We start from the raw sequence: 115,343 nt of genomic DNA on the forward strand, positions 1-115,343 counted from the left end.
GCAGCAACATCAGGAACAGGTTGATGAAGTCCAGATACAGCGTCAGGGCGCCCAGAATCGCGTATTTGCGCAGGTTTGAGCTGTCGCGTACGTCAATCTGTTCGCCAATATTTTTCAGCTTCTGAGTGTCGTAGGCCGTCAAACCGACGAAGATCACCACCCCGATATAGGTCACCGCCCACATCAGCGCTTCACTCTTCAGCCACAGGTTCACCAGCGACGCCAGCACAATCCCAATCAGCCCCATAAACAGCATGCTGCCGAAACCACTCAGGTCACGCTTCGTGGTGTAGCCGTAGAGGCTCATCGCACCAAACATCCCGCCAGCGACCACAAACGTGCTGGCGATGGAGGAATAGGTATACACGATGAAGATGCTGGAGAGCGTCAGCCCCGTCAGTGCCGAATAGAGCATAAACAGCGTGGTCGCCATTCCGGCGCTCAGCTTCTGCACCAGGCCGGACAGAACAAAGACCAGCGCCAGTTGCGCGATGATCAGCCCAAAGAAGGTGATTTTGCTCGAGAAGATAAACATCATCAGCTCAGGCGTGTTGGCTGCATACCATGCGATAAAGGCGGTCAGCAGTAAACCGACCGTCATCCAGCCATAAACCTGAGCCATATACGTCTGCAGCCCGGTACGGGTCTGCTGTACTATTGAATCGGAACGCGGAAATCGGTCCATGATTCACTCCTGATTAAGTAGACACACATGTTAAGACTAACACATCCACGCAAACCGACTACCAACGACTGGCGGCTTCTTTGTCGCTGTCACGCGACTCAACCCACCTGTCGCCTTCCGGCGTCGCTTCACGTTTCCAGAATGGCGCTTTGGTTTTGAGGTAATCCATAATGAACTCCCCTGCTGCAAAGGCGCTACTACGATGGGCACTGGTCACGCCGACAAAAACGATTTCCTCACCAGGCCACATTTCACCAATACGGTGGATAACCGTCACTCGCCCGAGCGGCCAGCGGCCACGCGCCTGTTCAACGATCTCCGCGAGGGATTTCTCCGTCATGCCCGGATAGTGTTCCAGCGTCAGCGCCTTTACGCTGTCGCCGAGATTATGGTTACGCACTTTGCCGGTGAAGGTGACAACCGCACCGTCTTCGTCACGCTCTGCCAGCCAGTCATATTCTGTACCAACGCTGAAACGATCATGACCTACCAGAATTCGGGTTTCAGCCATCTTAGCCCCCTGTCACCGGCGGGAAGAAGGCCACTTCATCCCCGGCCGTCAGCGGATGGGTCAGCTCCACCAGCGTCTGGTTAACCGCGGCCAGCAGCTTGCCTTCATCCAGCGCCAGCGCCCAGCGGTCGCTTTGCGCGGCAAGATGCGCACGCAGGTCGGCAACGGTGTCAAAGGGGGCATCAAGCGTCAGGCTGTCGGTGCCCACCAGCTCGCGGACCTGAGCAAAAAAGAGCACCTTAATCATGGCTGTCCACCTTAAAATCACCGGATTTACCACCGCTTTTCGCCAGCAAACGAACCGGGCCAATCACCATATCTTTCTGCACCGCTTTGCACATGTCATAGATAGTCAACGCGGCGACAGAGGCCGCCGTCAGGGCTTCCATCTCAACCCCGGTTTTCCCGGTTAAGCGGCAGAGCGACTCGATGCGCACGCGGTTGTGCTCCGGCTGCGCCTGCAGGTTGACTTCCACCTTGCTCAACATCAGCGGGTGGCAGAGCGGAATTAAGTCCCAGGTGCGTTTCGCAGCCTGGATCCCGGCGATGCGGGCGGTGGCAAAGACGTCGCCTTTGTGATGGCTGCCGTCAATAATCATCGCCAGGGTCTCTGGCAACATGGTCACGAAGGCTTCAGCACGCGCTTCACGCACCGTTTCGGCTTTGGCGGAGACATCCACCATATGTGCTTCGCCAGCGGCGTTAATGTGGGTCAGTTGCGACATAACTTATTTCTTTAAATGGGGATGGAAATTACACGGACGGGTACGGGCATCCAGCTGCGGCGCAATGATATTTTCCCACGCGGTGCGACACGCTTTTGTCGAGCCGGGCATGGCAAAAATCAACGTGCCGTTCGCCACACCGGCAACCGCACGCGACTGCAGCGTGGAGGTGCCAATCTCTTCAAACGAGAGCATGCGGAACACTTCACCAAAGCCTTCCACTTCCCGGTCAAACAGCGGGACGAGTGCCTCGGGAGCCTGGTCGCCTGTGGTAAAACCGGTGCCACCGGTGATCAGCACCACCTGCACCTCATCGCTGGCAATCCACTGAGAGACCCGTGCACGAATGGCATAACGGTTCTCTTTCACGATCGCCTTATCAACAATACTGTGCCCGGCATCATGTGCCGCATCGCGCAGCCAGTGGCCGGAGGTGTCATCCTCTTCACCGCGGCGGTCGGAAACGGTAAGAATAGCAATGCGTGTCGGGATAAATTCCGCGCTAACCTGACTCATCTTCTGGTTCCTTCTTAAGCCTGATTACCCGCCAATGTAGGACAGGTTCTGAGTAATGCCGGTGTTGCCCTGATGCAGGAAGTGGGTCTGTTTTTTGTGCGTCAGAGCTTCAGAAATCCGCGCTTCAAGCGCGGCCTGTTGGGCGTCTTCCGCCAGCAGATCGCGAAGGTCGACACCGCCATCCCCGAACAGGCACAGATGCAGCTTACCAACGGAGGAGACGCGAAGACGGTTACAGCTGGCACAGAAGTCTTTCTCATACGGCATGATAAGCCCGATTTCCCCTTCGTAATCCGGGTGACAAAAGACCTGCGCCGGGCCGTCGCTGCGCTGACGGATCTGGTGGATCCAGCCGCGTTTCAGCAGCTCATCACGCAACACCATGCCGGAGATGTGATGCCGACGGAACAGCTCACTGCCCTCGCCGGTTTCCATCAGCTCGATAAAACGCAACTGGATGGGGCGGGATTTGATCCACGCCAGGAAGGTATCAAGCTGGTGATGGTTGACGTCACGCATCAGCACCGTATTGACTTTGACCTTCTGGAACCCGGCACTGAATGCCGCGTCAATTCCGTCCATCACCTGGCGGAATTTATCCTGGCCGGTAATGGCATGAAACTGGCGGGCATCGAGGCTGTCCACGCTGACGTTGATGGCGGTTAAGCCCGCGTCGCGCCAGGCCGCAACGTCGCGAGCCATGCGGTACCCGTTGGTGGTGACCGCAATCTGACGGATACGATCGTTCTCACGCACCGCAGCAATGATATCGGGGAAATCACGACGCAGAGAGGGTTCCCCTCCGGTCAGGCGGACCTTTTCCGTGCCGAGTTCAGAGAATGCGCGCGTGACGCGGCGCACTTCGTCCACGGAGAGAAAGCCGTTATTGGTGACGCTGCCCGGTTTGTAGCCATCGGGCAGGCAGTAGGTGCAACGGAAGTTGCACACATCGGTAATCGACAGACGTAAGTAAAAAAACTTACGCGCGAATGCATCAGTAAGTTGTGAAGCCATGTACACCTTTCCAGAGACGGGAGGCACAGTCATTTCTTTCTGTACCCTGGTGGCATATTCGCCACGGCCAGGACGCCATATCTTTCGACACAGGCGCCAGGGCTCGAGTGTATGTTTTCAAATTTGAAAACGTGGTTATGGCGATAGTAGCGCGGAAATCTTCCCTTCGCCATTATCACTTAACGCTATATAACCATATACATAACGACATAATCGTGTATTTTCGCTACAGAATACCTAAAAACAGCATGTTCACATTGATATACGTCATTTTGCGCCGGGTGAGGCATCGTCTTTTAGGGGTAGTTAAGGTAGTGTTACGCAGATCGAACGTGATAAGGAATGTGTATGCGCAATCGCACTTTTGCGGATCTTGACCGTGTTGTCGCTCTTGGCGGAGGCCATGGTCTGGGGCGAGTGATGTCTTCTCTGTCTTCACTTGGCTCAAGGCTGACAGGGATAGTGACAACCACGGATAATGGCGGCTCCACCGGGCGTATTCGACGCGCGGAAGGGGGTATCGCCTGGGGCGATATGCGTAATTGTCTGAACCAGTTAATTACCGAGCCGAGCGTCGCTTCGGCGATGTTTGAGTACCGTTTTGGCGGTAACGGCGAACTTTCCGGGCATAACCTTGGAAATTTGATGCTTAAAGCGCTGGATCACCTGTCAGTGCGCCCGCTGGAAGCCATCAATTTGATCCGAAACCTGCTCAAGGTTGACGCGTTCCTGATCCCGATGTCCGAACAACCGGTCGATTTAATGGCAATCGATGCGGAAGGGCACGAGGTTTATGGCGAAGTGAACATCGACCAGCTTACCGTGCCGCCAAAAGAGCTGATGACCTACCCAAGCGTGCCCGCCACGCGTGAAGCCATTGAGGCCATCGGCGAAGCGGATTTGATTTTGATTGGGCCGGGCAGTTTTTACACCAGCCTGATGCCCATTTTACTGGTCAAAGAGCTGGCACAGGCCCTGCGCAGAACGCCCGCCCCCATGGTTTACATCGGCAATTTAGGCCGTGAGCTGAGCCCGGCGGCGGCCAGCCTGTCGCTGGCGGACAAACTGAATCTGATGGAGCAGTACGTCGGGAAGAAAATCATCGATGGCGTGGTGGTCGGCCCGAAAGTTGATGTATCAGGGATTGGCGATCGCGTGGTGGTGCAGGAGCCGCTGGAAGCGAGCGATATTAAATATCGCCACGACCGTCACCTGCTGCGTGAAGCGCTGGAGAAGGCGATTCAGGACCTGGGATAGAAATTATGCCTTCACCCAACTTCTCTCCCACGGGAGAGAGCAAACACTAAAAAAATGACAGCCTGCGGCTGTCATTTTGCTTTTACCTAGGAGGCGGCAATAAACAGATCGCGCAGTTGATGCAGCTGGTCGCGGATTTGCGCGGCCTCTTCGAATTCGAGGTTCTGCGCATGCTGCATCATCTGCCCTTCCAGTTCGTGGATTTTCTGCTGCAGCGCTTTTGGCGTCAGCTCGACGGTATCCGGCTCAACCACTGAACGCGCTTTCCCGCGCCCTTTCGCTTTGGTCTTCGCAATGTTCTGACCCAGCGCCAGAATATCCACCACTTTCTTGTTCAGGCCCTGCGGCGTAATGCCGTGCTCTTCGTTGTAACGCTGCTGTTTCTCACGACGACGCTCCGTTTCGCCAATTGCTTTCGCCATTGACGGGGTAATTTTGTCACCGTAAAGGATCGCTTTACCGTTAACGTTACGCGCGGCACGGCCAATGGTCTGGATCAGGGAGCGTTCAGAACGCAGGAAGCCTTCTTTGTCGGCATCCAGAATCGCCACCAGCGAGACTTCCGGCATATCCAGGCCTTCTCGCAGCAGGTTGATACCCACCAGCACGTCAAACTCGCCCAGACGCAGGTCGCGGATGATCTCCATACGCTCGACGGTATCGATATCCGAGTGGAGGTAACGCACCCGCTCACCGTGCTCCTCAAGATACTCGGTGAGATCTTCCGCCATGCGCTTGGTCAACGTCGTTACCAGCACGCGCTCGTTGATGGCCGCGCGGATACGGATTTCTGACAGCAGATCGTCAACCTGAGTGGCGACCGGACGCACCTCGATAATCGGATCCAGCAGCCCGGTCGGACGCACGACCTGGTCAACCACCTCATCGCCCGATTTTTCAAGCTCGTAGTTGCCCGGCGTAGCCGAGACGTAGATGGTTTGCGGTGCCAGCGCCTCAAATTCTTCAAACTTCATGGGACGGTTATCCAGCGCCGATGGCAGACGGAAACCATACTCCACCAGCGTCTCTTTACGCGCCCGGTCACCGCGATACATCCCGCCAATTTGCGGGATAGTCACGTGAGATTCGTCGATCACCAGCAGACCGTCTGCCGGCAGATAGTCAAACAGCGTCGGCGGTGGCTCGCCCGGACCACGCCCGGAGAGGAAACGTGAGTAGTTTTCGATACCGGAGCAGTAGCCCAGCTCGTTCATCATCTCCAGGTCAAACTGGGTGCGCTGGCTCAGGCGTTGCTCTTCCAGCAGCTTATTATTCGCCAGAAGCACCTTACGGCGGTCTGCCAGTTCAACTTTGATCTCTTCCATCGCCTGCACGATACGCTCGCGTGGCGTCACGTAGTGCGTTTTCGGGTAGATGGTATAGCGCTGAACAACCGACTCGACGTGGCCGGTCAGCGGGTCAAACAGCGACAGGCGTTCAACTTCTTCGTCAAACAGCTCAACGCGCAGGGCGATATCGTCCGACTCTGCCGGGAAGATATCAATCACCTCGCCGCGCACGCGGAAGGTACCGCGCTGGAACGCCTGATCGTTACGGGTGTACTGCAGCTCTGTCAGACGGCGTAAAATAGCGCGCTGATCGATGATCATCCCCTGGGTCAGGTGCAGCATCATCTTGAGATAGAGATCCGGATCGCCCAGACCGTAGATAGCCGACACTGACGCCACCACCACCACATCGCGACGCTCAAGGAGCGCCTTCGTCGCCGACAGACGCATCTGCTCAATGTGTTCGTTCACCGAGGCATCTTTCTCAATGAAGGTGTCAGAGCTCGGGACATACGCTTCAGGCTGGTAGTAATCGTAGTAGGAGACAAAATATTCCACGGCGTTATCCGGGAAGAACTCTTTCATCTCACCGTAAAGCTGAGCGGCCAGGGTTTTGTTTGGGGCCAGCACCATCGTGGGGCGCTGCAGATCGGCGATAACGTTGGCAATGGTAAACGTTTTGCCCGAACCGGTTACCCCCAGCAGCGTCTGGTGCGCCAGCCCATCTTCCAGCCCCTCTTCGAGACGTCGGATCGCCTCAGGCTGATCGCCGGAAGGACGGAATGCAGAATTCAATTTGAACGGTTTACTCATGGGCGACAACCTGATGACGTTATAAGCGGCAGGTGAGTAATTTTACTCGTTGCTGCCAGGAATGCCAGTAAAAAACACTGGATGAAAAACCAGTAGCATGTCAGGATATTTAGAGTACCGGCAGGGTGATTAGCGCGATAGCGGTCAAAATTTGGACCGTGACAACATAAAACACCAGTCAGGACGGGTTATCCCCAGAACTTTTTCTTTTTTAACATTTGTCAAGCCAGGTAATGATAGTTTTATGGCAACAGGTGACACTTTCATTACGGCAATTGCTTTTATCTAACCAATTAAATATTAAGCGATATTTTCTAAAGCCGCGTTTCGCGCCAATTTGGTCGTAACCCGCGTCTTCTCTCGCTTATCGCGTGTTTTCTAACTCTAATGCACATGGTTATCCACAGGAATAGTGGATAACTGCTTCCAGCCCGTGCAGACCGCCGCTCAGCAAATTCCCGACTTTTCCCACGAAACGGCAGCAAAAATTTTTTATAGCTATTTTTTGCTGATAAACAGTTGTGTCATTCATAACCAACCGATGCGATCTTGCTCACATTTCCACCATTTTAACCCTGCACCACAACTCATCACGTCCGGCACCGCGGATGTGCAAAGGGGGTAATCACACACCGCTTATCCAGGACAAATTCCTAAAAAAGCCTCTTTTTTAATCAATTTAGGGTTTCTGGCAGGAGTTTTGCACATCCCACAATGAGCCTCATCCACACAGATTTTTAAGGAGAGAAAGATGTTGAGTCTGCGTGCAGTTAACCAGTTTTACGGAAGCCAACATACGCTATGGAACGTGGATTTAGATTTTCCCAAAGGCATGTGTACAGGCGTTGTTGGCCTGCCGGGGATGGGCAAAACGACCCTGATGAATTGCATCGCCGGGAAAGTGCCTGTCGACAGCGGCACCATCATCTGGCACGAAGCCGGTGCACCGCCGCGAGATTTGCTTAGCCAGACGCCAGAACCCTTCGCTGGCCCGGGAATAGGCTATGTCCCGCAGGACAGGCGGATTTTCTCCCAGTTAACCATTGATGAAAATCTGCATATCGCCATGCGCGCGACAGGGAAACCAGACCCTGAAGCGAAAAGTGACGTTTACGACCTCTTTCCGGAACTCTATGCGCTGCGACAAACCCGGGCCAACACGCTTTCGCCAGACGACCAGTATCAGCTGGCGCTGGCCAATGCGCTGGTCATCCGTCCGCGGATGCTGATTCTGGATGAACCGATGCATGGCGCGGGCCACAGCTTCGCCCAGAAGCTGAGCCAGCTGCTGGTGCGGTTAAACCGGGAACTGGGAATGACGGTGTTGTTAGCTGAGCAGCAGCTGTCGTTTATCCGCCGGGTCGCGGAGCGCTTTTGCATGCTGTATCGCGGGCGTAACGTGGCCCAGGGCCACGTTAACGAGCTGGACGACGAGCTTATCGCACACTGGATGTCGCTGGAGGCAAGACGCTGAGATCGAGGTAATGCCCGGTTTCAGCGCACCCGGCAGTGTCAGCCAGCCACGGGATCTCCCCAAGAAACGGCGCAGGAAGCACCCGCTTCAGCGTTGCCAGATACTCCTGATGTCGCCTGCCCGGCGCAACCACGTCGTTGGCTATCCAGCCGGCCAGGCGCAGCCCGGCCTGCTGAACGGCCTGGGCAGTCAGCATCGCATGGTTGATACAGCCGAGTTTGACCCCTACCACCAGGATTACCGGCAGCTGCTCGATTTGCACCCAGTCAGCAAAGGTCTGGTCCGCCGAAAGTGGCGTAAACCAGCCACCGGCGCCCTCCACCAGTACCCAGTCAGCCTGGCGTTCAAGGGCGCGTAACCCGGCAGAAAGCACGGCAAAATCAATCGGGCGACCTTCATCGGCGCTGATAATATGCGGCGAGGTGGGCTCGGCAAAGGTGTACGGATTCACCGCTGAATAGGCAAGTTCAAGCGTGCTGTTACGCTGGAGCGCCAGCGCGTCGGTATTGCGTAACCCGTGCGCCGTCATCTCGCTGCCGGAGGCGACAGGCTTATATCCGGCGGTGGTTTTTCCCTGCATGCGCGCCGCCTGCAGCAGCGCTGAGCTGGCAACCGTCTTGCCCACTTCGGTATCTGTTCCGGTGACAAAATAACGTTCAGTCACGTTCAATAATCCCATGAAAAAGTTGATATGAGAGCGGGAACAGCCCCCGCTGCTGCGGCCACGCCAGCTCCAGACGCTGCAACTGGCCGCGGGTAAGAGGTTTCTTTTCACGCCCCGCATGCAGATGGGTCGCGCCAATGCCCTTCAGGGAGCGCATGGCGCTGAAGGCATCGTCGAAATTCAGTGTAATGGTCTGCTCAGCACAGCGATAGCGCCATCCCGCCAGCGCGTGGATGACCTGCTCGTGCGGCAAAAAACGGTTAGCGTGAGGTTGTTCATCCACCGCTTTCCACGCCTGATTGAGCTCCGGTAAAGAGCTTTCCAGCAGCGTGGTGAAGGCCACGCATCCACCCGGGCGCGCCACGCGATAAAGCTCGTTTAATGCCTGCGGGAGACTACTGCACCACTGTACCGCCAGATGGCTCCAGACCAGATCAAACCGCGCATCCGGCAGCGGAATGGACTCAATATCGGCAACCAGATAGTGGTGCGCGGCCTGCTGCTGACGGGCCTCCTCAAGCATATCGGGCGACAGGTCGATGGCCGTCACCTCGCTGCCGGCCGCACGCCAGTGTCGGCTATTGGCACCCGGCCCACACCCGGCGTCCAGCACCTGAGGGAACCGGGTCTCGTCGAGTAAAGCAAGCAGACCCTGCGCGCTCTGACGCTGGAGTTCATCGTGCTGCGAATAGCTGCGCGCGGCCCGGCCAAATGCCGCCGCGATCGCCTGTTTATTCACGGGTGTCATGCAGCGCCTCCAGAAGTGCCTCGATATCCTCTGCTTCGTGCGCCGCCGTGAGCGTCAGACGCAGTCGGGCAGTGCCGGGCGGTACGGTTGGTGGACGAATAGCCGTCACCCATATCCCCCGCTCGCGAAGCGTCTGCGCCAGCGTGAGAGCCAGACCGTTTTCCCCCACCATCACCGGCTGGATTGCGCTCTGCGAATCGGTGCTCTGGAACGGGAGATGGCGTAACCCCTGGCGAAAACGCCGGATATGTTCCGCCAGACGCGCCCGTCGTTCCGCGCCTTCTGCGCTGCGGATCACCGCCAGTGATGCAGACAGCGCCACGGCCTGTGCGGGTGGCATACTGGTGCTGTAAATGAGATGACGGGCGAACTGCAGCAGATAGTCGGCGACAGACTCGCTGCACAACACGGCCGCCCCGCTCACGCCAAAACCTTTCCCGAAAGTCACCACCAGCAGTTCCGGCTTCACGTTTTGCTGATGGATGCTACCGCGCCCTTCCTCACCCATCACGCCAATACCATGCGCATCATCAACCAGCAGCCAGGCGTTTTGTCGCTGCGCCGTCTCATGCAGCGGACGCAGCGGTGCACTGTCGCCGTCCATGCTGAATACCCCTTCTGTGACCACCAGCTGCTGTCCGGTGCAGGGCTTATCGAGCAGGCCAGCAAGCTGAGCCGCATCGTTATGGGCAAAGCGGCGGAGCTGCGCAGGGCTTAAACTTGCCGCTTCCAGCAGCGAGGCGTGACTTAAGCGGTCGGCAACAATGCGGTCGTCCTTGCCCATTAGCGCGGTGATGACCGCCTGGTTGGCGGCAAAACCTGAAATGAACAGCAACGCACGCGGATACCCCAGCCAGTCGGCAAGGGCCTCCTCCAGCGCCTGATGCGCCGTGGTGTAGCCGCTGACATGCCCCGAACCGCCGCTGCCGACGCCAAACCGCTCCGCCCCCTGCTGCCAGGCGCGGACGATTGCCGGGTGCTGGCTCAGCCCGAGATAATCATTGCTGGAGAAATTGCAAAACTGCCGGCCCTCGCGGGTGAGAAAACGGCCTGCGCCGTTTTCTACCACGTTGCGAACGCGAAAGGCATCTGCCGCCCGCCGTTCTTCAAGCGCGGAATGGATACGTGCCTGCCAGGTCATACGGTTGCCGCGTTGTAGAACTGGTCAGTATCGGCGTTGAAAATCTGCTGCTCCAGCTGCTGCTGTTGCTCGTTATCCCCCGTCAGGACGTCGGTCTGATGCGGGTTCAGCCCCAGCTTGCGGAACAACTGGACGTCTTTGTCCTCTTCCGGGTTCGGGGTGGTCAGCAGTTTGCAGCCGTAGAAGATGGAGTTGGCCCCGGCCATAAAGCACATCGCCTGCGTCTGCTCGCTCATCTGCTCACGACCCGCCGAGAGGCGCACGTAGGAGGTCGGCATCATGATACGCGCCACCGCAATGGTGCGGATAAAATCAAATGCATCCACGTCTTCGTTATCCGCCAGTGGCGTACCTTTAACTTTCACCAGCATGTTGATCGGCACGCTTTCCGGCGGCGTGGGCAGGTTCGCCAGCTGCAGCAGAAGACCCGCACGGTCTTTCACCGTTTCGCCCAGTCCCACAATCCCGCCGGAACAGACTTTGATGCCGGCGTCACGCACTTTATCCAGCGTGTCGAGACGCTCCTGATAGGTCCGCGTGGTGATGATATTGCCGTAAAATTCAGGGGAGGTGTCGAGGTTGTGGTTGTAGTAATCCAGCCCTGCTGCGGAAAGGCGTTGCGCCTGCTCTTCGTTCAGCGTGCCAAGGGTCATGCAGGCTTCCAGCCCCATCTCTTTCACCCCTTTCACCATCTGCTCCAGATACGGCATGTCGCGATCGTGCGGGTTTTTCCATGCCGCGCCCATACAGAATCGAGTTGAGCCTGCATTTTTCGCCTTACGGGCGGAGTCGAGTACCTGCTCCACTTCCATCAGACGTTCAGATTCAAGCCCGGTTTTATAGCGCGCACTCTGCGGGCAGTATTTGCAATCTTCTGGGCATGCGCCGGTCTTGATCGACAGCAGCGTACTGACCTGCACATGGCGTGGATCGAAGTGCTGACGATGCACCTGTTGGGCTTCAAACATCAGCTCAAGGAAAGGTTTATTGAATAATTCAGTAACTTGCGACATCGTCCAGCGTGCGTGGTGAGCCATGGGGCTTCTCCAAAGGGTTTTGTTAATTTTCAGATCGGTTTATACTCGTAAACCTAAAACTTTTCAAAATGGTTTACAAGTCGATTATGACCCAGGACGATCTCGCCTTCGACAAGCAGCATATCTGGCACCCATACACTTCCACTACCCGCCCCCTCCCCGTTTACCCGGTCGCCTCGGCTCACGGGTGCGAACTGACCCTGAGCAGCGGTGAGTCGCTTGTGGACGGCATGTCATCCTGGTGGGCGGCTATTCACGGGTATAACCACCCGCGTCTGAATGCGGCGATGAAAGCGCAGATTGACCAGATGTCGCACGTGATGTTTGGCGGTATCACCCATCAGCCTGCGGTTGACCTGTGCCGGCGTCTGGTCGCGATGACCCCGGCCCCGCTGGAGTGCGTTTTCCTTGCAGATTCCGGCTCTGTTGCCGTGGAAGTGGCGATGAAAATGGCGCTGCAGTACTGGCACGCCAGAGGTGAGACCCGCCAGCGGTTCCTCACCTTCCGCAACGGCTATCACGGCGACACGTTCGGCGCGATGTCGGTGTGCGATCCGGATAACTCCATGCACAGCCTGTGGAAGGGCTATCTGCCAGAGAACCTCTTTGCCCCGGCACCGCAAAGCCGTTTTGACGGGGAGTGGGATGAAATGGACATGGTCGGTTTTGCGCGGCTGATGGCTGCCCACCGCCATGAGATTGCCGCCGTTATTCTTGAGCCGGTTGTGCAGGGTGCAGGCGGGATGCGGATGTACCACCCGGCGTGGCTGACGCGCATTCGTAAGATGTGCGATCGCGAGGGCATTCTGCTGATTGCCGATGAGATCGCCACCGGATTTGGCCGCACCGGCAAGCTGTTCGCCTGCGAGCATGCGGGGATCGCACCGGATATTCTGTGTCTGGGTAAAGCGCTGACCGGCGGCACCATGACGCTGTCCGCCACGCTGACAACGCGCCACGTTGCCGACACCATCAGCGACGGCGACGCAGGCTGCTTTATGCACGGCCCGACGTTTATGGGCAACCCGCTGGCCTGCGCGGTGGCGAGCGAAAGCCTGGCCATTCTCGAGAGCGGCGAGTGGCAAACGCAGGTCGCGACGATTGAAGCGCAGCTTCGCCAGGAGCTGAGCGCAGCGTCAGCGGCTGAATTCGTGGCGGATGTGCGCGTGCTGGGTGCCATCGGCGTGATTGAGACCACCCATCCGGTTAACATGGCGGCGCTGCAGCGTTTCTTCGTGGAACGGGGGGTGTGGGTGCGTCCTTTCGGCAAGCTTATCTATCTGATGCCGCCTTATGTTATCTCGTCGGCTCAGCTACGTCAGTTAACGGCTGCGGTAGTTGACGCCGTTAACATTCCCGCACATTTTGCGATTTAACCCTGAGCGTTAACGTCGGTACTCTGTTTATGCATTACACTTTTTGCATAATCGGGTACCGAGGTAAATCGTATGAAAATCATCAGTAAAGATCTGCGCGACGGGGAAAAACTGCCTGAACGCCACGTTTTTAACGGCATGGGTTATCAGGGGGATAATATCTCTCCGCATCTGGCGTGGGACGATGTTCCGGCGGGAACCAAAAGCTTTGTTGTCACCTGCTATGACCCGGATGCTCCTACAGGCTCAGGGTGGTGGCACTGGATAGTGGCGAACCTGCCTGCGGATACGCGCGTTCTGCCGCAAGGTTCCGGCTCTGACCTGGTGGCGCTGCCTGAAGGCGCTATCCAGACCCGAACCGATTTTGGCAAAGCGGGTTACGGTGGTGCCGCGCCGCCAAAAGGGGAAACGCACCGCTATATCTTCACGGTTCACGCGCTGGATGTGGACAAGATTGAGGTGGATGAGGGTGCGAGTGGCGCAATGGTCGGCTTTAACGTCCATTTTCATTCGCTGGGCAGCGCATCGATCACGGCGATGTATTCGTAAAAAAACCGGTGGCCTGAACGTGTCCGGGCCACCGGGCAAATCTTAGAGCACCGAAGGCAGTAAGCCCACCAGGCTTCCCTTCTCCAGCAGCGCGATCGCTTTATCAATATCCGGCGCAAAGAAACGGTCATCATCGTAATGCGCGACCTGTTCACGCAGCAGATGACGCGCCTGTTCCAGCAGCGGGCTGGACTTCAGACCTTCACGCAGATCAACGCCCTGAGATGCGGCCAGCCATTCCACCGCCAGCACGCCACGGGTGTTGGCGGCCATCTCCCACAGACGACGTCCAGCGGCCGGGGCCATCGAGACATGATCCTCCTGGTTCGCTGACGTTGGCAGACTGTCCACGCTGTGCGGATGCGACAGGGTCTTGTTCTCGCTCGCCAGCGCCGCGGCCGTCACCTGGGCAATCATAAATCCGGAGTTGACCCCGCCGTTGCGGACCAGGAACGGCGGCAGCTGGGACATATGTTTATCCATCATCAGCGCGATGCGACGTTCGGATAAGGCCCCCACTTCCGCAATCGCCAGCGCGATATTATCCGCCACCATCGCCACAGGCTCGGCGTGGAAATTTCCCCCGGAGACCACTTCGTTTTCCTGAGCGAACACCAGCGGGTTATCAGACACCGCATTCGCCTCCACCAGCAGCACTTCTGCCGCGTGGCGCAGCTGCGTCAGACAGGCTCCCATCACCTGGGGCTGACAGCGAAGCGAATACGGATCCTGTACCTTGTCACAGTTATGGTGAGAGTCTGCAATTTCGCTGGTCTCGGTCAGCAGGTGACGGTACATCGCCGCGGCGTCAATCTGCCCGCGCTGGCCGCGCACCTCGTGGATACGGGCGTCAAACGGACGACGTGAGCCAAGCACCGCCTCGGTGGTCAGCGCACCACACACGACCGCGGAGGCGAAAAGATCTTCGGCTTCAAACAGACCACGTAACGCAAACGCCGTCGAGGCCTGGGTCCCGTTAAGCAGCGCCAGCCCCTCTTTCGCCGCCAGCGTTATCGGGGTCAATCCGGCTTTTTTCAGCGCCTCTTTCGCGGGGAGCCACTCCCCCTTCCAGCGAGCCTGACCTTCACCGAGCAGCAGCAGCGACATATGGGCCAGTGGCGCAAGATCGCCGGATGCACCTACGGAACCTTTTGCCGGGATCCACGGATAGACCTCCGCATTCACCAGCGCCATCAGCGCCTCGATCACGCTGAGGCGAATTCCGGAGAACCCACGTGCCAGACTGTTGATTTTGAGCACCATCATCAGACGGACAATGTCATCATCCAGCGGTTGACCGACACCTGCCGCATGCGAAAGCACCAGTGAGCGCTGTAAATTTTCCAGATCGTGCGTGGCGATACGCGTCTGCGCCAGCAGACCAAATCCGGTGTTGATGCCGTAGGCGGTACGTCCTTCGGCAATAATGGCTTCAACGCAGGCAACGCTGTCGTTAATCGCGGCGTGGGCGCTTTCATCAAGTGAGAGCGTGACCGGTTGACGCCAGACGTTACGCAGCTGTTTGAGCGTCAGTGAGCCGGGAGTGAGGGTTAAGGCGTTCATTAATGCTTTCCTTGTGTGGCAGGGATCATCGGCAGGTTCAGGCCCTGCTCTTTGGCACATTCAATCGCAATCTCGTAACCGGCATCCGCGTGGCGCATTACGCCGGTTGCCGGGTCGTTATGCAGCACGCGAGCGATACGCGCTGCCGCTTCATCCGTACCATCACACACGATGACCATTCCCGAGTGCTGGGAGAAGCCCATTCCTACGCCACCGCCGTGATGCAGCGATACCCAGGTCGCCCCGCTGGCGGTATTCAGTAAGGCATTCAACAGTGGCCAGTCGGACACGGCATCGGAGCCGTCGCGCATGGCTTCGGTTTCACGGTTCGGGCTGGCAACAGAGCCCGAGTCGAGATGGTCACGTCCGATAACAATCGGCGCGGAGACTTCACCGCTGCGCACCATTTCGTTAAAGGCCAGACCCAGTTTTTGTCGCCACTCCAGCCCGACCCAGCAGATCCGCGCCGGCAAGCCCTGGAAGTTAATGCGCTCGCGAGCCATATCCAGCCAGTGGTGCAGATGTTCGTCGTCGGCGACGATCTCCTTCACTTTGGCGTCGGTTTTGTAGATATCTTCCGGGTCGCCGGACAGGGCCACCCAGCGGAACGGACCAATACCGCGACAGAACAGCGGACGAATATAGGCAGGCACAAACCCCGGGAAGTCGAAGGCGTTACTCACGCCCATCTCTTTCGCCATCTGGCGAATATTGTTGCCGTAATCAAATGTCGGAATGCCCATCTGGCTAAAGGCCAGCATGGCGTTCACGTGCTCCGCCATGGAACGTTTAGCGGCGAGCACCGTGCCTTCCGGGTCACTTTCGGCGTTTTGCTGGTACGCTTCCCACGTCCAGCCCGATGGCAGGTAGCCGTGAAGGGGGTCGTGCGCGCTGGTCTGGTCGGTGACGAGATCCGGGCGTACGCCACGGGCCACCAGTTCAGGGAGAATGTCAGCCGCGTTGCCGCAGAGCGCAATCGACATCGCTTTGCCTTCTGACGTGTATTTTTTGATGCGTGCCAGTGCGTCATCCAGGTTTTCAGCCTGTTCATCGACGTAACGGGTACGCAGACGGAAATCTATGCGGCTCTGCTGACATTCGATGTTCAGGGAGCAGGCACCAGCAAGGGTCGCGGCCAGCGGCTGTGCGCCCCCCATTCCCCCAAGACCGGCGGTCAGTACCCAGCGACCTTTCAGCGAACCGTTATAGTGCTGACGACCGGCTTCCACAAAGGTTTCGTAGGTGCCCTGCACAATCCCCTGACTGCCGATGTAGATCCAGCTTCCCGCCGTCATCTGGCCATACATCGCCAGCCCTTTGGCGTCCAGCTCGTTAAAGTGTTCCCAGGTCGCCCAGTGCGGGACAAGGTTAGAGTTGGCGATCAGCACGCGCGGTGCATTCTTGTGGGTTTTGAACACGCCGACCGGTTTGCCGGATTGCACCAGCAGGGTTTCGTCATGTTCCAGATGAGTCAGGGATTCAACAATCGCGTCATAGCACTCCCAGTTGCGCGCGGCGCGGCCTATGCCGCCATACACCACCAGCTCGTGGGGGTTCTCCGCGACCTCAGGATCGAGGTTATTCATCAACATGCGCAGCGGGGCTTCGGTGAGCCAGCTTTTGGCGGTAAGTGTGGTGCCGCGCGCGGCGCGGACATCCTGCTGGCGGTATTTACCTGACGACATTGTGTGCTCCTCATACGGGACAGATGATGTATTCAGATATACTTGTATAGACAAGCACACACAAGGTCGGATTTAACAAAAAAGATACAATTTTGTTATATTGCGTTAGCTATCACGCTTTTAAAACGTATGACCCTTACGACATGAAATGGCCCTGCAACCGGTATCGATTTCCCGGGAACAGCAGTCTGGCATGCGACACAATATGCGACGAAGACCAGGTACGGCGACGAATGAGCAGGCAAGGATCGTGCTCTTTGATCCGCAACAGTTCGCACTCCTGCGGCGTAGCGCGAACCGCTTCCACGATGTGCTCCCCTTCCGTCAGCGGCGCGATGAGCGAAAGATAGGCATGCGGCGTGGTCTGGGTGTAATCCTGATCCAGGTACTCGGGCACCCGACCGGCGTTCACGCAGCGATCTTCAATCTGCACCGGGATGTCGTTTTCATAATGCACCATCACGGAATGAAAGATGCGGCTTCCCTCTTTGACATTCAGCTCCACGGCCTGCTCAGCGCTGGCCTGTGTCTCTTCGAGCACCAGCACTTCACAGTGGTGCTGATGGTTTCGCGAGGCTATCTCATCGGCAATACTTCTGATCTCAAACAGCGCCGATTGCCCTTTCGGCTCCGCGACGAAGGTTCCGACCCCCTGCAGACGCACCAGAAGGCCCTCATCGGTCAGCTCGCGCAGCGCCCGGTTGATGGTCATTCGGCTAAAACCAAACTGTGCGACCAGTTCGGCCTCGGACGGAATGCGATCGTGCGGCCGCCAGACGCCGGTTGCGATTTTTTCGCTGATGGCCTGCTTCACCTTTTCGTAGAAAGGCGCGGGAGGGCTGGACTGCGACAGCGGTGAGCGTGAAAACATCCTGACTCCTTAAACGTTGTTATGCCCACCAGTGAGCAATTTGCCAGGCCAGACGAGCGGCAAGCTTTGCCCCCTGTCCGTCCCGATCGTACTGCGGGTTAAATTCTACCAGATCGGCAGCCTGCAGTTTTCCACTGCGGCAGATGTGTTCAATCACCGGCAGAAGATCCAGCGCGGGTACCCCTAACGCCGCGGGCGCTGAGACGGCTGGCATTTCGCCAGCAGGCAAAACATCGAGGTCAATGGTGAGGTAAACGCGGTCGGCCTGGGCCAGAATCTTGTCCAGAGCCGATAACGCATCTCGCCTGAAATGAAGGTCTTCCACCAGCGTGACGTTTAGTCGTTCAGCTTCATCCCACAGCGCCTGCGTGTTCGCCGCCCGGCTGACGCCCAGGCAGGCATACTGAAAATCGCGCGCCTGTTCCGCACAGTAGTGTGCCAGCTGACGAAACGGCGTGCCGGAGGTCGCGTGGTCCGCCTTGCGCAGGTCAAGGTGTGCATCCAGATTTATCACCACCACGCGCGCGTTCGGGAAAGCATCCAGAACCCCGCGGCCATGCGCCCAGGCGGTCTCGTGTCCCCCGCCAAAAACCAGCGTACGCATGCCGGACTGCTGGCAGGCCTGCACGGCATCGCTTAACGCCCGCTGAGCCGCTTCCAGATTATCGCCCTCGACATACACCGACCCCATATCCACCAGCCGGTCATGTCCATGATGACTTGCCATGTTCGCCAGCGCTTTGCGAAGCACCTCCGGGGCCTGTACGGCGCCGGGCCTGCCCTGATTGCGTTTTACCCCTTCATCACATTCAAACCCTATCAAAGCGATGCCGGATGACTGAGGGGTAAATACCGGCATCTGTCGCAGGGTCTGAAAAATACGTTTTGCATTGCTGGCCTCGGCGCTGTCGTCGCGCCCCTGCCAGACGGTCTCGGCAACCGGCCGCCAGAGTCTCATACGCTCTCCCCACGGAAAATACGTTGATACAACGGATTGCGTCCCGGCTCATAGACCATTTCGACCGGGTGATGTGCATCCCAGACGACAAAGTCAGCCACGAATCCAGCCTGCAGCTGCCCGTGCGTGGCCCCGCGTCCCAGCGCCTGGGCAGCATGTCGCGTCACGCCAGCCCAGGCCTCTTCAGGCGTCAGGCCAAACTGCACGCAGGCCATATTCATCGCGAGATGAATACTCGCGAACGGGCTGGTGCCGGGGTTATAGTCGGTGGCGACAGCCATGGGAACGCCCTCTTTTCTGAGCTGTTCAACCTGCGGACGCTGGCGCTCCTGAAGAAAATAGAACGCCCCCGGCAGTAATACCGCAACCGTGCCGTTGAGCGCCATCGCCTGAATACCGGCGTCGTCGAGATATTCAATATGATCGGCGGAAAGCCCCTTAAAGCGGCTGACCAGCGCCGCGCCGCCAAGATTTGAAAGCTGTTCCACGTGTCCTTTGACCGGAATCCCCAGGGCAGTGGCAGCGCGGAAAAGCCGCTCGGTTTGCGCTGGCGTGAAGCCGACGTTTTCGCAAAACACATCCACGGCTTCGAATAAGCCTTTTTGCCACAGCGTGGGCATCATCTGCTCGCACACCGTGGTGAGATACGCGTCCGCGTCGTGGCGGTATTCCGCCGGAACCGCATGCGCAGCCAGAAGCGTTGGGCTGATCTCTACCGGATTGTTCTGGCCCAGCTGGCGGGCAACCTGCAGCATCTTCTCTTCCGCTTCGGCGTTGAGACCATATCCCGACTTGATTTCAACCGTGGTCACCCCTTCATCGATCAGCCGCTGCAGACGCTGCTGCGCCAGCCTGAGCAGGGTCTCGGGCGAACTGCTCCGCGTCGCCGTCACGGTCGCGTTAATCCCGCCGCCCTGCGCGCTGATGGTTTGATAAGAGACGCCGTTCAGACGCTGCTCCCACTCTGCCGCACGATCGCCACCGAACACCAGGTGGGTATGGCAGTCAATCAGCCCGGGGGTGACCAGACGACCGTGCAGATCGACACAGTGACGGTGGCCGGAAGGGATGTCAGATTCGGGAATGACGGCCAGAATCGTCTGGCCGCGCACCACCAGGGCGTGCTGCGCTTTCAGGCCATAAGGCGTGCTGTCGTCCGGGATCATTGTCGCCAGTCGCGCATTGCGCCATATTACATCGTCGGGATGAAGCTGCTGCATGGGCATTCCACTTGTCATGGGTTGTATAGACATTTATTTTCATCTGCCCCCTGCTGTCAACCGCTCTGGCGGAAAATGTTATTTATTTGTGATGACTTTCCCGCCTCCCGCGGGTAAAAAATGCATCTTTTACCCTTTTTATCTTCCCGTTTCGCTCAACTTAGTATAAAAAAGCAGGCTATTTCGTCTATCCCGTTAAGACTTGCATACCCAGGAGCTTTACCTTGAACATTTCCAGGATTTCCCGTCTGGCGTTAGCGCTCGCCTTTGGCGTGACATTATCCGCATGCAGTTCTACCCCACCGGACCAGCAGCCTTCTGAGCAGGTTGCACCGGGTACCGCCTCTCGCCCGATTTTGTCCGCTGATGAAGCGAAGAACTTTGACCGTGCACACTACTTCTCGGCGATGGACCCTAACGCTGCGCCGTGGACACCGTCTTCTATTAACCTGCCGAAACAACCTGACTTCGTTGTCGGTCCGGCAGGCACGCAGGGCGTGACGCACACGACGATTCAGGCTGCGGTTGACGCGGCTATCACCAAACACAGCGCCTCTCGCCAGTACATCGCGATCCTGCCTGGGGAATATGAAGGCACCGTTTACGTTCCGGCAGCACCGGGCAGCATCACCCTTTACGGGACAGGCGAGAAAGCGGTCGACGTGAAAATTGGTCTGGCGATTGATTCTGAAATCGACAGCAACACCTGGCGTCGCCTGGTCAACCCGGCGGGTAAATACATGCCAGGCAAACCGGCGTGGTACATGTTTGACAACTGCCAGAGCAAGCGTGCAGCTACCATCGGCGTGATGTGTTCTGCGGTCGTCTGGTCTCAGAATAATGGCCTGCAACTGCAGAACCTGACCATTCAGAATACCCTGGGTGATAGCGTTGATGCCGGTAACCACCAGGCCGTTGCACTGCGTAGCGATGGCGATAAAGTGCAGATCAACAACGTGAATATTCTCGGCCGTCAGAACACCTTCTTCGTGACGAACAGCGGTGTTCAGAACACGCTGCAGAATAACCGTCTGACCCGTACGCTGGTCACTAACAGCTACGTTGAAGGTGACGTGGATCTGGTCTCCGGTCGCGGCGCGGTGGTGTTTGAGAACACCGATTTCCGCGTGGTGAATTCACGCACTCAGCAGGAAGGTTATGTGTTTGCCCCGGCCACGCAATCTAACCTGTTCTACGGCTTCCTGGCCGTTAACAGCCGCTTTAACGCGTCCGGTGACGGCGTCGCGCAGCTGGGCCGCTCGCTGGATGTGGACTCTGCCACCAACGGTCAGGTTGTTATTCGTGACAGCGTGATCAACGAAGGTTTCAACATGGCTAAGCCATGGGCCGATGCCGCTATCTCCAAACGTCCTTTCTCCGGCAATACCGGTAGCGTGGATGATAAAGGTAACGTGCAGCGCAACCTGAATGATGCTAACTTCAACCGCATGTGGGAATACAACAACCGCGGTCTGGGTAGCAAAGTGGTTGCTGAGCCTAAGCAATAAAAGAATGCGTTAATGTCTTTTGCTGTACTCGCCCGGTGCCCACCGGGCATAAAAAAACCTCGCATTTGCGAGGTTTTTTGTTTTAAGCCTTTTAGTGTGCGTTTACCACCACCCACATTGGCCCCTGGCCGACGGCGTAACGCCCTTTCTCTTCCAGCAGCCCCTGCGCACCTTTGATTTCGTATAGCGCGATGTGGTGGGATTTTTGCCCCGCCGCAATCAGGTATTTACCGCTGTGATCGATATTAAACCCGCGTGGCTGGGTTTCGGTAGGCTGGAAACCTTCAATCGCCAGCACGCTACCGTCTTCAGAAACGCTGAATACCGTAATCAGGCTGGAGGTACGGTCGCAGGCATACAGATGACGCCCATCCGGTGTGATGTGAATATCAGCCGCCCAGCGGGTGTCAGAGAAGTCAGACGGCATCATATCCAGCGTCTGCACACACTCAATCTTGCCGTTAGGATCTTTCAGTTCCCATACGTCCACAGAACTGTTCAGCTCGTTCACCACATAGGCGTACTGCTGGTTCGGGTGGAACACCAGATGGCGCGGGCCCGCGCCCTCAACGGTGGTCACTTCTGCAGGATTCTGCGCCACCAGGTGACCGTCATCGCTCAGGGTAAACAGGCAGATACGATCCTGTTTCAGCGCAGGGACCCACAGCGTACGGTTATCCGGAGAAATATTCGCCGAGTGGCATCCTTCCAGCCCGTCAACCACATCCACGGTTTCAACCGGTAGGCCCGCTTCCAGACGCGTTACGCTGACACAGCCCGCATTGTAAGAGCCGCTGAAGATGAAGTTGCCTTTGCGATCGGTGGAGATATGCGTTGGGCTGCCCGGTAAAGGTGCTTCCGCAGTGTAAGTCAGCGCGCCGTCGTCCGGCGAGATGCGGTAGGCCAGCACGCGAAACTCCGGGCGCACACCCACGTACAAGAAACGTTTATCCGGGCTGATAACCATCGGCTGCACCTGACCTGGCACATCAACAACCTGAACCAGCGTGAGGGTACCCTCGGTATTTAAACGCCAGACGTGGATCTGCTGGCTTTCAGGACTGGCGGTATAAACGGTTTGTTTCATGAATATTCACTCCTCACTGCGCATGAAAGTAGTTAACTTTTGACGGTGAATGCTGAATTGTCATCGGGAATTTTGAAGCCTTTGCCTCTCGGTGTACCATCCCTTCAGAACGTAAATTCAATATTAACCCGGAAAAACAAATGACCTCGCGTGTAATAGCTCTGGATTTAGACGGTACCTTACTTACTCCGCAGAAAACCCTTCTCCCCTCTTCCCTTGAAGCACTCAAACGCGCGCAGGAAGTGGGATATCAACTCCTTATCGTAACGGGTCGACATCACGTTGCCATTCATCCTTTTTATCAGGCACTGGCGTTAGATACACCTGCAATTTGTTGTAATGGCACTTATTTGTATGATTATCAGGCAAAAAAGGTTTTAGAATCCGATCCGCTGCCCGTGCCTCAGGCGCTGCAATTGATTGATCTGCTTGATGAGCATGCCATTCACGGCCTGATGTATGTAGATAACGCAATGGTGTATGAACGTCCGACAGGCCACGTGATCCGCACCAGCAACTGGGCACTGTCTCTGCCTGAAGCGCAGCGTCCGGTCTTTACCCAGGTTTCCTCCCTGCGCCAGGCGGCTCAGGATGTCGATGCTATCTGGAAATTTGCACTGACGGATGAAGATACCACCAAACTGAATGCCTTCGCGACGCACGTTGAACAAACGCTGGGTCTGGAGTGCGAGTGGTCCTGGCACGACCAGGTCGATATCGCCCGCAAAGGCAACAGCAAAGGCAAACGTCTGACACAGTTCGTGGAGTCTCAGGGCGGGTCAATGCAGGATGTGATTGCCTTTGGCGATAACTACAACGACATCAGCATGCTGGAGGCCGCCGGTACAGGCGTGGCAATGGGCAACGCCGACGATGCGGTAAAAGCGCGTGCTAATGTCGTGATTGGTGATAACACCACCGACAGCATCGCGCAGTATATTTATACCCACCTGCTGTAATCAGGTGGTGATGGAGACGCTCTTGATTTGCGCGTAAAGCCACAGGCCAGGCTTGATCCCTAACTCATCTCTGGCCCACGGACTGATGCGCGCCCAGAGCGTCTTGCTGCCCACCTCGAGCTTCACCTCAACCTGACCGTTATCATCAAAACACTCCGCCACTTTCGCACGCAGGATATTGCGAATACTGGTCTGCAGCGGCGCTTGCAGCACCAGAGAGACATCTGAAGCCTGAATGCGTATACGCAACGCAGACTGCAGCGGTTTGTCGATTTTGTTGACCCACAGATGCTGGTCGCCCAGCGCCAGTGCGGTCATCGCATAATGCGGATGGTGTTCCAGCACGCTCACCTTAAGGATGCTGCTCTGCTGCTCCTTCGGTAACCACGGGTGCATCACGCTGCTGCCCCACACCTCTTCCAGATTACCGAATGCCTTAACGCTGCCCTCTTCCAGCACCAGCACTTTATCGGCCAGATGCAGGATCTCATCCAGCGAGTGGCTGACGTAGAGCATCGGGATATTGATTTCGCGCGCCAGGCGCTGAAGATAGGGCAGCAGTTCACGTTTTCGCGGAATATCCAGCGAGGCCAGCGGTTCGTCGAGCAACAGCAGTTCTGGCGCGGTGAGCAACGCGCGGCCTATCGCCACGCGCTGTTTTTCACCACCAGAAAGCGATGAAGGGAGCCGGTCCAGCAGTGACTCAATGCCCAGCAGCGCCACCAGCTTATCAAATTGCGCGGCCATGCTTTTGGCCATGCCGTAGCGAAGATTACCGCGCACGCTGTAATGCGGAAATAATCGCGCATCCTGAAAAACATAACCAATTCGCCGCTTATCCGGTGCCAGGTAAATTTTGTTCTCAACGTCGTTTAAGACGCGATCGTTGAGCACAATCCGTCCGGACTGCGGCCGCGTCAGTCCGCTGATGGCATTGATCAATGAGGTTTTCCCTGCACCTGATACGCCAAAGATGGCGGTAATGCCGCTCGCAGGCAGCGTCTCGTTAAGGGTCAGGGTATGATTTCCCAGCGTTTGGGTGAACTGAAGTTCAAGCATGACTATTTCCCCATCCGCTCGCGACTGAGTCGCGCTAGCCATTCCGAAACCAGCAGCGAGACCAGCGCCAGCACAATTGAGATGATGCACAGCCGCGCCGCGGCACCTTCTCCACCCGGCGTCTGAATCAGGGTGTACATTGCTGAAGGGATCGTTCGTGTCTCACCGGGGATATTCGACACAAAGGTAATCGTGGCACCAAACTCACCCAGCGAGCGGGCGAAAGCCAGTACCGTGCCGACAATAATGCCCGGCAGCGTAAGCGGGAGCGTGATGGTGAAAAAAACGCGCCAGCGCCCGGCACCCAGCGTGCGGGCAGCCTGTTCCAGTTTGATATCAACCCCTTCCAGCGCCAGGCGAATGGCCCTCACCATCAGCGGGAATGACATCACCGCCGCCGCCAGTACCGCCCCTCGCCAGCTAAACGCAAACGTCAGCCCAAACCAGTCATATAACCATTCGCCAATAAAACCGCGCCGCCCCATCGACACCAGCAGCAGGTAGCCAACCACCACCGGTGGCAACACGAGGGGAAGATGAAGAACGCTATCCAGCAGGGCTTTGCCGGGAAACTTACAGCGAACCAGTAACCAGGCAAAGAAGATCCCAAAGGGCAAACTCAGCGTAACCGCCAGGGAAGAGACTTTCAGGCTCAGCAGGACAGCCTGCCATTCAGGATCGGTCAATATCATTAGTGAGTCGTAAATCCGTAACGTTTAAAGATTGCGGACGCTTCGGGTCCCTTCAGGTATTCGCTGAAGGCCGTCACGGTCGCATTTTTATGTCCATCAACAATCGCAACAGGATATTCCACTTTCTTGTGGGAGTCTTCCGGGAACGTACCAACCACTTTCACCCCTTTACTGGCGACGGCGTCCGACCCGTAGACTATCCCCAACGGCGCTTCATTACGTTCAACCAGCGCCAGAGCACCGCGCACATCTTCAGCCGGAGCCAGTGTGGGCGATAACGTCTCCCAGGCACCCAGTTTTTGCAATGCTTCTTTGGCGTAGATCCCCGCCGGTACATGCTCCGGATCGCCAACGGCCAGGCGTCCTCCGTTCAGCAACCGGGTCCAGGGGGTCTCTTTGTTGATACTGATTTCGCCTTGCTGGCTGGCTTTCGGCGCCACCACGACGAGGCTATTCCCCAGCAATGTTTCGCGGGTTGTCGCATCAATCGATTTCTTTTCAGCCGCGTAATCCATCCACTTCTGGTCTGCAGAGATGAACAGATCGGCCGGCGCTCCCGCCTCAATCTGACGTGCCAGCGTCGATGAAGAAGCAAAAGAGGAGACCACCTCGACGTTCTTCTCTTTTTTATACGCTGTCGCAATATCCTGCATCGCGTTGGTCAACGACGCCGCCGCAAAGACGGTAATTTTACCCTCGTTAGCCAGCGCGTGTCCGCTCAGCGAAAGTGTCAGCGTTGCCCCTGCGAAAAGGCGTACCCATGTACGTGCCATTTGTAGCTCCTGTGAGTATCGTTATATACACACTAATATAACGGTAACTCCGGGGAGATCCCAGCGTTAAATCGTACCGCTCAAGGGGTACAGCAAGCTGATGCTTTAAATAATATCGGCGAGAAAGGGAAATACTTGAGAGCAAAACGCCCGGGCAAGCCGGGCGTTTCGGGGGGAAATTAATGCTGCTTTTTAGCCTGGTCTCTGTGACCAATGTTCGAAAATACGTTGAACACTTCACCCAGGCCGTAGATGGCACCGAGGATAACGGCCATCACTACTGGTACCATGATCACGGCGAATACCAGACTTTTCAACAATTCCAACATGGTTTTCTCCAGATATTGTGAATGGCTTATTCTACCCTGAAAAGTGAGAAAAACATCCCCTTTTGTGCGGTGCCCTTTGCGACCTTCGCCATTTGGGTCACAATGCACTTTTTGCCAGGACAGTGTTATGCAGGCCGAAATTCTCCTCACTCTACGACTACAGCAGAAGCTTTTCGCCGATCCGCGACGTATCGCCCTGCTTAAACAAATAGAACAAACCGGTTCAATAAGCCAGGGGGCTAAGAACGCTGGCATTAGCTATAAAAGCGCCTGGGATGCCATCAACGACATGAACACCCTGAGCGAGCAAACGCTGGTTGACCGGGCCACGGGCGGCAAAGGCGGTGGAGGTGCGATCCTGACACGTTACGGCCAGCGCCTGGTTCAGCTGTATGATCTGCTGGCGCAGATCCAGCAAAAAGCATTTGATGTGTTAAGTGACGACGATAATCTCCCGCTGGACAGCCTGCTGGCTGCCATTTCCCGCTTTTCGCTGCAAACCAGCGCCCGTAACCAGTGGTTTGGTACGGTGATGGCGGGCGATAACGCCCAGGTGCAGCGTCATATTGAGATCCTGCTTGCCGATGGAACAACCCGTCTGAAAGCCGCGATTACCGCACAAAGCGCAGACCGACTGGCGCTGAATGAAGGTAAAGAGGTGCTGGTGTTACTGAAAGCGCCGTGGGTGAATATCACTGCCGATGCCGAAAAAGCAAAAGCCGCTGATAACCAGCTACGCGGTGCCATCCGCCACGTTGAACGCGGTGAAGAGCAGTGTGAAGTACTGATGACCCTGCCGGACGGGCAAGAACTCTGCGCAACCCTTCCCCTCAGCGATGCCGCAGAATTAGAAGAAGGTGCTGTGGTGACCGCATATTTCAACGCCGACCGGGTGATTATCGCCACATTGTGCTGAGCACATTGACAAGCGTGTCGACAGTGAGTATCCCTGACATCTGTTGCTGCAAAAAATGGGATAAGTCATGTCATCATTGCATATTTCGCAAGGCACGTTTCGTCTTAGCGACACCCGAACGCTGACGATTTCTGATTTAACAATACGCGCCGGTGAAAGCTGGGCGTTTGTCGGTACAAACGGAAGCGGGAAATCAGCGCTGGCCCGTACGCTGAGCGGAGAGCTCGCGCATCTTAAAGGTGAATACCAGTGTAACTTTACGCGCCTGACGCGCCTGTCATTTGAACAGCTGCAAAAGCTGGTGAGCGATGAATGGCAGCGCAATAACACCGATTTACTCAGCCCGGGCGAAGAGGATACGGGCCGCACAACGGCAGACATTATTCAGGATGAGGTCAACAATCCTGCCCGTTGTGCGTATCTGGCAGAACAGTTTGGCATCACCTCCCTGCTGAACCGGCGCTTTAAATACCTCTCGACCGGTGAAACCCGAAAAACGCTGCTGTGTCAGGCGCTGATGAGCGAGCCGGAACTGTTGATTCTGGATGAACCGTTCGACGGTCTCGACGTGCAGTCCCGCGCACAGCTGGCCACCCTGCTCGGCTCGCTTAACCAGCAGGGCTATACGCTGGTACTGGTGCTTAACCGTTTTGATGAAATTCCTGAGTTTATTCAGAATGCTGGCGTGCTCGCTGACTGCAACCTGACTGAAACCGGCGAAAAATCGGCGTTACTTAAGCAGGCGTTAATTGCCCAACTGGCGCACAGTGAAAACCTGGACGGCATTACGCTGCCGGAACCGGACGCACCTTCTGCCCGCCACGCGTTAGATCCCCACCAGCCGCGCATCGTGCTGCGTGATGGCGTGGTAGCGTATGACGATCGGCCGATCCTTAATCATCTCAGCTGGACGGTCAAGCCGGGTGAACACTGGCAAATTGTTGGCCCCAACGGCGCGGGAAAATCAACGCTGCTGAGCCTGATCACCGGCGATCACCCTCAGGGCTACAGTAACGATCTCACCCTGTTTAGCCGCCGCCGCGGAAGCGGTGAAACGATCTGGGATATCAAAAAGCATATCGGCTATGTCAGCAGCAGCCTGCATCTGGATTACCGGGTCAGCACCACGGTGCGCAATGTGATCCTGTCCGGGTATTTTGATTCCATCGGCATTTATCAGGCGGTCTCGGACAAACAGCATAAGCTGGCCCAGCAGTGGCTGGATATTCTGGGGATGGATAATCGGGTCGCTAACGCGCCGTTTCATAGCCTTTCATGGGGACAGCAGCGTCTGGCGCTGATCGTTCGCGCGCTGGTGAAACACCCGACCCTTCTGATCCTCGACGAACCGCTACAGGGCCTGGACCCATTAAACCGCCAGCTGATCCGCCGTTTTGTGGATGTCCTGATTAGCGAAGGTGAAACGCAGCTGCTGTTCGTTTCCCATCATGCCGAAGATGCCCCGTCCTGCATTACGCACCGCCTCGAGTTTGTGCCCGACGGTGAACGCTATCAGTACCTGCTGAGCAAAATCGATTAACTCCGGAGGGCTCTGCCCCTCCGTTTTTTCGGATAACCTGCACAAAGACTTCACTATCCCTTTGATCTACAATGTCGCATTGCCGCCAAAAAACGGATTTTAAAAGCAGTGTAAACGATTCCACTATTTTATCCCATGTCACACTTTTCGCGTCTCTGTTATGCTATGGTTATTACATACCATAAGCCCAATGGAGCGAAATATGCGAGTTCTGGTAACAGGTGGTAGCGGTTACATTGGTAGTCATACCTGCGTGCAGCTGCTGCAAAATGGTCATGATGTCATCATCCTCGACAACCTGTGCAATAGTAAGCGCAGCGTGCTGCCTGTGATTGAACGTCTTGGCGGTAAACAACCGACCTTCGTGGAAGGCGACATCCGCAATGAAGCGTTGATGACCGAGATCCTTCACGACCATGCCATTGAGACGGTGATCCATTTCGCCGGCCTGAAAGCGGTGGGTGAATCCGTCGCGAAACCGCTGGAGTATTACGACAACAACGTCAACGGTACCCTGCGTTTGATCTCCGCCATGCGCGCAGCGAACGTCAAAAACTTTATCTTCAGCTCTTCCGCAACCGTCTACGGCGATCAGCCAAAAATCCCTTACGTTGAAAGCTTCCCGACCGGTACGCCGCAAAGCCCGTATGGCAAAAGCAAACTGATGGTGGAGCAGATCCTCACCGATCTGCAAAAAGCACAGCCTGAATGGAGCATCGCCTTGCTGCGCTACTTCAACCCGGTTGGCGCCCATCCGTCAGGCGATATGGGTGAAGATCCACAGGGCATCCCGAATAACCTGATGCCGTACATCGCCCAGGTGGCCGTTGGCCGCCGTGAGTCTCTGGCTATTTTCGGTAATGATTATCCAACCGAAGACGGTACCGGTGTGCGTGATTATATCCACGTCATGGATCTGGCCGACGGCCACGTGGCGGCAATGCAGCAGCTGGCCGATAAGCCAGGCGTGCATATTTACAATCTCGGCGCCGGGATCGGCAGCAGCGTGCTGGACGTCGTGAATGCCTTCAGTAAGGCATGCGGTAAGCCTGTGAATTATCACTTCGCACCGCGCCGTGAAGGCGACCTCCCGGCTTACTGGGCCGATGCCTCCAAAGCCGATAAAGAGCTTAACTGGCGTGTCACCCGCACGCTTGATGAAATGGCACAGGATACCTGGCACTGGCAGTCTCGCCATCCACAAGGTTATCCGGACTAAGGATCCGTCATGACTTCGTTCAATCCCGTCGATCATCCGCATCGTCGTTTTAACCCGCTAAGCGGGCAATGGATTTTGGTTTCTCCGCATCGTGCCAAGCGCCCCTGGCAGGGGGCGCAAGAGACGCCTGCAAAACAGACGCTTCCCCAGCACGACCCGGACTGCTTCCTGTGTCCGGGCAACACGCGTGTGACGGGCGATAAAAACCCGGACTACAAAGGCACCTTCGTTTTCACCAACGATTTTGCCGCCCTGATGACCGACACGCCCGACGCGCCGGATAGCCAGGACTCGCTGATGCGCTGTGAAAGCGCGCGCGGCACCAGCCGTGTTATCTGTTTCTCGCCCGACCACAGCAAAACGCTGCCGGAACTGAGTGTTGACGCGCTGAAAGAGGTCGTCAGCACCTGGCAGACGCAAACTGCTGAACTGGGCCAGACCTACCCGTGGGTACAAGTGTTCGAAAACAAGGGCGCGGCAATGGGCTGCTCTAACCCGCACCCGCACGGTCAGATCTGGGCCAACAGTTTCCTGCCAAACGAAGCCGAGCGTGAAGACCGTCTGCAAAAAGCCTATTTCGCGGAAAACGGATCGCCGATGCTGGTGGATTACACCCGTCGTGAACTGGCCGATGGCAGCCGAACGGTGGTGGAAACCGAGCATTGGCTGGCCGTCGTACCTTACTGGGCAGCATGGCCATTTGAGACGCTGCTTCTGCCAAAAGCACAGGTTCTGCGCATCACCGATCTGAGCGACGCACAGCGCGATGACCTCGCCCTGGCACTGAAGAAACTGACCAGCCGTTATGACAACCTGTTCCAGTGCTCCTTCCCCTACTCAATGGGCTGGCATGGCGCTCCGTTTAACGGTGAAGAGAATCAACACTGGCAGTTGCATGCCCATTTCTATCCGCCGCTGCTGCGCTCTGCGACGGTACGTAAATTCATGGTGGGCTATGAAATGCTGGCAGAAACCCAGCGTGACCTGACGGCAGAACAGGCTGCAGAACGCCTGCGTGCTGTGAGTGACGTCCATTATCGCGAATCAGGAGTCTAAAAAATGAGTCTGAAAGATAAAACACAATCCCTGTTTGCTGAGAAATTTGGCTACCCTGCCACCCATGTCATTCAGGCGCCTGGCCGCGTGAACCTGATTGGTGAACATACCGACTATAACGATGGTTTCGTTCTGCCGTGCGCCATTGATTACCAGACGGTCATTAGCTGCGCTAAGCGCGATGATCGCAAAGTCCGCGTTATTGCAGCGGATTACAACAATGAGACGGATGAGTTTTCCCTCGATGCACCCATCGTTACCCACGACAGCCAGCAATGGTCTAACTACGTGCGCGGCGTGGTAAAACACCTGCAGAAACGTAATAAAAACGTGGGCGGCGCTGATCTGGTCATCAGCGGAAACGTGCCTCAGGGCGCCGGGTTAAGCTCGTCCGCGTCGCTGGAAGTCGCCGTGGGTACCGTCTTCCAGCAGCTTTATCATCTGCCGCTGGACGGGGCACAAATCGCCCTGAATGGTCAGGAAGCGGAAAACCAGTTTGTGGGCTGTAACTGCGGCATCATGGACCAGCTGATCTCTGCGCTGGGTAAAAAAGAGCATGCCTTGCTTATCGACTGCCGCTCTCTGGGCACCAAAGCCGTTCCCTTGCCAAAAGGCGCAGCTGTGGTAATTATTAACAGCAACTTTAAACGCACGCTGGTGGGCAGTGAGTACAACACCCGCCGCGAGCAGTGTGAGACCGGCGCACGCTTCTTCCAGCAACCTGCGCTGCGTGACGTTTCGCTCAACGAGTTCAATAAAGTGGCGCACGAACTGGATCCGGTAGTGGCGAAACGCGTTCGTCATGTGCTGACGGAAAATGCCCGTACCGTTGAAGCGGCGTCCGCGCTGGCGAAAGGTGACCTGAAACGTATGGGTGAACTGATGGCAGAATCTCACGCCTCCATGCGCGATGATTTTGAAATCACCGTTCCGCAAATCGATACCCTGGTGGACATCGTCAAAGCCACGATTGGCGATAAAGGCGGCGTGCGTATGACCGGCGGCGGCTTCGGTGGCTGCATTGTTGCCCTGATGCCGGAAGAGCTCGTCCCTGCCGTCCAGCAGGCAGTGGAAAAACAGTACGAAGCGAAAACAGGTATTAAAGAAACTTTCTACGTGTGTAAAGCATCACAAGGAGCAGGACAGTGCTAAACGAAACGCCAACCCTTGCCCCGGATGGCCTGCCGTATCGCCTGTTAACCCTGCGCAACAGCGCAGGAATGGTGGTTACGTTAATGGACTGGGGTGCCACTTTGCTATCCGCTCGCGTACCAATGCCTGATGGCAGCGTACGTGAAACCCTGCTTGGCTGCGCGTCGCCTGAGCAGTATGTCAATCAGTCCGCCTATCTTGGCGCGTCTGTCGGCCGTTATGCTAACCGCATCGCGAAAAGCGCTTTCGAACTTGATGGCGAGCGTTACTCGTTGCTTTCCAGTCAGGGCGAAAATCAGTTACACGGTGGACCTGAAGGGTTCGATAAGCGCCGCTGGAAAATCGTTCAGCAAAACGACCGCGAAGTGCTGTTCTCACTTGACTCGCGTGACGGTGACCAGGGATTCCCCGGTAACCTCACCGCGTTCGCGCATTTCACGCTGGCTGACGATAACCGTATCGCCATTGAATATCGCGCGAAAGTTGATAAGCCGTGCCCGGTCAATCTGACCAACCACGCTTATTTCAACCTGGACGGCAACCAGTGCGACGTGCGTAATCACACGCTCCAGATCCTGGCCGATGCCTATCTGCCGGTGGATGAAATGGGGATCCCGTTTCAGGGACTCAAGGCCGTCAGCGGTACCAGCTTTGATTTCCGCAGCGGAAAAACCATCGCGCAGGATTTCCTGAGCGATGACGATCAGCGCAAGGTAAAAGGCTATGACCACGCGTTCCTGCTGCAGGCGAAAGGCGATGTGACTCAGCCTGCCGCACAGGTCTGGTCTGCGGATGAAAAACTGCAGATGACGGTCTACACCACGGCCCCTGCCCTGCAATTCTATTCAGGCAACTACCTTGGCGGTACCACGGCACGCGAACATGAAGAGTACAGCGACTGGCAAGGTCTGGCGCTGGAAAGCGAGTTCCTGCCGGACAGTCCGAACCATCCAGAATGGCCACAGCCGGACTGTGTGCTGCGCCCGGGTGAAGAGTACGTTAGCGTGACAGAATATCATTTCATCCCGCATTCATAATTCCCAGCCCTCCTTGCGGAGGGCTTTTTCTCTCCGTCTTGCTGAAAATAGCGCCGATCGCAGACAAAATCATAACCCTGGATTCACAAGCATCTTACACTCAGAGACTATTTTCGCTATGGTTAGGGTTAAGCGTTGCTGCTGGCACTGTCACGGCAATATAATGAGAATTGTTATCATTCAATAAAGCTTATGAGGAGTACGATATGGCTGTAACTAAGCTGGTCCTGGTGCGTCATGGCGAAAGCCAGTGGAACAACGAAAACCGCTTTACCGGTTGGTACGACGTTGATCTGTCAGAAAAAGGCGTAAGCGAAGCAAAAGCAGCAGGTAAACTGCTGAAGGCTGAAGGCTTCAGCTTTGATTTTGCTTACACCTCTGTGCTGAAACGTGCCATCCATACTCTGTGGAACGTTCTGGACGAACTGGATCAGGCCTGGCTGCCGGTTGAGAAATCCTGGAAACTGAACGAGCGTCACTACGGTGCGCTGCAGGGTCTGAACAAAGCGGAAACCGCTGAAAAATATGGTGATGAGCAGGTTAAACAGTGGCGTCGCGGCTTCGCGGTAACCCCACCAGAGCTGACCAAAGATGACGAGCGCTACCCGGGCCACGACCCGCGTTACGCGAAACTGACGGATGCTGAGCTGCCAACGACCGAGAGCCTGGCGCTGACCATCGACCGCGTTGTGCCTTACTGGAACGAAACCATTCTGCCACGCCTGAAAAGCGGCGAGCGCGTGATCATCGCAGCTCACGGTAACTCCCTGCGTGCGCTGGTGAAATACCTGGACAACATGGGTGAAGACGAGATCCTCGAACTGAACATCCCAACTGGCGTTCCGCTGGTGTATGAGTTCGACGAAAACTTCAAACCAATCAAACATTACTATCTGGGCAACGCTGATGAGATCGCTGCAAAAGCCGCGGCTGTAGCGAACCAGGGTAAAGCGAAATAATTTTCGCTGGACATAAAAAAAGCGTGGAGCAATCCACGCTTTTTTATTTGGCTCCGGAAACTCAGCCGCGACGCGCTTTTACCGCATTCGCCAGCTGACGCAGAAGGGCATCCGTATCGTCCCAGCCGATGCAAGCGTCCGTGACGCTCTTACCGTAGACCAGCGGCTCGCTGCCTTCCAGATTCTGGTTACCTTCCACCAGATGGCTTTCGATCATCACGCCAATGATCGCGTTCTCACCGCCGGCAATCTGCTGACAAACATCGGCGCCGACTTCCATCTGTTTTTTAAACTGCTTGCTGGAGTTGGCATGGCTGAAGTCGATCATCATCTGTTGTGGCAGACCCGCTTTTTCCAGCCCGACCTTCACGTCTGCGACATGTTTTGCGCTGTAGTTCGGCTCTTTACCGCCACGCAGAATAATATGACAGTCACCGTTACCGCTGGTATTCACAATGGCGGAGTGACCCCATTTGGTGACGGACAGGAAGCAGTGCGGTGCCCCGGCGGCATTGATGGCGTCAATTGCCACCTTAATGGTGCCATCGGTACCGTTTTTAAAACCAACCGGACACGAGAGACCTGACGCCAGTTCGCGGTGAACCTGAGATTCTGTAGTACGCGCACCGATTGCGCCCCAGCTCATCAGGTCCGCCAGATATTGCGGCGTAATCATGTCGAGGAACTCACCGGCAGCCGGCAAACCGCTGTCGTTGATCTCCAGCAGCAGTTTGCGCGCAATACGCAGACCGTCGTTGATCTGGAAACTGTTATCCATATGCGGGTCGTTAATCAGCCCTTTCCAGCCAACGGTCGTACGCGGCTTTTCAAAGTAAACACGCATGACAATTTCCAGCTCGCCTTGCAGTTCTTCGCGAAGCTGAAGCAACCTTGCTGCGTACTCTTTGGCCGCAGCAGGATCGTGAATTGAGCAAGGGCCAATCACCACCAGAAGACGATCGTCATTACCTTTCAGGATCTTATGGATCGCTTTACGAGCATGAGACACCGTGTTTGCGGCATTTTCAGTGGCGGGGAATTTCTCAAGGAGTGCTACAGGAGGTAATAACTCATTGATCTCTTTAATACGTAAATCGTCGTTCTGATAATTCATTTTCTTTCCAGCTCTGCCATATCTTTAGTAATGAAAGCAATCCTTTCAATCTAACTTGCCGACCAGAAAGTGTAAACACGGTTTTACACTTCACGCAGATAATTCCTGGAATTCACCTAAAAATCGCCACAAAATAGCGAAAAACGAGATCTAGCCTAAGCTTTTTAACTGTAACAACCACTTTTGTTTGATTAAACGCGATTCCATACTGACGTAAGTCCGTATGACGGAATCTTTCCCCTCTGAAAAAGATGCACTGTTGGAAAATGTTATCCAGCGTAACGATAAGAACAGGAGCACCAAGATGAAAATGACGAAACTGGCAACCCTCTTCCTCACAGCCTCCCTTACCCTGGCAAGCGGCAGCGTCCTTGCCGCTGAGACGGGCTCAACAGATAACAACGGTGATGCAAATGCCGCGGCGGCGGCGGGTCAGGTCGCCCCTGATGCAAAACAGAATATCGCCCCGAATAATGTCGATAACAGCCAGATCAATACCGGGAACACTAATACCGGAGGCACGATGTTGCATCCGGACAGTAGCGGCTCTGGCACCATGAATCATGACACGATGAGTACCGATGAGATGCATAAGAACACCATGTGCAAAGACGGTAAGTGTCCGAATTCGAATGACAAAGTGGGCGACGATGCCAATACCAAAACGGATGGCACAACCCAATAATCCGTGACGGATGTAAACGTAAAAGGAGAGCTCTGGCTCTCCTTTCTTTTTGGAGTAAGCCATTAAAAACGCTACACTAAAAACAATAACAAAAAGGAAAGCTGATATGGCGCACACGCATTCACACAGCCCGTCTCCTGGCGATGACAACGCTAAACGCCTTATGCTGGCCTTCGGTGTCACGGCAACGTTTATGGTTATCGAGGTCATTGGTGGCCTGGTATCCGGCTCTCTGGCGCTTCTGGCGGATGCCGGACATATGCTTACCGATGCCGCCGCCCTGCTCTTTGCCCTGTTGGCCGTGCAGTTTGCCCGTCGTCCGCCTAACGCGCGTCATACTTTTGGCTGGCTGCGACTGACCACTCTGGCGGCGTTTGTTAACGCTATTGCTCTGGTGGTTATCACCCTTCTTATCGTCTGGGAAGCTATACAGCGCTTCCGTCACCCACAGCCGGTCGCCGGAGCGACAATGATGGTTATCGCCGTAGCAGGTCTGCTGGCGAATCTTCTGGCGTTCTGGATTTTGCATCGCGGCAGCGGGGAAAAGAACCTCAACGTGCGCGCTGCGGCTCTGCATGTTATGGGCGATTTACTGGGTTCCGTCGGTGCTATTGTGGCCGCGCTGGTGATCCTTTATACCGGCTGGACGCCCGTCGACCCGATTCTTTCCGTGCTGGTATCGTGTCTGGTATTGCGCAGTGCCTGGCGGCTGCTGAAGGAGAGCGTGAATGAACTGCTTGAAGGGGCGCCGGCATCCGTGGACATTGCCGAGCTTAAACGCAACCTGCGTCGTTCCGTGCCCGAGGTGCGCAATGTGCATCATGTTCACGTCTGGCTGGTGGGTGAGAAACCCGTCATGACATTGCACGTCCAGGTGATCCCTACCCATGACCATGATGGCCTGCTTGAGCGCATCCAGCACTTTCTCGAACATCACTATGAGATTGGCCACGCCACCATCCAGATGGAGTACCAGCCCTGTAACGGCCCGGACTGCCACCTGAACGAGGCGCAGTCCGGCCATTCACATCATCACCATCATTAGTTCGAAAGCGCGCGAGAGCCTCGCTCACGCGCGCTATTAATCCACATCCGGCTCCCGTTCAGGGCAATGAAGGTCAGCAGCAGATACTCCAGCGACATCGCATAGACGCCCTGACGTACAAAAATAACCACGCTAATGACGTTAATGACGACCCAGAGCAGCCAGTTCTCAACGTATTTACGGGTCATCAGGATCATCGCAGCAATCGACAGCACCATCATGCAGGAGTCCCAGAACGGGAAAGCATCCGGCTGGAGTGATGGCATAGCGACATTCAGCCCGAGGCCAGACATGACCGACACCGCGACACGGGTCAGGAATGCAAACACCGGGTTGATATAGACGGTCATTAAACCAATGGCGACAACGCAGGCGACAAACCAGGCGATGGCTTTCGGTAAGGGCAGCCAGCGGATTTGCAGTTCCGCCTCCTGCTGGCTGTTCTGCCGCGACCACGCGTACCAACCGTAAATGTTCGCCGCAAAGAAGAACAACTGCAAAAGCAGGCTGGCGTACAGCTGGATCTGGAAGAAGATAATCGCAAAGAGCGTAACGTTAATTAACCCGAACGCGTAGTTGCTGATCTTCTCCAGGCTTGCCAGCCAGATACACAATAACCCAGCCAGCGTACCCACGGCCTCAATCCATGACAGGTCATAGCCACCTGCACCAATCGGTATATGAACCAGAATGTTCTGTGTGCTAAAAAAATCCATCTTTTCCCCAGGGCGTATTGAATTAAGTACGTAGTGTAGCCGCAAAATCCAGCATGCGGTTAAGCGGAATTAACGCACCTTCACGCAGAGCAGCATCCACATGGATTTCATGCGTTGCTCCGCCTTTCTCCAGCCCCTCAGCAATAGCTTTCAGGCCGTTCATCGCCATCCACGGGCAGTGCGCGCAGCTACGACACGTCGCCCCCTCGCCCGCCGTTGGTGCTTCAAGCAGCTCTTTCTCAGGCACGGCCTGCTGCATCTTATAGAAGATACCGCGGTCGGTTGCCACGATGAGCTGCTTGTGCGGCAGCGTCCTGGCAGCATTGATAAGCTGGCTTGTGGATCCCACGGCATCCGCCATGTCGACAATGGACTGCGGTGATTCCGGGTGAACAAGGATCGCTGCGTGCGGGTAAAGCGCTTTCATGCGCGAGAGCGCCTGCGTCTTAAATTCATCATGAACAATACAGGCACCCTGCCAGCAAAGCACGTCAGCGCCGGTCTGCTTCTGCACGTAATTACCGAGATGGCGGTCAGGCGCCCAGATGATTTTCTCGCCCAGGCTGTCCAGATGCTCAATCAGTTCAACGGCGATGCTTGACGTCACGACCCAGTCTGCCCGCGCTTTCACTGCGGCAGAGGTATTGGCATAGACCACCACGGTACGGTCCGGATGGGCATCGCAGAAGGCCGAGAACGCATCAATCGGACAGCCGAGGTCGAGTGAACACTCCGCATGTAGCGTTGGCATCAGAATGTTTTTTTCAGGGCTGAGAATCTTTGCGGTTTCACCCATAAAGCGAACGCCTGCGACCAGTAACGTGGAAGCAGGATGTCTGGCACCAAAGCGTGCCATCTCCAGAGAGTCAGAGATGCAGCCCCCGGTCTCTTCCGCCAGTTGCTGGATTTCCGGGTCGGTGTAGTAATGTGCAACCATCACTGCATCTCGCTCTTTGAGAAGACGTTTGATCTTCTCACGGTAAAACTGCTTCTCATCCTGACTCAGCGGGACAGGCTTTGGCGGGAAGGGATAGATTGCGGCTTCTGGATCAAACATCACGCTCATTATGGCTTCTCGTTTTACTGGCTTAACATTATTGCCTTTCTTTTGCATGACATAGCAAAACGGACGGCAAATGTGTTTTGTATACTAAACAAGATAGCGAATTTGCGAGAAAAAGTCACCGGAAATAGGTGTGCGTAGCACGCAGCGGATGGCGACTTCGCCGGAGTCGACCTGCAAGGTCAAAATATGCGGAATACAGATAGCAAAAAAGCGCCTTTAGGGCGCTTTTTTACATTGGTGGGTCGTGCAGGATTCGAACCTGCGACCAATTGATTAAAAGTCAACTGCTCTACCAACTGAGCTAACGACCCCTTGCGGGATGTACTGCAAATCTATTCAGGCTGGTGGGTCGTGCAGGATTCGAACCTGCGACCAATTGATTAAAAGTCAACTGCTCTACCAACTGAGCTAACGACCCGCTTGGGTGTTGCCTGAATTTTTACTCATACCAATAACCTGGTGGGTCGTGCAGGATGACTCGGCTTCGCCTCGCCCTACGGGCCGTCGCTGTTGCAACGTTATCCTTCACGTTTAACATCTGAGTAAGACATTAAAATTGGTGGGTCGTGCAGGATTCGAACCTGCGACCAATTGATTAAAAGTCAACTGCTCTACCAACTGAGCTAACGACCCGGAGTGGTGGGTGATGACGGGCTCGAACCGCCGACCCCCTCCGTGTAAAGGAGATGCTCTACCAACTGAGCTAATCACCCACTCTGTACTACCGGAACTGCTTTAAGTGGTGGGTCGTGCAGGATTCGAACCTGCGACCAATTGATTAAAAGTCAACTGCTCTACCAACTGAGCTAACGACCCACTTTTACGCTGTTTTCACGTTGTTTGATATCCCGTGGCAACGGCGGCATATATTACTGATTTAAGAATTCAGCGCAACAAAAATTTCGATGAAGATCACTTAACTGCTTACGAATCATGCTGCACGACCAGAAATAACGCGATTTCTGGTCATGCGATAATCATCCCATCGAATTCAGACGTTTTTGCGCCTGCTTCGCACCTTCGGTGCCAGGGAATTTAGCAACCACCTGCTGATAAACCGCTTTCGCTTTCGCAGTGTCACCTTTGTCCTGCATGATGACGCCGACTTTAAACATCGCATCAGGCGCTTTTGGCGATTTCGGGTAATTTTTCACCACTGAGGCAAAATAAAACGCCGCATCGTCCTTTTTACCCTTGTTGTAATTCAGCTGACCCAGCCAATAATTTGCATTTGGCAGATAAGTAGAATCAGGGTATTTCTTCACAAAGTTCTGAAACGCAACGATAGCGTCATCCTGACGAGATTGATCCTGTACCAGGGCAATGGCCGCGTTGTAGTCCGTATTCGCGTCACCGCTCTGAACAGGCGCTCCCGTCGAGGCCGAAGCATCTGCCGCAGGAGCAGGGGTCGACGTCGCCGCACCGCTCTGATCGCCTGCTGCTGGCTGCGCAGCTGCGCCACCGCTGCTGAGACTATCCATCTGCAGCAAGATTTGCTTCTGACGTTCCACAACCTGGTTAAGCTGATACTGGCTTTCCTGAATCTGACCACGGAGAGAGTCAATATCGTTTTGGTTGTCGGAAAGTTGTTGCTGGAGTTGGGTTAAAAGCTGACTGTGAGCGTTAGAAATACGCTCGAGTTGAGTGACCCGGTCTTCTACCGAGCCTGAGCCGACACTACTGATTGGTGCCTGAGCAAAAGCGGCCCAGGGGGCCGCTATTCCAACCAGTAACGACAGACTCAACAGATGATGTCTGAAGTTACTGCTCATGCAATTCTCTTAGTAAACCAGTACGGCACGACGGTTTTTGGAGTAAGCCGCTTCGTCGTGACCCAGTACTGCAGGTTTTTCTTTACCGTAAGAAACGATGGAGATCTGGTCAGCAGAAACGCCTTTACCCTGCAGGTACATTTTAACGGCGTTAGCACGACGTTCACCCAGGGAGATGTTGTATTCTGGAGTACCACGTTCGTCCGCGTGACCTTCTACGGTGACTTTGTAAGACGGGTTGCTACGCAGGAAGTTAGCGTGAGCATCCAGCATCGCAGCGAAGTCAGAACGGATGTCGTATTTATCCAGATCGAAGTAAACGATGTTGTTCTGCTGCAGCTGCTGCATCTGAAGACGCGCTTGCTCTTCAGAAGACATGTTGCCATTGCCATTCGCGTCCATACCGGTACCGGCACCCATCATGCCTTCGCCGCTCTGGTCATTGCTTGCATTCTTGTTAGAAGAACACGCTGCGATTGCCATTACAGGCAGAGCGATCATCAGCCCCTTCAGCACTTTGTTCAGTTGCATTTCTATGATTCCTTTAGTAATCAATTAATTATTATTTACAGATACGGCGACCAGGCAGGTGATTTTACCTGTCCATCAGTTGCCGGAATACGCGCTTTGAAACGCCCATCTGTAGAAACCAGATTCAGCACAGATCCCATCCCCTGAGAAGAGCTGTAGATTACCATAGTGCCGTTAGGTGCCAGACTTGGCGTTTCATCCAGGAACGTTGACGACAGAACTTGAACGCCACCCGCTACCAGATCTTGTTTGGCAATGTGCTGCTGCCCACCGTTGGAGCTGACCATTACCATAAATTTACCGTCGCTGCTCACGTCCGCGTTTTGGTTCTGCGAACCTTCCCAGGTAATACGCTGTGGAGCACCGCCGTTGACGTTCACTTTATAGATTTGTGGACGACCTGCCTGGTCAGACGTAAATGCCAGGTTCTGGCTGTCCGGGAACCAGGACGGTTCGGTGTTGTTGCTGCGACCATCGGTCACCTGGCGAATTTGACCAGAGCCAATGTCCATCACGTACAGGTTCAGGCTACCGGTTTTAGAGAGCGCAAACGCCAGTTTGGTACCGTCCGGAGAGAACGAAGGCGCACCGTTGTGACGAGGGAACGACGCAACCTGGCGAACAGCACCGTTAGCCAGCGTCTGGATAACCAGCGCTGAACGACCGCTTTCGAAGGTAACATAAGCCAGTTTAGAACCGTCCGGAGACCAGGCTGGAGACATCAGCGGCTGAGAAGAACGTTTCACCAGGAACTGATTGTAACCATCGTAGTCAGATACGCGCAGCTCATACGGGAACTGACCGCCATTGGTCTGTACCACATAAGCAATACGGGTACGGAACGCACCTTTAATGCCGGTCAGTTTTTCAAATACCGCATCGCTGGCAGCGTGTGCCGCGTAGCGCAGGTACTGTTTAGTGACCTTGTAAGAGTTCTGTGCCAGAACGGTACCCGGTGCACCGCCGGTATCAACCAGCTGCCATGCAACGTTGTAAGAGCCGTCCGGGTTAGGTGTAACCTGACCAACAACGACAGCATCGATACCGAGCGCAGACCATGCGGCAGGCTGTACTTCCTGCGCGCTGCCCGGCTGCTGAGGCAGACGAGAACGATCTAATGGGTTGAATTTACCGCTGTTACGCAGGTCAGCCGCAACGATGCCACCGGCATCTTCAGGCGCAGCGCCAGGACCGGCCCACTGGAACGGAACAACACCGATTGGGCGTGCCGAATCCACCCCCTGGGTGATCTCGATACGTACTTCTGCGTGCAGTACTGCTGCCCACAGCATTAAAAAACCAAATGCTACACGTAATGCCTGCTTCATCATATCTCCCTTATCCGGGTAACCTTACCCACGATAATTTAGCAGAATGTTAACAAACCCAAATAGACAAAACTACTAAACACTCGTTAGGACAATAGACTGTTTTTCATACTTCCGTAAGGACAGTCGATTACAGTTTAAAGTCCAGTTTGGCATCTTTTATCCGTTCATAAACAGCCTCACTAGGCGGTTTAGGAATGTTCGCCGACCTTGCAGCGGCCAATGCTGCCTGACAAAGCGCAGGATCGCCCCCTTCAGAGGTCACGCTTTTCAACCTACCATCTGGCGCAAGGTTGATATGCAGTACACATTGTTTGCCCTGATAGATGCTTGCATCAAACAGGCGGTTCTGAATCGCAACCTGAATTTGCTTAGCATAAGCGCTGATATCAGCACCCGTCGCCCCACCATTGGCACCAGAAGTACCACTGTCTTTAGAGGGCTGACCACTGCCTTTCGCACCACCGCCCGCTTTCGGCGCATTCTTACCAGAACTCAGATCGCCCAGGAGATCGTCAACGCCAGCGGCATCCGCGGCTTTCTCAGCGGCGGCCGCTTTTTTGGCGGCGGCTTTCTCTGCAGCTGCTTTCTTATCGGCAGCAGCTTTTTCTGCTGCAGCTTTTTTGTCAGCAGCCGCTTTCTCGGCGGCGGCTTTCTTCTCTGCTGCGGCTTTTTCAGCAGCGGCCGCTTTTTCTGCTGCAGCCTTCTCGGCAGCAGCCGCTTTCTTCGCAGCATCGGCAGCAGCTTTCTTCTCTGCTTCCTGAGCGGCTTTCTTCGCGGCTTCCGCTTCAGCTTTTTTCTGAGCATCAGCAGCAGCTTTTTTTGCCGCTTCCGCTTCAGCTTTCTTCTGAGCATCAGCAGCGGCTTTCTTCGCCGCTTCGGCTTCAGCTTTCTTCTGAGCATCGGCTGCGGCTTTCTTCGCCGCTTCCGCCGCTAATTTTGCCTGAGCATCAGCTTGTGCTTTCGCGTCCGCCGCGGCTTTGGCTGCCGCCTCTTCTGCCTGCTTCTGCTGTTCCTGAGCTTTCTTCGCGGCCTCTTCAGCTTGCTTCTGCTGTTCCGCCTGCTCTTTCGCCGCTTCCTGCGCCTGCAAACGTTCTTTCTCAAGCTGCTTCAGTCGCTCCTGCTCAGCGGCCTGCTTTTCACGCAGTTCTTCCGCTTGCTGTTGCGCCTGTTTTTCACGCTGCTCTTCAGCCCGTTTTGCGCTCGCCTTCTGCTGTTGCTCGCGGTTATAGTTCTGCACTACCGCACCGGGATCCACCATGACGGCGTCAATGGAAGAGCCTCCACCGCCGCCCGATGATGCATCAATGTGCTCGTCGAACGAACTCCAGATCAGCACTGCAAAAAGAATAACGTGCAGCACTGCGGAGACGATTATCGCTCGCTTAAGCTTGTCGTTCTGTTCGGTTGCCTTTGACACTATCGGTTCCCAAAAACTACGCAGATGATCAAATAGGCTGAGTCATTAAGCCAACTGACTTAACGCCCGCGCTATGTAGCAAGTTCAGCGCTTTAATAATTTCATCGTATGGTACGTCTTTCGCGCCACCGATTAAGAAGACCGTTTTCGGATTTGACTCCAGGCGTCGCTGCGCTTCAGCAATAACCTGCTCAGGTGGCAGTTGATCCATACGATCTTTTTCTACCACTACGCTGTATTGCCCTACACCGGAAACCTCAATGATGACCGGAGGATCGTCATTGGTGCTTACCGCCTGTGATTCTGTCGCATCCGGCAGATCAACCTCCACGCTCTGGGTAATGATGGGTGCTGTCGCCATGAAGATCAGCAGCAGTACCAACAGAACGTCCAGCAGTGGAACGATATTGATTTCGGACTTGAGCTCGCGACGATTTCGTCCACGCGATCTGGCCATGGTTTACCCCTTGTTACTCTCGGTACTGGTAAACGCCTGACGGTGCAGAATCGCGGTGAACTCTTCCATAAAGTTGTCGTAGTTCAGTTCCAGTTTATTCACGCGCTGGTTCAGACGGTTGTAAGCCATAACCGCCGGGATCGCCGCAAACAGACCGATAGCGGTCGCAATCAGTGCTTCTGCAATACCCGGGGCAACCATCTGCAACGTCGCCTGCTTCACCGCCCCCAGGGCGATAAAGGCGTGCATAATCCCCCAGACCGTACCAAACAGACCGATATACGGGCTGATGGAACCAACGGTTCCCAGGAAAGGAATATGCGTTTCAAGGTTTTCCAGCTCGCGATTCATGGAGATACGCATCGCACGCGAGGCACCTTCCACAACCGCTTCAGGCGCGTGGCTGTTTGCGCGATGCAAACGAGCAAACTCTTTGAATCCGCTATAGAAAATCTGTTCGGAGCCTACGAGGTTATCACGGCGTCCCTGGCTTTCCTGATACAGACGAGAAAGCTCAATACCCGACCAGAACTTATCTTCAAACGCTTCTGCTTCACGGCCAGCCGCATTGAGGATACGCGTTCTCTGGATGATGATGGCCCAGGATGCGATTGAAAAACCAATCAAAATCAACATGATAAGTTTAACCAGAAGGCTTGCCTTCAGGAACAAATCAAGGATATTCATGTCAGTCACTGCTTAAACTCCGCGACAATAGACTTAGGAAGCGCACGAGGCTTCATTATGGTTGGATCAACACAGACGATCAGGACTTCAGCTGAGTTCAGTACCGTATTTTCTGCATTGACTATCCGCTGCGTGAAAACCATTGAGGTTCCGCGCATTGATGTAATTTCAGTTTGGACTTCGAGCATATCGTCGAGTCTGGCAGGCGCAAAATACTCAAGCGTCATCTTGCGAACCACGAAGGCAACTCGCTCAGCCAACAGCTCCTGTTGACTAAAGTGATGATGGCGCAGCATCTCTGTGCGTGCCCGTTCATAAAAAGCAACGTAGCTGGCGTGGTAAACCACACCCCCGGCATCGGTATCTTCGTAATAGACACGAACCGGCCATCGAAACAGCGTTGTATTCACTTTACATCCCGGTAATGCAACAAAAGTTAGAGCTTTTAAACTTCGCTACTATACGCGCGGGAAAGATGGTTTGGAATGGGAGAAAGTAAACGGAGAGTAAATTTTTATGGGCCAGGGTAAGCCCATATCATTAACGGACATTTCTTATTCAGAAGAAGAAGAAAATCAAGCCAGCGAGAAGCACCAGATCGGCGATAAGTGGGCAGAAAATCCCCTGCCAGTGCAGCGCTTTCGGACGAAAGCCTACGCCGTGGATCACACCTGCGCACACCGCCCACATAATGAGGAAGCCGTGCCAGATCTCAAGCTCGCTGGTCTTCGCTGCAAAGCGCGAAGGGTCCCAGAAGATACAACCTGCCAGCAGTAATGCCATCACTAAAGAAAGCGCCCTTAACGGGCGCTTATCCATTACCGCGTAAAGCGTCGCGATAATGTTCATTAGTGTTTGTCTTCACCTGCTTTAGACGCTTCGACGTGCTCAAGCGCCAGGGCAGTAATGACACCAAATGCACAGGCAAGAAGCGTCCCTAAAATCCATGCGAAATACCACATATTCAGCTCCTTACTTAGTACAGAGAATGAGTGTTGCTTTCAATATCTTCTTTCGTGATACGACCGAACATTTTCCAGTAACACCAGGCGGTGTACAGCAGGATAATCGGTACGAACACGCAAGCAACATACGTCATCAGGTTAAGCGTCAGCTGGCTGGACGTTGCATCCCACATGGTCAGGCTTGCATTCATCATCGTGCTGGACGGCATGACGAATGGGAACATCGCGATACCTGCAGTCAGAATAATGCACGCCAGCGTCAGTGAGGAAAATACAAATGCCAGGGCACCTTTTTCCAGACGTGACGTCAGTATCGTCAGCAGCGGCAGCAACACACCCAGTGCCGGAATAGCCCACAGAACAGGCATATTATTGAAGTTCACCAGCCACGCGCCAGCCTGACGTGCCACTTCTTTCGTCAGCGGGTTAGACGGTGCCGTGTGGTTAATTGCAGACGTAATGACATAACCGTCGATACCGTACATCACCCATACGCCGGCCAGTGCGAAGCACACCAGGGTAATAAGCGCAGCAACCTGCGCCGTTGCACGAGAGCGAAGATGCAGTTCACCTACGGTACGCATCTGCAGATAGGTCGCACCCTGAGTAATGATCATTGCCACACTCACCACGCCTGCCAGCAGACCAAACGGATTCAGCAGCTGGAAGAAGTTACCGGTGTAGTAAAGACGCATGTATTCATCGATGTGGAACGGTACGCCCTGCAGCAGGTTACCGAACGCCACGCCAATCACCAGCGGTGGAACGAAGCTACCAATGAAGATGCCCCAGTCCCACATGTTGCGCCAGCGGGTGTCTTCAATCTTGGAACGGTAGTCGAAACCAACCGGACGGAAGAATAAAGAAGCCAGCACCAGAATCATCGCCACATAGAAACCGGAGAACGCAGCCGCGTAGACCATCGGCCAGGCAGCGAACAGCGCGCCGCCTGCGGTGATCAGCCACACCTGGTTACCGTCCCAGTGCGGGGCGATGGAGTTAATCATGATTCGACGTTCGGTGTCATTACGACCGAGGAAACGGGTGAGCATCCCCACCCCCATGTCGAAACCATCAGTGACTGCGAAACCGATCAGCAGAATACCGACCAGCAGCCACCAGATAAAACGCAATACTTCATAATCGATCATTTGATGACTCCTGTCTTAGCGTGCCGGCTGAGTAGTCGCACCGGACTGCTCGTAGTGATAGCGACCGGTTTTCAGGCTGCTTGGGCCAAGGCGCGCGAACTTGAACATCAGGAACAGTTCAGCCACCAGGAACAGGGTGTACAGACCACAAATCAGCAGCATGGAGAAGATCAGATCGCCTGCAGTCAGAGAGGAGTTCGCTACCGCCGTTGGCAGCACCTCACCGATCGCCCATGGCTGACGGCCATATTCCGCAACAAACCAGCCGGATTCGATAGCAATCCACGGCAGTGGAATACCATACAGCGCGGTACGCAGCAGCCATTTTTTCTCACCGATGCGGTTACGAATCACGGACCAGAAGGACGCCGCAATGATCAGCAGCATGATGATGCCGCAGCCCACCATGATACGGAATGCGAAGTACAGTGGCGCCACGCGTGGAATGGAGTCTTTGGTCGCCATCTGGATTTGCGCTTCCGTCGCGTCGGAGACGTTCGGGGTATAGCGTTTCAGCAGCAGACCGTAACCCAGATCTTTCTTCACATCGTTGAACTGGTCACGCACGGCCTGGTCGGTAGAACCCGCACGCAGCTGCTCCAGCAGCGCGTAAGCTTTCATACCGTTACGGATACGGCCTTCATGCTGCACCATCAGCTCTTTCAGACCCGTCACCTGCTTGTCAACGGAGCGGGTGGCAATGATGCCGAGCGCGTAAGGAATTTGAATGGCGAAGCGGTTTTCCTGTGCATCCTGGTCGGGAACACCGAACAGAGTAAAGGCAGCAGGCGCGGGTTGGGTTTCCCATTCGGCTTCGATAGCGGCCAGTTTGGTTTTCTGCACGTCACCCATTTCGTAACCGGATTCATCACCCAGCACGATAACAGAGAGGATTGCAGCCATACCGAAGCTTGCAGCGATAGCAAAGGAGCGCTTAGCAAACGCGAAGTCACGACCACGCAGCATGTAGTAAGAGCTGATGCCCAGTACAAACATCGCGCCGCACACATAGCCAGACGCCACGGTGTGAACGAATTTAACCTGTGCGACCGGGTTCAGCACCAGTTCGGCAAAGCTGACCATCTCCATACGCATGGTTTCGAAGTTGAAATCAGACGCGATAGGGTTCTGCATCCAGCCGTTCGCGACCAGGATCCACAGTGCGGACAGGTTCGAACCGAGTGCCACCAGCCAGGTCACCGCCATATGCTGGACTTTGCCCAGACGGTCCCAACCGAAGAAGAACAGACCTACAAAGGTGGATTCGAGGAAGAAGGCCATCAGACCTTCAATGGCCAGCGGCGCACCGAAGATATCCCCAACGTAGTGAGAATAGTAAGACCAGTTAGTCCCGAACTGGAACTCCATGGTCAAACCGGTAGCCACGCCCAGTGCAAAGTTGATACCAAACAACTTGCCCCAGAACTTGGTCATATCTTTATAAATCTGTTTGCCGGAGAGGACGTAGACCGTTTCCATGATGGCCAGCAGGAACGCCATACCGAGCGTTAGTGGCACAAACAGGAAGTGGTACATCGCGGTCAAGGCAAACTGTAAGCGCGACAGTTCGACTATATCTAACATCATGACTCCTTGCTCATCGCATGAAGACTCCGAGAGTGAACCCCGTTAGAAAAGGATTCACACACATGCCCCAATACAAATTATTCGCATCCATGTCGTCGCGCTTAGCCTGAGAAAGGATAAAAGCAATGACGATAGGTTACAAATACGTTAATAAAAAACTCAAATTGATCCCGCAAATATAATACGCTGCAAAACCCTTACAATAAACAGGTTTTTATTGAATCACATTTACGTTTTTCGACGGCGATCAATTTATAGCAAAATTACCACTTTTCAGCCATTTTGATCGGGGACAATTTACCGCCTTTCGACACCTTTTTCCAAGGATTAAACTTTGATTTAAATCAAAAAGCACCGTTTCTGTTAACCATGTTTAAATGTGGTGAGAATGGTAAAAACCTTGTTAACGCTATGTGTACGACGAGATATTTGGAGTTATCAAAAGCAAGAAAGAATATAAACAGACGTGATTTATTTTAACGCTGAAGAACAACGCATCTTTACATTCGCGTTAACGTATAAAGGTAGTCGTCAGCGCGTTTTTTTTCCATTGTGCGACGATAGCCGCAGATAATTACATTTATTTTACCTGCAACACGCTTAAAATTAACACCTCAATGTGACTATTCAATAAAAAAGGCTGCCCTGCGCGCAGCCTTTTGTTCACTTCAGACGCTACCTTTCCGTTTTCAGGCTAAAAGTCCGCGATTGCCCAGGCCTGAACAGGCCCGTAATGCCCTTTTCTTCTCCCCTACCTGCCAGTACCTGTTCATTTAAATTCGTCTCGCAACAGCCTTTAAACGCCTGATTCCACGATAAAGAGGCATCACAGGACACAGATTCCGACGGATTGAACAGACGAAGGATAAGCGCGTCCCGATCCTCCGCCTTTTTTATCGCGCTCATAACACAGCCTGTCGGCGAAAGGGTCAGCAGGCTGTATCTGTCCGGCGTGCTGAACGGCGCACGGTTAAGCTTCATGGCATCCCAGGGGATTTTGTTATAACACGGGACGGGGGTAAGCCACGCTTTCGCCTGCTGAGCAACGCCGGCGTTCTCGGGAGAGCCGCTAAAACTCAGAAGGCTAAAACGGCAATCGAGCCGGCCCCGAAGCTGCGAGTCCGGAACGGCCATTTTTATGCCGGACGGTCGGCCCGGGCGCAACAGTAAATCTTCCTTTCCCAACACGCCCACACCGCGTAAAAGGGTCAGAGCAAACGCTTTTTCAGCCTCCCCCACCACTTCAAATTCGCGTAACCCTTCGGTGAACAGGGCAAGCCCGTTTCGATCCTGTTGAAGCACGGCGTAGTTAAGTAAATTCCAGACGGGAACCGGTGCCTCTTTCCAGCCCTCTTCTTGCCAGTTAGCCATCGCGTCATCGCGAACCGGGCGCGTTATGGAGCCAAACTGCGTATCTGACAGTACCTGCTCCGTCATAAACGGCGTCGGGATAAGCACGCGGACCCGGTGATCGTCAGCCTGATTATCCAGACGCGCCACAACATCTAAACGCCTGCTGTTATGGCTGAGAGTAACCTCAAATTCAACCGCAAGAGCGCCATTGCGCAGGCGGGCCGACCGCTCGACCAGGTTTGCCGGAACGGCGATGCGATGCTGGATCACCGCCCTGCTCTGCCAGACTTCCTGTATCACCTCAACATGATGCTGCCCGTGCGCTGAAGTGAGCCGCCACTCTTCCCGGGAAGGCGAGTAGTCGTACTCATCGCCATCATCCGACCCCTCTTCAATTTCCAGTACGCGGTCATAAATAAGTCCGGATTCTTTATCACGCAGGCGCAGCGTGCCATCGTCATTTATATCAATTTGCCAGAAGGCGTTTTCCAGCAGAGCATCCGTTTTTGCCCTCGCGGGAAGCCTCTTTTCAGGAGCCTGGGGCTCGATGTAAAGCGTGCGGTATCCCATCGCGGGCAGGATCTGACAGATTTGGATATCAAACTCCATAAACGGATCGTAATTACCATAGTGCACGATTTGCCGGTCAATCAGCCCCGGGTCAATTTCCCGGGCGCTGCGAATAAAACAGGGGATCTCATTGCCTTTATCATCCCGCAACCGGAACTGGCTCGCGCGCAGACGAAGGGTGGTGTTAATCACCTCTTCACGGGGCCAGGGCATCAGATTGAACATCACCAGCTTGTCGGCCTCGCTTTGCGGCATATTGTCGACAATCTTGCGCATCGAGAAGCGCGTGAGGTTATCGGCCATGTCTTCAGCGAGCGCAAACCGGGCCATAATCTCACGATGCACTTTGTCGCTGCAGCAGCAGCCAATACTGTCGTGAGCATGATTCTTGAGGATCTCTTTCCACATTTTCTCCAGCAAACCGTGGTGATACTCGAAGCCCAGCATCCAGGCGAGCGCCGCCAGCGGTTCGAGGATATTCACGATTTTGTTTTCAATGCGGGCGTGGGCAATTTTGATGTCCATCCGTGTGGAGCCGATTGTCCGGTGTACACGCATGTATTTGCCGTCGATAAACTCCCCTTTCAGCGTCGCCAGTTCGTCACGGTGCGCTTCAGTATGTTCAAAGACCTCCTCGAACCGGCTCATCACAAATTTCCGCTGCGGGTACATCTTTCGAAGGGTATCCATCACCGCGAAAATGTTCTGCTGGAGGGGCATCTGGTCGTGACCGTTAGGCAGCAGAATCTCTTTCGTCACGGAAGCGTTTTCCAGCAATGTAAGCCAGGTATCGAGCCGTTTACGCAGCCCCGCTTCATCCTCCGGTAAGTACTTACCAATCGCGTAGCCCAGCGGTAGTACCTGCGCCGTAACTTCGCTGCCGTCTGCGCTCTGCCATAAAAATTCTGTTTTATCGGTGCCGTGACGCTCAGAACATCCGCGCCAGAACAGCGTGCGGGTGATACCAAAGCCGTTATAGATATGCGGAAGTTGCCCGGACATGCCAAACGAATCCGGCAGATACCCTATTTTCATCGGCTCACCGAATTCCATGCAGTCGCGTATCCCGTACATCAGGTTGCGAACGATCGATTCGCCGCTGACTATCGTGGTGTCGGTCTGGGTATACCACGGCCCGATAATCAGCTTTCCGCGCTCAACCAGCGCTTTTACCCGGGGCCGGTTGTCCGGCACGACGGCGAAGTAATCCTCCAGTACCGCGGTCTGTCCATCAAGAACGTAGTATTTATACTCTTCGTCCTGCTCCAGACGGGTCAGGATCTCCTCCATGTTATTGACCAAAAGGATCCGCGACGCTTCGGTGGTGAAATACCACTCACGGTCCCAGTGCATATGTGGCGTGATATGAACGCGAGATACAGCTTTCATCTTCGTTTCCTGTAAATGAATTTATGGCGTGACGTCTTCCGTCAGGTATTTGCCTTTTTTTACGCCCTGACGTCGCCAGAACAGTAAGATGAGCGTAGAGAGCATCGTTCCCGCCAGCGCAGCACCAAACCAGCCTGCCGCCGCGATCGCGCCACCCATCCCCGCGTCATGCAGTAAAAAGAGAGAGAAGATGCCCGCCCCCGGCGTAGACAACCCGATACCCATTGCACCGATAATCGCCCCTGTTGCCATCGAGCCAACAACAAACGAGCCAATCACCCGCAGCGGATCTTCAATGGCCATCGGAATTGCCCCTTCGGTGATGCCCGCAAGGCCCAGTAGCCACGTCGACTTGCCGGTTTCGATTTCAAACGGTTTAAAGAGATGCGGCGCCAGCATGGTTGAAGCCGTGACGGTAAAAGCCGAGACCATTTTGACGGAAGCAAAAATGGCATACGGCCCGTAAACGCCGTTGGCCATCGCCCCCAGACAGAACGCATAGGCCGCTTTGTTGACCGGTCCCCCCAAATCGAACGAGCACATAAAACCGAGCAGAGTGCCCAGTAGCAGCGCATTGGCACCGGAGAGCCCGTTAAGCCATGCCGTGAGGGAGGTGTTGATCCACGCGACCGGCTCGCCGATCACGAACAGCATCAGGCTGCCCGCGCCCAGCACGCCAATCACCGGGTAGAGGTAATAGGTTAAAAAGCCGTTATAACGCTGACTCAGACGGATATGGTTTTTCACCCAGCGCATCAGATAGCCGGCAATCAGGCCACCTGCAATCGCCCCTAAAAAACCTGAACCGATCATATTGGCGGCAAGACCGGCCGCAAAACCCGGCGCCAGAGCAGGTTTATCTGCCAGCGAGTAGGCGGTATACGCGGCCAGCACCGGCACCATTAACGTGCCTAACATCCCCCCGCCGAGTTTGCGATACATCCACAGCCATGAGTTCTCCTGCTCAAACAGATGCTGTAATCCCAACATCTGTGCCAGCAATACCGCAACGGCCAGCACCGTGCCTCCCGCCACAATCAGCGGCACGGCAAAGGAAATACCGCTGAGCAGGGCCTGCTTAAGCTCCGTCTTAAGGCTCTTGCTCACATCATTGCCGGTGTGCACCTGGCGATCCGTTTCCGCGGGGGGTAAGGCCAACGCACGCTTAATAAGCGCTTCGGCATGGCGAAGCGGTTCCGCGACCGGCACGGACAGCGTCGGGATGCCCTGAAAACGCTCGCTCTCTTTGAGAGCCACTTCTGCGGCAATGATACAGGCCTGCGCAGTGCGTAACTGCTGCGCGGTCAACCGCCCTTCGATACCGTTCGCCCCCTGCTTTTCCACCACCACGTTTACGCCAAGCTTACGCCCCGCTTTTTCCAGATACTCAGCTGCCATATAGGTATGCGCAATGCCGGCGGGGCATGCAGTTACACAAACGATGGTTGGCGCATCCACGAACGCGACAGCGTCATCTTCCTGTGGCACATCGTCCAGCGCGGCGAGTAGCGCTGCTGCCGTGGTAGCCGCCATGACGCGCGCCCGAAGAGTTTCATCCGCCAGACGAGAAGTAAGTTCCGTCAGCACCTGGATATGGGTTGAGCCAGCTTCAGCCGGCGGAATGGCAAGCAGGAAAATCAGCTCGACATTTTCCGGGCCATCCACGCCTTCCCAGCTCAGCGGTTCACACAGGGTGGCTACGGCAAAAGCCGCCTCTTTCACCACCGCTGATTTACCATGCGGGACTGCCAGCCCTTCGCCAAGCGCGGTAGGGCCTAGCGATTCCCGATGAAAGACTTCGGTTAAAAACGCATTGCCGTCGGTAATTTTGCCGAGCGTCACCAGCCGCATCGTGAGCTGGCGTATTGCTTCATCACGACTGGTGTACTGCGCCTGCACGCAGACAGCGTCGGGATGGGTCAGGGTCGTCAGGTTCATCAGGATCCTCACACTCAAGGGGAATTATTCCGGATCAATTGTGACAGACAAACTGATACCTTTATGTGATCATTTTCACTAACACCAACAATTTGTATTTAACTTGTATTATTTACAAATTCTGTGCTGGAGGCATAATTCCGTGAAAAGGTATTAGAAGGCAGACGACATGGGCAATAAACCGATGTACCGGCAGATAGCGGATGCGCTTCGCGAGAAAATTACCGCCGGTGAGTTAAAACCCGGTGATGCGTTACCGACGGAATCCAGCCTGCAGGAGACATTTAGCGTCAGTCGCGTCACGGTGAGGCAGGCACTGAAACTCCTCACTGAAGAGCAGATTATCGAGAGCATTCAGGGCAGCGGCTCCTATGTGAAAGAGGAGCGCGTCAATTACGACATTTATCAGCTTACCGGCTTTTATGAAAAACTGGTGGACCGAAACGTCGATACCCACAGCGACGTAAAAACATTCGAAGTGATCAAAGCGGATGTGAAACTGGCTGAGACGCTTAACATTCGCCCGGATGACAAAGTGTGGCATGTCAAACGGGTGCGCTTTATTAAGCAAAAACCGGTGAATCTGGAAGAGACGTGGATGCCGCTGGCGATGTTCGCCGACCTCACCTGGGAGGTGATGGAAAATTCCAAATATCACTACATCGAACAGATCAAGAAGATGGTTATCGATCGCAGTGAACAGGAACTGGTTCCGATCATGCCCTCTCAGGAGGCGATCGACGCGCTGGCGCTGGATCCGGCAAAACCGATACTGGAAAAGGTGTCACGCGGCTTTCTGAAGGATGGGCGGGTGTTTGAATACAGCCGTAACGTGTTTAACAGCGACGATTACAAATTCACGCTGGTCGCAAAACGCAGGCATTAAAAAAGGCCGCTTTACAGCGGCCAACCATGTCGAAACGGACACTTATTACTTCAACGCTCCCTTTTACAGGGAGCAGAGAGGATTTACTTAATGATGGATTTCAGTGCTTCGCCGATATCCGCCAGGCTGCGAACGGTTTTCACACCTGCGGCTTCCAGCGCGGCGAATTTCTCATCAGCCGTACCTTTACCGCCTGCGATAATCGCGCCTGCGTGACCCATACGCTTACCTTTCGGCGCTGTCACACCTGCGATATAACCGACGACCGGCTTGGTCACATGTTCTTTGATATACGCAGCCGCTTCTTCTTCTGCGCTACCGCCGATCTCACCGATCATCACGATCGCTTCGGTCTGCGGATCTTCCTGGAACATTTTCAGGATATCAATGAAGTTAGAACCTGGGATGGGGTCACCACCGATGCCCACACAGGTGGACTGGCCGAAACCGTAGTCGGTAGTCTGCTTAACCGCTTCATAGGTCAGCGTACCGGAACGGGAGACGATACCCACTTTACCCGGTTTGTGAATGTGACCCGGCATGATGCCGATTTTACATTCGCCTGGGGTGATAACGCCCGGGCAGTTCGGGCCGATCATGCGCACGCCAGCTTCATCCAGCTTCACTTTCACGGTCAGCATATCCAGCGTCGGGATACCTTCGGTGATGGTGATGATGAGCTTGATGCCCGCGTCAATCGCTTCCAGAATCGAGTCTTTGCAGAACGGAGCCGGAACGTAGATAACGGTCGCGGTCGCGCCCGTCGCTTCAACCGCTTCGCGCACGGTGTTGAATACCGGCAGGCCCAGGTGCGTGGTGCCGCCTTTACCTGGCGTTACGCCGCCAACCATCTGCGTGCCGTAGGCAATCGCCTGTTCGGAGTGGAAAGTCCCCTGGCTACCGGTGAAGCCCTGGCAGATAACCTTGGTATCTTTATTAATTAAAACTGACATTATTTCCCCTCCACTGCGGCAACAACCTGCTGAGCTGCATCCGTCAGACTTTTCGCTGCAATAATATTCAGGCCGCTGTCAGCCAGTTTTTTCGCGCCGAGTTCAGCGTTGTTACCTTCCAGACGCACCACAACCGGGACGTTAACACCCACTTCTTCTACCGCACCGATGATACCGTCTGCGATCAGGTCGCAACGCACGATACCGCCAAAGATGTTAACCAGCACGGCTTTGACGTTGTCGTCAGAGAGGATGATTTTGAACGCTTCGGTTACACGCTCTTTGGTTGCGCCACCGCCCACGTCGAGGAAGTTTGCAGGCTCACCGCCGTGCAGCTTAACGATGTCCATGGTGCCCATCGCCAGGCCTGCGCCGTTAACCATGCAGCCGATGTTGCCATCCAGCGCCACGTAATTCAGTTCCCACTGTGCAGCCTGCGCTTCACGCGGGTCTTCCTGAGACTGGTCGCGCATTTCACGCAGATCCGGCTGGCGGAACAGTGCGTTGCCGTCAGCGCCCAGTTTGCCGTCGAGGCAGATCAGGTCGCCCTGAGTGGTGATGACCAGCGGGTTGATCTCGATCAGCGCCAGGTCGCGCTCCAGGAAGATGGTGGCCAGACCCATGAAGATCTTGGTGAACTGCTGAACCAGCTTGCCTTCCAGGCCCAGTTTGAACGCCAGCTCACGACCCTGGTAAGGCATAGGGCCTGCCAGCGGATCGATCGCCACTTTGTGGATCAGGTGTGGCGTCTCTTCTGCCACTTTCTCGATTTCCACGCCGCCTTCGGTAGACGCCATGAACACCACACGACGGGAGCTACGGTCAACAACCGCGCCCAGGTACAGTTCTTTCGCGATGTCAGTTGCAGCTTCAACCAGGATCTGGTTGACAGGCTGGCCGTTCGCATCTGTCTGGTACGTTACCAGACGCTTGCCGAGCCAATGTTCAGCAAACGCACGAATCTCTTCTTTACTCTTAACAACCTTCACACCGCCCGCTTTACCACGGCCACCAGCGTGAACCTGACACTTAACTACCCAAGGGCCGGAACCGATTTTAGATGCGGCTTCTTCTGCTTCACGCGGGGTAGTACAGGCATAACCCACCGGAGCCGGTAAGCCATACCGGGCAAACAGCTGTTTGGCCTGATATTCATGTAAGTTCATGTGTTCTATCCATCCTTCAGGTAATCGTTAGGTAGTGCTTTTGTAGGCCCGGCAGACAACGCGCCGCCGGGCAAGACTGCTAAAACTAGACGTCCAGCAGCAGACGCGTTGGATCTTCCAGCAGCTCTTTGATGGCAACCAGGAAGCCCACGGACTCGCGGCCGTCGATCAGACGGTGATCGTAAGAGAGTGCCAGATACATCATTGGCAGGATCTCAACTTTGCCGTCTACCGCCATTGGACGATCTTTAATGGCATGCATACCCAGGATCGCGCTCTGCGGCGGGTTGATGATCGGGGTAGACATCAGTGAACCGAAAACGCCGCCGTTGGTAATGGTGAAGTTACCGCCGGTCAGATCGTCTACGGTCAGCTTGCCGTCGCGACCTTTTACAGCCAGCTCTTTAATCTTTTTCTCGATGTCAGCCATACCCAGAGTATCGACATCACGCAGAACCGGGGTAACCAGACCGCGTGGCGTAGAGACTGCCATGCTGACGTCGAAGTAGTTGTGGTAAACCACGTCATCGCCATCGATAGAAGCGTTAACTTCCGGGTAGCGTTTCAGCGCTTCAACAACCGCTTTCACGTAGAAGGACATAAAGCCCAGACGGATACCGTGACGTTTTTCAAACGCGTCACCGTACTGCTTACGCAGGTCCATGATTGGCTTCATGTTCACTTCGTTGAAAGTGGTCAGCATCGCGGTGGAGTTTTTCGCTTCCAGCAGACGCTCAGCCACACGCTTACGCAGGCGAGTCATCGGCACGCGTTTTTCGCTACGGGCACCCAGCGCAGGCTGTGCTGCCGGCGCCGCTGCCGCTGCTGGCGCTTTAGCTTCTGCCTGAGCAGGGGCTTTCGCCAGGTGCTTCTCGATATCTTCACGGGTCAGACGACCACCGACACCGGTGCCTTTAATGGCAGCCGCATCCAGGTTGTGCTCGGCCAGCAGGCGACGGATCGCCGGGCTGAGCGCGTCGTTAGTTTGCTCTTCCAGAGAGGCCTGCTGACGCTGGGCTGGGGTAGACGCTTTTTCGTCAGACTTCGCGCTGGACTCTTTGCCCGCGCTGTTGCCTTCACGCAGGCGACCCAGAATCTGACGGGAGGTTACGGTTGTCCCTTCGTCTTCCAGGACTGCATCCAGAATGCCATCCGCTGAAGCCGGTACTTCCAGTACCACTTTGTCAGTTTCGATTTCTACCAGCACTTCATCGCGCTTAACGCTATCGCCCGGTTTTTTGTGCCAGGTGGCGACGGTCGCATCTGCTACGGACTCAGGCAGGTCGGGAACAAGAATATCTACGCTACTCATTATGTATCCTTTAATTAATCGACGTTCAGCGCGTCATTGACCAGATCTTGTTGCTGCTTCTGGTGAACGGACATATACCCTACCGCCGGAGAGGCGGAGGCCGGGCGACCTGCATAACGCAGGGCAGACCCAAATGGAATGACTTCACGGAAATGATGCTGACTGCAGTACCAGGCGCCCTGGTTGAGCGGCTCTTCCTGGCACCAGACAAAATCATGCACGTGAGCATACGGTTTCAACGCTTCCTGCACCGCCTGGTGCGGGAATGGATAAAGCTGTTCGATACGCACGATGGCGACATCTTTCTGGTCGTTCTTACGGCGCTGTTCCAGCAGGTCGTAATAAACCTTACCAGAACACATCACAACACGCTTAACGGCCTGCGGATCCAGTTCGTCAACCTCACCGATGGCAGGCAGGAAGGTGCCGTTCGCCAGTTCGTCCAGGCTGGACACCGCCAGCGGGTGGCGCAGCAGGGATTTTGGCGACATGACCACCAGCGGACGGCGCATACCGCGCAGCGCCTGACGACGCAGCATGTGGTAGACCTGAGCCGGGGTGGACGGCACGCAGACCTGCATGTTCTGCTCAGCGCAGAGCTGCAGATAACGTTCCAGACGGGCGGAGGAGTGCTCCGGACCCTGACCTTCGTAACCGTGTGGCAGCAGCATCACCAGGCCACACATACGGCCCCATTTCTGCTCGCCGGACGAGATGAACTGGTCGATAACGACCTGGGCGCCGTTGGCGAAGTCACCGAACTGCGCTTCCCAGATAGTCAGGGTGCGCGGTTCCGCGGTGGCGTAGCCGTATTCGAATGCCAGTACCGCTTCTTCAGACAGAACGGAGTCCCATACCTTGAACTGACCCTGACCGTTATGGACATGCTGCAGCGGAGTATAGGTTGAACCGTTAGTCTGGTTGTGAACTACCGCGTGACGGTGGAAGAAGGTGCCACGGCCCGCATCTTCACCGGACAGACGAACAGGAATGCCTTCATCAACCAGCGTTGCGTAAGCCAGTGTTTCCGCCCCGCCCCAGTCGAACAGCTTCTCGCCCGCTGCCATTGATTGACGGTCAGCATAAATTTTCGCTACGCGAGACTGCATCTCGATAGCGTCTGGTACGGTGCTGATACGTTTAGCCAGCTCCTGCAGGCGCTTCATCTCTACCTTGTTCGGGTAGCTCTCATCCCACTCGTGGTTGAGGTACGGCGACCAGGTAAAGGAGTGCATGTTCATCGGGCGCAGCTCTTTCACTACGCATTCACCCGCATCCAGCGCGTCGCGGTAGAGGTTGACCATTTCGGTCGCATCTTCCAGCGTCGTCACGTTGTCGCCTTCCAGCTTGTCAGCATAGATTTTGCGTGGCGTCGGGTGTTTTTTGATTTTCTGATACATCAGCGGCTGCGTTGCACTTGGCTCGTCAGCTTCGTTGTGGCCATGACGGCGGTAGCAGAACAGGTCGATGAACACATCGCGTTTGAAGGTGTTACGGTAGTCCAGCGCCAGACGGGTAACGAACGCCACGGCTTCAGGGTCATCCGCGTTAACGTGGAAGATTGGCGCCTGAACCATCTTACCGATGTCGGTGCAGTACGGGGTAGAACGCGCATCCAGTGGGTTAGAGGTCGTGAAGCCCACCTGGTTGTTGATAACAATGCGAACGGTACCGCCCACTTCGTAACCACGCGCCTTGGACATGTTCAGCGTTTCCTGAACCACGCCCTGCCCTGTGACCGCCGCGTCACCGTGAATGGTGATTGGCAGAACTTTGTTGCTGCTCGGCTCGTCCAGACGATCCAGACGCGCACGCACAGAACCGATAACCACCGGGCTCACGATTTCCAGGTGTGACGGGTTAAACGCCAGCGCCAGGTGAACCAGACCGCCTTCGGTTTCGATATCAGACGAGAAGCCCATGTGGTACTTCACGTCACCGGTGCCGAGGTGTTCTTTATGTTTGCCCGCGAATTCGTCGAACAGGTCCTGCGGTTTTTTACCCAGCACGTTGACCAGTACGTTCAGACGACCGCGGTGCGCCATACCCAGCACCACTTCACGGGTACCGCTTTTGCCCGCGTGACGAATCAGCTCTTTCAGCATAGGTACCAGCGCGTCGCCGCCTTCTAGCGAGAAGCGTTTCGCACCCGGGAATTTCGCGCCCAGATAGCGTTCAAGGCCTTCTGCTGCGGTCAGTTCGCTGAGGAAGCGTTTTTTCTCTTCAGCAGAGAAATTCGCGTGGCCCGCCACAGATTCGATGCGCTGCTGGATCCAGCGTTTCTCTTCTGTAGAGGTGATGTGCATATATTCCGCGCCGATGGAGCCGCAGTAGGTTTGCTTGAGCGCGTCAATCAGTTCGCCCAACTTCATCGTGTCTTTGCCGATGGCAAAGGAACCTACGTTAAAGCTTTCCTGGAAATCGGCCTCGGTCAGATCGTGATACGCCGGATCGAGATCCGCCACACGATCTTGTTTCCACAGTCCCAGCGGATCGAGATTCGCATGCTGGTGACCACGGAAGCGATAAGCGTTGATAAGCTGCAGGACTTTAACCTGCTTCGCATTGGTGTCAGGGTCGGAAATCGCAGAAGAGTAACGTGAGGCATCCTTCGCCAGACGACGGAAATAATCACGTGTTTTGGAATGGAATTGATCCGGTTTGACTCCAGTGCCAGGTAACTGCTGGAACATGGAACGCCAGTTTGCGTCCACTGAGTCAGGATCGGTTAAGAAGTCTTCATAGAGCTGTTCTATCCAGCTCTGGTTTGAACCAGAGAGGTAAGAAGAGTCCAGCCAGGCTTTCATTGCGCCGTTCTGCATCGTGATCCCTTAAGCATTTTTATGCTTACTTTCGCCGTAGAAACTACCACGTACAACACGTACGTGCCGGGGTTCACCTGCGAGCTCTTATGTTGTCTTGGGCTCGCGAAGGAACCTTTAAAAACTGTCTGCACCTCGGGGCAGTTTTTAGAGGTTTCCTACATTTTATCCCCTCTCCTGTCAGGAGAGGGTCAGGGTGAGGGGAACAACGCTCCCCTCCTGTTACTTATGCACTGCGCTGCAGCAGCATCGACTTAATATGGCCGATGGCGCGCGTCGGGTTCAGCCCCTTAGGACATACACTGACGCAGTTCATGATGCTATGGCAGCGGAATACGCTGAAAGCATCACTCAGTCCTTCCAGACGACTGTCGGTTTCGGTGTCGCGGCTATCGATCAGGAAGCGATAGGCAGCCAGCAGACCGGCCGGGCCGATAAACTTGTCCGGGTTCCACCAGAACGACGGGCAAGAGGTCGAGCAACATGCACAGAGAATACACTCGTACAAACCGTCGAGTTTTTCACGCTGCTCAGGAGACTGTAAGTGCTCACGAGCCGGTGGATTTTGCCCATTATTCAATAAGTAAGGCTTAATCTTCTCATATTGTGCATAGAATTGCCCCATGTCTACCACCAAATCACGAACGACTGGCAGACCTGGCAAAGGACGGATAACAATTTTCTGGCCCGCGCGCTGCAACGCTGAAATTGGCGTGATGCAGGCCAGACCATTTTTACCGTTCATGTTCACACCGTCAGAGCCACAAACGCCTTCACGGCATGAGCGACGGAACGACAGTGTCGGATCTTTTTCTTTCAGCTGGATTAAGGCATCCAGCAGCATCATGTCACGGCCTTCTTCCGCTTCCAGGGTGTAATCCTGCATACGCGGAGCATCATCTACATCCGGGTTATAACGATAAACTGAAAATTCGAGTTTCATTATCCTGTCTCCGCATTAGTAAGTACGAATCTTCGGCGGGAACGCCGGACGCAGTTTCGGTTCCATATTGACGCTACGACGCGTCATGGATTCCGACTCTGGCAGATACAGGGAATGGCACAGCCAGTTTTCATCGTCACGATCCGGGAAGTCGAAGCGGCTATGCGCGCCACGGCTCTCGGTACGGAAGTTTGCCGACATCGCGGTAGCGAACGCCGTTTCCATCAGGTTATCCAGCTCCAGACACTCAACGCGCTGGGTATTGAACTCGCTGGACGTGTCGTCCAGACGGGCATTTTTCAGACGCTCGCGGATCGCTTTCAGCTGCTCAAGACCTTTGGCCATCGCATCCCCTTCACGGAATACCGAGAAGTTGTGCTGCATACATTCCTGCAGCGCTTTGCGGATTTCCACCGGATCTTCACCATTACGGTTGCCGTTCCAGCGGTTCAGACGCTCAAGCGACGCATCAATTTCATCGTCGGTGGCATCACGCAGCGCACCCTGCTCGGCAATAGACTCTTGCAGATGCAGACCTACCGCACGACCAAATACCACCAGGTCAAGCAGGGAGTTCCCGCCCAGACGGTTTGCACCGTGTACGGATACGCAGGCAATTTCACCGACGGCAAACAGGCCCGGGATAACAACGTCTTCACCCTGCTCGTTCACGGTCAGCGCCTGGCCGGTCACTTTGGTCGGAATACCGCCCATCATGTAGTGACAGGTTGGGATTACCGGGATGGGCTCTTTCACTGGATCGACGTGCGCGAAGGTACGAGACAGCTCCAGAATGCCTGGCAGACGTGATTCCAGAACCTCTTTACCCAGATGGTCGAGTTTCAGCTTCGCGTGTGGACCCCATGGGCCGTCACAGCCGCGGCCTTCACGGATTTCGATCATGATGGAACGCGCCACCACGTCACGACCCGCCAGGTCTTTCGCATTCGGGGCATAACGCTCCATGAAGCGCTCGCCGTGTTTGTTCAGCAGGTAACCCCCTTCACCACGGCAGCCTTCTGTTACCAGCACGCCGGCACCGGCGATGCCGGTTGGGTGGAACTGCCACATTTCCATATCCTGCACCGGTACGCCGGCGCGGATAGCCATACCTACGCCGTCACCGGTGTTGATGTGGGCGTTGGTGGTAGATTGATAAATACGGCCTGCACCGCCGGTCGCCAGCACGGTAGCACGCGCTTTGAAGTAGACCACTTCACCGGTTTCAATACACAGCGCGGTACAACCTACAACGGCGCCATCGGCGTTTTTCACCAGATCCAGCGCATACCACTCGGAGAAAATAGTCGTGTGGTTTTTCAGGTTCTGTTGATACAGCGTGTGCAGCAGTGCGTGACCGGTACGGTCAGCCGCAGCTGCAGTACGTGCCGCCTGCTCGCCGCCGAAGTTTTTCGACTGGCCGCCAAACGGACGCTGATAAATGGTGCCATTTTCCAGACGGGAGAACGGCAGCCCCATGTGATCCAGCTCCAGAATCGCTTCCGGGCCAGTCTTACACATATATTCGATAGCATCCTGGTCGCCGATGTAGTCGGAACCTTTGACCGTGTCATACATGTGCCATTCCCAGTTATCTTCATGGGAATTGCCCAGCGCAACGGTAATACCGCCCTGCGCGGAGACAGTGTGGGAACGGGTCGGGAAGACTTTAGAGAGCAGCGCACAGGTCTGGCCGCTCTGGGAAATTTGCAGTGCTGCACGCATACCTGCGCCACCAGCACCAATCACAACAGCATCAAATTCTCTGACTGGCAGTTTCATTACACACCCCACACCACAACGAATCCATAAATAACGTAAACCACCAGTGCAACGACAATGACCAGCTGCAGAGGAAGGCGAATCGCCAGCGGTTTAACGTAATCGGTCAACACCTGCCACATACCAATCCAGGCATGAATAAGGATGGAGAACAGAGCCAGCAGGGTGAACACTTTGGTGAAGGCAGATCCGAAGAACCCACTCCAGATTTCCCACGTCAGCGTGCCGCTGGTCGCGAAGAAACCAATCATATAGATGATATAAAGGGTGAGAACGATGGCGGTAGCACGGACCAGAATGAAGTCATGTACGCCGTTGCGTCCTAATGCGGAGGCGTTGCTTACCATACGAGAACTCCTGCGAGAAGTGAAAGCACGACAGTCAATACAAATGAAATATTAGCGGAGCGTTTACCGGCTTCGAAAGTCTCTTCCAGGTAGCCAAAGTCCATCAGCATATGACGAATGCCCACGACAACGTGGTACGCCAGCGCAGTCAGAATGCCCCACATGATAAATTTCACGAAGAAGCTGTTCATGATGGCAGAGGCCTGGAGGAATCCTTCAGGAGAAGAGAGGCTGGTACCCAGTAACCACAGCAGAATGCCGACCGCCACAAACGTAATCACACCAGAAACGCGGTGCAGAATGGACGCTATTGCTGTTACAGGGAACCGGATCGTTTTGAGATCCAGATTGACAGGTCTTTGTTTTTTCACATTTCTTATCATGAATAACGCCCACATGCTGTTCTTATTGTTTCCTTCCTCCGGACTGCGATGCGGGTCAGACAGCGTTCCTTTTCTATAACTGCGCGTCATGCAAAACATTGCTTCCAAATGCTAAAACGACACGTTACAACGCTGGGTGGCTCGGGATTGCAGGGTGTTCCGGAGACCTGGCGGCAGTATAGGCCGTTCACAAAATCATTACAATTAACCTACATACAGTTTGTCGGGTTTTCTCTGGAACAGTGATCAGGGTCACGATAACAACATCTTTTTAATTTTTAATCATCTGATTTGACAAATGTTAAACAATATTGTTACAAACGTCATCAGAAAAGGCATATAATGCGCAAAAGTTATGAGGTCTCACTTTCACCTGACAAATAGTTATGTAACAGTGTGATGGTATTGACCGAAGTTATCAGGACAGTTATTAGTGATATACAGGTTTGAATAATTCGGACTGCGAAGACACTGATTTGCTGTTGTTTCACTGATTTTTCATGTTTTTACCTGCAAGGCGCCATAGCTCTGTACCCTGGTTTCTCCTCGTGAGCTGAGCGGTAAGCCAAATAACAAACTGGTAACGGTGAGAAATCAGCAGAATGCAAATCCGGTAATTGGCAGTCTTAAGCAATAAGGCGCTAAGGAGACCGTAAATGGCTGATACAAAGGCAACGCTCACCCTAAATGGTGACACTGCTGTTGAACTGGATGTGCTAAAAGGCACGCTCGGTCAGGATGTTATTGATATCCGTACGCTGGGTTCTAAAGGTGTATTCACCTTCGACCCTGGATTTACCTCTACCGCATCTTGCGAATCCAAAATCACCTTCATTGATGGTGACGAAGGTATCCTGCTCCATCGCGGCTTCCCCATCGATCAGTTAGCCACTGAATCCAACTATCTGGAAGTGTGCTACATCCTGCTGAACGGCGAAAAACCGACGCAGGCACAATACGATGAATTCAAAACCACCGTGACCCGTCACACCATGATTCATGAGCAGATCACCCGTCTGTTCCATGCTTTCCGTCGTGATTCTCACCCAATGGCGGTGATGTGCGGTATTACCGGTGCGCTGGCAGCGTTCTACCACGACTCGCTGGACGTGAATAATCCACGTCACCGCGATATCGCGGCGTTCCGCCTGCTGTCCAAAATGCCGACAATGGCAGCGATGTGTTACAAATACTCCATCGGTCAGCCGTTTGTTTATCCACGTAACGACCTCTCCTACGCCGGTAACTTCCTGCGCATGATGTTCTCCACGCCGTGTGAAGAGTACGAAGTGAACCCGGTACTGGAACGTGCGATGGACCGTATTCTGATCCTGCACGCTGACCACGAACAGAACGCCTCCACCTCCACCGTCCGTACCGCAGGCTCTTCAGGCGCGAACCCGTTCGCCTGTATCGCTGCGGGTATCGCCTCCCTGTGGGGACCGGCGCACGGCGGCGCGAACGAAGCGGCACTGAAGATGCTGGAAGAGATCAGCTCCGTTGAGCACATTCCTGAATTCGTGCGTCGCGCGAAAGACAAGAATGACTCCTTCCGTCTGATGGGCTTCGGTCACCGTGTGTACAAAAATTACGACCCACGCGCTACCGTTATGCGTGAAACATGCCACGAAGTGCTGAAAGAGCTGGGTACAAAAGACGACCTGCTGGAAGTGGCGATGGAGCTTGAGCACATCGCACTGAACGACCCGTACTTCATCGAGAAGAAACTCTACCCGAACGTCGATTTCTACTCTGGCATTATTCTGAAAGCGATGGGCATTCCGTCTTCCATGTTCACCGTGATCTTCGCCATGGCACGTACCGTTGGCTGGATTGCGCACTGGAACGAAATGCACAGCGAAGGCATGAAAATCGCCCGTCCTCGTCAGCTGTATACTGGCTACGAGCAGCGTGATTTTAAGTCTGACATCAAACGCTGATGTTAACGGGGTGTGGCCTGATGACCTCACCCCATCCCTCTCTTACTCCGAGAGAGTAAAGACATTAAAAACGGTAACCCCCTGGGTTACCGTTTTCATTTTACTTCTGGCAGTGCGGACACCAGTAAAACGGTCTCGATGACAGCGTGGTTTTCGCAATTAACCCGCCGCACCGCTCACACGCCTTCCCTTCACGATGAAACACCTTAAAGCGGAACAATGCCCCATGGTGCTTGTTGTCATCCACCACGCCACGCGTGTTGTAGGACAGGCGCGGGATATCCAGCAGTGCGTGGGATAACGCCTCCAGCTGTTCATCACTGAGTTGCGATGCCTTATGCTGCGCCGCCAGGCCCACTTCCCAGAGGATTTCCACCCGCAGGTAATTTCCTAATCCAGCCAGAAACGCCTGATCGAGCAACAGTCCGGAAAACTGTCGGTTACGAAACCGAGGTGACACCAGACGGGCTTTCACATCGCACGGGGTCAGGCTCATATCCAGCACATCCGGCCCGACGCGCTGCAGGAACGGGTGAGTGAGCAGCTGCTCTGGCGTTAACATTTCGATATCAGATGCGCTGTAGAGCAGAATCGCGTTGTCTGCCGTCTGTAGCCTGACGCGCAGCACGCGGGTAGTTTGCGGCTGCTCGTTTGCCTTCACCACGCGCCAAACGCCGTACAGCTGATTATGGCTATATAACGTCAGGTTATGGGAGAAATGCGTGAGCAGCGCTTTGCCGCGCGTTTCAATGTGCGTCACCGTCTGCCCCACCAGCTGGGCTTCAAACGGTTTCAGTTGAGGAAAAGCAAACCAGACATCCGTCAGCGGTTTGCCTTTTATCGCCGCCTCGAGGCTATCCGCTGCACGGCGGATCTCCGGGCCTTCAGGCATTTTTCTGTCCTTATCGTTATGTCATGCACTTACGAGAATACCCTGCTCCGCAAAGGCCGCCCGTAAGCGGCGTGCAAACTGCAGCGCGTGCTCACCATCGCCGTGTAAACACACCGTATCCGCCTGGACTCTGGCCGTTGAACCATCAATTGCCTTTACCGACCCCTCACATACCATCGCCAGCGTTTGCGCCAGCGCCTGTGATTCATCGGTAATAAGCGCACCGGGCAGTGAACGGGGAACCAGGCTGCCATCCGGCTGGTACCCTCTGTCAGCAAAAACTTCCTGACGGGTGGTTAACCCCAGCCGCTGTCCCGCACGAATAAGCTCGCTCCCCGCCAGCCCCACCAGGATGAGCTGCGGGTTGCAGTCCCGCACCGCGCGGGCAATGGCATCCGCGAGAGCCGGATCTTTGGCCGCCTGATTGTAGAGCATGCCGTGGGGTTTCACATGGCGCAGCACGCCCTGCTGGGAACGCACAATCGCCTCCAGCGCGCCCGTTTGATAGAGCGTCTGGGCATACACCGTCTCAGGAGGGAGATCCATTGCCGTGCGGCCAAAATTATCCCTGTCAGGAAAACTGGGATGTGCCCCTATCGCCACGCCGTGCTTAATCGCATTACGCACGCTGACCAGCATGGTTTGCGCGTCACCCGCGTGAAACCCGCAGGCAATATTGACTGAAGAGACCAGCGTCATCAGTTCAGCATCGGCACTTCCGCCCTCACCCAGATCGGCGTTTAAATCAATCTTTGCCATCGAGCCTCCATGCCAGTTGTTCCAGATAACGCTGCTGATCCTGGCGTGCCTTCAGCGCCTCCTCCAGGGTACATTGCACAAAATGAATCGGCTGTCCGAGAGGAATTTGCGCCAGGTGGTAGCGATCCGCTTCAATGATGCAGGCAATACGCGGGTATCCCCCCGTGGTTTGCGCATCGTTCATCAGCACGATCGGCTGACCGTTACCCGGCACCTGAATGACGCCAGGCAATAAACCGTGTGAGAGCAATTCCCGATCTGTCGTACGGGTCAATGGCTGCCCCTGCAGGCGGTATCCCATACGGTTACTTTGCGGGCTGATCTTCCACGGCGAACGCCAGAACGTCTCCTGAGCGACTTCATCGAACTCCTGATATTCCGGCCCCGGTAAGGCACGGATCTGGTTGGTCCATAACAGCTGTTTTACCCCCTGGGCCGTCGAGAAGTGGCGCGTTGAGGGTTTAATCGCCAGACGATCGCCGTCACGCAGCAGGCGCCCTTCATGACCGCCAATGCCGGCTTTCTGATCGGTGCTGGATGAACCCAGCACTTCTGGCACATCAATCCCCCCTGCGACCGCAAGATAGCTTCGCACGCCGTGCACAGGACGTTTAAGGGTCAGACGCTGCCCGGCTTTCGCCCGCAGCCGCCAGCCTGTCCAGACCGCTTTGCCATCCAGCTCGGCATCACAGGCGGCCCCGGTTAAGGCAAACCAGGTCTCCTCGCCGAATTCAATCACACACTGGCCAAGCGTAATTTCGAGTGCCGCCGTGCTGCCAGGGTTGCCCACCAGCACGTTAGCAATCTCCAGCGCAGGCCTGTCCAGCGCACCACAGTAGCTCACGCCCGACTGGCGCATGCCAAAGCGGCCGGCATCCTGTACGGACGTGTAAAGCCCGGCGCGAATCAGCGTTAACATACCCCCTCCTTCTGCGGGATAAAGCGCAGGGTATCGCCGGGACGAAGGAGTATGGGAACCTCCTGCCCTGGTTCAAATAACGGCCTGGACGTATGCCCGATAAGCTGCCAGCCCCCCGGTGACGTCAGAGGATAAATGCCGGTCTGCTCACCACCGATAGCCACCGTGCCCGCCGGCACGCTCAGGCGGGGTTCGGCGCGACGCGGCGTATGCAATTGCGGTGAGAGCCCCCCCAGATAGGGAAAGCCCGGCTGGAAACCTAAGAACCAGACCACGTAATCAACGCAGGCGTGCAATTCAACCACCTGCTTTTCCGTTAATCCGCAGTGTTCCGCCACTACGCCAAGATCGGGTCCATGCTCGCCGCCATACACCACCGGGATCTCAATTGTCCGGGAATCCGGCTCCAGCGCCTCGCTCTCTTCCCACCAGCGCTGCAAACGTTCAATAGCATCCAGCGCCAGCGTATGCGGATTACGCAGCACCACGGTGATGTTATTCATACCCGGAATCGCTTCAACCACTTCAGGCACATCGGCCAGGCGCTGCGTTAGCCGCCAGATACGCTTTTGCGTGGCAAGGGTCACTGGCGGTTCCAGCTCCAGAACCACTGCCGTTTCCCCCAGAAGATAACAACGCGCTCGCTGCACTCAGATACCTCTCATCAGGCCGGGTTAGGGATATCAATAAACGTGACATCCAGATCGGTATTTTCGGTCAGCCATTCACTGAGGGCGCGAATTCCGCCACGCTCGGTGGCATGGTGACCTGCCGCGTAAAAATGCAGACCTTGTTCACGCGCCGAATGGACGGTCTGCTCGGACACTTCTCCAGTGATGAAGGCGTCGACACCAAAGCGTGCCGCGCTGTCAATAAAGCCCTGACCACCACCAGTACACCAGGCAACCCGCTTCACCGTATCCGGACCGGTGTCACCGCACCAGAGCGGACGGCGTCCCAGACGCGCTTCAATCCATGAGGCCAGCTCCAGGCCGGGCACCGGCATGGCCAGCTCTCCCCAGGGCACCAGCGGCTCAATTTCACCCATGACGGTAATCCCCAACAGCTGCGCGAGCTGTACGTTATTGCCCAGCTCCGGGTGCGCATCCAGCGGCAGATGGTAACCGTACAGGTTGATATCATTTGCCAGCAGCGTTTTCAGGCGGTTTCGCTTCATACCGCGAATGATCGGTGCTTCGTTTTTCCAGAAATAACCGTGATGGACAATAACGGCATCCGCTTCCTGACGGACGGCTTCGTCCAGCAGCGCCTGGCTTGCCGTCACGCCAGTGATAATTTTCTGCACCGTTTCGCGTCCTTCAACCTGGAGGCCGTTCGGGCCGTAATCGCTGAAGGAGGCGCTGTTCAGTTTTTCGTTAATCAGGCTTTCCAGTTCGCTGTTTTTCATCATTACTCTCTTAAGCTTTGCGGGCGGCCTCGTACGCCGCCAGCGTGGCGACACGCGCCTGTTTATGGTCAACAATCGGACGGGGATAATCGAGCTTCACGCCCTGTTTATCCGCCCAAGCCCACGGGTCGTGGATCGCTTTTGCAGGGACATTGCTCAGCGCGGGCAACCAGCGGCGGATAAACTCGCCGTCTGCATCAAATTTTTGTCCCTGCGTGGCAGGATTAAAAATACGGAAATAGGGCGCGGCGTCGGTTCCGGTGGACGCCGCCCACTGCCAGCCGCCGTTATTCGCCGCCAGATCGCCATCGATCAGCTGAGAAATAAAATACCGCTCCCCGACACGCCAGTCGATAAGCAGATCTTTCACCAGGAAGCTGGCGGTAATCATTCGCAGCCGGTTGTGCATCCATCCGGTTTCATTGAGCTGGCGCATCGCGGCATCAACAATCGGGAAGCCCGTTTCGCCTTTCTGCCAGGCCTGTAAGTGGCTCTCGTTGTGTTGCCAGTTTACGTTATCAGTCCAGGGTATAAACGGACGATGCTTACATAAATCAGGGTGATACGTCATCAAATGGCGATAAAACTCGCGCCAGATAAGTTCGTTAAGCCAGACGGAGCCGGGGCCCCCGTCCAGTGCCTGCGGTTGTTCCGCCAGAAGACGATGCAGACACTGGCGCGGAGAGAGCACGCCCAGCGCCAGACAGGCCGATAAACGGCTGGTGCCCTCTGTCGCGGGAAAATCCCTGCGCGCGTCGTAATCGCCTGCGCCCGCTTTACAAAACTGGCGCAGCTTCGCGATAGCGTTTTTTTCGGTAGCCGGAAACAGAGTCTCATCAAACGCCTGTTGCGGATAGTCAAACTCCCGCTCGGGTATCTCCGTTATGGCCTCTCCCCTCACGGTGGGTGCAGCCACACATTCCGGCAGCGCCTCCTTCAGTCTTTTAATGAAGGCATTTTTAAACGGCGTAAAGACTTTATACATCTCGTGGTTGCCGGTCATGACACTGCCCGGCGGCAGCATGACGCTGTCATCAAAACCCTGACACTCTACATCCTGCAGGATTTTCTCCAGCTGACGATCCCGCTGACGTTCATTGAATTCGTACTGATAGTTGTAAAAAAGGTGGGTGACAGCGTACTGCTCACAGATCGCCTGCACGGCCTGGCATTGTGCGGAGAAGTCACTGACCTCTTTATAAATGAGCGGGATCCCTTTTTCGGCAAGCGAACACTGCAAGCCATTCAGATGTGAGCTGAGGTAAGCCGCCTGGCGTGGTGCCATAGCATGCTGCTGCCACTGCCCGGGGGTGGCGATAAACACCGCCAGCACGCGGGCTTCCGGGGAGCGGCAGGCAGCCGCAAGGGCGAGATTGTCATGTACGCGCAGGTCCGCGCGAAACCAAACCAGATGGGTGGGCATAAAACTCCTGGCAATTATCCATTATGTCCGTAAGGCCATGCCACTAAAGAGAAAATGCGGCTGGCTTTTATCTACTTTGCCATGAAGTGTAGACGCGATGAAATAAAAAAGGCCGCCCGGGGCGGCCTTAACGCTACGTGTCCTGCGCCATCATGGTAAAAGCAATAAACAGTGTCGGTTCATCACGTCTTACCACGAGTACGCTGGCGATAATGAACGCAATGCAAAAAGAGCGTTTCATCATGCGGTCCCTGCTGCTAACCGCTCCACCGTTCACCACCGGTGATAAGTCGGTGGATACACGCTCTGACGGGTGCCCAAAAACGGCCCAACGGACCGCGGATCCTGAGGGATAAAAAAAACCGCCACATTGCTGTAGGCGGTTTTTTTATTGCTGTGTGTCGTCTTCGTATCAGTAAAAATCGCAGGTCGCTTTCTCGGCCTGATCCATCCACACCGGCTTCTCGCTGGTTTTGGCCCAGACGCGGTGCAAATAGCTATAAAAACGTGCGCGGTCTTTCCAGAAGAGCATCACCGGCAGGGCCAGCACGCCAGCCACTACGGCGAAAGTGCGACGCATGAAAACGATATGAGCCGGATACGCTTTATAAAGATCCATATTTTCTCCCCTATAGTTGGCCGGAAACATGCTCCGGAAAATTTGAAATCTGTGATCTGGCTAAAATAATACCGCTTTGCTTGTAATTTTACTACTCATCAGACCAGTTATTTTCATCCATTTAGTGAATATTTACATTTCCGCCGTAAGTAAGTTACAAAAAAGTTAACGATTTACTTACCAACAGTTAAATTGTGCCTTTTCCATTTTTATACTTTTTTTACACCCACCCTGCCGATTTTTGCGAAATCTTTGCGCCATAAATCCTACCGTTAACACAAATACAAATGTCACTCGGAGGTGGATTGTGAGTGCAGGTCTGATTACCGGCATCGTGCTGGTGTTCCTGTTATTGGGTTATCTGGTCTACGCCCTGATTAATGCGGAGGCCTTCTGATGGCTGCTCAGGCGTTTTTACTTATAGCCAGCTTTTTACTGGTCTTATTGGTGCTTGCCAGACCGCTGGGAACGGGGCTCGCGCGGCTGATCAACAACGTGTCCTTACCGGGTACGGGAAGTATCGAAAAAGGGATCTGGCGCGTACTGGGAATACGCGATCAGGAGATGAACTGGCGTCAGTATCTGGTCGCTATTCTGCTGCTGAATATCGTTGGGCTGGTCGCGCTCTTTGTCATGCTGATGTTGCAGGGTAGCCTGCCGCTGAACCCGCAACAGTTACCGGGCCTGTCCTGGCATCTTGCGCTGAATACGGCCGTCAGCTTTGTCACCAATACCAACTGGCAATCCTACGCCGGCGAAACCACGCTGAGCTACTTCAGCCAGATGGTGGGATTAACCGTACAAAATTTCCTCTCAGCAGCCAGCGGCATCGCGGTTGTCTTCGCGCTGACGCGTGCGTTTGCACGTCAGAATATGGGTACGCTGGGCAATGCCTGGGTTGATCTCACGCGCATTACTCTGTGGGTCTTACTTCCGATTGCTCTGCTCATCGCGCTGTTCTTTATTCAGCAAGGTACGCTGCAAAACCTGCTGCCTTACGCGCCTTATACCTCGCTTGAAGGGGCAAAACAGCTTCTGCCGATGGGGCCTGTGGCCTCACAGGAAGCCATTAAGATGCTCGGTACGAATGGTGGCGGTTTCTTCAATGCCAACTCATCGCATCCGTTTGAAAACCCAACGGCACTGACCAACGCTGTGCAAATGCTGGCGATCTTCCTGATCCCCGCAGCGCTGTGCTTTGCTTTTGGCGATGTAGTGAACGATCGTCGTCAGGGTCGCACCCTGCTCTGGACCATGTCGCTCATCTTTGTCGTCTGTGTTGCGCTGGTGATGTGGGCCGAGTGGCAAGGTAACCCGCATTTCCTGACGCTGGGCGCTGACGGCACCATGAATATGGAAGGGAAAGAGAGCCGCTTTGGCATTCTCGCCAGCAGCCTTTATGCCGTGGTCACGACGGCGGCATCCTGCGGGGCGGTCAATGCTATGCACGACTCCTTCACGGCACTGGGCGGCATGATCCCGATGTGGCTGATGCAGATCGGTGAAGTGGTATTCGGCGGCGTAGGCTCGGGTCTTTACGGCATGCTGCTGTTTGTTCTGCTGGCGGTGTTCATTGCGGGTCTGATGATTGGTCGCACCCCGGAATATCTGGGCAAAAAAATCGATGTCCGTGAGATGAAGTTAACCGCGCTGGCGATTCTGGTCACCCCCGCCCTCGTGCTGGCTGGTACCGCACTGGCACTGATGACGGAGGCCGGACGCAGCGGCATCTTCAACCCTGGCATCCACGGCTTTAGCGAAGTGCTTTATGCCGTCTCTTCTGCTTCTAACAATAACGGTAGTGCCTTCGCAGGCTTAAGCGCTAACTCACCGTTCTGGAACTGTCTGCTGGCGTTCTGCATGTTCGTGGGCCGTTTCGGGGTCATTGTGCCGGTGCTGGCGATTGCCGGGTCGCTGGTGAGCAAAAAAATTCAACCGACCACCAGCGGGACGTTGCCGACCCACGGCGCGCTGTTTAGCGGACTGCTGGCCGGTACCGTGCTGCTGGTCGGCGCCCTGACCTTTATCCCCGCCCTCGCGTTAGGCCCGGTCGCGGAATACCTCTCTTTACGCTGATTTTGCGGAGAATTTGTCATGAGTCGTAAACAAATGGCCCTGTTCGAACCGTCGTTAGTTCGACAGGCCCTCATGGATGCGGTGAAAAAGTTGAGCCCGCGCGTGCAGTGGCACAACCCGGTGATGTTTATCGTCTGGATAGGGAGTTTACTCACCACCGCGCTGGCGATTGCCATGGGAACGGGTCATCTGCAGGGGAATGCGATGTTCACCGGCGCTATCAGCCTGTGGCTGTGGTTCACCGTACTGTTTGCCAACTTTGCGGAAGCGCTGGCGGAAGGCCGCAGCAAAGCGCAGGCCAATAGCCTCAAAGGGGTGAAAAAAACCGCTTTTGCGCGCAAATTACGCGAACCGAAATACGGTGCCCAGATGGACCATGTCCCGGCAGATGAACTGCGTAAAGGTGACGTGGTGCTGGTCGAAGCCGGGGACATTATCCCCTGCGACGGTGAAGTCATCGAAGGCGGCGCGTCGGTAGATGAAAGTGCCATCACCGGGGAATCCGCTCCCGTCATACGTGAATCCGGGGGTGATTTCGCCTCCGTAACGGGCGGGACACGCATTCTCTCCGACTGGCTGGTGATCCAGTGTAGCGTCAACCCGGGTGAAACCTTCCTTGACCGTATGATTGCCATGGTGGAAGGCGCGCAGCGTCGTAAAACACCAAACGAAATTGCCCTGACCATCCTGCTGGTGGCGCTGACGATTGTCTTTCTGCTGGCAACCGCCACGTTGTGGCCATTCTCCGCTTACGGCGGTACCGCGGTCACCACCACCGTTCTGGTGGCGCTGCTGGTCTGCCTGATCCCGACCACCATCGGGGGGCTGCTGTCGGCCATCGGTGTGGCCGGTATGAGCCGTATGTTGGGCGCGAACGTCATCGCGACCAGCGGACGTGCGGTCGAGGCCGCAGGGGATGTGGACGTTCTGCTGCTGGATAAAACCGGGACAATCACCCTCGGTAACCGCCAGGCGTCAGAGTTCTTACCTGCCCCCGGCGTGGATGAAAAAACGCTGGCGGATGCGGCGCAACTCTCTTCCCTCGCCGATGAAACGCCGGAAGGCCGCAGTATCGTGATCCTCGCCAAGCAGCGCTTTAACCTGCGCCAGCGCGACGTTCAGAGTCTCCATGCGACTTTCGTTCCCTTCACGGCACAAACCCGAATGAGCGGCATCAACATTCAGGACCGCATGATCCGTAAAGGCTCCGTCGACGCAATTCGTCGCCACATTGAAGCCAATAATGGTCATTTCCCACCAGAAGTGGACAACCTGGTCGAGAGCGTGGCACGTCAGGGCGCGACGCCGCTGGTGGTGGCTGAAGGGGCACATGTGCTGGGGGTGATTTCGCTGAAGGATATCGTAAAAGGCGGGATTAAAGAGCGCTTTGCCCAGCTGCGGAAAATGGGGATCAAAACGGTGATGATCACCGGGGACAACCGTCTGACCGCCGCCGCGATTGCTGCCGAAGCGGGCGTGGATGATTTTCTCTCGGAGGCAACGCCTGAAGCCAAGCTGGCGTTAATTCGTCAGTATCAGGCGGAAGGTCGCCTGGTGGCGATGACGGGTGATGGCACCAACGATGCCCCAGCCCTTGCGCAGGCCGACGTGGCGGTGGCCATGAACTCCGGTACCCAGGCGGCGAAAGAGGCGGGCAACATGGTCGACCTCGACTCGAACCCGACCAAGCTGATTGAAGTTGTGCACATTGGTAAGCAGATGCTGATGACGCGCGGTTCACTGACAACGTTCAGTATCGCCAACGACGTCGCAAAATACTTTGCCATCATTCCCGCGGCGTTTGCGGCCACCTATCCGCAGCTTAATGCGCTGAACGTGATGCATCTGCACTCGCCAGCATCAGCCATTCTCAGTGCGGTTATTTTTAACGCCCTGATTATTGTCTTCCTGATCCCGCTGGCGCTCAAAGGGGTGAGCTACAAACCGCTGACCGCGGCGGCCATGCTGCGCCGCAACCTGTGGATTTACGGGCTGGGTGGGCTGATTGTCCCCTTCATCGGTATCAAGGTTATCGACCTGCTGTTGACGCTGTTTGGGCTGGTTTAAAAGGTGAATCAAATGACGATGTTACGTCCCGCTATACTTCTGTTTATTCTGCTGTCGCTTATTACCGGCGGGCTTTACCCGCTGGTGACCACCGCGCTGGGCCAGTGGTGGTTTAAGGATCAGGCCAACGGCTCGCTGATCATGCAAAACGGTGAAAACCGCGGTTCGCGTTTGATTGGACAGAATTTTACCGACGCCCGTTACTTCCAGGGACGCCCTTCCGCCACTGCCGAAAGCCCGTATAATCCGATGGCATCCGGTGGCAGTAACCTGGCCGGCAGCAACCCGGATCTGGATAAAGCCATTGCCGAACGTGTAGCCGCCCTGCGCGCCGCAAATCCACAGGCCAGCCGGGAGGTGCCTGTGGAGCTGGTGACGGCCTCTGCAAGCGGGCTGGACTACAGCCTGACGCCGAAGGCGGTGGCATGGCAGATCCCCCGCGTCGCGGCGGCCCGTCAGCTGACGGTGGAACAGGTGAGCAAGCTGGTCGCAGAGCATACGCAAAAACCGCTGGTCAGCTTCATCGGCATGCCCGTGGTGAATATTGTTGAGCTGAATCTGGCGCTGGACGCGCTAAGGAAAAACTAAATGACCGACGAGCCCATGCGCCCGGATCCGGACAGGCTGCTCGAACAGACGGCTGAAGCCCATCGCGGCAAACTGAAAATCTTCTTCGGCGCCTGTGCTGGCGTCGGGAAAACCTTCGCCATGCTGACAGAAGCCCAGCGGCTTCGGGCGCAGGGGCTCGATATTCTTATCGGCGTGGTGGAAACCCACGGCCGGAAAGAGACGGCAGCACTGTTGAAGGGGCTGGCGACACAGCCGCCTCGCCGTATCAGCCATCGTGGGCGTCTGGTCACGGAGTTCGATCTCGACGCCGCCCTCGCCCGCAGGCCCGCGCTTATCCTGATGGACGAACTGGCACACAGTAATGCTTCAGGCTCGCGCCACCCCAAACGCTGGCAGGACGTTGAAGAGCTGCTTGAAGCAGGCATTGATGTTTTCACCACGGTAAATGTTCAGCATCTCGAAAGCCTGAACGACGTGGTCAGCGGCGTGACCGGGATTCAGGTTCGCGAAACCGTACCCGATCCCTTTTTCGACTCTGCGGACGAAGTGGTGCTGGTCGATCTGCCTCCAGACGATCTGCGCCAGCGACTGCATGAAGGAAAAGTCTATATTGCAGGTCAGGCCGAACGCGCCATCGAACATTTCTTTCGCAAAGGCAACCTGATAGCCCTGCGCGAGCTGGCCCTGCGTCGCACGGCGGATCGCGTGGACGATCAGATGCGCGCCTGGCGTGACCTGCAAGGGCAGGAGCGCGTCTGGCATACGCGGGATGCCATTCTGCTGTGTGTGGGTCACGGCAGCGGCAATGAAAAGCTCGTCCGCACCGCAGCGCGTCTGGCGGCCAAGTTTGGTAGCGTCTGGCATGCGGTCTATGTCGAGACGCCGCAGCTTCACGCGCTGCCTGAAAACCAGCGCCGCGCGATCTTAAGTTCGCTGCGTCTGGCACAGGAGCTGGGCGCAGAAACCGCCACTCTCTCCGATCCCCAGGAAGATAAAGCCATTCTGCGCTACGCGCGTGAGCACAACCTCGGGAAAATTGTCATTGGCCGTCGTCAGCATCGTCGCTGGTTTAGCCGCGAATCCTTTGCTGACAAACTGGCCCGGCGTGCTCCCGACCTCGATCTGGTGATTGTCGCACTGGATGACAAACCCACCCCTTTACCCAACCGCGCACCGGACAGCCGCACTTTTAATGATAAATGGCGAATTCAGATCCGCGGCTGTCTTGTCGCCGTCGTGCTCTGCGCGCTGATCACCGTGATTGCGAGCCACTGGCTGATTGCCTTCGACGCGGCCAATCTGGTGATGATCTACCTGCTCGGCGTGGTCGTGGTGGCGCTCTTTTACGGGCGCTGGCCCTCGGTACTGGCGACGTTCATCAACGTCATCAGCTTCGATCTGTTCTTTATCGCGCCCCGCGGAACGCTCGCCGTTTCGGATGTGCAGTACATTCTCACCTTTGCCGTGATGCTCACCGTTGGGCTGGTGATCGGTAATCTGACGGCGGGTGTGCGCTATCAGGCCCGTATCGCCCGCTACCGCGAACAGCGCACACGGCATCTTTATGAGATGTCTAAATCGCTGGCGGTTGGCCGTACGCCGCTGGATATTGTGCAGACCAGCGAGCAGTTTATCCGCTCGACCTTTCACGCCAGCAACCTGATTTTACTCCCGGACGAACACGGAAAACTGCGCCCGCTGACCTCGGCCTCAGGTATGACGCCCTGGGATGAAGCCATTGCGCGCTGGAGCTTTGATAAAGGACTTCCTGCGGGTGCAGGGACGGACACCCTGCCCGGCGTACCGTATCAAATTCTGCCGCTGCGCAGTGCCGATAAAAATCAGGGGCTGGTGATCGTTGAACCGTCGAATCTGCGCCAGCTGATGATCCCCGAACAGCAGCGATTGCTGGAGACATTTACCCTGCTGGTGGCAAGCGCGCTGGAACGGCTGGCGCTTACCGCCAGCGAAGAACAGGCCCGTCTGGCAAGCGAGCGCGAGAGCATTCGTAACTCATTGCTGGCCGCCCTCTCCCACGACCTTCGCACCCCACTCACCGTGCTGTTTGGCCAGTCAGAAATTTTGACGCTGGATTTGGCAGCGGAAGGCTCGAAACATGCGTTGCAGGCCAGCGAGATCCGCCAGCATGTGCTGAACACCACACGCCTGGTAAATAATCTGCTTGATATGGCGCGCATTCAGTCGGGCGGATTTAACCTCAAAAAAGAGTGGCTCACGCTCGAAGAGGTGGTGGGTAGCGCTTTGAAAATGCTGGAGCCGGGCCTCGGTGGGCGCCATATTGCGCTGAACATGCCCGAACCGCTGACGTTAATTCACGTTGATGGCCCGCTGTTTGAACGCGTGCTGATCAATCTGCTGGAAAATGCCGGCAAATACGCAGGAGCAAACGCCCGGATTGGGGTGGATGCCACGGTGGAAGATCACACGCTACGGCTTGACGTCTGGGATACCGGGCCGGGTATCCCTGCCGGACAGGAGTTCGCTATTTTCGAGAAATTTGCCCGCGGTAATAAAGAGTCGGCCATTCCCGGCGTGGGTCTGGGTCTGGCGATTTGCCAGGCGATTATTGACGTTCATGGCGGTACCATTTCGGCGGAGAATCGCCCGGAAGGCGGCGCACGTTTTTGTGTTAAACTTCCTCTGGAAGCCCCGCCAGAACTTAATGAATTACCAGAGGATTTGTGATCAACGTTCTGATTGTTGAAGATGAGATCGCCATTAGCCGGTTTCTGCGTGCTGCGCTGGAAGGCGATGGCCTGCGCGTTCATGACGCCGGCACGCTCCAGCGGGGTTTGATTGAAGCGGCCACGCGCAAACCTGATCTGGTGATCCTCGATCTCGGCCTGCCGGATGGCGACGGCATCGATTTTATTCGTGAGGTTCGACAGTGGAGTCAGATGCCCATTCTGGTGCTGTCAGCCCGTACCGAAGAGTCGGATAAAATCGCGGCGCTGGATGCCGGAGCGGATGACTATCTGATTAAGCCTTTTGGTATTGGCGAACTGCAGGCTCGCCTTCGTGTCGCGCTGCGTCGTCACAGCGCCACCACCCCTGCCGACCCAACATACACGTTTGGTGATATTCGGGTTGATCTGGCAGCACGGCGCATCGCTCGCGGTGAAGAGGAAATCCATCTCACCCCCATCGAGTTTCGGCTACTCGCCGTTTTGCTCAATAATCACGGTAAGGTACTCACCCAGCGCCAGCTGTTGAGTCAGGTGTGGGGGCCAAACGCCGTGGAACATAGTCACTATTTACGCATATATATGGGACACCTTCGACAAAAACTGGAAGTTGACCCCGCGCGTCCTCGTCATTTATTAACTGAAACCGGTATCGGTTATCGGTTCATGCTTTGAATAACTATTCAGTTTATTTTTAAATAAACGCCTACCCTCCCATAAAATACGCGCAAAAATAATCTCCGGGTTATTTTTTGGTGTATTTATGTCCATTCAGCACATTCATAACACAATCCGTTAACGCAACATCAACATATCAGCATTTTGATCTGCGATATTCATCAAAAGCGAATATTTATTTCTGATTTGATCGGTTAACGGTGATCTGTTTCACAGTTAATCGCTTTTTCCAGGATAAAATGTCCATGCTTTCAATTACTGAAAGGAAATGAAACATGGAAAACAATAATCGTTTAATGCCCCATATAAGGCGGACAACTCATATCATGATGTTTGCCCACCGAAACTGTTTTGACTTTCATATCTTTAATGCCCGGTAGTCCTTCGACTTCTGGCGCACCCGCTTACAGGTTATCCTGAAACACCCTATTTTACAGGCCTTTGCCTGTGAACCCGTGCGCTCATTCATCTTAATTCAGGCTCATCCGCGACCGGGCGGACTGAATTCTATTCAGCAAAAAACGCATTACTGATTTTTTTAATCAGCGGCCTCCTTTTGCTGTTTTCCGGCATATTATCGATTTCTTTTCTGCAAGAAATCGAGGGACTGTTATTACCTAAAATAAAGAGAGAAAGATGAAAAGTTTAAAAATTGCAGCCAGCCGCGCCTGCCCTGATTGCTTTACCACTCACCGTGAACTGGTGGATATCAACGCCACGGAATATATTGATGTTGCCGCCATTGTTCTGGCCGTCAGCGATATTTTCACTGGTCGTATAGAAGAAATAGAAGCAACCGGATTTGGCATTCCTGTTTTTGTCGCGACGCATAAAGAAGAAATTATCCCGGCAGAGTATTTATCGCGGATCCACGGCGTATTCGAAGCATCAGACACCAGCAACGACTTCCACGGACGCCAACTGGAAGCGGCCGCGCAGAAGTATGAAACCCAACTGCGTCCGCCGTTTTTCCGGGCTCTGGTCGACTATGTCAAACAGGGTAACAGCGCCTTCGACTGTCCGGGTCACCAGGGCGGGCAATTCTTCCGCCGTCACCCTGCCGGCAATCAGTTTGTCGATTTCTTTGGCGAAACCCTTTTCCGCTCAGACCTGTGCAACGCCGACGTGGCGATGGGCGATCTGCTGATCCACGAAGGGGCACCCTGCATTGCGCAGCAGCATGCGGCGAAAGTCTTTAATGCCGATAAAACCTACTTCGTGCTGAACGGAACCTCATCGTCCAACAAAGTGGTGCTCAACGCCCTTCTCACTCCGGGCGACCTGGTCCTGTTCGATCGCAACAACCATAAATCCAACCACCACGGAGCACTTCTTCAGGCGGGCGCAACGCCGGTCTATCTGGAAACCGCACGTAACCCGTACGGCTTTATTGGCGGCATCGACGCCCACTGCTTCGAGGAGAATTATCTGCGTGAGCTGGTGTCCGAAGTGGCGCCGGGCCGTGCCCGCGACGCGCGTCCGTTCCGCCTGGCGGTGATCCAGCTGGGTACCTACGATGGCACCATCTATAACGCTCGCCAGGTCGTGGATAACATTGGCCATCTGTGCGACTACATCCTTTTTGACTCTGCCTGGGTGGGTTACGAGCAGTTTATTCCGATGATGGCCGATTGCTCTCCGCTGCTGCTGGAGCTGAATGAAAACGATCCGGGGATCCTGGTCACCCAGTCAGTCCATAAACAGCAGGCCGGTTTCTCGCAGACCTCGCAAATCCACAAGAAGGACAGCCACATCAAAGGTCAGCAGCGCTATGTTCCGCATAAGCGGCTGAATAATGCCTTCATGATGCACGCGTCCACCAGCCCGTTCTATCCGCTGTTTGCTGCACTGGATATCAACGCCCGCATGCATGAGGGACAGAGCGGCCGCAACATGTGGATGGACTGCGTGGTGACCGGTATCGAAGCCCGTAAGCTGATCCTGCAGAACTGCCAGTATCTTCGCCCATTCGTGCCGGAACTGGTTGATGGCCGTCCGTGGGAAAGCTGGGACACCGCTGAGATTGCCACGGACCTGCGCTTCTTCCACTTCGTGCCCGGTGAACACTGGCACGCCTTCGAAGGCTATGCCGAACATCAGTATTTTATCGACCCGTGCAAACTGCTGCTGACCACGCCGGGTATTAACGCCCGGACCGGTGAGTACGAGGATTTCGGCGTCCCCGCCACTATTCTCGCCAACTTCCTGCGTGAAAACGGCATCGTGCCGGAAAAATGCGATCTCAACTCCATCCTGTTCCTGCTCACGCCTGCCGAGGATATGGGCAAACTGCAGCAACTGGTCGCGCAACTGGTGCGCTTCGAAAAACTGCTCGAGACGGATGCCCCCCTCAAAGAGGTGCTGCCTTCTGTCTGTAAACAGTACCCGGAGCGCTATGCAGATTACACCCTGCGCCAGATTTGCCAGGAAATGCATGAGCTGTACGCCCGCCACAACGTGAAGCAGCTGCAAAAAGAGATGTTCCGCAAGTCTCACTTCCCGCGCGTCATGATGAACCCGCAAGAGGCGAACTATGCCTACCTGCGGGGTGAGGTCGAGCTGGTCTCGCTGCGCGATGCGGAAGGTCGCATTGCCGCCGAAGGTGCCCTTCCTTATCCACCGGGGGTGTTGTGCGTTGTGCCGGGTGAAGTCTGGGGCGGTTCCGTGCTGCGCTACTTTGCTGCGCTGGAAGAGGGTATCAACCTTTTACCGGGCTTCGCGCCGGAACTGCAGGGTGTTTACGTTGAGGAGTGTGACGGTCGTAAGCAGGTTCGTTGTAACGTCATCAAACACGCTGCCGCTCAGCCATCGCTGCTGAAAGGAGAAAAATTATGAGCAAGTCCAATAAAATGGGCGTGGTGCAGCTGACCATTCTCACCATGGTAAACATGATGGGGTCCGGGATCATCATGCTGCCCACCAAGCTTGCGGAAGTAGGAACCATTTCGATTATCTCCTGGATGGTGACCGCAGTGGGGTCAATGGCACTGGCCTGGGCATTCGCCAAGTGCGGTATGTTCAGCCGCAAGCCCGGGGGGATGGGCGGCTACGCCGAGTATGCCTTTGGCAAATCCGGTAACTTCATGGCCAACTACACCTACGGCGTTTCTTTGCTGATCGCTAACGTGGCAATTGCCATTTCCGCCGTGGGTTACGGTACGGAGCTGTTCGGTGTGGCGCTGACCCCGGTGCAAATCGGGCTGGCGACCATCGGCGTGCTGTGGATCTGCACCGTGGCTAACTTTGGCGGCGCGCGCATTACCGGACAGATCAGCAGTATTACCGTCTGGGGGGTCATTATCCCGGTGGTTGGGCTGTGCATCATCGGCTGGTTCTGGTTTAGCCCCACGCTGTACGTCAACTCCTGGAACCCACACCATGTTCCGTTCTTCACCGCAGTGGGCTCTTCCATCGCCATGACGCTGTGGGCCTTCCTGGGGCTGGAATCTGCGTGTGCTAACGCCGAAGTGGTGGAAAACCCGGAGAAGAACGTACCGATTGCCGTGCTTGGCGGTACGCTGGGCGCTGCGGCCATTTACATTGTCTCAACCAACGTGATTGCAGGGATTGTACCGAACATGGATCTTGCCAGTTCCACGGCACCGTTCGGTCTGGCCTTTGCGCAGATGTTTACGCCGGGTGTCGGAAAAGTGATCATGGGGCTGATGGTGATGTCCTGCTGCGGCTCGCTCCTCGGCTGGCAGTTCACCATTGCTCAGGTCTTTAAATCATCCGCTGACGAAGGGTATTTCCCGAAAATCTTCTCCCGGGTCAGCAAAGCAGAGGCACCGGTTCAGGGCATGCTGGCGATTGTTATCTTCCAGAGTGGGTTATCTTTGATGACCATCAGCCCGTCGCTGAACAGCCAGTTCAACGTGCTGGTCAACCTGGCGGTAGTGACCAATATCATTCCGTATATTCTGTCGATGGCGGCGCTGGTCATCATTCAGAAGGTGGCGAAGGTGGACGCAGGCAAAGCGAGGGTGGCGAATATTGTGGCGCTGATTGGGGCAATTTACAGCTTCTATGCGCTCTACTCTTCCGGCCAGGAAGCCATGCTGTATGGTGCGATGGTGACCTTTATGGGCTGGACGCTGTACGGTCTGGTATCACCGCGGTTTGAATTGAAAAATAAACACAGTTAATGCAAAAGCAAAACGGCAACCCCAGGGTTGCCGTTTTGACTGCATCGTGAGGGCATCAGCCCACCGCGATTTACGCGTTTTTCAGCACTTCGCTGACAATCTCTACCGCTTCTTTCTCAATCAGCTTACGGTGTTCGTCGCCGAGGAAGCTCTCACAATAGATTTTGTATGCATCTTCCGTACCGGATGGACGCGCGGCAAACCAGCCGTTTTCGGTCATCACTTTCAGACCACCGATAGAGGCACCGTTACCCGGGGCCGCCGTCAGACGGGCCGTGATAGGGTCACCGGCCAGCGTGCTGGCACTGACCATCTCCGGAGAGAGTTTAGACAGCGCCGCTTTCTGCGCGGAGGTCGCGCCAGCCTGAATACGGTTATAGCTTGGCGCGCCAAAGCGTGCCGCCAGCTCGTTATAGTGTTCCTGCGGATTTTTACCGGTGACAGCGGTGATTTCCGCCGCCAGCAGGCACATGATGATCCCGTCTTTATCGGTAGACCATGGCGTGCCGTCGAAACGCAGGAAGGATGCGCCCGCGCTCTCTTCACCGCCAAAACCGAAGCTGCCGTCGTGCAGACCGTCAACAAACCATTTGAAGCCTACCGGTACTTCCACCAGCTTACGGCCCAACGCCTCAACCACGCGGTCAATCATCGCCGAGGAGACCAGCGTTTTACCTACAGCCACCTCTTTGCCCCACTGCGGACGATGCTGGAACAGGTAGTTGATGGCAACCGCAAGATAATGGTTCGGGTTCATCAGCCCTGCCGGGGTGACAATACCGTGGCGGTCATAATCCGGGTCGTTGGCAAACGCCAGGTCGAATTTATCACGCAGCGCCAGCAGGCCCGCCATCGCACACTCGGAAGAGCAGTCCATACGGATTGCGCCGTCTTTATCCAGGTGCATAAAGCGGAAGGTCTGATCAACGTGATCGTTAACGATGGTCAGGTTCAGCTTGTAATGCTCTGCGATGCGTTTCCAGTATTCGATACCGGAGCCGCCGAGAGGGTCAACGCCCAGCTTCAGACCGGCTTTCTGGATGGCCGCCATATCGACGATATCCGCCAGACCTTCCACAAATGGCTGCACCAGATCCTGCTCTTTCACATGGCCGGACGCCATGGCTGCATCCAGAGAGAGGCGTTTCACCCCATTCAGGCCATCCGCCAGCAGTGCATTGGCACGATCTTCAACCACTTTCGTGACGTTCGTGTCTGCCGGTCCACCGTTAGGCGGGTTGTATTTGATCCCACCGTCTTCCGGCGGGTTGTGTGATGGGGTGATCACAATCCCGTCAGCCAGCGCGCCGCCTTTTTTGTTGTGGACAAGGATCGCGTTAGAGACCGCAGGGGTCGGCGTGAAGCCGTTATTTTCCTGAACAATGACGTCAACGCCATTCGCCGTCAGCACTTCCAGCACGGAAATGAACGCCGGTTCAGACAGAGCATGGGTATCTTTTCCCACATAGCACGGACCGGTAACGCCGTTTTTAGCGCGCTCTTCCGCGATGGCCTGAGCAATAGCCAGAATGTGCGGTTCGTTAAAGCTATGGCGCGCCGCGCTACCGCGGTGGCCAGATGTACCAAACTTCACTGCGTGTTCTGCGTTGCCCACGACCGGTTTCAGCACGTAATACTGCGCGGTCAGCTGAGCGACGTTAATCAAATCGCTTTGTTGTGCAGGTTGGCCTGCACGGCTGTGATTTGCCATTACCGGGTCCTTCTGATGCAAGGGTTAAATTGTACCGCAAACCTTTTCAATCAATTCCGCCGGGAACTGCATGGACTGCATGATGTGTTCAACCATGCTGCACTTGCGGCCCGTATTGGTATTGGTGATGACCCAGTACGGCGTGCCCGGGACATGTTTAGGTTTGGTTTGGTTGCCATTTTGCAGCAGCGTTTGCTCGTCGCCCGCGAAATAGACGCGGGTACGACCGTGCAGCGACTCGGTCGCTTCAGCAAACGCTTTGTTATCCAGTGAATAGAGTGTAGACAGCACCAGCATGAAGCGGTTAACCGCTTTTTTCTGCTCGGCGTACTCATCAGAGAGCAGCAACTCGCGCATCGCACGTACTTTGTCTTTCACTTGCGCGACGGCAGGTTTTGCTTGTGCAACAACGTTTTGTTGAGACACGACATCTTTAGTGACTGGGGTAGCAGGCTGTGAGGCGGCGGAAATTTTAAGCATGCGCCGTAAAATGTCGGACGCACTCTCCCCGATATGCCGCGTCTGGCTGGCAATATACTGATAGAGTTCGTCATCAACTTCGATTGTTTTCATCTTAATCCAGTGCGATATCTTATCTGAATACAAGTCGTTGGGATTATAAAGTTAAATTCCAACAGCGGATAGCGTCAAACCAGGTTGGCGGCAAAAGTCAGATTAAACTGGAACCTTGCAGCCGGGCGGCAGAATGGTCAACATGATACCCTAACCTGACATACGTAAAAAAAGAACTTTGCCATGAAATTGAATACCCGAGCGCAAACTGCACAATCGCCGAACAATAATTCTCCCATCGTACTGGTTCACGGGCTTTTTGGCAGCCTGGATAACCTGGGGGTGCTGGCGCGCGATCTGGTTACCGATCACGATATTTTGCAGGTCGATATGCGAAATCACGGTCTTTCCGGGCGTTCAGAGGAGATGACCTACGCGGCAATGGCCCAGGATCTGCTCGATACGCTTGATGCCAACCATCTTCAGAAGGTGACGCTCATCGGGCATTCTATGGGCGGCAAGGCGGTAATGGCCCTGACGGCGCTGGCACCGGACAGAATCAACGGTCTGGTCGTGATCGACGTTGCCCCGGTGGATTACGACGTGCGCCGTCATGACGACATTTTTGCAGCCATCAATGCGGTAACAGAGGCTGGGGTTTCAACCCGCCAACAGGCCACAGCCGTCATGCGCGAACATCTTAATGAAGAAGGCGTTATTCAGTTTCTGCTGAAGTCGTTTGTCGACGGCCAGTGGCGTTTCAACGTGCCGGTACTCTGGGCGCAGTACAACAACATCGTCGGCTGGGATACGGTGCCCGCCTGGCAACACCCTACCCTCTTTATTCGCGGCGGTAACTCCCCTTATGTCACCGACGCCTACCGCGACACCTTGCTGGCGCAATTCCCGCAGGCGCGCGCCCATGTCATCGCCGGTGCCGGACACTGGGTTCACGCGGAAAAACCTGACGCCGTGTTACGCGCCATCCGCCGCTATCTCTCTGATACTGCGAATTGATTAAAAAGAGAGCGACTGGAAGGTTGCGGGCTTCCAGTCGTTGGCGTGCCGTTTTTGGTGATGTATGATGGCGCGCTCATCGCCCGGGCAATAGCAGGGCGGCTTGTTTCCCCCGAAGTCTCAGAATCATGGCCAAAGAACAAACGGACCGTACGACACTAGATCTGTTCGCGAATGAGCGTCGACCGGGACGACCGAAAACGAATCCGCTTTCGCGCGATGAACAGCTGCGTATTAATAAACGCAACCAGCTTAAACGCGATAAAAATCGTGGGCTTAAGCGTGTCGAACTAAAGCTCAATGCCGACGCCGTCGATGCGCTTAACGAACTGGCTGAAGCGCGTAATATCAGCCGTAGCGAGCTCATTGAAGAGATGTTGATCGCCCAGCTTGAGACGTTGCGCCGCCAGGCATAAGTCTGAAAATCCCCTTTCTTACCCTTTTCATGTAGCACAGAGTGCAGTCCTGCGCGATAGCTGTTTCCGCGGGGTTGCCAGTTCTGCTATTATTGCCCTTATCCGTGGACAAATTGCGCCACCATACCATTAAGTTTCAAGAGGTTATTTTACTCATGGCAATCATCGGCATTTTCTTCGGCAGTGATACCGGCAATACCGAAAATATCGCAAAAAACATTCAAAAACAGCTCGGTAAAGACGTTGCCGATGTGCATGACATCGCCAAGAGCAGCAAAGAAGATCTCGAAGGCTATGACATCCTGTTGCTGGGTATCCCAACCTGGTACTACGGTGAAGCCCAGTGTGACTGGGATGATTTCTTCCCGACGCTGGAAGAAGTGGACTTCAACGGCAAGCTGGTCGCCCTGTTTGGCTGCGGCGATCAGGAAGACTACGCTGAGTACTTCTGTGACGCACTGGGCACTATCCGCGATATCATTGAACCGAATGGTGCAGTTATCGTAGGCCACTGGCCGACTGCCGGTTACCACTTCGAAGCGTCTAAAGGCCTGGCCGATGACGACCACTTCGTGGGTCTGGCGATCGACGAAGACCGTCAGCCAGAACTGACCGCAGAACGCGTTGAGAAGTGGGTGAAGCAGATCCGCGAAGAACTGCACCTGGACGATATTCTTAACGCCTGATTGTTAGTGTGGCGCAACCCCGGTTGCGCCCAGGAACCAGGTCAAACGATTAAATTAATCGCTACAATCTTTTAACTTTTTCGCCCAGACCTGTACAATGTCTCCCAGGTAAAATGGGGTGCCATTGAGTAAGTTTGTCGGTGATACCACGTTTTTATAAGCATACTTTGCCTGAGACTTGCAGTTTTCATTTAGCCATGGCAGTTCTATAATGAGACGCATTATTCCAGGTGCATTTTCTGTCACTTCCTCCAGAAGTGAATCGTTTAGCAACAGGACAGATTCCGCATGACTGACAACAATACCGCATTAAAGAAGGCTGGCCTGAAAGTTACGCTTCCTCGGTTAAAAATCCTTGAAGTGCTTCAGGGTCCAGACAATCACCATGTCAGTGCGGAAGACCTTTACAAGCGTCTTATCGACATGGGTGAAGAGATTGGGCTGGCAACCGTCTATCGCGTGCTGAACCAGTTTGATGACGCGGGCATTGTTACCCGTCATAATTTCGAAGGCGGTAAATCTGTATTCGAACTGACCCAGCAGCAGCACCACGATCACCTGATCTGCCTGGATTGTGGCAAGGTCATTGAATTTAGCGATGATTCCATCGAAGCACGTCAGCGTGAAATCGCTGCTCGTCATGGTATCCGCCTGACCAACCATAGCCTGTATCTGTATGGTCACTGTGCTGAAGGTGATTGCCGCGAAGACGATCACGCACACGACGCCAAATAAGTCGAACTTTCATACTCTGAGCCAGCCGCAAGGTTGGCTTTTTTTTGCCTGTCATCCGGCAAAAAAAAGCCCGGTAAGCACAGCGCCACCGGGCCTTAACACGCTTACTTAATTTCCGTTGTTACTGCGTATTTCCTTCCAGATCTGGTCGCAACGCTTCGCCACTTCCTGATCGTTACCGGTTTTACGCGCCTGAATACAGGCCTGATAGTCCATCACGCGAACATTTTCCTGCGTTGCAAACTGCTCATGCGCCTTCTCTTTCTTCAGCACATTCAGTACGCTCGGCAGGCTTCAATTTTCTCCGGTGAGCCTTCAGCGGTGTTAATGCAGGCGCTGTAAGCCTCCTTCAGGCGAGAATCTTCTTTCGTCGCCGGGTCCTGGGCGCAAGCCACCAGCCCCGAGGCCAGCAACGCGACGATTACCATTTTTTTCATCATGTGCAGTCTCCATTCCGGCGGGACGGAACCCGCCGGAGCGTTCATCAGAAGATAGTGAATGGTGCGATAACCATGAATTTCACGTCACGTTCATCCTGGAAGATGTTGCCGTAACCGCCCGCGTAGCTTGGAATATCAGAGTGGTTGTCATACTGCGTGAAGTGCAGCTTGAACATCGTGCCTTTCGCACGTCCGTCCTGCACGGTATAGATGGCATCCAGGCTGTAAGAGGACTCTTTCAGACGGTAGTTCGGATCGTAGTACGCATCCGGTGTGGCCATGTCGCCCGGTTTAGCGTCCCAGGCATACGCGTAGGAGGCGCCCACCGCCCAGCCCGGCAGGTTCCAGTTTTTCAGGTCATACATTGCGCCGAAGAAGACCGCTTTTTCGCCGTCGGCGTTGAAATCAGAGCGGTTATCCCACCAGATATCCAGACGACCGTTGGAAGATGCGTAAGTCGGGGTCATACGCTGCAGGAAGTAACCCTGCTGCCCTTCCGCCTTCACCCATGTCCCTTCCAGACGCAAATCCACCTGACCCACTTTGTAGCCAAAGGTCAGCGCCTGCAGCCAGGCCGTGCCGTCATAAATATCGTTGACGCCACCATCGCTGACTTTATCTCGCGTGCCGTAGAACTGGTAACTGGTACTCAACGGACTCCCTGCGATATCAAACTTGTAGCTGGCTTTGGCAAAATACTGATCGATATAACCTTCAGCCTGACCAAAAGCGGCTTCTAACACGAGGTCGTTTTTAAAATCGTACTTCGCACCCAGCGAGTGGAGGTAATCCACTTTGGTCTTTTTATCGTTCTGGTAAAACTTATCCATTTCGATATGCCACGGGGCTTTGTATTCGTTGGTCCACATATAGGAGAAACTCAACGCACCCGCATCACCGTAGTCAAAGTTAGCGCCAGCTTCAGCGCCCTGGTAAGTACCAGGCATAAAACTCCAGTGTGGCGCTAACAGGGTTTGGCCAGTTGGCTGAATATATCCGCCGCGCGCCCAGACTGGACCATATTTGAATTTTGCAGCGGCTTTATACAGACTGATACCGCTTTTATCGCCGGACCAGTCTTCTTTATAGGCCTTATTGCTGGACGAGAAGGCAATTTCGTTCGGGTGTCCGCTGTCGCCATTTTCCGCCATTTCAATTGCCGTGAATGCGGCAATATCCAGGCCGAACATATCGGCGGCATAGCCTGACTGGAAGTCGAGGTTGGCGTTCCAGGTAGAGTGAGAAAGGTTGGTTTTGTATTTGTCTTCGGTAACGTCTTTACGGTCACGTTCACGCTGCCAGTAATAAATACCGCCCGTGAGGGTAGAATCTTCGATGAAACCTGCTGCCTTAGCCTCTGGCGCAATCACCAGGCCTGACATTGCTGTCACACCGGCGATAGCCAGCGCCAGCGCACTACGTTTGCCACTGAACGTACGCATAGATTATTCCTCTTTGACGAATTAAAACGCCTGAACGGCGAAAAATATAAAAGACCAAAAGGTCAGGGGTAGTCAGAAATACCCTCGAATTAACTACCGCCTTTAGGTTATTTTTCGCGACGCGAATTATCAATGCTTTTCAGTGGGCAAAAGTCAGGATTATGATGAAGTGCACATAATTCGTAGTGCTTTGTAACATTTAGCGGGAGACGAGATTTGGCGGGGCAAGTCATTAAATTTAAGCCAGTAATTGTGTAAATTACTGGTTATTTTCAGGTCTTCACTATTTTCAGAAATATACAAACTTTTTTTAGAAAAATAAGTAGCACCACATTGACCTGAATATTGCGCAGACATTATTTTTGCTCGCGCTTAACGATATGATCATTCAATAAAAAAACGCCGCATTACGCGGCGTTTGTCTCTCATTGACCAGAGCAGCGTTATTATTCGCCGACTTTAGTCCAGGTATCACGCAGGCCAACGGTACGGTTAAACACCGGTTTTTCCGAGGTACTGTGACGGCTGTCGAGGCAGAAGTAGCCTTCACGTTCGAACTGGAACGCTTTGCCCGCTTCAGCGGCTTTCAGAGACGGCTCAGCATAACCCTGCTTGATGACCAGAGATTCCGGGTTGATTGTCGCCAGGAAGTCTTCTGCTGCACCTGGGTTAGGCACGCTGAACAGACGATCATACAGGCGAATTTCAACCGGCAGCGCATGTGTTGCACTTACCCAGTGGATCACGCCTTTCACTTTGCGGCCATCTGCCGGATCTTTGCTCAGGGTTTCAGCGTCGTAAGAGCAGAAGATGGTGGTGATATTCCCTTCCGCATCTTTCTCAACACGCTCAGCTTTGATCACGTATGCGTTACGTAGACGCACCTCTTTACCCAGCACCAGACGCTTGTACTGCTTGTTCGCTTCTTCGCGGAAGTCAGCACGATCGATCCAGATTTCACCGCTGAACGGCACGTCACGGGTGCCCATTTCCGGTTTGTTCGGATGGTTAGGCATGGAGACCATTTCGCTCGCGCCTTGCGGGTAGTTTTCGATAACCAGTTTTACCGGATCGATGACGGCCATTGCGCGCGGCGCGTTGTCGTTCAGATCTTCACGGATGCAGGATTCCAGAGAGGCGATCTCAATGGTGTTATCCTGCTTGGTCACGCCGATGCGCTTACAGAACTCGCGAATAGACGCGGCAGTATAACCACGGCGACGCAGACCCGAGATGGTTGGCATACGCGGATCGTCCCAGCCCTCAACGTGCTTGTCGGTCACCAGCAGGTTCAGCTTACGCTTGGACATCACCGTGTATTCCAGATTCAGACGAGAGAATTCGTACTGACGCGGATGCACCGGGATCGTGATGTTATCCAGAACCCAGTCGTACAGACGGCGGTTGTCCTGGAACTCCAGCGTACACAGGGAGTGCGTAATGCCTTCCAGCGCATCGCTGATGCAGTGGGTAAAGTCGTACATCGGGTAGATGCACCACTTGTTACCGGTCTGATGGTGTTCAGCGAACTTGATACGGTACAGAACCGGATCGCGCATCACGATGAACGGTGATGCCATGTCGATTTTGGCACGCAGGCAGGCTTTACCTTCCTCGAAGCCACCCGCACGCATTTTTTCAAACAGCGCCAGGTTCTCTTCAACGCTGCGATCGCGGAACGGGCTGTTTTTACCCGGCGCGGTCAGCGTGCCGCGGTATTCGCGGATCTCTTCAGCAGACAGCTCGTCGACATACGCCAGACCTTTATTGATAAGCTCGACCGCATAGGCGTACAGCTGATCAAAATAGTCAGAGGAGTAGCAGATATCGCCAGACCAGTTGAAGCCCAGCCATTGCACGTCATTCTTAATAGACTCAACGTATTCGATGTCTTCTTTTACTGGGTTGGTGTCATCGAAACGCAGGTTGCACTGTCCCTGGTAGTCTTGCGCGATGCCAAAGTTCAGGCAGATCGATTTTGCATGACCAATATGCAGGTAGCCGTTTGGCTCCGGCGGGAAACGGGTATGAACTGTGGTGTGCTTACCACTGGCCAGATCTTCATCGATGATCTGACGAATAAAGTTACTCGGGCGGGCTTCAGCCTCACTCATCGTGGATTCCTCAAAGCGTAAACAACGTATAACGGCATATGATCTTATAAGCCGGACGTAGTGACAACCCTTAAAACGTCTCTGAAGAAAATAATGGGGGCAATTGCTGCAAAAAAAAGCGGCGGAGGAAAACCCCCGCCGCTTAAGGCATGACTCTACTCAGGAGCGATTACTTGCCTTTAATCTCATATAGTGGCGTCTGGCCCGCAACGACCTGACCTTTCGCCTGAATCACCAGGCCGCTGAAGTCGTCGATATTGCTGCAAACGACCGGGCTAATCATGGAGCGCGCGTTAGCGTTCAGGTAATCCAGATCCATTTCCAGAATCGGCTGACCTGCCACCACGTCGGCCCCCTCTTCCACCAGGCGAGTGAAGCCCTGGCCGTTCAGCGCGACGGTATCGATACCCATATGGACAACGATCTCCGCGCCCTTTTCAGTTTCGAGGCAGAACGCATGGTTGGTGTTGAAGATTTTAACGATGGTCCCGGCAGCCGGTGACACCACGGTTTTGTCCGTTGGTTTCACCGCCACACCGTCACCGACAGCTTTGCTGGCAAACGCTTCGTCAGGCACCTGCTCAATCGCAACCACTTCACCGGTAATCGGTGAAACCAGCGCGGCAATGGTCGTTGCGTTAGGGACGGCCTGCGGTTTTGTCACCGGGGCTTCCGTCACTGGCGCGCTGTTCGCTGCAGAAGCCGCGATCGGTCCACGGGCAACCACTTTCTTCATTTCATCGCCAATCGATTCCGCTTTCGCACCCACGATAACCTGGATGGTCTGCTTGTTCAGTTTCACCACGCCGGATGCGCCAAGGCGTTTACACATGGCATCGTTAACGCGCGCAGAATCACCTACCGTCAGGCGCAGACGGGTAATACATGCATCGATAGCTTTCAGGTTATCCGTACCGCCTACTGCGGCAATATAATTGGTTGCCAGCTGGGTCAGCCCTTCTTCGGTATTGCTGTTAGCTTCGCCAGTAACGATGTCGTCTTTCGTATCTTCGCGGCCTGGTGTTTTCAGGTTAAACATACGAATGACTGCGGTGAACAGAACGAAGTAGATAACGAAGAACACCAGACCCATTGCGACCAGCATCCAGACGTTCTTGCTCGCCGCGGGCAGGTTGTACATCAACACGTAGTCGATCGCGCCGGCGGAGAAGGAGAAGCCCGCATGGATACCCAGCAGCGTTGCAACAAACAGGCTAATACCCGTCAGCACAGCGTGCATGAGGTACAGCAACGGAGCCAGGAACATGAACAGGAATTCCAGCGGCTCAGTAACACCGGTCAGGAACGCGGTGATGGCAACTGACAACAGCATCCCGCCAACCATTGGACGACGCGCTTTCGGTGCGGCCAGGTACATAGCCAGCGCCGCGCCCGGCAGACCAAACATCATGATAGGGAAGAAGCCCGACATGAACATGCCCGCGGTGCCGTCACCTGCATAGAAGCGGTTGATATCCCCGTGGAATACCGCGCCAGCGGCGTTGGTAAACTCACCAATCTGGAACCAGGCAATGGTGTTCAGCACCTGATGCAGGCCGGTTGGGATCAACAGACGGTTGATGAAACCGAAGATACCCGCACCCACTGCGCCAGCGGAAACAATCCACTCACCGCCCGCATGGATAGCGTGCTGCACCGGTGGCCAGATGTAGCCGAAGATCGCGGCCAGAATCAGACAGAAGAAGCCTGTCGCAATCGGCACAAAACGTTTTCCACCGAAGAAGCTCAGGAAGTCTGGCAGTTTGATCCCCGCCCAACGGTTATAAACAGCCCCGCCGACCAGACCGGTAATGATACCTGCCAGAACGCCCATGTTAATTTCTGGGTTTATCGTCACCATCGCTTTCGTCAGGATGAAGTAACCGACAGCCCCGGCCAGCGCCGCTGCACCCGCGCTGTCTTTTGACCAGCTGGATGCCACACCGATGGCGAAAATCAGCGCCAGATTGTCAAAAATCGCGCCACCCGCTTGCGCGATAAATGGCACATTAAGCAGATCGGGTTGCCCGAATCGCAGCAGCAGTGCTGCAACCGGTAGCACGGCGATAGGGAGCTGCAAAGCCCTACCGAGGCGCTGGAAAAAACCTAAAATATTCATCCTATTCCCCCTACGAGACCCTTATTAAGGCTCGTGCATAAACTATGTTTTTATTGTGTCGACAACGATAAATACAGTTGATGATTCACTGGCATTGTGAGTGTGTGAAAAATTAATTCGTATCGCAAATTAAACACGTATTTTTTGTGATTTTTGTCACCAAATATCGTTAATAACCCTCCCTTTCTCTGGCTAACAGTGAAAACTTATTTTATCATTCAAAAAATCAAGACGGATTGATCCGGCCTGAAAGGTTCCAGGTTACGCTTAGTTCAGGTTCCGATAGCCATCCGCCCACTCTTCTACTTTAACTCTTGAGGTGAACAATGAGACTGATTCCCCTGGCAACTGCTGAACAAGTCGGTAAATGGGCCGCCCGTCATATCGTTAACCGTATTAACGCGTTCAAACCCACCGCCGATCGTCCTTTCGTTCTCGGCCTTCCTACCGGCGGCACGCCGCTGACCGCGTATAAAGCCCTGGTTGAGATGCATAAAGCAGGCCAGGTTAGCTTCAAACATGTTGTGACCTTCAACATGGATGAGTATGTCGGCTTACCCAAGGATCATCCGGAAAGCTACCATAGCTTTATGCACCGTAATTTCTTTGATCACGTTGATATTCCGGCTGAAAATATTAACCTGCTGAATGGAAACGCGCCTGATATTGACGCAGAATGCCGTCAGTATGAAGAAAAAATCCGTTCCTACGGTAAAATCCACCTGTTCATGGGTGGCGTGGGCAACGATGGTCATATCGCGTTCAACGAACCGGCCTCTTCTCTGGCTTCCCGTACGCGTATTAAAACCCTGACCCATGACACGCGCGTGGCAAACTCCCGCTTCTTTGACGGTGATGTTAACCAGGTACCAAAATACGCCCTGACCGTAGGCGTAGGCACCCTGCTGGATGCCGAAGAAGTGATGATTCTGGTTCTGGGCGGCGTGAAAGCGCAGGCGCTCCAGGCTGCCGTTGAAGGCAACGTTAACCACATGTGGACCATCAGTTGCCTGCAGCTGCATCCAAAATCAGTCATCGTGTGCGACGAACCGTCCACGATGGAGTTGAAAGTGAAAACGCTGAAATACTTCAACGAGTTAGAAGCTGAGAACATCAAAGGTCTGTAATTGAATAACCGCCTCTTCATCAAGAGGCGGCCGCTTTTTTTAACCGGGGGTCGTTATGTACGCTTTAACCCACGGTCGGATTTATACCGGCCATGATATTCTGGATGACCATGCGATTGTTATCGCCGATGGCCTGATTGAACGTGTTTGCCCACTGGCAGAGCTGCCGCCGGGGATTGAACAGCGCTCACTCAATGGAGCAGTAATCTCCCCCGGTTTCATCGACGTACAGCTGAACGGCTGCGGCGGTGTGCAATTTAATGATACCGCGGAGGCGGTGACGGTCGACACGCTGGAAATCATGCAGAAAGCCAACGAGAAATCGGGCTGCACCAGCTATCTGCCAACCCTCATCACCAGCAGTGATGAGCTCATGAAACAGGGTATCCGCGTGATGCGCGACTACCTGGCAAAACACCCTAATCAGGCGCTGGGTCTGCATCTTGAAGGACCGTGGCTGAACATCGTGAAAAAAGGGACGCATAACCCGGATTACGTGCGTAAACCTGACGCTGAGCTGGTCGACTACCTGTGTGCCAACGCCGATGTGATCACCAAAGTGACGCTGGCTCCTGAAATCGCGGGACCTGACGTTATCAGCAAACTGGCCGCCGCCGGGATTGTCGTTTCAGCGGGCCATTCAAACGCAACGCAAAAAGAAGCGAAAGCAGGTTTCCGCGCCGGCATTACCTTTGCGACGCACCTGTACAACGCGATGCCGTATATCACCGGTCGTGAACCTGGGCTGGTCGGGGCGATTCTCGATGAGCAGGACGTTTACTGCGGCATTATTGCTGACGGCTTGCACGTTGATTACACCAACATTCGCAACGCCAAGCGCCTGAAAGGTGACAAACTCTGTCTGGTAACCGATGCCACCGCACCGGCAGGGGCAAATATTGAGCAGTTCATTTTTGCCGGTAAAACAATATACTACCGCAATGGACTGTGTGTTGATGAAAACGGTACGCTGAGTGGTTCCTCCCTGACGATGATTGAAGGGGTGCGTAATCTGGTTGAACATTGCGGGATTGCGCTTGATGAAGTTCTGCGTATGGCGACCCTTTATCCTGCGCGCGCGATGGGCGTAGATAAACAGCTTGGCGGAATTGCACCAGGTATGGTTGCAAACCTGACGGCATTCACACACGATTATAAAATTATCAAGACCTTCGTTAATGGTAACGAGGTCGTCACTGAGTAAGTAAAAGTATGACACCAGGCGGACAAGCTCAAATCGGTAATGTCGATCTCGTTAAACAACTTAACAGCGCGGCGGTTTATCGTCTGATTGACCAACACGGACCAATCTCGCGCATTCAGATAGCCGAACAAAGCCAGCTTGCCCCTGCCAGCGTGACAAAAATTACCCGTCAGCTCATTGAGCGCGGGCTGATCAAAGAAGTCGATCAGCAGGCCTCCACCGGAGGCCGCCGCGCCATCTCCATTATTACCGAAACCCGCAATTTTCAGGCGATTGGCGTACGTCTTGGTCGTCATGACACCACCCTTACGCTCTATGATCTGAGCAGCAAAGCCATCGCGGAAGAACACTACCCGCTTCCGGAGCGCACTCAGGAGACGCTGGAACACGCGCTGCTGAATACCATTGAACACTTTATCGAGAGCTGTCAGCGCAAAATCCGTGAACTGATTGCGATCTCGGTGATCCTGCCAGGCCTGGTAGACCCCGAAAGCGGCGTGATCCGTTATATGCCCCATATAAAGGTTGAGAACTGGGGGCTGGTAGATGCGCTGGAAAAACGCTTTAAAGTGACCTGTTTCGTGGGGCACGACATCCGCTCTCTGGCCCTGGCAGAGCACTACTTTGGTGCGAGCCAGGATTGTGAAGATTCGATTCTGGTGCGCGTACACCGGGGGACAGGGGCAGGCATCATCTCTAACGGGCGCATTTTTATTGGCCGCAACGGTAACGTCGGTGAGATTGGTCATATTCAGGTAGAGCCGCTTGGCGAACGCTGCCACTGCGGAAACTTTGGCTGTCTGGAGACGATTGCCGCCAACACGGCGATTGAACAGCGGGTGCGCCATCTGCTTGAACAGGGTTACCAGAGCCGCGTCACGCTGGACGATTGCAAGATAGGGACTATCTGCAAAGCCGCCAACAAAGGCGACGCGCTGGCCTGTGAAGTTATTGAGCAGGTGGGTCGCCATCTGGGTAAAACCATCGCCATCGCCATCAACCTGTTTAACCCGCAAAAAGTGGTGATCGCCGGTGAGATTGTGGAGGCCGAGAAGGTCCTGCTGCCCGCCATTGAAGGCTGCATTAACACTCAGGCGCTGAAAGCCTTCCGCCAGAACCTTCCCGTCGTTCGTTCTAAGCTTGACCATCGCTCAGCGATAGGCGCATTTGCGCTGGTTAAACGCGCCATGCTCAACGGTATTCTGTTGCAACATTTGCTGGAAAGTTGATCGGGTCTTATAGTAACGCCTTCTTTTTTTGATGTCGGAATGTCCATGACCATTAAGAATGTAATTTGTGATATCGACGGCGTGCTGATGCACGACAACGTTGCTGTACCAGGTGCTGCGGAATTTCTTCACCGCATCATCGACAAAGGAATGCCTCTGGTTCTTCTCACGAACTACCCTTCTCAGACCGGTCAGGACCTGGCAAACCGCTTTGCCACAGCAGGCGTCAACGTGCCGGACAGCGTGTTTTATACCTCTGCCATGGCCACCGCTGATTTCCTCAAGCGCCAGGAAGGAAAAAAGGCCTACGTGGTGGGTGAAGGGGCGCTGATCCACGAGTTATATAAGGCAGGGTTTACCATCACAGATGTGAACCCGGACTTTGTGATCGTTGGCGAAACGCGCTCCTATAACTGGGAGATGATGCACAAAGCCTCCTACTTTGTTGCCAACGGTGCGCGTTTTATTGCCACCAACCCGGATACCCACGGCCGTGGTTTTTACCCTGCATGCGGCGCGCTGTGTGCCGGTATCGAAAAGATCTCTGGCCGGAAACCATTCTACGTGGGCAAGCCCAGCCCGTGGATCATCCGTGCGGCGCTGAACAAGATGCAGGCCCACTCTGAAGAAACGGTGATTGTCGGCGACAACCTGCGCACCGATATCCTGGCCGGATTCCAGGCGGGCCTGGAAACCATTCTGGTGCTTTCCGGTGTCTCCACGCTCGACGATATTGACGCCATGCCCTTCCGACCGAGCTGGATTTATCCCTCCGTCGAAGAAATTGATATTATCTGATCCCAAACCACGCCTCAGCGCGTGGTTCTTTATTTTCACGCCCGATAAACAACCCCACATCTAACAAAACAGCCATTTTATTGCATAATCATCAATAAAAGCGTTTATGACGTACTCGTTTTTCACTATTCGGCAATCAGCATTGCACTATTTCCGTTTTATCCCGTAAAACCCTTGCGCGCCCTCCCCCTTTGCGGCATTTTCATAAGCAAGCAACATTACAAAGCAACAGGGTTAACGGAGAAGGTTATGTGTTCAATTTTTGGCGTACTGGATATTAAAACTGACGCAGGCGAACTGCGTAAAAAGGCACTCGAATTGTCCCGCCTGATGCGCCATCGCGGCCCGGACTGGTCCGGCGTTTACGCCAGCGATAAAGCCATCCTGGCACACGAACGTCTGTCCATTGTTGACGTCAACGCCGGTGCGCAGCCGCTGTATAACGAGAAAAAAACACACGCGCTGGCTGTCAACGGTGAAATCTATAACCATCAGGCGCTGCGCGCCGAGTACGGCGACCGTTACGCCTTCCAGACCGGTTCTGACTGTGAAGTGATCCTGGCGCTGTATCAGGAGAAAGGCCCGGAATTCCTCGATGATCTGCAGGGTATGTTTGCCTTCGCCCTGTACGACAGCGAAAAAGATGCCTATCTGATTGGCCGCGACCATATTGGTATTATCCCGCTGTATATGGGTCACGATGAACACGGCAACTTTTATGTCGCCTCAGAAATGAAAGCCCTGGTGCCGGTTTGCCGCACCATTAAAGAGTTCCCGGCAGGAAGTTACCTGTGGAGTAAAGACGGCGAGATCCGTCAGTACTATCAGCGCGACTGGTTCGACTATGATGCGGTTAAAGACAACGTGACTGATAAAGCCGAACTGCGTCAGGCGCTGGAAGATTCTGTTAAAAGCCACCTGATGTCAGATGTGCCTTACGGCGTACTGCTCTCCGGCGGGCTGGACTCGTCCGTGATCTCCGCGATCACCAAGAAATTCGCCGCGCGTCGTGTTGAAGATCAGGAACGTTCAGAAGCCTGGTGGCCGCAACTGCACTCCTTTGCTGTGGGCCTGGAAGGCGCACCGGATCTGAAAGCCGCGCAGGAAGTGGCAAACCATCTCGGTACCGTGCACCATGAGATCCACTTCACCGTGCAGGAAGGGCTGGATGCGATCCGCGATGTTATCTACCACATCGAAACCTACGATGTGACCACCATTCGCGCTTCCACGCCGATGTACCTGATGTCGCGTAAGATCAAAGCGATGGGCATTAAGATGGTGCTCTCCGGTGAAGGGTCTGACGAAGTGTTTGGCGGCTACCTCTATTTCCACAAAGCGCCGAACGCAAAAGAGCTGCACGAAGAGACAGTACGTAAACTGCAGGCGCTGCATATGTTTGACTGCGCACGCGCCAACAAAGCGATGTCTGCCTGGGGTGTGGAAGCCCGTGTTCCCTTCCTGGATAAGAAATTCCTCGACGTGGCAATGCGCATCAACCCGCAGGACAAAATGTGCGGCAACGGCAAAATGGAGAAACATATCCTGCGTGAATGTTTCGAATCCTACCTGCCGGCGAGCGTGGCATGGCGTCAGAAAGAGCAGTTCTCTGACGGTGTCGGGTATAGCTGGATCGATACCCTGAAAGAGGTGGCGGCAAAACAGGTTTCCGATCAGCAACTGGAAACCGCGAGCTTCCGCTTCCCGTACAACACGCCAGGCTCCAAAGAGGCGTATCTGTACCGTGAAATCTTTGAAGAGTTGTTCCCGGTGCCGAGTGCGGCGGAGTGTGTTCCGGGCGGCCCGTCCGTTGCCTGTTCTTCGGCTAAAGCCATTGAATGGGATGAATCTTTCAAGTCTATGAACGATCCATCAGGACGTGCGGTAGGCGTACACCAGTCTGCCTATAAGTAATCGAAAAGCATCCAATCAGGCCCTGCGGGGCCTGATTTTTTTGGCCCCCTATTTCACTCCCTAAAAACGATAAATAACCAATAATTGCCGAATATTCGGTCACGCTGTTCGCAACCTAACCAAACAGTCACATTCCGGCTATTTTCGTTGAAAAAGGTGTTGACGCTGCAAGGGTCTATACGCATAATGCGCCCCGCAACGCCGATAAGGTAACGCGAAAAAAAGATGGCTACGTAGCTCAGTTGGTTAGAGCACATCACTCATAATGATGGGGTCACAGGTTCGAATCCCGTCGTAGCCACCATCTTTTTTGCGGGAGTGGCGAAATTGGTAGACGCACCAGATTTAGGTTCTGGCGCCGCAAGGTGTGCGAGTTCAAGTCTCGCCTCCCGCACCATTCCCAGGTAAGCGTTGCACGGATGGGGTATCGCCAAGCGGTAAGGCACCGGTTTTTGATACCGGCATTCCCTGGTTCGAATCCAGGTACCCCAGCCATATTTCTTCGATTTTGCGGTTCTCCGCGGTATTGGGGTATCGCCAAGCGGTAAGGCACCGGTTTTTGATACCGGCATTCCCTGGTTCGAATCCAGGTACCCCAGCCATCGAAGATTGCAGTACTGGCTACGTAGCTCAGTTGGTTAGAGCACATCACTCATAATGATGGGGTCACAGGTTCGAATCCCGTCGTAGCCACCAAATTAGTCATCTGTCGAATGATTCGGTAGACGAGAAAAAATTGTTGGGGTATCGCCAAGCGGTAAGGCACCGGATTCTGATTCCGGCATTCCGAGGTTCGAATCCTCGTACCCCAGCCAATTTAAAAAAGTCGTTAAGCACATTGTTTAACGCAATTGGGGTGTCGCCAAGCGGTAAGGCTCTGGTTTCTGATACCAGCATTCCGGGGTTCGAATCCCTGCACCCCAGCCACTTAGTAACAAAAAAGCCCGCTCTGCGGGCTTTTTTGTTTTTGTTGGATTATGTACCGCATCCGAAAGCCCTCTCCCGCAGGAGAAGGCGCCCAGATTAAAGGCCTAACGCGTACTTCAGCGCCTGACGCTTCAGCCCACCGGCACGCTCCGCCGCCATCAACCCAATGTTACGCAGAATGCGCACCGGACCAAGATCGTTACTGAACCCGGCGTAAAACAGATCCATCCCCGACTGCATGATAAAGTTATCCGCCATACGTCGCGTCTGGTAACGTTTCAGTACCGGATGGCTGGCCCAGGCCTCCGCGTGAGCGCGCGCCTTGCCCAGCACATCCAATAAAGCCTCAACGTCACGGTATCCCAGGTTCACGCCCTGCCCCGCCAGCGGGTGAATGGTGTGTGCCGCATCCCCCACCAGCGCCAGCCCTGCACGGGCATACTGCAATGCATGGCGACGGGTAAGCGGAAACGCCCCGGCGGCAACCGGCATGACGTTGCCCAGACGGCGTGGGAAGTGCTGATGGATCTCTCGCTGCAGCTGTTCCATTGAAAGCCCCTGCAACTGACGAATGCGCGCCGGTTTGTCATACCACACCAGCGACGCCCAGCGATCAAACAACGGTAAAAAAGCATGCGGGCCATTCGGGGTAAAGTGCTGCCAGGTGCTCTCACCCGGGTCATTCTCACACTGCACGGTGATCAGCATGCACGCCTGCTGGTACTGCCAGGCATGAATGCCAATTCCCGCCATTTGCCTGACCTGTGAGTTGGCACCATCCGCTCCGACAACCAGCCTCGCGGCCAGCTCATCACCCTTATCCAGCTCAAGCAAATACCCGCCTTCGTGGGGATGCAGTGCTTTAAGTGACGCCGGGACGCGCAGCGTCACTTTCGGATGCGCCTCCAGGGCCTGCCAGAGCGCCAGCTGGAGGACCGTGTTTTCCACCATATAGCCCAGACGGGGCAGCTTCAGTTCAGCGGCATCAAACGCGACATGCGCATTCTCCCACTCCCAGGTTTCGAGACGGCTGTAGGGGTGCGCGCGCATCCCGAGCACGGCATCCCAGACGCCCAGCCCGCGCAGCAGATCGACAGAGGCGGCGCTGATAGCTGAAATTCGCACATCCGGCTTTGCCGTCGGGTCAAACGCAACAGGGGCAGCCTGCTCGATAACCGTCACCTCAAATCCCTGCTGCGCCAGCCCCAGCGCGAGTGCGCCGCCGACCATACCGCCGCCGACAACGGCAATTTCGGTTTGTTGGAGAGTCATGGTCAATTATCCTTAATGGTATATACCTTAAGTTTACCGGATTTTTTCGGTCTTGAGGTTGACAACCTTCATACTGGTCACAACCGCAGCAAAGCATTACAATACGCGCCCTGCATTCCTGAGCATGAGCAAGTCGATGACAAAAAAACTCCATATAAAAACCTGGGGCTGTCAGATGAACGAATACGATTCATCCAAGATGGCCGATCTGCTGGATGCCACGCACGGGTATCAACTGACTGACAACGCGAACGAAGCGGACGTGTTGCTGCTCAATACCTGTTCGATCCGTGAGAAGGCGCAGGAGAAGGTGTTCCATCAACTGGGCCGCTGGAAGCTTATCAAACGCAAAAGACCCGATGTGATCATTGGCGTGGGTGGCTGTGTGGCCTCGCAGGAAGGCAAACTGATCCGCCAGCGTGCTCACTATGTTGATATTATTTTTGGCCCGCAGACGCTGCACCGCCTGCCGGAGATGATCAACGCCGTTCGCGAGAATCGACGCCCGGTGGTTGACGTAAGCTTCCCGGAAATCGAAAAATTTGACCGTCTGCCAGAACCACGCGCGGATGGTCCAACAGCCTACGTCTCCATTATGGAAGGCTGTAACAAGTACTGCACCTATTGTGTCGTACCGTATACCCGCGGCGAAGAAGTGAGCCGTCCGACCGACGACATTCTGTTTGAAGTGGCGCAACTGGCGGCACAGGGTGTGCGTGAAATTCACCTGCTGGGCCAGAACGTCAACGCCTGGCGCGGCGAGAACTACGACGGTACCACCGGCAGCTTTGCAGAACTGCTGCGCCTGGTGGCCGCGATCGACGGCATCGACCGCCTTCGCTTCACCACCAGCCACCCGATGGAATTTACCGATGACATCATTGATGTGTATCGCGATACGCCAGAGCTGGTGAGCTTCCTGCATCTGCCGATTCAGTGCGGTTCCGACCGCGTGCTGAACCTGATGGGACGTCCACATACGGTACTGGAGTACAAATCCATCATCCGCAAGCTGCGTGAAGCCCGCCCAGATATCCAGATTAGCTCCGACTTTATCGTTGGCTTCCCGGGCGAAACCACGGATGACTTTGAGCGCACGATGAAGCTCATTGGCGAAGTGAATTTTGACGTCAGCTACAGCTTTATCTTCTCAGCGCGTCCAGGTACTCCTGCGGCCGATATGGTCGACGATGTGCCGGAAGAAGAGAAAAAGCAGCGTCTGTATATTCTGCAGGAGCGTATCAACCAGCAGGCCAACGCCTGGAGCCGTCGTATGGTCGGCACCGTCCAGCGTATTCTGGTGGAAGGCACTTCCCGTAAGAGCATTATGGAGCTGTCAGGACGCACCGAAAATAACCGCGTCGTGAACTTTGAAGGCACGCCAGACATGGTCGGTAAATTTGTGGACGTGGAGATTGTCGACGTGCTGACCAACTCCCTGCGCGCGAAAGTGGTCCGTACCGAAGACGAAATGGGTCTGCGTATCGCACAGTCGCCGGAATCCGTCATGTCCCGCACCCGCAAAGAAAGCGACGCTGGCGTCGGTATTTACCAGCCATAACGCCATCCGGCCTGCCGGTTCGGCAGGCCTTGTATTTCCTCTCATCGCCCCCAATATCTTCCGCAACGCTTGCGCCTTTATTCTATGGCGTGAATAATTTCGGTAATGACCGTTTTATTACGCCAGGTGGCACCGGGTCAGTTAAACAATCAAAGAGGAACAGTTTGAACATAGATACGCGTGAAATTAGCCTTGAGCCAGCAGACAACGCTCGCCTGCTGAGCCTGTGCGGGCCGTTTGATGACAATATCAAACAACTGGAGCGACGTCTGGGTATCGAAATCAATCGTCGCGATAATCATTTCAAACTCACAGGACGCCCTCTCTGCGTCAACGCCGCTGCGGATATTCTGCGTAGCCTGTATGTGGATACCGCCCCAATGCGCGGTGAAATACAGGATATCGAGCCAGAACAGATCCACCTCGCGATCAAAGAGGCGCGCGTGCTTGAGCAAAGCGCAGAAAGTGTGCCGGACTATGGCAAGGCCATCAATATTAAGACCAAACGTGGCGTTATTAAGCCGCGTACGCCAAACCAGGCGCAGTACATCGCCAACATTCTCGACCATGACATCACCTTCGGTGTGGGCCCGGCGGGTACGGGTAAAACCTATCTGGCCGTTGCCGCGGCGGTTGATGCGCTCGAACGCCAGGAGATTCGTCGCATCCTGCTGACCCGTCCGGCGGTGGAAGCGGGTGAAAAACTGGGCTTCCTGCCAGGCGATCTGAGCCAGAAGGTTGACCCTTACCTTCGTCCGTTATACGACGCACTGTTCGAGATGCTCGGCTTTGAGAAAGTTGAGAAGCTGATTGAGCGTAACGTGATTGAAGTTGCCCCGCTCGCCTATATGCGCGGCCGTACGCTGAATGATGCATTCATTATTCTCGATGAAAGCCAGAACACCACCATCGAACAGATGAAAATGTTCCTGACCCGTATCGGCTTTAACTCAAAAGCGGTCATTACCGGTGACGTCACGCAGATTGACCTGCCGCGCAGCACCAAATCGGGTCTGCGCCATGCCATTGAAGTGCTGGCCGACGTCGACGAAATCAGCTTTAACTTCTTCCACAGCGAAGACGTGGTCCGTCACCCGGTTGTGGCGCGCATCGTTAACGCTTATGAAGCATGGGAAGAAGCAGATCAGAAGCGTAAGGCCGAACTGGCCGCAGAACGTAAGCGCGAAGCGCAGGAGCAAGAACAAAAATGAGTCAGGTGATCCTCGATTTACAACTGGCATGTGACGATAATTCCGGTTTGCCAGAAGAGGCGCAGTTTCAGACATGGCTGGATGCGGTTATCCCCCCGTTTCAGGAAGAATCAGAAGTCACGATTCGTCTGGTGGATGAAGCCGAAAGCCATGAGCTTAACCTGACCTACCGCGGGAAAGATAAGCCGACCAACGTGCTCTCTTTCCCCTTCGAAGCCCCACCGGGAATTGAGATGCCGCTGCTGGGCGATCTGATCATCTGCCGCCAGGTCGTGGAACAGGAAGCTAAAGAGCAGCAAAAACCGCTGGAAGCCCACTGGGCGCATATGGTGGTACACGGTAGCCTGCATCTGCTCGGCTACGACCATATTGAAGATGACGAAGCGGAAGAGATGGAGTCCCTCGAGACAGAGATAATGCTTGCTCTGGGCTATGAGGATCCGTACATTGCCGAGAAAGAATAGTCAGTCGACCGACTGACTAACATGCCGCCGCGTAGGGAAATAGCGCGGCGGTAAACGTTGAACTAACAAGAGAACCCTTAACAAACGCCATGAGCGACGACAATTCACACAGTAGCGACACGACAAACACCAAAAAGGGATTTTTCTCCCTCATTCTGAACCAGCTTTTCCACGGCGAACCTAAAAACCGTGACGAACTGCTGGAGCTGATTCGTGATTCCGGGCAAAACGACCTTATCGATGAAGATACGCGCGAAATGCTCGAAGGGGTAATGGACATCGCCGACCAGCGCGTTCGCGACATCATGATCCCCCGCTCGCAAATGATCACCCTGAAACGTAACCAGACTCTGGACGAGTGCCTCGATGTGATCATCGAATCCGCACACTCGCGTTTCCCGGTCATCAGCGAAGACAAAGATCACATTGAAGGGATTTTGATGGCGAAAGATCTGCTGCCGTTTATGCGCAGCGATGCCGAAGCCTTCAGCATGGAAAAAGTGTTACGCCAGGCCGTGGTTGTGCCGGAAAGTAAACGTGTGGATCGGATGCTGAAAGAGTTTCGCTCTCAGCGCTACCACATGGCGATTGTTATTGATGAATTTGGTGGCGTTTCCGGTCTCGTCACGATCGAAGATATCCTTGAGCTGATCGTGGGCGAAATCGAAGATGAGTATGACGAAGAAGAGGATATCGACTTCCGTCAGCTTAGCCGCCACACCTGGACCGTCCGCGCGCTGGCCTCGATTGAGGACTTTAACGACGCCTTTAGTACCCATTTCAGCGATGAAGAGGTCGATACCATTGGCGGGCTGGTGATGCAGGCCTTTGGCCACCTTCCGGCACGCGGCGAGACCGTTGACATCGACGGTTACCAGTTCAAAGTGGCAATGGCCGACAGCCGACGTATTATACAGGTTCATGTCAGAACGCCGGACGACTCACCGGTGCCAAAACTGGAAGATTAATGTAAATGGCATTTGCCCCATTACTTGAACGCCAGCGCGTACGTCTGCTGCTGGCGCTGTTACTCGGAGCCAGCGGAACGCTGGCTTTTTCTCCTTACGATATCTGGCCTGCAGCCATTCTCTCCCTGATGGGACTTCAGGGTTTAACCCTGAATCGTCGTCCCGTCCAGGCGGCAGCGATTGGCTACTTCTGGGGACTGGGGCTGTTTGGCTCCGGCATCAACTGGGTCTATGTCAGCATCGCCCAGTTTGGCGGTATGCCAGGACCCGTTAACGTCTTCCTCGTGGTGCTGCTGGCCGCTTATCTCTCGCTCTATACCGGCCTGTTCGCGGGTATCCTTTCTCGCCTGTGGCCAAAAACCACCTGGCTGCGCGTTGCCATTGCTGCGCCGGTTGTCTGGCAAATTACCGAGTTCCTTCGCGGCTGGGTACTGACTGGCTTCCCGTGGCTGCAGTTCGGTTACAGTCAGATTGATGGCCCGCTAAAGGGGCTTGCTCCGGTAATGGGCGTTGAAGCGATTAACTTCCTGTTGATGGTGGTGAGCGGACTGCTGGTCCTGGCGCTGGTCACACATAACTGGAAGACGCTGGTCGTGGCGCTGGTGTTGTTTGCCCTACCTTTCCCACTGCGTTATATCCAGTGGTACAGCCTGGTGCCAGAGCGCACTACACAGGTTTCAATGGTGCAGGGGAATATCCCTCAGTCAATGAAATGGGACGAGAAAGAGCTGCTGAACACGCTGAAGATCTACGCTAACGCCACCGAGGCGGTCATGGGTAAATCGCAGCTGATCATCTGGCCAGAGTCGGCGATTCCGGATCTGGAAATTAACCAGCAGCCGTTCCTGAACATGATGAACGATCTACTGCTGGCTCGCGGCAGTACGCTGGTTACGGGGATTGTCGATGCGCGTCTGAATCAGCAGAACCGCTATGACACCTACAACACCATCATTACGCTGGGTAAAGACAGCGAATACAGCTACAACTCCACTGACCGGTATAACAAGAATCACCTGGTACCGTTTGGCGAATTTGTACCGCTGGAGTCCATTCTGCGCCCGTTAGCACCGTTCTTTGACCTGCCGATGTCCTCATTCAGCCGTGGCCCGTACGTTCAGCCCCAGCTGCATGCGCACGGTTTTGCCCTTACGGCGGCCATCTGCTACGAAATTATCCTCGGCGAGCAGGTGCGCGATAACTTCCGTCCGGACACTGACTTCCTGCTGACTATCTCCAACGATGCCTGGTTTGGTAAGTCGATTGGCCCGTGGCAGCATTTCCAGATGGCGCGGATGCGCTCCCTGGAGCTGGCGCGCCCGCTGCTGCGTAGCACCAACAACGGCATTACCGCCGTGATTGGCCCGCAGGGCGAAATCCAGGCCATGATCCCGCAGTTCACCCGTGAAGTGCTGACGACCAACGTCACGCCTGCGACGGGCCTGACGCCTTATGCCCGCACCGGCAACTGGCCGCTGTGGATCCTGACCGCGCTGTTCGGATTTGGCGCGGTGCTGATGAGCTTGCGTCAGCGTCGTCGATAATTTCCCCTCCCTTCCCCTCTCCCGTTGGGAGAGGGCATTTCTGGCACGTCTCTTGCTTTATTTCCCCACGTAAACGCAGTTTGGCTTAACGTGCAACTTCGTCGCACCAGCGTAGATCACCGGTAGCACCGAAACGGTGCAACGAGAGATATTTGCCTCTGATTGGTGCGGCGCGCTTCGCAAAAATAAACAATAACGCAGCAAAATCTTTACATTAAGCCAGACTAAATGTTAACAAGCTTGCATAACACTGCACTCGCATAGCGCGAGATATAACAACATCACAATGGGTATCAATGCGTCACTGGCGCTGATAAGAAAGGAGTTGGGTATGCAATTACGTAAACTGGCCACAGCAATGCTGGTTATGGGGATGTCGGCAAGCGTCGTTCACGCTGAAGATGCTCCGGCTGCCGGGAGCACTCTCGACAAGATTGCCAAAAACGGCGTGATCGTGGTCGGCCACCGTGAATCTTCTGTCCCGTTCTCTTACTACGACAACACGCAAAAAGTCGTGGGCTATTCACAGGATTACTCCAACGCTATCGTTGAAGCTGTGAAGAAAAAGCTGAACAAACCTGACCTGCAGGTGAAGCTGATTCCAATCACTTCACAAAACCGTATTCCACTGCTGCAAAACGGCACGTTCGATTTTGAGTGCGGTTCCACCACCAACAACCTTGAGCGTCAGAAACAGGCTGCCTTCTCTGACACCATCTTCGTCGTGGGCACCCGCCTGCTGACCAAGAAAGGCGGCGAGATCAAAGACTTTGCGGACCTGAAAGGCAAAGCCGTCGTTGTTACCTCCGGTACCACTTCCGAAGTGCTGCTGCACAAGCTGAACGACGAGAAGAAAATGGATATGCGCATCATCAGCGCGAAAGATCATGGCGACTCTTTCCGTACTCTGGAAAGTGGCCGTGCTGTGGCGTTTATGATGGATGATGCCCTGCTGGCAGGCGAACGTGCAAAAGCGAAGAAACCAGACAACTGGGATATCGTCGGCACGGCGCAATCTAAAGAAGCGTACGGTTGTATGCTGCGTAAAGACGATCCGCAGTTCAAGAAGTTGATCGATGACACCATCGCTCAGGTTCAGACCTCCGGTGAAGCGGAAAAATGGTTCGATAAATGGTTCAAGAACCCGATTCCACCCAAAAATCTTAACATGAACTTCGAACTGTCTGACGACATGAAAGCGCTGTTCAAATCACCAAACGACAAGGCTCTTAACTAATTAGAACAACAGGGGCGGGATCTCCTGCCCTCTCGATTGTCGGGAAGCATGGACAGACTATACGTTGAGTGGTCGTTCCCCACTCAGCGCGAAAAATGAGCTTCTCACCAATCTTCGAGGGTAGCGCTGCTACCCTTTTTTTTCTGGAGTTTATTATGTCAATAGACTGGAACTGGGGCATATTCCTGCAACAAGCCCCGTTCGGCAACACCACCTATCTTGGCTGGCTGTGGAGCGGTTTTCAGGTTACCGTCGCCTTATCGATCACGGCGTGGATTATCGCGTTTCTTGTCGGTTCACTGTTCGGTATTTTGCGCACCGTACCTAACCGTTTTCTCTCATCTCTCGGCACCCTGTATGTGGAACTGTTCCGTAACGTTCCGCTGATTGTGCAATTTTTCACCTGGTATCTGGTCGTCCCGGAACTGCTGCCGGAAAATATTGGCATGTGGTTTAAGTCGGAACTGGATCCGAACGTGCAGTTCTTTGTCTCCTCCATGCTCTGTCTGGGGCTCTTCACCGCCGCGCGCGTTTGCGAGCAGGTGCGTGCCGCCATTCAGTCACTGCCGCGCGGACAAAAAAATGCTGGCCTGGCAATGGGCCTGACGCTGCCACAAACTTACCGCTACGTACTGCTGCCTAACGCTTACCGCGTCATTGTTCCACCGATGACGTCTGAGATGATGAACCTGGTGAAAAACTCGGCCATTGCCTCGACCATCGGTCTGGTGGATATGGCCGCACAGGCGGGCAAGCTGCTGGATTATTCCGCCCACGCGTGGGAATCCTTCACGGCGATCACACTCGCCTATGTTCTGATTAACACTTTCATCATGCTGGTGATGAACCTGGTTGAACGCAAAATCCGCCTGCCGGGCAATCTGGGGGGCAAATAATGTACGAATTTGACTGGAGTTCTATCGTTCCATCCATGCCTTACCTGCTGGATGGCCTGCTGATCACCTTAAAAATCACCGTGATTGCTATTGTGGTGGGAATCGTCTGGGGCACCCTGCTGGCGGTCATGCGCCTGTCGGCCTTTAAACCGTTCGCCTGGTTTGCCACGGCCTACGTTAACGTTTTCCGCTCCATCCCACTGGTGATGGTACTGCTGTGGTTTTACCTGATTGTTCCCGGCTTTCTGCAAAACGTGCTGGGGCTGTCGCCGAAAACCGATATCCGCCTGATATCCGCGATGGTCGCGTTCTCAATGTTTGAGGCTGCTTACTATTCAGAGATTATCCGAGCGGGTATTCAGAGTATTTCCCGTGGTCAGTCCAGCGCCGCGCTGGCGCTGGGGATGACGCACTGGCAATCCATGCAGCTCATTATTCTGCCGCAGGCGTTTCGCGCCATGGTTCCCCTCCTGCTGACCCAGGGCATCGTACTGTTCCAGGATACCTCTCTGGTCTACGTATTGAGCCTGGCAGACTTCTTCCGTACCGCGTCTACCATCGGTGAACGTGATGGTACGCAGGTCGAAATGGTGCTCTTCGCGGGTGGCGTCTATTTTGTGATTAGTTTAAGCGCGTCGCTGTTGGTCAGTTGGCTGAAGAAAAGGACTGTATAATGATTTCCCTGAAAAATGTTTCTAAATGGTATGGGCACTTTCAGGTGCTGACCGACTGCTCAACCGAAGTGAAAAAAGGTGACGTGGTGGTGGTATGTGGGCCATCCGGCTCCGGTAAATCCACGCTGATCAAAACCGTTAACGGCCTGGAGCCGGTGCAGCAAGGTGAGATCCTCGTCAATGGCACCAAAGTCAATGACAGGAAAACCAACCTTGCTCAGCTGCGTTCCCACGTCGGCATGGTGTTCCAGCACTTTGAGCTGTTTCCGCACCTCTCCATTATTGAGAACCTGACGCTGGCGCAGGTAAAAGTGCTGAAACGCGATAAAAAGCTCGCGCGCGATAAAGGTCTGAAGCTGCTGGAACGCGTGGGGCTCTCTGCGCATGCTGATAAATTCCCGGCGCAGCTCTCTGGCGGTCAGCAGCAGCGTGTGGCTATTGCCCGCGCCCTGTGTATGGATCCGGTCGCCATGCTGTTTGATGAACCGACTTCTGCTCTCGATCCCGAGATGATCAACGAAGTGCTGGACGTAATGGTTGAGCTGGCGCACGAAGGGATGACGATGATGGTGGTGACCCACGAAATGGGCTTTGCCCGCAAAGTGGCGAACCGCGTGATCTTCATGGACGAAGGGAAGATTGTTGAAGACTCGCCGAAAGAAGAGTTCTTCGCCAATCCAAAATCCGAGCGAGCAAAAGACTTCCTCGCCAAAATCCTGCACTAATCTCCCCGGTGCGCAATCTGCGGATTGCGCACTGCTTCACGCTTTAACTCTCTTCTTCTCGTCGGCGTCACATTGCAGCGTTAACCTTGTCACAAAATAATGCTACGTATGGAGCACGCTATGGCACAACCTATCCTTCTCGATTGCGACCCGGGTCATGATGACGCGATCGCCCTCGTCCTTGCACTTGCCTCCCCTGAACTGGACGTTAAAGCCGTCACGTCCTCTGCCGGAAACCAGACACCGGAGAAAACGCTGCGTAACGTCCTGCGTATGCTGACGTTGCTCAAACGCACCGATATACCGGTCGCCGGTGGTGCTGTCAAACCGCTCATGCGCGATCTGATCATTGCCGACAACGTGCACGGTGAAAGTGGGCTGGATGGCCCGGCACTGCCCGAACCGGGGTTTGAAGCGCAACCCTGCACCGCCGTAGAGCTGATGGCGAAAGTGCTGCGTGAAAGCGCGGAACCGGTCACGCTGGTGGCCACCGGCCCGCAAACCAACGTTGCGCTGCTGCTGAACAGCCATCCAGAATTGCACAGTAAAATCGCCCGAATCGTGATCATGGGCGGCGCAATGGGACTCGGGAACTGGACGCCAGCGGCGGAGTTCAACATTTTTGTCGATCCGGAAGCCGCAGAGATTGTCTTCCAGTCTGGCCTGCCTATTGTCATGGCCGGCCTGGACGTCACCCATCGCGCACAAATAATGGCGCACGACATTGCGCGCTTTCGTGCCATTGGCAACCCGGTGGCGACAACCGTCGCAGAGTTGCTGGACTTCTTTATGGCGTATCACAAAGCCGAGAAATGGGGTTTTCACGGCGCGCCGCTGCACGATCCATGCACCATTGCCTGGCTGCTCAAACCGGAGATGTTTACCACGGTAGAACGGTGGGTAGGCGTGGAAACCCAGGGAAAATACACTCAGGGTATGACGGTGGTGGACTACTATTCACTGACGGGCAATCACCCCAACACCACGCTAATGGTGGATATCGATCGTGAAACGTTCGTGGATTTGCTGGCGGAAAGACTCAGCTATTACAGCCAGGCCCGGTAAGCGAAGGCCACCGGGCATGGTAGACTGCTCTGCGGCCTGAAGCCCTCCCCCTGGCCTGCAGGGAGAGGGCGGCTTTTACTTAGGGCTCAAACGGCCGACGCTGGAACTGATCGTGTCCACACTTTGGACACAGCGGCAACACATCCGGCGTATAGACTGCAATGTGGTGATGGCATTTCTCGCACACCAGATTCCCCAGTCCGACCACTTCTCCGCTGTGATAGACCCCGTGGTGGTTGAGGTCCTGAAAGACTTCACGCCACTCCAGCTGCGTTTTATCGGTGATATCCGCCAGCTCCTGCCACAGGCTTTCTTTAATTACCCGCATAAAAACGCTGTCGGTAACCTCGTTCTGACTCTCTTCGTAGCTTCGCGCAAACTCT

The 115,343-nt window shown here is 54.8% G+C and carries 104 protein-coding genes, 12 tRNA genes, 1 pseudogene and 1 riboswitch (2 of these 118 cut by a window edge); of the genes and pseudogenes, 52 read left to right on the forward strand and 65 right to left on the reverse strand.

Going from position 1 to position 115,343, the window contains the following annotated elements; all coding sequences use genetic code 11:
• The 6 genes from BJP35_RS09110 to moaA all read right to left on the reverse strand — a co-directional run.
• A protein-coding gene (locus tag BJP35_RS09110; RefSeq protein WP_014169226.1) for a Bax inhibitor-1/YccA family protein crosses the window boundary here: on the reverse strand, positions 1-685 show its 5' portion. It extends 23 nt beyond the left edge of the window; the window shows 685 of its 708 coding nt (coding positions 1-685); it begins with the start codon at positions 683-685; its stop codon lies off the left edge, out of view.
• 58 nt (positions 686-743) lie between these two features.
• Positions 744-1,196 carry a molybdopterin synthase catalytic subunit MoaE gene (gene moaE / locus BJP35_RS09115; RefSeq protein WP_014169225.1) on the reverse strand — a complete coding sequence of 151 codons (453 nt, stop codon included), beginning with the start codon at positions 1,194-1,196 and terminating at the stop codon, positions 744-746.
• Position 1,197: 1 nt separating this feature from the next.
• Positions 1,198-1,443 carry a molybdopterin synthase sulfur carrier subunit gene (moaD, locus tag BJP35_RS09120; RefSeq protein WP_020884929.1) on the reverse strand — a complete coding sequence of 82 codons (246 nt, stop codon included), beginning with the start codon at positions 1,441-1,443 and terminating at the stop codon, positions 1,198-1,200.
• Positions 1,436-1,921: a cyclic pyranopterin monophosphate synthase MoaC gene (gene moaC, locus BJP35_RS09125; protein ID WP_008501142.1), complete on the reverse strand. Its 486-nt coding sequence runs from the start codon at positions 1,919-1,921 to the stop codon at positions 1,436-1,438. Before moaC ends, moaD begins: the two co-directional genes overlap by 8 nt.
• 3 nt (positions 1,922-1,924) lie before the next feature.
• Positions 1,925-2,437 (reverse strand): molybdenum cofactor biosynthesis protein B, encoded by a 513-nt coding sequence (gene moaB, locus BJP35_RS09130; RefSeq protein WP_020884931.1) that lies wholly within the window; start codon positions 2,435-2,437, stop codon positions 1,925-1,927.
• A gap of 24 nt (positions 2,438-2,461) precedes the next feature.
• The gene (gene moaA, locus BJP35_RS09135; RefSeq protein ID WP_032677720.1) at positions 2,462-3,451 is read right to left on the reverse strand and encodes a GTP 3',8-cyclase MoaA; all 990 of its coding nucleotides are present in this window, start codon (positions 3,449-3,451) and stop codon (positions 2,462-2,464) included.
• Positions 3,439-3,573: riboswitch (molybdenum cofactor riboswitch) on the reverse strand. Its footprint overlaps the gene before it by 13 nt.
• A gap of 226 nt (positions 3,574-3,799) precedes the next feature.
• Between moaA and yvcK the strand changes: the two genes are divergently transcribed.
• Positions 3,800-4,708 carry a uridine diphosphate-N-acetylglucosamine-binding protein YvcK gene (gene yvcK, locus BJP35_RS09145; RefSeq protein WP_020884933.1) on the forward strand — a complete coding sequence of 303 codons (909 nt, stop codon included), beginning with the start codon at positions 3,800-3,802 and terminating at the stop codon, positions 4,706-4,708.
• Between the two features lie 86 nt (positions 4,709-4,794).
• Here the strand turns inward: yvcK and uvrB are convergent, their stop codons facing one another.
• Positions 4,795-6,810 carry an excinuclease ABC subunit UvrB gene (uvrB, locus tag BJP35_RS09150; protein WP_020884934.1) on the reverse strand — a complete coding sequence of 672 codons (2,016 nt, stop codon included), beginning with the start codon at positions 6,808-6,810 and terminating at the stop codon, positions 4,795-4,797.
• Positions 6,811-7,561: 751 nt separating this feature from the next.
• On the opposite strand from uvrB, the gene BJP35_RS09155 reads away from it, so the two are divergent.
• The gene (locus BJP35_RS09155) at positions 7,562-8,284 is read left to right on the forward strand and encodes an ABC transporter ATP-binding protein (RefSeq protein ID WP_014169219.1); all 723 of its coding nucleotides are present in this window, start codon (positions 7,562-7,564) and stop codon (positions 8,282-8,284) included.
• Here the strand turns inward: BJP35_RS09155 and bioD are convergent.
• From bioD to bioB, 4 genes are read right to left on the reverse strand one after another with little or no spacing between them, the layout of a single operon-like run.
• Entirely contained in the window at positions 8,247-8,948 is a 702-nt protein-coding gene (gene bioD, locus BJP35_RS09160; protein WP_047743862.1) for a dethiobiotin synthase, read from the reverse strand. The genes BJP35_RS09155 and bioD overlap by 38 nt on opposite strands.
• Complete coding sequence (gene bioC, locus BJP35_RS09165) at positions 8,941-9,696, reverse strand: malonyl-ACP O-methyltransferase BioC (RefSeq protein ID WP_047743864.1); 756 nt, start codon at positions 9,694-9,696, stop codon at positions 8,941-8,943. The genes bioD and bioC overlap by 8 nt, the downstream gene beginning before the upstream one ends.
• Positions 9,680-10,837, reverse strand: a complete 1,158-nt coding sequence (gene bioF, locus BJP35_RS09170) for an 8-amino-7-oxononanoate synthase (protein ID WP_047743866.1) — start codon at positions 10,835-10,837, stop codon at positions 9,680-9,682. Before bioF ends, bioC begins: the two co-directional genes overlap by 17 nt.
• The gene (gene bioB, locus BJP35_RS09175; RefSeq protein ID WP_014169215.1) at positions 10,834-11,874 is read right to left on the reverse strand and encodes a biotin synthase BioB; all 1,041 of its coding nucleotides are present in this window, start codon (positions 11,872-11,874) and stop codon (positions 10,834-10,836) included. Before bioB ends, bioF begins: the two co-directional genes overlap by 4 nt.
• Positions 11,875-11,942: 68 nt before the next feature.
• Here bioB and bioA point away from each other — a divergent pair, with 68 nt between their 5' ends.
• Both bioA and BJP35_RS09185 read left to right on the forward strand, forming a co-directional pair.
• Positions 11,943-13,250: an adenosylmethionine--8-amino-7-oxononanoate transaminase gene (gene bioA, locus BJP35_RS09180; RefSeq protein ID WP_086463045.1), complete on the forward strand. Its 1,308-nt coding sequence runs from the start codon at positions 11,943-11,945 to the stop codon at positions 13,248-13,250.
• 72 nt (positions 13,251-13,322) lie between these two features.
• On the forward strand, positions 13,323-13,799 hold the full coding sequence (locus BJP35_RS09185) for a kinase inhibitor (RefSeq protein WP_014169213.1): 477 nt from the start codon (positions 13,323-13,325) through the stop codon (positions 13,797-13,799).
• A 42-nt stretch (positions 13,800-13,841) separates the two neighbouring features.
• Here BJP35_RS09185 and hutH read toward each other — a convergent pair whose 3' ends face one another.
• The 5 genes from hutH to hutI all read right to left on the reverse strand — a co-directional run bounded on the left by hutH (position 13,842) and on the right by hutI (position 20,096).
• A complete protein-coding gene (gene hutH / locus BJP35_RS09190) occupies positions 13,842-15,362 on the reverse strand; it encodes a histidine ammonia-lyase (RefSeq protein WP_086463046.1) in 1,521 nt (506 codons plus the stop codon).
• Complete coding sequence (gene hutU / locus BJP35_RS09195) at positions 15,362-17,047, reverse strand: urocanate hydratase (protein WP_032677715.1); 1,686 nt, start codon at positions 17,045-17,047, stop codon at positions 15,362-15,364. Before hutU ends, hutH begins: the two co-directional genes overlap by 1 nt.
• Positions 17,048-17,183: 136 nt before the next feature.
• A complete protein-coding gene (locus BJP35_RS09200) occupies positions 17,184-17,918 on the reverse strand; it encodes a histidine utilization repressor (protein ID WP_047357123.1) in 735 nt (244 codons plus the stop codon).
• Positions 17,919-17,937: 19 nt separating this feature from the next.
• Positions 17,938-18,876 (reverse strand): formimidoylglutamase, encoded by a 939-nt coding sequence (gene hutG / locus BJP35_RS09205; RefSeq protein ID WP_040016963.1) that lies wholly within the window; start codon positions 18,874-18,876, stop codon positions 17,938-17,940.
• Positions 18,873-20,096 carry an imidazolonepropionase gene (gene hutI / locus BJP35_RS09210; RefSeq protein ID WP_047743877.1) on the reverse strand — a complete coding sequence of 408 codons (1,224 nt, stop codon included), beginning with the start codon at positions 20,094-20,096 and terminating at the stop codon, positions 18,873-18,875. The genes hutG and hutI overlap by 4 nt, the downstream gene beginning before the upstream one ends.
• Positions 20,097-20,320: 224 nt before the next feature.
• Here hutI and BJP35_RS09215 point away from each other — a divergent pair, with 224 nt between their 5' ends.
• A complete protein-coding gene (locus BJP35_RS09215; protein WP_014169207.1) occupies positions 20,321-21,604 on the forward strand; it encodes a putative acyl-CoA thioester hydrolase in 1,284 nt (427 codons plus the stop codon).
• A 91-nt stretch (positions 21,605-21,695) separates the two neighbouring features.
• On the opposite strand, the gene pgl is transcribed toward BJP35_RS09215, so the two are convergent.
• On the reverse strand, positions 21,696-22,691 hold the full coding sequence (gene pgl, locus BJP35_RS09220; RefSeq protein WP_032677711.1) for a 6-phosphogluconolactonase: 996 nt from the start codon (positions 22,689-22,691) through the stop codon (positions 21,696-21,698).
• A gap of 140 nt (positions 22,692-22,831) precedes the next feature.
• Here pgl and BJP35_RS09225 point away from each other — a divergent pair, with 140 nt between their 5' ends.
• On the forward strand, positions 22,832-23,650 hold the full coding sequence (locus tag BJP35_RS09225; protein ID WP_025204641.1) for a pyridoxal phosphatase: 819 nt from the start codon (positions 22,832-22,834) through the stop codon (positions 23,648-23,650).
• On the opposite strand, the gene modC is transcribed toward BJP35_RS09225, so the two are convergent.
• The 4 genes from modC to BJP35_RS09245 form a co-directional block, all read right to left on the reverse strand.
• Positions 23,651-24,709 (reverse strand): molybdenum ABC transporter ATP-binding protein ModC, encoded by a 1,059-nt coding sequence (gene modC / locus BJP35_RS09230; protein WP_020884945.1) that lies wholly within the window; start codon positions 24,707-24,709, stop codon positions 23,651-23,653.
• A gap of 2 nt (positions 24,710-24,711) precedes the next feature.
• A complete protein-coding gene (gene modB, locus BJP35_RS09235) occupies positions 24,712-25,401 on the reverse strand; it encodes a molybdate ABC transporter permease subunit (RefSeq protein WP_020884946.1) in 690 nt (229 codons plus the stop codon).
• Complete coding sequence (gene modA / locus BJP35_RS09240; protein WP_047366363.1) at positions 25,401-26,174, reverse strand: molybdate ABC transporter substrate-binding protein; 774 nt, start codon at positions 26,172-26,174, stop codon at positions 25,401-25,403. The genes modB and modA overlap by 1 nt, the downstream gene beginning before the upstream one ends.
• Before the next feature lie 179 nt (positions 26,175-26,353).
• Entirely contained in the window at positions 26,354-26,503 is a 150-nt protein-coding gene (locus BJP35_RS09245) for an AcrZ family multidrug efflux pump-associated protein (RefSeq protein WP_020884948.1), read from the reverse strand.
• Between the two features lie 127 nt (positions 26,504-26,630).
• Here BJP35_RS09245 and modE point away from each other — a divergent pair, with 127 nt between their 5' ends.
• The 7 genes from modE to gpmA all read left to right on the forward strand — a co-directional run bounded on the left by modE (position 26,631) and on the right by gpmA (position 34,382).
• On the forward strand, positions 26,631-27,419 hold the full coding sequence (gene modE / locus BJP35_RS09250; protein WP_025204643.1) for a molybdenum-dependent transcriptional regulator: 789 nt from the start codon (positions 26,631-26,633) through the stop codon (positions 27,417-27,419).
• 67 nt (positions 27,420-27,486) lie between these two features.
• The gene (modF, locus tag BJP35_RS09255) at positions 27,487-28,959 is read left to right on the forward strand and encodes a molybdate ABC transporter ATP-binding protein ModF (protein ID WP_047743880.1); all 1,473 of its coding nucleotides are present in this window, start codon (positions 27,487-27,489) and stop codon (positions 28,957-28,959) included.
• A 202-nt stretch (positions 28,960-29,161) separates the two neighbouring features.
• Positions 29,162-30,178: a UDP-glucose 4-epimerase GalE gene (galE, locus tag BJP35_RS09260; protein ID WP_020884951.1), complete on the forward strand. Its 1,017-nt coding sequence runs from the start codon at positions 29,162-29,164 to the stop codon at positions 30,176-30,178.
• Between the two features lie 9 nt (positions 30,179-30,187).
• Entirely contained in the window at positions 30,188-31,234 is a 1,047-nt protein-coding gene (galT, locus tag BJP35_RS09265) for a galactose-1-phosphate uridylyltransferase (protein ID WP_047743883.1), read from the forward strand.
• A gap of 3 nt (positions 31,235-31,237) precedes the next feature.
• On the forward strand, positions 31,238-32,386 hold the full coding sequence (galK, locus tag BJP35_RS09270) for a galactokinase (protein WP_025204645.1): 1,149 nt from the start codon (positions 31,238-31,240) through the stop codon (positions 32,384-32,386).
• Complete coding sequence (gene galM, locus BJP35_RS09275) at positions 32,380-33,423, forward strand: galactose-1-epimerase (protein WP_032681402.1); 1,044 nt, start codon at positions 32,380-32,382, stop codon at positions 33,421-33,423. Before galK ends, galM begins: the two co-directional genes overlap by 7 nt.
• Positions 33,424-33,629: 206 nt before the next feature.
• The gene (gene gpmA / locus BJP35_RS09285; protein WP_020884954.1) at positions 33,630-34,382 is read left to right on the forward strand and encodes a 2,3-diphosphoglycerate-dependent phosphoglycerate mutase; all 753 of its coding nucleotides are present in this window, start codon (positions 33,630-33,632) and stop codon (positions 34,380-34,382) included.
• A gap of 61 nt (positions 34,383-34,443) precedes the next feature.
• Here gpmA and aroG read toward each other — a convergent pair whose 3' ends face one another.
• On the reverse strand, positions 34,444-35,496 hold the full coding sequence (aroG, locus tag BJP35_RS09290; RefSeq protein ID WP_047743886.1) for a 3-deoxy-7-phosphoheptulonate synthase AroG: 1,053 nt from the start codon (positions 35,494-35,496) through the stop codon (positions 34,444-34,446).
• A 304-nt stretch (positions 35,497-35,800) separates the two neighbouring features.
• On the opposite strand from aroG, the gene BJP35_RS09295 reads away from it, so the two are divergent.
• Positions 35,801-36,181, forward strand: coding sequence for a YbgS-like family protein (locus BJP35_RS09295; protein WP_025204646.1), 381 nt, complete (start codon positions 35,801-35,803; stop codon positions 36,179-36,181).
• Between the two features lie 106 nt (positions 36,182-36,287).
• Positions 36,288-37,226, forward strand: a complete 939-nt coding sequence (gene zitB, locus BJP35_RS09300) for a CDF family zinc transporter ZitB (protein ID WP_047743887.1) — start codon at positions 36,288-36,290, stop codon at positions 37,224-37,226.
• Here the strand turns inward: zitB and pnuC are convergent.
• The 20 genes from pnuC to mngA form a co-directional block, all read right to left on the reverse strand.
• Complete coding sequence (gene pnuC, locus BJP35_RS09305) at positions 37,223-37,942, reverse strand: nicotinamide riboside transporter PnuC (RefSeq protein WP_047743889.1); 720 nt, start codon at positions 37,940-37,942, stop codon at positions 37,223-37,225. The two genes, zitB and pnuC, sit on opposite strands and share 4 nt — an antisense overlap.
• A 22-nt stretch (positions 37,943-37,964) precedes the next feature.
• Complete coding sequence (gene nadA / locus BJP35_RS09310) at positions 37,965-39,008, reverse strand: quinolinate synthase NadA (protein ID WP_047743891.1); 1,044 nt, start codon at positions 39,006-39,008, stop codon at positions 37,965-37,967.
• 235 nt (positions 39,009-39,243) lie between these two features.
• Positions 39,244-39,319 (reverse strand) — tRNA-Lys (locus BJP35_RS09315).
• 31 nt (positions 39,320-39,350) lie between these two features.
• Positions 39,351-39,426: transfer RNA gene (locus BJP35_RS09320), tRNA-Lys, on the reverse strand.
• 139 nt (positions 39,427-39,565) lie between these two features.
• Positions 39,566-39,641 (reverse strand) — tRNA-Lys (locus BJP35_RS09325).
• A 4-nt stretch (positions 39,642-39,645) separates the two neighbouring features.
• Positions 39,646-39,721 (reverse strand) — tRNA-Val (locus tag BJP35_RS09330).
• 27 nt (positions 39,722-39,748) lie between these two features.
• Positions 39,749-39,824 (reverse strand) — tRNA-Lys (locus tag BJP35_RS09335).
• A 161-nt stretch (positions 39,825-39,985) separates the two neighbouring features.
• On the reverse strand, positions 39,986-40,780 hold the full coding sequence (gene cpoB, locus BJP35_RS09340) for a cell division protein CpoB (RefSeq protein ID WP_014169189.1): 795 nt from the start codon (positions 40,778-40,780) through the stop codon (positions 39,986-39,988).
• Positions 40,781-40,789: 9 nt separating this feature from the next.
• The gene (pal, locus tag BJP35_RS09345) at positions 40,790-41,311 is read right to left on the reverse strand and encodes a peptidoglycan-associated lipoprotein Pal (RefSeq protein WP_003858578.1); all 522 of its coding nucleotides are present in this window, start codon (positions 41,309-41,311) and stop codon (positions 40,790-40,792) included.
• A gap of 35 nt (positions 41,312-41,346) precedes the next feature.
• Positions 41,347-42,639: a Tol-Pal system beta propeller repeat protein TolB gene (tolB, locus tag BJP35_RS09350; RefSeq protein ID WP_025204648.1), complete on the reverse strand. Its 1,293-nt coding sequence runs from the start codon at positions 42,637-42,639 to the stop codon at positions 41,347-41,349.
• Positions 42,640-42,769: 130 nt separating this feature from the next.
• On the reverse strand, positions 42,770-44,059 hold the full coding sequence (gene tolA, locus BJP35_RS09355) for a cell envelope integrity protein TolA (protein WP_014169186.1): 1,290 nt from the start codon (positions 44,057-44,059) through the stop codon (positions 42,770-42,772).
• 28 nt (positions 44,060-44,087) lie between these two features.
• A complete protein-coding gene (gene tolR / locus BJP35_RS09360; RefSeq protein ID WP_014169185.1) occupies positions 44,088-44,516 on the reverse strand; it encodes a colicin uptake protein TolR in 429 nt (142 codons plus the stop codon).
• Positions 44,517-44,519: 3 nt separating this feature from the next.
• Entirely contained in the window at positions 44,520-45,212 is a 693-nt protein-coding gene (gene tolQ, locus BJP35_RS09365) for a Tol-Pal system protein TolQ (protein ID WP_014169184.1), read from the reverse strand.
• Positions 45,209-45,613 carry a tol-pal system-associated acyl-CoA thioesterase gene (ybgC, locus tag BJP35_RS09370; protein ID WP_014169183.1) on the reverse strand — a complete coding sequence of 135 codons (405 nt, stop codon included), beginning with the start codon at positions 45,611-45,613 and terminating at the stop codon, positions 45,209-45,211. The genes tolQ and ybgC overlap by 4 nt, the downstream gene beginning before the upstream one ends.
• A 148-nt stretch (positions 45,614-45,761) precedes the next feature.
• Positions 45,762-46,052 (reverse strand): cyd operon protein YbgE, encoded by a 291-nt coding sequence (gene ybgE, locus BJP35_RS09375; RefSeq protein ID WP_020884961.1) that lies wholly within the window; start codon positions 46,050-46,052, stop codon positions 45,762-45,764.
• The gene (cydX, locus tag BJP35_RS09380) at positions 46,052-46,165 is read right to left on the reverse strand and encodes a cytochrome bd-I oxidase subunit CydX (RefSeq protein ID WP_014169181.1); all 114 of its coding nucleotides are present in this window, start codon (positions 46,163-46,165) and stop codon (positions 46,052-46,054) included. Before cydX ends, ybgE begins: the two co-directional genes overlap by 1 nt.
• 14 nt (positions 46,166-46,179) lie before the next feature.
• On the reverse strand, positions 46,180-47,319 hold the full coding sequence (gene cydB / locus BJP35_RS09385) for a cytochrome d ubiquinol oxidase subunit II (RefSeq protein WP_014169180.1): 1,140 nt from the start codon (positions 47,317-47,319) through the stop codon (positions 46,180-46,182).
• A gap of 15 nt (positions 47,320-47,334) precedes the next feature.
• The gene (gene cydA / locus BJP35_RS09390; RefSeq protein ID WP_020884962.1) at positions 47,335-48,903 is read right to left on the reverse strand and encodes a cytochrome ubiquinol oxidase subunit I; all 1,569 of its coding nucleotides are present in this window, start codon (positions 48,901-48,903) and stop codon (positions 47,335-47,337) included.
• 678 nt (positions 48,904-49,581) lie between these two features.
• On the reverse strand, positions 49,582-52,218 hold the full coding sequence (mngB, locus tag BJP35_RS09395) for a mannosylglycerate hydrolase (protein ID WP_086463047.1): 2,637 nt from the start codon (positions 52,216-52,218) through the stop codon (positions 49,582-49,584).
• 21 nt (positions 52,219-52,239) lie between these two features.
• A complete protein-coding gene (gene mngA, locus BJP35_RS09400; RefSeq protein WP_086463048.1) occupies positions 52,240-54,156 on the reverse strand; it encodes a PTS 2-O-a-mannosyl-D-glycerate transporter subunit IIABC in 1,917 nt (638 codons plus the stop codon).
• 169 nt (positions 54,157-54,325) lie between these two features.
• Between mngA and BJP35_RS09405 the strand changes: the two genes are divergently transcribed.
• Positions 54,326-55,042 (forward strand): GntR family transcriptional regulator, encoded by a 717-nt coding sequence (locus tag BJP35_RS09405; RefSeq protein WP_020884965.1) that lies wholly within the window; start codon positions 54,326-54,328, stop codon positions 55,040-55,042.
• 83 nt (positions 55,043-55,125) lie between these two features.
• On the opposite strand, the gene sucD is transcribed toward BJP35_RS09405, so the two are convergent.
• The 8 genes from sucD to sdhC all read right to left on the reverse strand — a co-directional run bounded on the left by sucD (position 55,126) and on the right by sdhC (position 64,765).
• Complete coding sequence (gene sucD, locus BJP35_RS09410) at positions 55,126-55,995, reverse strand: succinate--CoA ligase subunit alpha (protein WP_014169173.1); 870 nt, start codon at positions 55,993-55,995, stop codon at positions 55,126-55,128.
• The gene (sucC, locus tag BJP35_RS09415; RefSeq protein WP_006809579.1) at positions 55,995-57,161 is read right to left on the reverse strand and encodes an ADP-forming succinate--CoA ligase subunit beta; all 1,167 of its coding nucleotides are present in this window, start codon (positions 57,159-57,161) and stop codon (positions 55,995-55,997) included. Before sucC ends, sucD begins: the two co-directional genes overlap by 1 nt.
• An 85-nt stretch (positions 57,162-57,246) precedes the next feature.
• On the reverse strand, positions 57,247-58,473 hold the full coding sequence (gene odhB, locus BJP35_RS09420) for a 2-oxoglutarate dehydrogenase complex dihydrolipoyllysine-residue succinyltransferase (protein WP_025204653.1): 1,227 nt from the start codon (positions 58,471-58,473) through the stop codon (positions 57,247-57,249).
• Between the two features lie 14 nt (positions 58,474-58,487).
• Positions 58,488-61,295, reverse strand: coding sequence for a 2-oxoglutarate dehydrogenase E1 component (gene sucA, locus BJP35_RS09425; RefSeq protein WP_014169171.1), 2,808 nt, complete (start codon positions 61,293-61,295; stop codon positions 58,488-58,490).
• Positions 61,296-61,521: 226 nt separating this feature from the next.
• A complete protein-coding gene (gene sdhB, locus BJP35_RS09430) occupies positions 61,522-62,238 on the reverse strand; it encodes a succinate dehydrogenase iron-sulfur subunit SdhB (RefSeq protein WP_014169170.1) in 717 nt (238 codons plus the stop codon).
• Between the two features lie 15 nt (positions 62,239-62,253).
• Complete coding sequence (gene sdhA, locus BJP35_RS09435; RefSeq protein ID WP_014883036.1) at positions 62,254-64,020, reverse strand: succinate dehydrogenase flavoprotein subunit; 1,767 nt, start codon at positions 64,018-64,020, stop codon at positions 62,254-62,256.
• On the reverse strand, positions 64,020-64,367 hold the full coding sequence (gene sdhD, locus BJP35_RS09440) for a succinate dehydrogenase membrane anchor subunit (protein WP_010428702.1): 348 nt from the start codon (positions 64,365-64,367) through the stop codon (positions 64,020-64,022). Before sdhD ends, sdhA begins: the two co-directional genes overlap by 1 nt.
• On the reverse strand, positions 64,361-64,765 hold the full coding sequence (sdhC, locus tag BJP35_RS09445; RefSeq protein WP_025204654.1) for a succinate dehydrogenase cytochrome b556 subunit: 405 nt from the start codon (positions 64,763-64,765) through the stop codon (positions 64,361-64,363). Before sdhC ends, sdhD begins: the two co-directional genes overlap by 7 nt.
• Before the next feature lie 641 nt (positions 64,766-65,406).
• On the opposite strand from sdhC, the gene BJP35_RS09460 reads away from it, so the two are divergent.
• Positions 65,407-66,690, forward strand: coding sequence for a citrate synthase (locus tag BJP35_RS09460; protein WP_014169167.1), 1,284 nt, complete (start codon positions 65,407-65,409; stop codon positions 66,688-66,690).
• Between the two features lie 100 nt (positions 66,691-66,790).
• On the opposite strand, the gene nei is transcribed toward BJP35_RS09460, so the two are convergent.
• From nei to BJP35_RS09495, 7 genes are all read right to left on the reverse strand, one after another.
• Positions 66,791-67,582: an endonuclease VIII gene (gene nei, locus BJP35_RS09465; RefSeq protein ID WP_047357111.1), complete on the reverse strand. Its 792-nt coding sequence runs from the start codon at positions 67,580-67,582 to the stop codon at positions 66,791-66,793.
• 21 nt (positions 67,583-67,603) lie between these two features.
• Positions 67,604-68,341: a 5-oxoprolinase subunit PxpA gene (pxpA, locus tag BJP35_RS09470; protein ID WP_020884969.1), complete on the reverse strand. Its 738-nt coding sequence runs from the start codon at positions 68,339-68,341 to the stop codon at positions 67,604-67,606.
• Positions 68,328-69,260, reverse strand: coding sequence for a 5-oxoprolinase subunit PxpC (gene pxpC / locus BJP35_RS09475; protein ID WP_086463050.1), 933 nt, complete (start codon positions 69,258-69,260; stop codon positions 68,328-68,330). The genes pxpA and pxpC overlap by 14 nt, the downstream gene beginning before the upstream one ends.
• A complete protein-coding gene (pxpB, locus tag BJP35_RS09480) occupies positions 69,254-69,910 on the reverse strand; it encodes a 5-oxoprolinase subunit PxpB (RefSeq protein ID WP_014169163.1) in 657 nt (218 codons plus the stop codon). The genes pxpC and pxpB overlap by 7 nt, the downstream gene beginning before the upstream one ends.
• A gap of 14 nt (positions 69,911-69,924) precedes the next feature.
• Positions 69,925-70,668, reverse strand: coding sequence for a type 2 GTP cyclohydrolase I (locus BJP35_RS09485; RefSeq protein ID WP_020884971.1), 744 nt, complete (start codon positions 70,666-70,668; stop codon positions 69,925-69,927).
• 10 nt (positions 70,669-70,678) lie between these two features.
• Positions 70,679-72,091, reverse strand: coding sequence for a deoxyribodipyrimidine photo-lyase (phrB, locus tag BJP35_RS09490; protein ID WP_086463051.1), 1,413 nt, complete (start codon positions 72,089-72,091; stop codon positions 70,679-70,681).
• A 412-nt stretch (positions 72,092-72,503) separates the two neighbouring features.
• Complete coding sequence (locus BJP35_RS09495; protein ID WP_014883027.1) at positions 72,504-72,710, reverse strand: YbfA family protein; 207 nt, start codon at positions 72,708-72,710, stop codon at positions 72,504-72,506.
• A gap of 307 nt (positions 72,711-73,017) precedes the next feature.
• Between BJP35_RS09495 and kdpF the strand changes: the two genes are divergently transcribed.
• The 9 genes from kdpF to potE all read left to right on the forward strand — a co-directional run bounded on the left by kdpF (position 73,018) and on the right by potE (position 84,951).
• Positions 73,018-73,107: a K(+)-transporting ATPase subunit F gene (gene kdpF, locus BJP35_RS09500; protein ID WP_015386886.1), complete on the forward strand. Its 90-nt coding sequence runs from the start codon at positions 73,018-73,020 to the stop codon at positions 73,105-73,107.
• Positions 73,107-74,786 carry a potassium-transporting ATPase subunit KdpA gene (gene kdpA / locus BJP35_RS09505; protein WP_086463052.1) on the forward strand — a complete coding sequence of 560 codons (1,680 nt, stop codon included), beginning with the start codon at positions 73,107-73,109 and terminating at the stop codon, positions 74,784-74,786. The genes kdpF and kdpA overlap by 1 nt, the downstream gene beginning before the upstream one ends.
• Positions 74,787-74,804: 18 nt before the next feature.
• A complete protein-coding gene (gene kdpB, locus BJP35_RS09510; RefSeq protein ID WP_014169157.1) occupies positions 74,805-76,853 on the forward strand; it encodes a potassium-transporting ATPase subunit KdpB in 2,049 nt (682 codons plus the stop codon).
• Between the two features lie 12 nt (positions 76,854-76,865).
• Entirely contained in the window at positions 76,866-77,441 is a 576-nt protein-coding gene (gene kdpC, locus BJP35_RS09515; RefSeq protein ID WP_086463053.1) for a potassium-transporting ATPase subunit KdpC, read from the forward strand.
• Positions 77,442-80,129, forward strand: a complete 2,688-nt coding sequence (gene kdpD, locus BJP35_RS09520; protein ID WP_014169155.1) for a two-component system sensor histidine kinase KdpD — start codon at positions 77,442-77,444, stop codon at positions 80,127-80,129.
• A complete protein-coding gene (gene kdpE / locus BJP35_RS09525; RefSeq protein WP_025204661.1) occupies positions 80,126-80,803 on the forward strand; it encodes a two-component system response regulator KdpE in 678 nt (225 codons plus the stop codon). The genes kdpD and kdpE overlap by 4 nt, the downstream gene beginning before the upstream one ends.
• A 278-nt stretch (positions 80,804-81,081) precedes the next feature.
• A complete protein-coding gene (speFL, locus tag BJP35_RS24195) occupies positions 81,082-81,186 on the forward strand; it encodes a leader peptide SpeFL (protein ID WP_106503839.1) in 105 nt (34 codons plus the stop codon).
• Positions 81,187-81,442: 256 nt separating this feature from the next.
• The gene (speF, locus tag BJP35_RS09530) at positions 81,443-83,641 is read left to right on the forward strand and encodes an ornithine decarboxylase SpeF (RefSeq protein WP_086463054.1); all 2,199 of its coding nucleotides are present in this window, start codon (positions 81,443-81,445) and stop codon (positions 83,639-83,641) included.
• Complete coding sequence (potE, locus tag BJP35_RS09535; protein ID WP_014169152.1) at positions 83,638-84,951, forward strand: putrescine-ornithine antiporter; 1,314 nt, start codon at positions 83,638-83,640, stop codon at positions 84,949-84,951. Before speF ends, potE begins: the two co-directional genes overlap by 4 nt.
• Before the next feature lie 70 nt (positions 84,952-85,021).
• Here the strand turns inward: potE and pgm are convergent, their stop codons facing one another.
• Positions 85,022-86,662: a phosphoglucomutase (alpha-D-glucose-1,6-bisphosphate-dependent) gene (gene pgm, locus BJP35_RS09540; RefSeq protein WP_041162495.1), complete on the reverse strand. Its 1,641-nt coding sequence runs from the start codon at positions 86,660-86,662 to the stop codon at positions 85,022-85,024.
• 24 nt (positions 86,663-86,686) lie between these two features.
• Positions 86,687-87,235, reverse strand: a complete 549-nt coding sequence (gene seqA / locus BJP35_RS09545) for a replication initiation negative regulator SeqA (RefSeq protein WP_020884977.1) — start codon at positions 87,233-87,235, stop codon at positions 86,687-86,689.
• Positions 87,236-87,418: 183 nt separating this feature from the next.
• Here seqA and ybfF point away from each other — a divergent pair, with 183 nt between their 5' ends.
• The 4 genes from ybfF (at position 87,419) to fur (ending at position 90,029) form a co-directional block, all read left to right on the forward strand.
• Entirely contained in the window at positions 87,419-88,192 is a 774-nt protein-coding gene (gene ybfF / locus BJP35_RS09550; RefSeq protein WP_014169149.1) for an esterase, read from the forward strand.
• Between the two features lie 128 nt (positions 88,193-88,320).
• Positions 88,321-88,608: a LexA regulated protein gene (gene ybfE, locus BJP35_RS09555; protein WP_014169148.1), complete on the forward strand. Its 288-nt coding sequence runs from the start codon at positions 88,321-88,323 to the stop codon at positions 88,606-88,608.
• A 155-nt stretch (positions 88,609-88,763) separates the two neighbouring features.
• Positions 88,764-89,294, forward strand: coding sequence for a flavodoxin FldA (gene fldA / locus BJP35_RS09560; RefSeq protein ID WP_008501067.1), 531 nt, complete (start codon positions 88,764-88,766; stop codon positions 89,292-89,294).
• A gap of 288 nt (positions 89,295-89,582) precedes the next feature.
• Positions 89,583-90,029, forward strand: a complete 447-nt coding sequence (gene fur / locus BJP35_RS09565; protein WP_014169146.1) for a ferric iron uptake transcriptional regulator — start codon at positions 89,583-89,585, stop codon at positions 90,027-90,029.
• Positions 90,030-90,137: 108 nt separating this feature from the next.
• Here the strand turns inward: fur and chiQ are convergent.
• The 4 genes and pseudogenes from chiQ to nagE all read right to left on the reverse strand — a co-directional run bounded on the left by chiQ (position 90,138) and on the right by nagE (position 96,144).
• Positions 90,138-90,466 (reverse strand): annotated as a pseudogene (gene chiQ / locus BJP35_RS09570) (ChiQ/YbfN family lipoprotein).
• 47 nt (positions 90,467-90,513) lie between these two features.
• The gene (chiP, locus tag BJP35_RS09575) at positions 90,514-91,911 is read right to left on the reverse strand and encodes a chitoporin (protein ID WP_020884980.1); all 1,398 of its coding nucleotides are present in this window, start codon (positions 91,909-91,911) and stop codon (positions 90,514-90,516) included.
• 446 nt (positions 91,912-92,357) lie between these two features.
• On the reverse strand, positions 92,358-94,025 hold the full coding sequence (gene glnS / locus BJP35_RS09580; protein ID WP_025204665.1) for a glutamine--tRNA ligase: 1,668 nt from the start codon (positions 94,023-94,025) through the stop codon (positions 92,358-92,360).
• 169 nt (positions 94,026-94,194) lie between these two features.
• On the reverse strand, positions 94,195-96,144 hold the full coding sequence (gene nagE, locus BJP35_RS09585; protein WP_086463055.1) for a PTS N-acetyl glucosamine transporter subunit IIABC: 1,950 nt from the start codon (positions 96,142-96,144) through the stop codon (positions 94,195-94,197).
• A gap of 326 nt (positions 96,145-96,470) precedes the next feature.
• On the opposite strand from nagE, the gene nagB reads away from it, so the two are divergent.
• The 12 genes from nagB (at position 96,471) to BJP35_RS09645 (ending at position 103,343) form a co-directional block, all read left to right on the forward strand.
• On the forward strand, positions 96,471-97,271 hold the full coding sequence (nagB, locus tag BJP35_RS09590; protein WP_008501061.1) for a glucosamine-6-phosphate deaminase: 801 nt from the start codon (positions 96,471-96,473) through the stop codon (positions 97,269-97,271).
• A gap of 55 nt (positions 97,272-97,326) precedes the next feature.
• On the forward strand, positions 97,327-98,475 hold the full coding sequence (nagA, locus tag BJP35_RS09595; protein WP_086463056.1) for an N-acetylglucosamine-6-phosphate deacetylase: 1,149 nt from the start codon (positions 97,327-97,329) through the stop codon (positions 98,473-98,475).
• 8 nt (positions 98,476-98,483) lie between these two features.
• On the forward strand, positions 98,484-99,704 hold the full coding sequence (locus BJP35_RS09600) for an N-acetylglucosamine repressor (RefSeq protein ID WP_014169139.1): 1,221 nt from the start codon (positions 98,484-98,486) through the stop codon (positions 99,702-99,704).
• Between the two features lie 45 nt (positions 99,705-99,749).
• Entirely contained in the window at positions 99,750-100,502 is a 753-nt protein-coding gene (gene nagD, locus BJP35_RS09605) for a ribonucleotide monophosphatase NagD (protein WP_020884984.1), read from the forward strand.
• 249 nt (positions 100,503-100,751) lie between these two features.
• A complete protein-coding gene (asnB, locus tag BJP35_RS09610; protein WP_010428626.1) occupies positions 100,752-102,416 on the forward strand; it encodes an asparagine synthase B in 1,665 nt (554 codons plus the stop codon).
• Between the two features lie 227 nt (positions 102,417-102,643).
• A tRNA-Met gene (locus BJP35_RS09615) sits at positions 102,644-102,720 on the forward strand.
• Positions 102,721-102,728: 8 nt separating this feature from the next.
• Positions 102,729-102,813: transfer RNA gene (locus BJP35_RS09620), tRNA-Leu, on the forward strand.
• Positions 102,814-102,836: 23 nt separating this feature from the next.
• Positions 102,837-102,911: transfer RNA gene (locus BJP35_RS09625), tRNA-Gln, on the forward strand.
• Positions 102,912-102,943: 32 nt separating this feature from the next.
• Positions 102,944-103,018: transfer RNA gene (locus tag BJP35_RS09630), tRNA-Gln, on the forward strand.
• A 17-nt stretch (positions 103,019-103,035) separates the two neighbouring features.
• Positions 103,036-103,112 (forward strand) — tRNA-Met (locus BJP35_RS09635).
• Positions 103,113-103,156: 44 nt separating this feature from the next.
• A tRNA-Gln gene (locus tag BJP35_RS09640) sits at positions 103,157-103,231 on the forward strand.
• A gap of 37 nt (positions 103,232-103,268) precedes the next feature.
• Positions 103,269-103,343, forward strand: a tRNA-Gln gene (locus BJP35_RS09645).
• A 96-nt stretch (positions 103,344-103,439) separates the two neighbouring features.
• Here BJP35_RS09645 and ubiF read toward each other — a convergent pair.
• Positions 103,440-104,615 (reverse strand): 3-demethoxyubiquinol 3-hydroxylase, encoded by a 1,176-nt coding sequence (ubiF, locus tag BJP35_RS09650; RefSeq protein ID WP_047743921.1) that lies wholly within the window; start codon positions 104,613-104,615, stop codon positions 103,440-103,442.
• A gap of 136 nt (positions 104,616-104,751) precedes the next feature.
• Between ubiF and miaB the strand changes: the two genes are divergently transcribed.
• From miaB to rihA, 10 genes are all read left to right on the forward strand, one after another.
• Positions 104,752-106,176, forward strand: coding sequence for a tRNA (N6-isopentenyl adenosine(37)-C2)-methylthiotransferase MiaB (gene miaB / locus BJP35_RS09655; RefSeq protein WP_020884986.1), 1,425 nt, complete (start codon positions 104,752-104,754; stop codon positions 106,174-106,176).
• Between the two features lie 164 nt (positions 106,177-106,340).
• Entirely contained in the window at positions 106,341-107,387 is a 1,047-nt protein-coding gene (locus BJP35_RS09660) for a PhoH family protein (protein ID WP_020884987.1), read from the forward strand.
• Positions 107,384-107,851, forward strand: coding sequence for an rRNA maturation RNase YbeY (ybeY, locus tag BJP35_RS09665; RefSeq protein ID WP_040016936.1), 468 nt, complete (start codon positions 107,384-107,386; stop codon positions 107,849-107,851). The genes BJP35_RS09660 and ybeY overlap by 4 nt, the downstream gene beginning before the upstream one ends.
• An 89-nt stretch (positions 107,852-107,940) precedes the next feature.
• Positions 107,941-108,819: a CNNM family magnesium/cobalt transport protein CorC gene (gene corC / locus BJP35_RS09670; protein ID WP_014169132.1), complete on the forward strand. Its 879-nt coding sequence runs from the start codon at positions 107,941-107,943 to the stop codon at positions 108,817-108,819.
• Between the two features lie 5 nt (positions 108,820-108,824).
• The gene (gene lnt, locus BJP35_RS09675; RefSeq protein ID WP_044857535.1) at positions 108,825-110,363 is read left to right on the forward strand and encodes an apolipoprotein N-acyltransferase; all 1,539 of its coding nucleotides are present in this window, start codon (positions 108,825-108,827) and stop codon (positions 110,361-110,363) included.
• A gap of 331 nt (positions 110,364-110,694) precedes the next feature.
• On the forward strand, positions 110,695-111,600 hold the full coding sequence (locus tag BJP35_RS09680) for an amino acid ABC transporter substrate-binding protein (protein ID WP_020884991.1): 906 nt from the start codon (positions 110,695-110,697) through the stop codon (positions 111,598-111,600).
• A 155-nt stretch (positions 111,601-111,755) separates the two neighbouring features.
• Positions 111,756-112,496: an amino acid ABC transporter permease gene (locus tag BJP35_RS09685; RefSeq protein ID WP_020884992.1), complete on the forward strand. Its 741-nt coding sequence runs from the start codon at positions 111,756-111,758 to the stop codon at positions 112,494-112,496.
• Entirely contained in the window at positions 112,496-113,170 is a 675-nt protein-coding gene (gltK, locus tag BJP35_RS09690) for a glutamate/aspartate ABC transporter permease GltK (protein WP_014169128.1), read from the forward strand. Before BJP35_RS09685 ends, gltK begins: the two co-directional genes overlap by 1 nt.
• Positions 113,170-113,895: an amino acid ABC transporter ATP-binding protein gene (locus BJP35_RS09695; RefSeq protein WP_014169127.1), complete on the forward strand. Its 726-nt coding sequence runs from the start codon at positions 113,170-113,172 to the stop codon at positions 113,893-113,895. Before gltK ends, BJP35_RS09695 begins: the two co-directional genes overlap by 1 nt.
• Positions 113,896-114,015: 120 nt before the next feature.
• Positions 114,016-114,960 (forward strand): pyrimidine-specific ribonucleoside hydrolase RihA, encoded by a 945-nt coding sequence (rihA, locus tag BJP35_RS09700; RefSeq protein ID WP_047743925.1) that lies wholly within the window; start codon positions 114,016-114,018, stop codon positions 114,958-114,960.
• A 79-nt stretch (positions 114,961-115,039) separates the two neighbouring features.
• Here the strand turns inward: rihA and BJP35_RS09705 are convergent, their stop codons facing one another.
• Positions 115,040-115,343 carry the 3' portion of a zinc ribbon-containing protein gene (locus BJP35_RS09705; RefSeq protein WP_025204671.1) on the reverse strand. Its footprint extends 179 nt past the window's final position, so 304 of the gene's 483 nt are visible here — the last part of the coding sequence; its start codon lies beyond the right edge, outside the window; its stop codon occupies positions 115,040-115,042.

It is taken from the genome of Enterobacter sp. J49 (assembly GCF_002148625.1).
In the GTDB taxonomy this organism is placed as follows: Bacteria; Pseudomonadota; Gammaproteobacteria; order Enterobacterales; family Enterobacteriaceae; genus Enterobacter; species Enterobacter ludwigii.

Bases quoted from the DNA above. Each gene is read 5' to 3' on its own strand.
- moaE (WP_014169225.1), bottom strand. From the start codon at position 1,196: ATGGCTGAAACCCGAATTCTGGTAGGTCATGATCGTTTCAGCGTTGGT.
- moaD (WP_020884929.1), bottom strand. From the start codon at position 1,443: ATGATTAAGGTGCTCTTTTTTGCTCAGGTCCGCGAGCTGGTGGGCACC.
- moaC (WP_008501142.1), bottom strand. From the start codon at position 1,921: ATGTCGCAACTGACCCACATTAACGCCGCTGGCGAAGCACATATGGTG.
- moaB (WP_020884931.1), bottom strand. From the start codon at position 2,437: ATGAGTCAGGTTAGCGCGGAATTTATCCCGACACGCATTGCTATTCTT.
- moaA (WP_032677720.1), bottom strand. From the start codon at position 3,451: ATGGCTTCACAACTTACTGATGCATTCGCGCGTAAGTTTTTTTACTTA.
- yvcK (WP_020884933.1), top strand. From the start codon at position 3,800: ATGCGCAATCGCACTTTTGCGGATCTTGACCGTGTTGTCGCTCTTGGC.
- uvrB (WP_020884934.1), bottom strand. From the start codon at position 6,810: ATGAGTAAACCGTTCAAATTGAATTCTGCATTCCGTCCTTCCGGCGAT.
- BJP35_RS09155 (WP_014169219.1), top strand. From the start codon at position 7,562: ATGTTGAGTCTGCGTGCAGTTAACCAGTTTTACGGAAGCCAACATACG.
- bioC (WP_047743864.1), bottom strand. From the start codon at position 9,696: ATGACACCCGTGAATAAACAGGCGATCGCGGCGGCATTTGGCCGGGCC.
- bioF (WP_047743866.1), bottom strand. From the start codon at position 10,837: ATGACCTGGCAGGCACGTATCCATTCCGCGCTTGAAGAACGGCGGGCG.
- bioB (WP_014169215.1), bottom strand. From the start codon at position 11,874: ATGGCTCACCACGCACGCTGGACGATGTCGCAAGTTACTGAATTATTC.
- bioA (WP_086463045.1), top strand. From the start codon at position 11,943: ATGGTTTACAAGTCGATTATGACCCAGGACGATCTCGCCTTCGACAAG.
- BJP35_RS09185 (WP_014169213.1), top strand. From the start codon at position 13,323: ATGAAAATCATCAGTAAAGATCTGCGCGACGGGGAAAAACTGCCTGAA.
- hutH (WP_086463046.1), bottom strand. From the start codon at position 15,362: ATGAACGCCTTAACCCTCACTCCCGGCTCACTGACGCTCAAACAGCTG.
- hutU (WP_032677715.1), bottom strand. From the start codon at position 17,047: ATGTCGTCAGGTAAATACCGCCAGCAGGATGTCCGCGCCGCGCGCGGC.
- BJP35_RS09200 (WP_047357123.1), bottom strand. From the start codon at position 17,918: ATGTTTTCACGCTCACCGCTGTCGCAGTCCAGCCCTCCCGCGCCTTTC.
- hutG (WP_040016963.1), bottom strand. From the start codon at position 18,876: ATGAGACTCTGGCGGCCGGTTGCCGAGACCGTCTGGCAGGGGCGCGAC.
- hutI (WP_047743877.1), bottom strand. From the start codon at position 20,096: ATGCAGCAGCTTCATCCCGACGATGTAATATGGCGCAATGCGCGACTG.
- pgl (WP_032677711.1), bottom strand. From the start codon at position 22,691: ATGAAACAAACCGTTTATACCGCCAGTCCTGAAAGCCAGCAGATCCAC.
- BJP35_RS09225 (WP_025204641.1), top strand. From the start codon at position 22,832: ATGACCTCGCGTGTAATAGCTCTGGATTTAGACGGTACCTTACTTACT.
- modC (WP_020884945.1), bottom strand. From the start codon at position 24,709: ATGCTTGAACTTCAGTTCACCCAAACGCTGGGAAATCATACCCTGACC.
- modB (WP_020884946.1), bottom strand. From the start codon at position 25,401: ATGATATTGACCGATCCTGAATGGCAGGCTGTCCTGCTGAGCCTGAAA.
- modA (WP_047366363.1), bottom strand. From the start codon at position 26,174: ATGGCACGTACATGGGTACGCCTTTTCGCAGGGGCAACGCTGACACTT.
- BJP35_RS09245 (WP_020884948.1), bottom strand. From the start codon at position 26,503: ATGTTGGAATTGTTGAAAAGTCTGGTATTCGCCGTGATCATGGTACCA.
- modE (WP_025204643.1), top strand. From the start codon at position 26,631: ATGCAGGCCGAAATTCTCCTCACTCTACGACTACAGCAGAAGCTTTTC.
- modF (WP_047743880.1), top strand. From the start codon at position 27,487: ATGTCATCATTGCATATTTCGCAAGGCACGTTTCGTCTTAGCGACACC.
- galE (WP_020884951.1), top strand. From the start codon at position 29,162: ATGCGAGTTCTGGTAACAGGTGGTAGCGGTTACATTGGTAGTCATACC.
- galT (WP_047743883.1), top strand. From the start codon at position 30,188: ATGACTTCGTTCAATCCCGTCGATCATCCGCATCGTCGTTTTAACCCG.
- galK (WP_025204645.1), top strand. From the start codon at position 31,238: ATGAGTCTGAAAGATAAAACACAATCCCTGTTTGCTGAGAAATTTGGC.
- gpmA (WP_020884954.1), top strand. From the start codon at position 33,630: ATGGCTGTAACTAAGCTGGTCCTGGTGCGTCATGGCGAAAGCCAGTGG.
- aroG (WP_047743886.1), bottom strand. From the start codon at position 35,496: ATGAATTATCAGAACGACGATTTACGTATTAAAGAGATCAATGAGTTA.
- BJP35_RS09295 (WP_025204646.1), top strand. From the start codon at position 35,801: ATGAAAATGACGAAACTGGCAACCCTCTTCCTCACAGCCTCCCTTACC.
- zitB (WP_047743887.1), top strand. From the start codon at position 36,288: ATGGCGCACACGCATTCACACAGCCCGTCTCCTGGCGATGACAACGCT.
- pnuC (WP_047743889.1), bottom strand. From the start codon at position 37,942: ATGGATTTTTTTAGCACACAGAACATTCTGGTTCATATACCGATTGGT.
- nadA (WP_047743891.1), bottom strand. From the start codon at position 39,008: ATGAGCGTGATGTTTGATCCAGAAGCCGCAATCTATCCCTTCCCGCCA.
- cpoB (WP_014169189.1), bottom strand. From the start codon at position 40,780: ATGAGCAGTAACTTCAGACATCATCTGTTGAGTCTGTCGTTACTGGTT.
- pal (WP_003858578.1), bottom strand. From the start codon at position 41,311: ATGCAACTGAACAAAGTGCTGAAGGGGCTGATGATCGCTCTGCCTGTA.
- tolB (WP_025204648.1), bottom strand. From the start codon at position 42,639: ATGAAGCAGGCATTACGTGTAGCATTTGGTTTTTTAATGCTGTGGGCA.
- tolR (WP_014169185.1), bottom strand. From the start codon at position 44,516: ATGGCCAGATCGCGTGGACGAAATCGTCGCGAGCTCAAGTCCGAAATC.
- ybgE (WP_020884961.1), bottom strand. From the start codon at position 46,052: ATGAACATTATCGCGACGCTTTACGCGGTAATGGATAAGCGCCCGTTA.
- cydX (WP_014169181.1), bottom strand. From the start codon at position 46,165: ATGTGGTATTTCGCATGGATTTTAGGGACGCTTCTTGCCTGTGCATTT.
- cydB (WP_014169180.1), bottom strand. From the start codon at position 47,319: ATGATCGATTATGAAGTATTGCGTTTTATCTGGTGGCTGCTGGTCGGT.
- cydA (WP_020884962.1), bottom strand. From the start codon at position 48,903: ATGTTAGATATAGTCGAACTGTCGCGCTTACAGTTTGCCTTGACCGCG.
- mngB (WP_086463047.1), bottom strand. From the start codon at position 52,218: ATGAAAGCTGTATCTCGCGTTCATATCACGCCACATATGCACTGGGAC.
- mngA (WP_086463048.1), bottom strand. From the start codon at position 54,156: ATGAACCTGACGACCCTGACCCATCCCGACGCTGTCTGCGTGCAGGCG.
- BJP35_RS09405 (WP_020884965.1), top strand. From the start codon at position 54,326: ATGGGCAATAAACCGATGTACCGGCAGATAGCGGATGCGCTTCGCGAG.
- sucD (WP_014169173.1), bottom strand. From the start codon at position 55,995: ATGTCAGTTTTAATTAATAAAGATACCAAGGTTATCTGCCAGGGCTTC.
- sucC (WP_006809579.1), bottom strand. From the start codon at position 57,161: ATGAACTTACATGAATATCAGGCCAAACAGCTGTTTGCCCGGTATGGC.
- odhB (WP_025204653.1), bottom strand. From the start codon at position 58,473: ATGAGTAGCGTAGATATTCTTGTTCCCGACCTGCCTGAGTCCGTAGCA.
- sucA (WP_014169171.1), bottom strand. From the start codon at position 61,295: ATGCAGAACGGCGCAATGAAAGCCTGGCTGGACTCTTCTTACCTCTCT.
- sdhB (WP_014169170.1), bottom strand. From the start codon at position 62,238: ATGAAACTCGAATTTTCAGTTTATCGTTATAACCCGGATGTAGATGAT.
- sdhA (WP_014883036.1), bottom strand. From the start codon at position 64,020: ATGAAACTGCCAGTCAGAGAATTTGATGCTGTTGTGATTGGTGCTGGT.
- sdhD (WP_010428702.1), bottom strand. From the start codon at position 64,367: ATGGTAAGCAACGCCTCCGCATTAGGACGCAACGGCGTACATGACTTC.
- sdhC (WP_025204654.1), bottom strand. From the start codon at position 64,765: ATGTGGGCGTTATTCATGATAAGAAATGTGAAAAAACAAAGACCTGTC.
- BJP35_RS09460 (WP_014169167.1), top strand. From the start codon at position 65,407: ATGGCTGATACAAAGGCAACGCTCACCCTAAATGGTGACACTGCTGTT.
- nei (WP_047357111.1), bottom strand. From the start codon at position 67,582: ATGCCTGAAGGCCCGGAGATCCGCCGTGCAGCGGATAGCCTCGAGGCG.
- pxpA (WP_020884969.1), bottom strand. From the start codon at position 68,341: ATGGCAAAGATTGATTTAAACGCCGATCTGGGTGAGGGCGGAAGTGCC.
- pxpC (WP_086463050.1), bottom strand. From the start codon at position 69,260: ATGTTAACGCTGATTCGCGCCGGGCTTTACACGTCCGTACAGGATGCC.
- BJP35_RS09485 (WP_020884971.1), bottom strand. From the start codon at position 70,668: ATGAAAAACAGCGAACTGGAAAGCCTGATTAACGAAAAACTGAACAGC.
- phrB (WP_086463051.1), bottom strand. From the start codon at position 72,091: ATGCCCACCCATCTGGTTTGGTTTCGCGCGGACCTGCGCGTACATGAC.
- BJP35_RS09495 (WP_014883027.1), bottom strand. From the start codon at position 72,710: ATGGATCTTTATAAAGCGTATCCGGCTCATATCGTTTTCATGCGTCGC.
- kdpA (WP_086463052.1), top strand. From the start codon at position 73,107: ATGGCTGCTCAGGCGTTTTTACTTATAGCCAGCTTTTTACTGGTCTTA.
- kdpB (WP_014169157.1), top strand. From the start codon at position 74,805: ATGAGTCGTAAACAAATGGCCCTGTTCGAACCGTCGTTAGTTCGACAG.
- kdpC (WP_086463053.1), top strand. From the start codon at position 76,866: ATGACGATGTTACGTCCCGCTATACTTCTGTTTATTCTGCTGTCGCTT.
- kdpD (WP_014169155.1), top strand. From the start codon at position 77,442: ATGACCGACGAGCCCATGCGCCCGGATCCGGACAGGCTGCTCGAACAG.
- speFL (WP_106503839.1), top strand. From the start codon at position 81,082: ATGGAAAACAATAATCGTTTAATGCCCCATATAAGGCGGACAACTCAT.
- speF (WP_086463054.1), top strand. From the start codon at position 81,443: ATGAAAAGTTTAAAAATTGCAGCCAGCCGCGCCTGCCCTGATTGCTTT.
- potE (WP_014169152.1), top strand. From the start codon at position 83,638: ATGAGCAAGTCCAATAAAATGGGCGTGGTGCAGCTGACCATTCTCACC.
- pgm (WP_041162495.1), bottom strand. From the start codon at position 86,662: ATGGCAAATCACAGCCGTGCAGGCCAACCTGCACAACAAAGCGATTTG.
- seqA (WP_020884977.1), bottom strand. From the start codon at position 87,235: ATGAAAACAATCGAAGTTGATGACGAACTCTATCAGTATATTGCCAGC.
- ybfF (WP_014169149.1), top strand. From the start codon at position 87,419: ATGAAATTGAATACCCGAGCGCAAACTGCACAATCGCCGAACAATAAT.
- ybfE (WP_014169148.1), top strand. From the start codon at position 88,321: ATGGCCAAAGAACAAACGGACCGTACGACACTAGATCTGTTCGCGAAT.
- fldA (WP_008501067.1), top strand. From the start codon at position 88,764: ATGGCAATCATCGGCATTTTCTTCGGCAGTGATACCGGCAATACCGAA.
- fur (WP_014169146.1), top strand. From the start codon at position 89,583: ATGACTGACAACAATACCGCATTAAAGAAGGCTGGCCTGAAAGTTACG.
- chiP (WP_020884980.1), bottom strand. From the start codon at position 91,911: ATGCGTACGTTCAGTGGCAAACGTAGTGCGCTGGCGCTGGCTATCGCC.
- glnS (WP_025204665.1), bottom strand. From the start codon at position 94,025: ATGAGTGAGGCTGAAGCCCGCCCGAGTAACTTTATTCGTCAGATCATC.
- nagE (WP_086463055.1), bottom strand. From the start codon at position 96,144: ATGAATATTTTAGGTTTTTTCCAGCGCCTCGGTAGGGCTTTGCAGCTC.
- nagB (WP_008501061.1), top strand. From the start codon at position 96,471: ATGAGACTGATTCCCCTGGCAACTGCTGAACAAGTCGGTAAATGGGCC.
- nagA (WP_086463056.1), top strand. From the start codon at position 97,327: ATGTACGCTTTAACCCACGGTCGGATTTATACCGGCCATGATATTCTG.
- BJP35_RS09600 (WP_014169139.1), top strand. From the start codon at position 98,484: ATGACACCAGGCGGACAAGCTCAAATCGGTAATGTCGATCTCGTTAAA.
- nagD (WP_020884984.1), top strand. From the start codon at position 99,750: ATGACCATTAAGAATGTAATTTGTGATATCGACGGCGTGCTGATGCAC.
- asnB (WP_010428626.1), top strand. From the start codon at position 100,752: ATGTGTTCAATTTTTGGCGTACTGGATATTAAAACTGACGCAGGCGAA.
- ubiF (WP_047743921.1), bottom strand. From the start codon at position 104,615: ATGACTCTCCAACAAACCGAAATTGCCGTTGTCGGCGGCGGTATGGTC.
- miaB (WP_020884986.1), top strand. From the start codon at position 104,752: ATGACAAAAAAACTCCATATAAAAACCTGGGGCTGTCAGATGAACGAA.
- ybeY (WP_040016936.1), top strand. From the start codon at position 107,384: ATGAGTCAGGTGATCCTCGATTTACAACTGGCATGTGACGATAATTCC.
- corC (WP_014169132.1), top strand. From the start codon at position 107,941: ATGAGCGACGACAATTCACACAGTAGCGACACGACAAACACCAAAAAG.
- lnt (WP_044857535.1), top strand. From the start codon at position 108,825: ATGGCATTTGCCCCATTACTTGAACGCCAGCGCGTACGTCTGCTGCTG.
- BJP35_RS09680 (WP_020884991.1), top strand. From the start codon at position 110,695: ATGCAATTACGTAAACTGGCCACAGCAATGCTGGTTATGGGGATGTCG.
- BJP35_RS09685 (WP_020884992.1), top strand. From the start codon at position 111,756: ATGTCAATAGACTGGAACTGGGGCATATTCCTGCAACAAGCCCCGTTC.
- gltK (WP_014169128.1), top strand. From the start codon at position 112,496: ATGTACGAATTTGACTGGAGTTCTATCGTTCCATCCATGCCTTACCTG.
- BJP35_RS09695 (WP_014169127.1), top strand. From the start codon at position 113,170: ATGATTTCCCTGAAAAATGTTTCTAAATGGTATGGGCACTTTCAGGTG.
- rihA (WP_047743925.1), top strand. From the start codon at position 114,016: ATGGCACAACCTATCCTTCTCGATTGCGACCCGGGTCATGATGACGCG.